A 113,877-nucleotide genomic window follows, 5' to 3' on the forward strand; every position below is an offset into this window, starting at 1 on the left:
TCTGTCCCTATCGTATGCGAAGTCAAATCGACTTGACCGTTGCGAAAATTGTCGTCGTCGGCCAAATAGTTCAACAGTGCTTGCACGCCGGCAGCGCGGGCCTCACAACGAATCTGCTTTACAATTACGCTCGTTCCAACGCCAGCCAGATCGCCGGGTAGCGCATGGATGGCACATCCACTTGAAGCGAGTCCGATAAGAGCAAAGAACAGAAGTTGTCGTCCGCCGGAAATGCCTCGCGCTCTCATAACAACCCCCAATAACCCCGCGTAGCCTATGCGCGAAATAATTGCATGGAAATGCGCTAGTTGCGAGTTATGCACAATGCCGAAGCCTTGGGGGCGCTAAAGACCAAGAAGCTAGGCTCCTAACGGATCGAGCACGCGAGACGCGATTTCTGGTTCGGGTCACAAGCCGCCGATCACACGCAAGGTGGGAGACTTCCGGTTTGCATTGGTAAGCTGACGTTTATGGGTACACGCTCTAGCCGGCCGCCCGCCGCGGCGTCAGATTGTCGGCGCTGTCGGCCGGCGGCGCGATCTGCATCAGGATGGTCTGGACCGGGGATGCGACCTCGATGCCGTTCTGCTGGAAGCGCTGTTTCATGCGGCGGTTGAACTCGCGCTGGACCGGCCAGCGGCCCGCCTCGGTGCAGCGGATCTGACCGACGATCGACACCATCGCACCATCGACCTTGTCGATGCCCCAGAGCTCGAGATCGCCGCGGATCAGCGGGCGGAATTCCTGCTCGCGGCGCATCTCCTCGACGATGTCCTTGAGGATCTGGCCGGCGCGGTCGGTGTCTTCCTTGTAGGCGACATTGACGCTGACGGAGGCATTGCCGGCGCCACGGCTGGCATTGGTGATGGTCGACACCGCGCTGAACGGCACGATGTGCACGGCGCCGTCGCCGGCGCGCAAGCGGATGGTGCGGATCGAGACGTTCTCGACCACGCCTGTGAGGCCCGACACGCTGACGGTGTCGCCGACCTGGACCGTGTTCTCCAGCAGCAGGAACAGGCCGGTGATGAGATCCTGCACCAGCTTTTGCGAACCGAAGCCGATGGCAATGCCGACGATGCCGGCACCCGCGAGCAGCGGCGCGACATTGACGCCGATTTCGCTCAGCGCCGTGAGGCCGACGACCGTGGCGATCACGCACAAAAGCGCCGTGCGCAACATCGGCTGGAAAGTGCGCAGCCGCGCCGCACGGGCATAATGTCCGTCGCGCGACAGCGTATTGATCTGCCGGTCCAGCAGCGCATTGCTGGCTTCCCAGATCGCCGCGGCGATGACGGCAGCGACGCCGATCGTCGCCACCGCCGAGAGCAGCCGGCTGCCGATCTGGCCGCCATAGAACCAGACGATGGCATCGACGCCCCAGACCTCGAGCACGGCGACGAAGCCGATGAAGGCGATCACGCCGGAGACGATCCTGCGCAGCAGCGGCAGATAGCGGTTGGCGCGGATCTCCAGCCCCGGAAAGCGCTGCAGGATCTCCGGCTGGATGCGGAAGCCGCGGTCGATCAGGCTCAGCGTCACCATGATGGCGACCCGCGTGATCAGCACCACCGCGACGGTGCCGACAAAATATTGCAGCAGCAGCGAATAGCCGTTGCGGATGTTCAGCGCCCAGACCGCCCACAGCGCCAGATCGAGCGCGATGGCCAGATAATGCCAGCCGCCGGCGATGCGGTTGCGCAGACGCGCGGCGATCCCCTGCCGGTCCGCGGGTGCGCGGATGGCGTCGGCGACCTGGCGCCGGCATTGCAGGATGATGACGACGACGAAGAGATGCACGACCAGCATCACCATGCGAATGAGCGCGGCGTAGCCGGCGCGATGCAGGCCGAGCAGCAGCGCCACGTTGGCGAAGGCAATGCCGGTTACGGCGACGCCGACGATGCGACGCGCCCAGATCTCGATATAGGCTGCCGTCTCTGCGCGCACCGGAAACAGGCCGAAGGGGCCTGCCAGCGCGCGGACGACGCAAATGAGCCCGCGCGAGAACGCATAGGCGTTGACGACGGCGAGGATCACGAGGCGGACGGTCGCGGGCTCGCCGATCTCCGTTCCGAGCAGTGCGGTCGCGATGCCAACGAAAACAATCACCGGAAGCAATTCGAGCAACAGCCGCCCCAGCACGAAGGGCAGCCGCAGCAACAGCTGCCAGACCCGCGCGAGGCTGTGCCTGCGCTTGTGCAATTCCGGCTCGGGAGTGACGTCGGCGACCGATGAGGGTGGACCGGCAATGAGCAGCGCCTGAGCTGGCAAGTGCGCTGTCTGCGGCACGCGCCCTTCGAGGAAGGCTACGGGGCGCCGCATCAGGCGGACAATCCCCCATTCGGCCGCAAGCGCACAGCCGAACACCAGCGCCAGCTTCCAGGCGATCTCGATCAGGAGATTGTAGGCGTCGGGATCGTTCGCGGTCCGCACGATCCAGTAATAGAACGCCGAGAAATGCGTGAGCGTCCGCGCCATATCGGCGACATCGCGCGAGACGTCGCCGATCTGCTCTGACACGGTGAGCAGAAGCTGCGCACCGAGGCCGTCGGCCGATAGCGGGATCGCAGACTTCTGCTCGGGCGCGGGTGCGGGCTGCTGCGGACCGGACGCATTCGCGATCGCGCGCAGCGTATCGATCATTTGCGCACGCTTCTTGTCGTCCTGAAGCGTCTCCAGCGCCCGCCTGGCCTCGTCAGGCGACAGTGCGGCCGTGCTATTGGCGGCCGGCGCAGGCGGCGCTGCGTGGGCTGGGGAGACGGACGAAAGGACGAGAAAGAAGACAGCGACAAGCGCCGAAGCAAGCTTATGCGACACGCGGATTCCTCAAAATAAATGAAATGCGCCGGCGGAATCGGGACCGCACGAAGCACTGCGTCATGCCGGATGGAGGCTATTCGCCCCCAACCTGTGTCGGAAGTTTGCCGGTGAGGCGACCATCTCTTGGCATTTCCTCTCGCATTTCCTTGGGCATTTCCTTGGGCATTTCCCGCAACGCAGATGTGATGGAACCGCTTCGTGGTCAATGTCGCAAAAGCATGCGAGGTTGCGGGTGGGAATTCGGGGGCATCACATGACAGATTCCGATCGGCGCCGGCTCGTGCTTGCGGGAGCCGCGGTCGTGCTCGGCCTGCCATCAGCGGTCGCGCAGAATGGACCGACTTTCACCTATCGCGGCATCACGGTCGACACCAGCGCCGCGCAGGACCCGCCTTATATCATGGAGGTCGTCGCGTCGCTGAAGCATCAGATTGACATCGTCGTGGAATGCGGCGCGAAGCCCGAGATCATGACTTTCTTCAAGAGCCAGCCGGTCTCGGTCAAGCCCGGACAGGGCGACGGCGGCGGGCACTTCACGTCCAAGGTCAAGGGCGTCACGGTTGACGCGGCCGTCGTTGCGCCGGAGAAGCCGGTGCTGCTGCACGAGCTGCTCCACGCCTATCATTTTCGCGTCCTGCCGGGCGCGCTGGAGAATCCGGACCTCGTCCGTTTCTACGGCATCGCCAGGCAGGACGAGCTCTATCCGCTGGACGCCTACGTGCTGAAGAATGTGCAGGAGTTCTTCGCGGTGACCGGAAGCCTCTATCTCTGGGGCAATGTCGACCGTCCCCCCAACAATCGCGCCACGCTGCATGACAAGCAGCCGGTGTATTATCAATGGCTCGGTGATCTCTTCGGCGTGCAGAAGAAGGCGTAGCCGATGCGCGAGGGTGCAAAACGCACAGCGCCGGGCAGGTAGGGGCCATGCCTTACTGACTGCAGCCCACTAAACCTTTACCCGGCGTGCCGTTCGCGGTTTTCGCCGCTATGCGATAGTCCGAACGAGCTCCATCGCACTTAACGCGGCTGGATTTGCGGAGGTGGAGTCATAGACCTCCCCTTGCTCATGAGGTGGACGTTACGCGTCGCTTGTTTGCGACCATCGGCATGCTCCTCCTGTGACATAAAACTGTCAAGCGGGATCAAATGGCCTGAGCATCACATTTGCAGAGCGGTTCCGCGACGACGGACCACATCAGAGCCGCACCGGCGCAATGGTGACATCATGCCCCTGTTTTGCCCGACGGGTCAAACGAAATTCTTTGAATCCGAATATCATTTGCGCTGTCATTCAAGTCATTGATTTCACGATTATCGGCTACTGTGCATGGGGTTGTTTTCGAGATCGGGCGTACTGACAGCCGACTTGCGCAGAAATCGTAGGGTGGGCAAAGGCGCACTCGTGCCGTGCCCACCATCTCTCCTGTCCGAACGAAGATTGGTGGGCACGCTTACCGCTTCCCCTTCCCCTCCTTCTCCAGCGCCTTGCGCACATTCTCGAACTCCGCCAGCGAAGCCTTGTCGGCGCGGGGAAAGCGCAGGTCCAGTTTTTCGAGCTCCGCGACGATGACGGAGCCGATCACCACGCGGGCAAACCATTTGTGGTCGGCGGGCACGACATACCACGGCGCATGCCGCGTGGCGGTGTGGCGCACGATGTCCTGATAGACCGCCTGGTAGCGCGGCCACAAGGCGCGCTCCTCGATGTCGCCCATCGAGAACTTCCACTGCTTGGCCGGCTCCTCCAGCCGGTCGAGAAAACGCGCGCGCTGCTCTTCCTTGGAGACGTTGAGAAAGAACTTCAGCACCAGGGTGCCGTTGCGGGAGAGATAACGTTCGTAGGCGGAGATGTCCTCGAACCGCTCCTTCCAGATATTTTTCGTCACGAGCTTTTGCGGCAGCTTCTCCCTGGCGAGGATCTCCGGGTGCACGCGCGTCACCAGGCATTCCTCGTAATGGGAGCGGTTGAAGATGCCGATATGGCCGCGCTCCGGCAGCGCGAGGACGTGGCGCCAGAGGAAATCGTGGTCGAGCTCCTTGCTGCTCGGTGCCTTGAAGGAAGTCACCTCGCAACCCTGCGGGTTGATGCCCTCGAAGATCGCCTTGATCGCACTGTCCTTGCCACCGGCGTCCATGGCCTGGAACACGATCAGCACCGACCAGCGGTCCTGGGCGTAGAGCTTCTCCTGGAACGCGACCAGCCGCTTCTTGTTGGCGTCGAGAATCTCCTGCGCCGCCTCCTTGTCCAGATCGCCCTTCTCGTTGGTCTTGTAGCCTTTCAGGCGAAACTTGCCGGACCCGTCGTGCCGGAATGGCGTGATGTAGCGGTCAAGTTCCTGGGCGAGCGATCTGGACGGCTTTTTGCTCATGAGCGCGGGGCACCTTGCGTTGCGACTTCAATCGGTCGAGCAGGCTACCAAGGATGCCCTTCGGAAGGAATATGATGAAAAGCACCAGCAGCACGCCGTAGACGAGATTGTCCCAGCCAACCGCCCTGGTGCCGAAGCCGATGCGCAGGGTTTCGGCGAGCAGGATGGTGATGACGGCGCCGACGGTCGGGCCGAGCGAGACGAACAGACCGCCGACGATGGCCGCGAACACCATCTGGAGCGACACCGCGATGCCGGAGACGGTGTCGGGCGTGATGAACATCTGGTACTGGCAATAGATCGCGCCCGCCAGTGCCGTCATCACGGCGCTGATCAAGGTGATCTTCAGTTTCTCCGCGGTGACGTCGACGCCGGCGGCGGCAGCCGCGTCCTCGTCCTCCGAGATCGCCTCGAGCGCGTAGCGGCTCATGCTGCGATCGATCAGGTGCCAGGCGACGATGCCGCCGAGCCATACCGCAAGCGCTATCAGATACCAGGTCGTCTTGTCGTCGAATTGCAGCGCCAACAGCTTGTTGCCCGAGGCGCGGTTCGGGGTGTAGCCGAGCGAACCGCCGGTATAGTCGCGCGTGGCCGTGATGATCTGGAGCACGATGCCGGAGAGCGCGAGCGTCACCAGCACGAAGTAATGCCCGGTGATGCGGAAGCGGAAGCAGGGATAACCGACGATCAGCGCCAGCGCTCCGGCCGCGACCATGCCGACGGGAATCCCGATCCATGGCGACAAGCCGAGATGGTTCCACAGCAGCGCGGTGACATAGGCGCCGATCCCCATGAAGCCGCCATGCCCGAGCGAGACCAGGCCGAACCGCCCCATCATCGACCACGACGTGTAGGCGAACGACCAGATCAGGATCAGCACCAGAATGTGCAAATGATAGGGATCGCGATACACGAACGGCAGCGCGACCAGCGCGGTCAGTCCTAATCCCCATGCGACAAGCCGGCCCTGCCCCATCATCGGCGCCTCGCGAGCAGGCCCGCGGGCCGGATGAACATCATGACGATGAAGAAGGCGAAGGCGAGCACGTAGCCCCATTCGAGATCGGAGAACAAGCCGCCGAGCGAGATGATCTCGGCAAACACGAAGGCCGCAATGAAGCCGCCGATGAAATTGCCGAGGCCGCCGAGCACGCAGATCAGGAAGGTGATCGGCCCGAACGAGAGGCCGACGAAGGGATGCACATCGTATTGCAACACCAAGAGGCAGGCGGCGAGCCCGGCCAGCCCGCCGCCGATCGCGGACGTGATGAGATAGATCCGTTTGGTGTCGACGCCCATCAGCGCCATGATCTGGCGGTCCTGCGAGATGGCGCGGATCGCGGTGCCGGTGAAGGTGCGGGTCATGAACAGATAGACCGCGACCATGCCGACCAGCGCCGCTAGGAACGACAGAAGTCGCGCGTAGCTGAAATTCATGTCGCCGAAGGCGAGCACCGGCAGGCGGATGCCGAGGTTGCGGAAGTCGATGCCGAAGGCGACGGTGGCAAAGCTCTGCAGCACGAACAGCACGCCGCCGGTCGCGAGCAGCTGGTTGATCGGCGGCGCCGTCAACAGCGGCGCGATCACGAGATAATGCAGCAAGGCGCCGAGGATCGCGACCAGCAGAATGGTCAGTGGCGCTGCGATGAAATAGCTGATGCCGTAATACTGGACCAGGAAGTACATCGCGTACATGCCGATCATCACGAGCTCGGCGTAGCAGATCCAGGTCACGTCGATGACGCCGAAGATCAAATTGAGCCCGAGCGCGAGCAGCGCCAGCACGCCGCCGAGCAGGATGCCGTTGATCACGGCCTCCAGCAGATAGATGTCGAAAATGTCCAGGAACGCCTGCATGCCCTCGCCCGCCCTTTCACACCCCGAGATAAGCTTCCTTGACCGTGTCGCTCGCCAGCATCTCGGCCGAGGTGCCTGAGGCGCGGATCGTCCCGGCTTCGATCAGATAGGCCCGGTCGACCACGCGCAGCACCTGCTGCACGTTCTGCTCGACGATCAGCACCGTCAGTCCGCGCGCGCGAATCCGCTTCATGAGCTCAAACACCTGCTGCACCACCACCGGCGCCAGCCCGGCGGACGGCTCGTCGAGCAGGAGGAGCTTTGGATTGGACATCAGCGCGCGGCCGATCGCGCACATCTGCTGCTCGCCGCCGGACATGGTGCCGGCCATCTGATGGCGGCGCTCCTTCAGCCGCGGAAACAGGTCGAACACGACCTCCTGCCGCTCGGCATAATGGCCGCGCGCCTCCTTCATGAAGGCGCCCATCTTGAGATTGTCGTCGACCGTGAGCTGCGGAAACAGCCGCCGGTTCTCGGGCACATGCGCGATCCCGAGGCTGACGATCTTGTGCGCCGGCGTCGCGACGACGTCGGCGCCCTCCATGGCAATCGATCCGCGCGAGGGACGGATCAGGCCTGAGATGACACGCATCAGCGTGGTCTTGCCCGCGCCGTTCGGACCGATGACGCCCACGGCCTCACCGGCCTTCACGTCGAGATTGACGTCGAACAGCGCCTGGAACGTGCCGTAGCCGGCATTGACGCCGCGAAGCTCCAGCATCATTGGCCTCCCGCGCGGCGGCGCGCTTCGGCGGCCGCAGCCTGCGTGGTCTCGGCATCGGTGCCGAGATAGACCTCGATGACGCGCGGATCGCCCGCAACCGCGCTCGGCAGGCCTTCCGAAATTTTTTCGCCGTGATCGAGCACCATGACGCGGTCGACGACGCGCATCAGGACGCCCATGATATGCTCAACCCAGATGATAGTGATGCCGAGCTCGTCGCGGATGTTGCGCAGCATGTCGGCAGCCTGGTCCATCTCGGCATCGTCGAGACCGCCGAGGCTCTCGTCGGCAAGCAGAAGCTTTGGCGCGGTGGCGAGCGCCTTGGCGAGCTCGAGCTTCTTCAGCCCGGCCGCGCCGAGGCCGTCAACGCTGGCGTGGCGATCGGTCGGCAGGCCCACCATCGCGAGTGACCGCTCCGCCGCCTCCTCGGCCTTGACGCGGCTATGGCGGCCCTGGCCATAGAAGCCGGCAAGCACGACGTTCTCGAAAATCGTCAGCCGCCGGAACGGCCGCGGAATCTGGAAGGTGCGGCCGATGCCCCGGTTGATGATCCGGTGCGGCACCAGCCCCGCGATCTCCGAGCCATCGAACAGGATCGATCCGGAGCTTGGCGCCAGCGTGCCGGAGAGCATGTTGAAGATCGTGCTCTTGCCCGAGCCATTGGGACCGATCAGACCGAGAATCTCGCCCTGCTCGACTCTAAACGACACGTTATTGACAGCGGTGAAGCCGCCAAACCGCTTCACCAGCCCGCTGACCTCCAGCACCGCCCCGCTCCGCCGCTACTGGTTGCTGTAGGAGGCGCATCTAAACCTCCCTGGACGATTGTGCATTGCAATTTTTTGTTTTGCTTTTGCGCCCATCACATGGGCTGGGGCGCGCGATGTCAAGCCTCGCGCGTCAGCGCGAGGCGAACTGCTGCGCGATGAAGGCCGTGACAAATCGCGGCATGGTCGGCGTGAGATCATCCATCCCGCGCACGAGATGGATGGCCGAAAGCTCCGGTTCGTCCTGGCGAGCCAGATTGGCTTCGATCCGCGCGCGAGCAGCTTCACCCGGCATATCCAGGTTGAGGATCTGTATCATTGCAAGTGCGCTGCCGGTGACGACACAATGCCAGTCCGCCTCTGCCGAATAATCGGCGGGAAGCAGGCCGGTCTCCTCCTCGAGCTCGCGGACGACGCTGCCGGGAATGTCAAGCGTGCCGTCCCTGACATCATCGAGATCGGGTGTGCCTGACGCGAAATAGATGCGTCCCGCATTGGCGGTGTGATGTGCCATCTCGCCCATCACGAAGGCGCCGTCGGAGGTGCGTAGAGCGGCCATGCCGAACCCATTGAACACGGCCGGATCAGGAAAGCCCCAGTCGCGCCAAGCCAGGAAGCTGGCGAAATCCGTCTCGAAATAGGTCGCGGCGAGATGACCGCCGGTGAAGACGGCATCGCGCCCGAGCAGCACTCGGCCGTTCCAGATTTTCGGCCGCGCACGTTGCTGCTCGGCGAAATGCGCCTCGATCTCGGCGCGCCGGTCCCCGGCGAACGGCCAGACGACGGGGCGCACGGCAAGTTCAAGCGTCGAGACGCGATGAATGGTGAGTGACGTCATGACGCCTGATTACCAAGCCTTCGCGTCAGTTATTTGGCGCTCCCCGTGGTCTTCTTAGCCTGGTCGACGAACTTGTTGGTAAAAGTCTTGCTGACGTCGATTTTGGCGTTGGCCACCTCGGGCGAACCGACGCTGAACACCGCCAGCACGGCGTCGGCGCCCTTGGGATCCATCTTGCCGGTCTCGGAGAACATCGGGATCGTGTTCTTCAGCGCGGCGAGATAAAGGTCCTTGTTCTTGCCGACCATCTCGTCCGGCATCTTGGCCATGATCTCTTCGGGCGAATGCGAATGGATCCAGGCGATCGTGGCCAGCATTGCGTTGGTCAGCGCCTGCGTCTCCTTCTCATGTCCATTGATCCAGGCCAGTGTCGAGTACAGCGCGCCGCCCGGATATTCCCCGCCGAACGTCTCTAGCGTGTCCTTTTGGGTGCGGGTGTCGCTGAGAATGCGCAAATCCTTGTGGGTGCCCTGGAGCACGGTGACGGAGGGATCTAGCATCACCGCGGCATCGATCTGACCCTGCTCCATTGCAGCGACGGCCGTGGCGCCGAGGCCGACGCCGATCACGGCGGTGCCGGCCGGATCGAGCCCATTCTTCTTCAGAAGATATTTCAGGAAGAAGTCGGTGGAGGAGCCGGGCGCGCTGACACCGACCCTCTTGCCGGCCAGATCCTTGACCGATTTGATGTCCCCGCTATGCGACGGTGCGACGACCAGCACAAGCCCGGGATAGCGGTCATAGACCACGAAAGCCTGCAGCTCCTGCTTCTTGGCCGCCAGGTTGACGCAATGGTCGAAATAACCGGAAACCACGTCGGCACTGCCGCCGAGCACGGCCTTGAGCGCGTCCGAGCCCCCCTTGAGATCGACCAGCTCGACATTGAGGCCGGCCTTCTCGTACTCGCCGAGCTGCTTGGCCAGCACCGTCGGCAAATAGCACAGGCAGGCGCCGCCACCTATCGCGATGGTCACCTTGCTTTGCGCTGCGGCAAGACCGGTGGTGAGCGTCAGCGCGAGCAGCGCGCCAGCGAGCCTGGCAATCGTGTTCTTCATTGGTTTCCTCCGTTCGGCTGGCGGCACCATAGAGCAGCGCAACTGGCTTGAGAAGCACCGCTTAAGTGGCACTGGCCATTGGCCTTTCGGCGCAATAGCATGCGCCCACAACAATAATCTCTGAGGGGAGGATCATCCATGAATCGCCTTGCTGCCGGGCTGTCGATCACCGCTGCCTTTGTCGCCGGATGCGGCGCGACCTACTTGCTCGGGCCGGCGCTCGCCGCCGAAAACATCACCGCGCAGATCATCCATACCGGCGACATGGAAGGCGACGCACTCGGCCCCGCCAACCAAGTCGGATACCGTTCGAAGACGTTCATGACCGCTGATGGCTCGACCGTGTCGATCCAAGTCGGCAATGTGCCGAAACACCTGCATCCCAACACCTACGAGATTCAGTACATCCTGGACGGCACCGGGACGATCTGGCTCGGCGACAAGGAAGTGACGGTGAAGCCGGGCGATCTCGTCATCATCCCGAAGGGCACGCCGCATGGCGGCACCAAGCCGATCAGCGGCCAGGTCAAGGCGATCGCGATCAAGACGCCGCCGCAGGCGCCCGACGACGTCAAGCTGCTGGATTGAGCATTTGCTATCGGGGTTCGCGCAGATGCGCGGGCCCTTTTGCCGCTAGCCGCGGCCGTCCACGGTCGGCCGCCAGACCAATAGCCGCCGCTCGACCAGCGTGACACCAAAATCGATCAGGATGACGAAGGCCGACAGCACAAACATGCCGGCGAACACGCCGGCGACGTCGAACACGCCTTCGGCCTGCTGGATCAGATAGCCGAGGCCTGCCGCCGATCCCAGATATTCGCCGACGACGGCGCCGACCACGGCGAAGCCGACCGAGGTGTGCAGCGAGGAGAACATCCACGACAGCGCCGACGGCCAATAGACGTGCCGCATTAGCTGCCCCTCGCTCATGCCGAGCATGCGGCCGTTGTCGAGCACGGTGCGGCTGACTTCCTTGACGCCCTGGTAGACGTTGAAGAACACGATGAAGAACACCAGCGTCACGCCGAGCGCGACCTTGGACCAGATGCCAAGCCCCAGCCACAGCGCGAAGATCGGCGCCAGCACCACACGCGGCAACGCATTGACCATCTTCACATAGGGGTCGAACACCGCGGCCACCAGCGGCTGGCGCGCGAACCAGAAGCCGATGAGGACGCCGCCGAGCGATCCGATCACGAAGGCGAGGATCGATTCCACCAGCGTGATCCAGAGATGCTTCCAGATCACGCCGGAGACGAACCATTTGACGATCTGCTCGAACACGTCGACCGGGTTGGAGAAGAAGAACGGCGGCAGCAGGATCTTGCCGAACACCGGCACGGTCGACAGCAACTGCCACAGCACGATGCAGACGATCGCGACCAGGACTTGCAAGGCAAGCAGCGTGACGCGCGACATCAGACGGCCTCCGCCGCGTGGGTGGATTGCGCGTAGCCCTTCATCACCTCGTCCTTGAGCACACTCCAGATCTCTCGATGCAGCGCGTGGAAGTCCTTGTCCATCCGCACCTCGAAGATGTCACGCGGGCGGGCGAGCTGCACGCGCCAGTCGCCGATGATGCGCGAGGACGGTCCCGCCGACATGATCACGACGCGATCCGCAAGCGCGATCGCCTCTTCGAGATCGTGGGTTACGAACAGCACGGCCTTGCGGTCGGCATTCCAGAGGTCGAGCAGCAGATTGCCCATCACCTGGCGCGTCTGCGCATCGAGCGGCCCGAACGGCTCGTCCATCAGCAGGATCTTCGGGTCGCGGATCAGGACCTGCGCCAACGCCACACGCTTGCGCTGGCCGCCGGAGAGCATGTGCGGATAGCGGTTGGCAAACGCGCCGAGACCTACGGAGGTGAGCCATTTTTGCGCCTGCGGCAGCGCCTCGCTGCGTGGTGTGCCCTTGATCTCGAGCCCGATCGCGACATTGTCGAGCGCCGTCTTCCAGGGGAACAGCGCATCGGCCTGGAAAAGATAACCGGCATCCCGGTTCAGCCCGGCGAGCGGCCGATCAAAGATCTTGACGCTGCCGGCGGCCGGTTTGAGCAGCCCGGCGGCGACATTGAGCAGCGTGGATTTTCCGCAGCCGGTCGGGCCGACAATGGCGACGAACTCGCCCTGCGCGACTGCGAGATGGGCCTTCTCCACCGCCGTATAGACCCGCCCGTCCCCCAGCCGGAACGCGACCTTGGCATCTTCCAGCGCCACTGCCGTGGGCGTAGTCATGTGTTTCCTCCGAACTTGGCTTGATGCCTTAGCCGCTCGCGCGACCAAGTTCAATCAAGGCGCCAAGCGTGCTACGCATGGGCCTCGTCATCCCCTCCCTCCACGGGCGGGTCAGCGAAGTGAGCCCCCGCCCGATGCCGTCCAGACCGATGATTGGCTATTCCCGCGTCACCAAGAGCTTCGGCCCCCTCAGGGCCGTCGACGACGTGTCGCTCGACATCGCCGAGGGTGAATTTCTGGCCATCGTCGGCGGCTCGGGCTCGGGCAAGACGACGCTGGTGCGGCTTGCCAACCGGCTGATCGAGGCCGATGACGGCATCATCACGGTCGAGGGCGAGGACGTCCAAAACATCGATCCGGTCGCGCTGCGGCGCCGGATCGGCTACGTCTTCCAGAGCGGCGGGCTGTTTCCGCATCTAAATGTCGCCGACAATATCGGGATCACGCCAAAGCTGCTGGGCGAGCCGGCAGCGGCGATCGCGACGCGCGTCGACGAGTTGCTGGAGCTCGTCCAGCTCGACCGTGCCACCCATCGTGACAGGCTGCCGGAGGCACTCTCGGGCGGGCAGCGCCAGCGCGTCGGCGTGGCACGGGCGCTGGCAGCAAAGCCTCGCATCTTGCTGATGGACGAGCCATTCGGCGCGCTCGATCCCCTCACCCGTGATGCGCTCGGCGAGGATTTTCGCGAGCTGCACCGCAAGCTCGGCCTGACAACCGTGATGATTACGCACGACATGACGGAGGCGATTTTGCTTGCCGACCGCATCGCGGTCATGCGCGGCGGCAAGCTGCTCGCGCAGGGCACGCCGTCTGAGCTCTCGACGAGCAGCGATGCCTATGTGCTGGAGCTGCTAAGCACGCCGCGGCGCCAGGTCGAGCGGCTGAACGCGCTCTTGCCACAGGGCGGTGCGGCATGAGCTTCTTCAATGATCCGCGCTGGGGCGAGGCGCTGTCGCATTTGCCCGATTATCTCGGCAATCATGTGCGGGTGAGCCTCGCCGCGCTCGCGCTCGGCCTGATAGTCAGCCTGCCGCTCGCAATCCTCACACGCAACCGCCCGGCGCCGCGCGCCATCCTGCTCGCGCTCGCCAGCATCGTGCAGACCGTGCCGGGGCTGGCGCTGCTCGCGCTGTTCTACCCGCTGCTGCTGCTCGCGGCGTCCGTGACGCTGAAATGGTTCGGCGTCTCCTTCTCCGCATTCGGATTCCTGCCGGCGATGCTGGCGCTGGCGCTCTATTCGATGCTGCCGGTGCTGCGCAACGGCATCACCGGGCTCAACGGCATCGACCCCGCTCTGATCGAAGCCGCCAAGGGCGTCGGCATGACGGCGCGGCAGTCGCTCGTCATGGTCGAGCTGCCGCTGGCACTGCCAGTGATGATGGCCGGCATCCGCACCGCCGCCGTGTGGGTGATCGGCACCGCGACGCTGTCGACGCCGATCGGTCAAACCAGCCTCGGCAATTACATTTTCGCGGGGTTGCAGACCCAGAACTGGGTATTCGTGCTGTTCGGCTGCCTGGCCTCGGCCCTGCTCGCGCTCGCCGTCGATCAGCTGCTTGGCCTCGTCGAGAGCGGCCTGCGCAATCGCAGCCGCCTGGGTGCCGGACTCGGTGCGATCGGGATCGCGGCGCTGGTTGCGGCGACGCTGGTGCCGACGATGGGACGTTCGTCGTCCGGCTATGTGGTCGGTGCAAAGACCTTCGCCGAGCAATATGTGCTCTCGGCCCTGCTGAGGGACCGCCTCCAGGCAGCCGGTTTCTCCGCCGCGGCACGGTCCGGTCTCGGCTCGAGCGTGATCTTCGGGGCGCTGAAGGCCGGCGATATCGATCTCTATGTCGACTATTCCGGCACGCTCTGGGCCAACCAGCTGCACCGCACCGACATCAAGCCGCGCGCGGAGCTGGTGACAGATTTGAAGACGGCTCTAGCAAAGGACAACATCACGCTGCTCGGCGAGCTCGGTTTCGAGAATGCTTATGCGCTGGTGATGCCGAAGACGCGCGCCGACGCGCTCGGCATCCACACCATCGCCGATCTCGCCGCGCACGCTTCAACGATGTCGATTGCCGGCGATTACGAATTCTTCTCGCGGCCGGAATGGGCGGCGCTGCGACAGGCCTATGGCCTTCAGTTCAGCGCGCAGCGCCAGATGCAGCCGGACTTCATGTATGCGGCGGTCGCGAGCGGCGAGGTCGACGTGATCGCCGGCTACACCAGCGACGGGCTGATCGCGAAATACGATCTGGTGACGCTCGACGATCCCAAGCACGCGATCCCGCCTTACGATGCCATCCTGCTGCTTGCGCCGAAGCGCGCCGGCGACGAGCGGCTCAAAGCGGCGCTGAGCCCGCTGCTCGGCAAGATCGACATCGCCACCATGCGCGAAGCAAACCTGCGCGCCAGCGGCAATGACGCGAATTCATCGCCGGATGTGGTGGCGAGGTGGCTGTGGGAGAAGGTCGGCAGGCAGTAGGCCTGTGCCGCGCACGCTCGTACCCAAGCCGTCATCCTGAGAGCTTGTGAAGCTTTCAGGGTGACGGGGAAAGAGCAGCGCTCGGACGGGCAAACAGCCTTAAAGCCCGTGTATCATCCCCGCATTGATCAGCAGCCGGTTGAGCCGCCGCGCCTCGGCGCCGTCCTTGCAGCCGTAGAAGATGCCGTTGCAGCGGAGCATGATTTCCTTCTGCTCGGCGAAGGACGGATCGAGCGGAATGCCGGCCGCCTCCTGGATCACCAGCGGCAGATAGGGACCGTCGACCGTGTCCATCACCGTATCGCTCTTCACCGGCTCGAAATTGACGGCGTCGATCGCGTAATAGGTCGCATAGAGGCGCGGATCATAAGCGTCGAGCTTCTTGCCGATCGCGCCTTCGTCGAGCCCGGGCTCGAGCAGATTGGGCGCGAACTCGGGCTGGTGATCGCCGTAGCGCACGATCAGGAAAGGCTCGCCCGGAAAATTCTTCTTCAAGCCCGCAATGAAGGACTTGTATTGCTCGGCGCTCATCGCCTGCCGGCGCAGATATTCGTCGATCGACGGCGCGTTGCCCGGCGCGCGCCAGTTCGGCACCAGATCGGGGCGGAAGCGCGTCTCCCAGGGGAAATGATTGGCGCCGAGATAGATGAAGCTGAACAACGGCTTGTTCGGCGTCCGCTCGCCCATCAGCCGCAGCGCCTTGTCGTAGAAGAAGCTGTCGGGCTCGACGTCCTTCGCGCCGAGATCCCTGGAGTCGAGGAAGCGCTCGACGCCGGTCGTCACCTGGAAGCTGCGCGCACCCATGAAGCCGCCATAGGCGGGATAGAGCGACATGGTGTCGTAGCCGCACCGGCGCAGCGCCAGCGGCAGGCCGCGCTCGACGCGGCCCGACGCAATACGCGTCACGAAATAGGCGAAGCGGCCGAACGAGCGCGAGGAAAGACCCGCAAGCACATTGTATTCGGTGAACCAGCTAGGCCCGCCATTGCTCTCGGCCAGAAATGTGCGCTCCTTACCGTCCCAGGACTTGAAGTGACTGCCGTAACCCGGCGGCACCTTGATGCCCTGTGCGGCGCGGATGTCAAAACTCGATTCATCATGGATCATGATGATGTTCGGCCGGCGGCCGGCCGGATGGCAGGCGTCGACCAGCGGCATGTTGAGCCGCTCATTGGTCGAGGCGTCCGACTCCATGAAGCCGTACTGCACGAAATCGGAGACGGCGGTGACGCCGGAGCGGAAGAACTTTGAGAGATAGCCGTCGTCGTAATAGCCGCGCCAAGCTTCATCAGGATGATAGACGGAATATCCGACCACCCCCGCGAGACAGGCGAGCATCGCGGCGAGCGCCGGCAGGCGGCGGATGCGGAACGGATCGAGCCACCACAGCGCATACATCAGCGGCAGCGTGACGAAGCCGGCGCCGATCACCGACCAGCGCAAGTTCGGGAAGATCGTGAACAGGAACGCGACCGTGTCGCGGTCGATCATCATCAGGTCGATGAAGTTGACCGTCATCTGCACGACGTCGTGCTTGAGCCGCGATAGCAGCACCAGTACCACGACCATGGTCAGCGACAATGCGCCCGACAGCGCCGGCCGGCGCAACAACGTGATCCAGAAGAAGTTGAGGATGCCCCAGGCGAGCAAGAAGGACAGGCGCGAGCCGAAATCGGTCTCGGTCTCGTACATGAGAGCGAGGGCGGCAAGATGCGGTGCGGCAACCGCGAGCAGCCGCCAGATGCCGAGCGCGGCGACGCTCGCCAGAACGGCGGTGGTGGCGGAAGGACCTGAATTGGGCGCGGACGCCATCAACAACACGCAACTTCTGGTCCGGCGGGTGATGCCAGGCCGTCTGGCGGGCCTGCGGCGTTCGGCGCAGCCGGAAGCCTGCACCGTGTCATAAAACTGTAATTGAACGGTCACGGACAAGCAACGCGACCAGCGAACCGACCTTCGCTTAATGTTAGCGGGTGGGCGAAAGGCGGCACGCCGAGCACGCTAGGGCTTGGCGATCCCCACGATGAACAGATCGATCACCGCCTCCGCCATCCGCTCGATCTCGTCCTCCGCCACGCCCCAGCGCGGAAAATGGCCGTCGAGGTTCATCCGGGCAAAACCGTAAATCAGGGCGCGGCCGGCGATCAGGACGCGTTTGAGATCCGCCGATTGCAGCAGGCCCTGCTCGGCCGCGTCAGCCAGCATCTGCTCGGTCAGCGCGACCAGCTCGGCATTGTCGCGCGTCAGCTCGGCCGAGCCGCCATGGGCGAAATAGCGGCCGGTGGAGATGATCTCGAAATGCGCGGGGTTACGTATCGCCCAGCGTACATAAGCGATGCCGAAAGCGCGGAAGCGGGCCAGCGGGTCGGCCGATGGCACTTCCCTCAGCGCGGCCTCGATCTCGACGCGGAAGCGCCGCTGCGCCTCCCCGGCCACCGCCGCCATCAGCGCATCGCGGTTGGGGAAGTGCCGGAACGGTGCCCCCGGCGACACCGCAGCCCGCCGCGCAGCCTCGCGCACGGACACCTCGGCGCCCTCGGCCGCCAGTTGCAGCGCAGCGTCGATCAGCACGCGGCGGAGGTCGCCGTGATGATAGGGCCGGGCTTCCGATGTCTGGCGAAGGGTGCGGGACTTGGATGTCTGACGCTTGGAGGTCTGACGGGCGGGCATGGCGTCTTCTAGCATCACCCGAACGTGAATGTAAGCAGAGATTACATTATTGACGATCACGCCGCCCGAAATGTAATCGATGATTACATGATAGAGGAGACCACCATGTCGCAACGGCAAAGCTGGTTCGAAGGCTGGCGGCTGCTCGCCGTCCTCACGCTGAGCCTGATTGCCTTAAGCCTCTGGATCGCCTCGATGCGGCACTTCGAGGTCGAGGGCATGCGCATGGTCATCCGCTTCACGGCGCGCAGCTCGCTGCTGCTGTTCTGCCTGGCCTTCGGTGCCGCTGCGCTGGCGCGGCTGTGGCCGAACGCCTGGACGCGCTGGCAGCGCCGCAACCGCCGTTATCTGGGCCTGAGCTTTGCGGCCTCCCACGCCATCCATGCTCTCGCGATCGTCGTTTTCGCGAAGATGGACCCGGCCGGCTTTGCGGAGGCGACCTCACCAACCTCCTACATCTTCGGCGGCATCGGCTACGCCGTCATCATCGCCATGAGCGCGACCTCATTCGACCGCACCGCCGAGCTGCTCGGACCGCGCGCCTGGCGCGCGCTGCACCTCGTAGGCGGCTACTATCTCTGGTTCCAGTTCATGGTGTCGTTCTGCAAGCGCGTGCCGGCGATGCCGCTCTATGTCGCGTTCCTCATTCCGCTGCTGGCCATGATGGCGTTGCGGCTGATCGCGATGGCCGCCCATCCGCGCGGACGGACGGCCGTGGCAGGTTGAGCGGCCGCTTCAGCCTTGCGGCAGCAGCCCGAGCCGCTTGGCGATGATGCGGTCGACCGTTCGCTTGGGCAGTGCGGCCGTCATGAAGTGCCGCATCCGGTCGGGCGTGATCTGGTAGCGAACCTTGGGCCTCGCAGCCGTGAGGGCCTCGAAGACGACCTCGGCGATACGTTCGGCCGGCAGCCCGGTCTCGCCGAGCTTCATCATGAACGCCATGACCTTGTTGAGCGCCGGGAGATAGGGCGAGTTCTGGTAGACCGACATATCGAACTGCTCGGCCTTGCTCCAGATTGGCGTCTTCACTGCGCCGGGCGCGACGATGATGACGTCGATGCCGAACAGCATCAGCTCGCGGCGCAGGCTCTCCGACAGGCCCTCGATGGCGTGCTTGGAGGTGCAGTAGGGCGCCGACAGCGGATTGCCATTCTTGCCTGCGACCGAGCTGATCATGACGATCCGCCCTTTCGGCCCGTTCAGCGACGGATCTGCGCCGAGCAGCGGCCCGAACGCCTGCGTCGCAATCACAGGGCCGATGACGTTGACGTCCATCTGGCGGCGGAAATCATCCGCCGACAATTCGAGCACGGGACCGGCGACGGCAACGCCGGCATTGTTGACGAGGCCCGCCAGCGTCTCGCCGCCCAGCACCTCGCGCACCTGGCGCGCGGCCGCCAGCACGGCGGCCTCGTCGGTGACGTCGAACAGCAGCGGCGTGAAGTTTTGGCCGAACTCACCCGTGAGCCGGTCGGCGTCGGCCTGCTTGCGGACGCTGCCGAAAACGCGATAGCCGCGCGCAATCAAATATTGCGCGATGGCCCAGCCGATGCCGGTGGACGCGCCGGTGACGACGACAGATCGCATGGTCTTCCCCCCAATAGTTCCCATGGTCATGTAGGAGGAAGGCGTCGGTGCGCAATGCCGTCCACCTCCAAGCAGGTGCGGCGGATGTCGGTACTTAAGGTGGAGCGGCGCGAGAACATCGCGACACATGATCGATTGCATCCTGACAATACGGATGAAGTGCCGAATCCTTGACTCTGAAGACGCAGCACTTTTGGCGATTGAAGGTTTCTGAAAAAGCTCTGAAAAAGACGCGAGACCAAGAATGTGCTTTAAGCGTCAGTTCTTGGTCTTGCGCCGAGGCTTCAAGCATCGAAGAGTTTGAATGAAGCTACAAAGCTTGAGAGGGAATGCATGTGTCGGGGCATCCATCTCATCTCGGTTCGAATATACCGGATAAGCACTTAATTTTTGGTTTGCCTCCGCTAATGGACAGCACCCTGGCCGGCCCGCTCGCGGAGCCGATAGAACTGGAGCGCAGCCTTCGCGGTATTCGGCTTCAACCGGAAGAAGCTCGCAAAGCACTGCTCCAATCGTGCTTTCGCCTCGGGGGCCGAGCCGCGCTGAAACGTCAAGATCGCCTTCGTCGTGTCCCAGGATAGTCCGATGGCCTTCGCGAGAATGAGAATTTGCTCGGGCTCGGAGCGGACCAGCGCACGCTCGATCGCTCCGATCGGCAGATCGCTCATGAGCGACAGGGCAATTGCGGTCTTGTCGAAGTTTCGCTCGCCGATGAAGCCGAGCACCCTGGCCTCGTCGAGTACTCCCCCAGAGTGCAGGGACCTCACCTCGGCCATCGCCCGGGCATGCTCGCTCGAGCCCACCCGTGCCGTCATCTGAAGCTCGTCGGAGGCCTCCGCGACGGCGCTGCGGATCAGGACTGCCCGGCGGGGATCGGCAGCTTCCAGCTTGCACCGCACCATCTCGGATGCATGGACGAACAATTTCAGCAGGGTCTCGCGCGGAATATCCGGGCGAGACCAGATGCACATGGCGAGCGCGCCATTGTCCCGCGCCCGCTTGACGAGCATGGACATCCCCTGGGGCGAGAATCTGGCTCCGCCGTTGCCGGCAGTCCGTACGGCAACATCATTGTTGCCGCGTTGGACGAGGACATCGGTGACGGGTTCCGTCAACTGGCTGCGCCCGGCGATGGCCAGCAGGTGATCCTGGCTCCTGGTCCGCGCGTTCTCCGCCAACGTCACCTCGTCGAGCCGTGGCGAATGCTCGAGCACCGGCGCGGCCACCTCGGGCGCATCGTCAAACGCCAGCAAGCGGATCGTCCGGGGCGGAGCGTCAGGCAATCTGGAAAGCCGGCTCCCGAAGGTCGCCCGGGCGGCGCATTCGATATTCTGGAGCAGCGTGCTCATCACCTCGTCGAACAGATCAATCTGTCCCTCGGTGAACTTGCCCGAGCCGAACACGAAGAGGTCTGCGACTTGTCGCAGGAGCTCGGCGCGCTTCGACAGCTCCGGGCTCGCCAGCGCCGTCTCGAGTTGATCGATCACGCCGTTCGCCAAATTCATCTCTCGTGTCCCGGAGATCGAGTTGCCCGTGTTCCGACGAAGATCATGACATCACGCGACGTTTTGCGCCGGCAACGGCGAATCGAAACTGACTTCCGAGTTCGGCACGGGTCGCCCGAACAGATATCCCTGGACGAGGTCCACTCCCGCCGCCTGCAGGGCCTCGAACTGCGCACGACTCTCGACCCCTTTGGCCACCGTGGCGACATCGAGACCGCGCGCCAATGCGACGGCAGAGGCGACGACCGCCGCGCAGTCCCGTCGCGTTGCGCAGCCCTGCACGATCGCCCGGTCGATCTTGAACTTGTCGAATGGGAAGCTCTGGAGGTAGCTCCCGGCGGAATATCCCACACCGCAATTGTCGAGGACGACGCCGACGCCCAGGTTCTTTAGTTGCCGGACCGTGAGCAGATGAGCCGCAAGATTCCCGTCCAGCAGCGCAGCGTCGGGAATTTCGAGCTCGAGGCGCTCCGGCGACAATCCCGACTCGACCAGCGCGCACAGGACGACGTCCAGTAGGTTACCTTTGTGGAACTGGGCAGCGCTCATGTTGACGGCGACCCGGATATGGGCCGGCCAGGCGGCCGCATCCAGGCAGGCCTGTCGCAGAATCCATTCACCGAGCGGCAGCATCAGTCCGGCCTGCTCGGCGACATCGAGGAACTGCGAAGGCGCCAGCACGCCCTTCGACGGGTGATGCCAGCGCACAAAACATTCCAGGCCGGTCATCGCGCACGTTCCGGCATCAATGATCGGCTGGTAGTGCAGCTCCAACTCGTTGCGAGCCATCGCCTCGCGCAGTTCGCCTTCGATCGACTTCTGTGTGTCGGCAGCTTCCGTCATCTCGGGTTGGAAGATGCGGAAATCATTCCGCCCTGCGGATTTCGTCGCATAAAGCGCCAAGTCCGCCCTCTGTAGCAAGCTCTCGGCATCGGCGCCGTGCTCCGGCGCGAAGGCGATACCGATACTGGTGCCGACGCTGACGCGATGACCGTCCAGATCGAAGGGTTGCTCGATTAGACCGATGATCCTCAGAGCCAATGCGATCGCGCCTTCGCTTTGAACTTTTTCGTTCTCCTGGATGATCGCGAATTCGTCGCCGCCGAGGCGCGCCAGGACGTCGGTATCCCGCAGCGATGAACTCAGCCGCCGCGCCACCTCAATCAGCAACTGGTCGCCCGCAGCGTGACCGAGCGTATCGTTGACCGCCTTGAATCTGTCCAGATCCAGCATCAGCACGGTGAACTTTGCGCCATGACGCTGCGACCGCTTTGCAGCATCGTCGAGTTTTTCGGAGAACACGGCGCGGTTCGCAAGACCCGTGAGCAGATCGTGCTGCGCCAGATATGCGATGCGCTTCTCGTCTCTCGCTCGCTCGGTGATATCCTCGTGGGTCGTGAGCCAGCCACCGTCCGCCATCATGTGACGCGCAATCGCGACCACCCTGCCGTCGGCGAGTTCCCGGATCTCGCTGAGCTGCTTCACGTTCTGATTGAGGTAGACGTCCGGCGCGACGTCGACGAAATGCGTGCCTTGCTCGCGACGATACTCGAGAATTTGCGCCAGCATGGTTCCTGGTTTTATCCGATCACCGTCAATGTGGTAGATTTCGCTATAGCGTGCGTTCGACACCACGATCCTCTGGTCCGCATCGAACATGCAAAGCCCTTGGGACATGTTGTTGAGGGCGGCGTCGAAGCGCATGTTGATCGCTTCGAGCTCCGCGGCCTTCTGGGCCAGCATTTGCTCGCCGCGCCTTTGCTCGGTGACGTCTTCGTGCGTCGCGACCCAGCCGCCATCCGGCAGCGGCTTGCGCTGGATCAGAACCTGGCGCTGGTCTTTCAGTTCATAGGCCTGCTGCCGCAGGGTCGGCATCTTCTGAAGATGTTGATTGACTGTCAGGTCGCCGGCGGATTCGCCGCGATCCGCGTAGTGCTGCAATATCCGTTCCAGCGGCGTGCCGGGCATGACGAGTTCGTCTGGCAGATCGTACATCTGCTGATAGCGGCTGTTCGATATCACGAGATTCTTGTCTGCATCAAACAGGCAGAGCCCCTGGGACATGTTGCTGATAGCGACATCGAACCGCGTGTTGATGAGCTTCAGCTCGGCGGCATTTTCCGCTAGCAGCATCTCGTCGCGCCGCTTCTCGGTGATGTCCTCATGGGTGGCGACCCAGCCGCCATCGGCCATGGGGGTACGCAGGATCGAGATGATCCGGCCGTCGGCGAGCGTGACAATCCGCGGGGTCCGGCGCCTTGCGCCATCGAGGAACTCGTCAATGTCGAGATCGCCTCCCGCCGTCTTGTAGACGCCGACGATGCTGCCCAGCGGCGTACCGCGCCTGACCTGCGCCTCGGTGAGGTCGTAGATATCACGATAACGGCTGTTGGCGATCAGCAGCTTCGCGTCGGCATCAAACATGCTGAGCCCATGCGGCATGTTGCTCAACGCAGCGTCGAACCGAGCACTCGCGGCCGCAAGTGCATTCGTTTGCCGCCGCAGCAGAAATGTACCGATCAGAATAATGGTGACGATCGCGGCAGCCAGCGGACCGAAGGTGTAGAGATGCCGGTACAGCGGCTGCAACACGTAACTGCGCGAGTAAGTCACCACCAGAACCAGCGGCAGGCCGGAAACGGCCTTGTACGCTGCAATGCGCGCGACGCCATCGATGGGGCTCGTGAGCTCGTATGAGCCTACCTCGGAGACCGGCAGATATTGGGTAAACAGCGGGCCGCCGGCGACCGACTTGCCGAGGACATCTTTCTGTTCCGGTACGCGCGCGAGGACCCGTCCGTTGCGGTGGAGCAGCACCACCGAGCCATTCGGGCCGAGATCGATCTTCCGGTAGATCTTCAGGAGAAAAGATTGATCCAGCGGCGCAGTGACGATGCCCGCAAAGCTTCCATCCGGGTTGTTCAATCGGCGTGACGCCGCACTGAACCATTTGTCGCCGCCTGCCGAGCGATAGGGTGGTGCAACGAACAATCCGGTGCCAGCGCCATCGCGTTGCGCGATGAAGTGCGCCATGTCCGAGATGTTGTTGCGCGGCAGCGTGTGGTCGTAGGAATGCGCAACGACCGCGCCGGACGCATCGGTCCAGCCGACCGCGACGAGAATCGACGAGCTCTTGACCAGTTGACGCAGCGCGACATTGGCCGCTTCGCCATCGGCGTATTTTCCGGACAAAGCGTCCCTGCGGATTGCCCGCGCCTCAAGCAGCACACGATCGATGTCTTCGAACGTCACCGCGGCATGCTCGGCCAGAATAGCCGAGAGATTGAGGGCGTCGGTTTTCGCAGATGCGACTGCTTCTCGGTAGCGGATGCCCAGATCAACGAGAAAAAGGGCGACGACAACGAGCGAAAACAGCAAGCCCAGGATCGTGACGGACGATCCCGGCGATCCGGTCGGCCTTCGCCAAGGGTTCGGCATTGTCCATCTGCGGTACGAGCAAAAGTTCACCCTCGCTCAGTCGCACTAAGATTTGGTTGATCTGCCTATCGCAATTGGACTCCGTAGTCGCACGGAAATCACGTCAGTAACGGTGTCCCAATACTCGGGAGCTTGCTGGAAAACATCCATTCTGCTGCAAAACCGAAGCCGGTTTCGGCAGGAGCTTCGCGCAGCGCGGGGCAGCGGCGCGCACGACAACGAGATCACGCTGGCACGAGGCGGACGTCGCATCGCCGCGTTACTTCCGGGGAGGCGTCCATGCAAACCCCGGAGGCTAGTGAACATCGATCGAGGTCCGGGGGGCGCGACTTCGTCACGTCCCCCGAATGACGGCGTTGCCGTCAGTTCTTGCTCTTGTCGACCAGCGCGCCCTTCTTGATCCAGGGCATCATGTCGCGCAGCTTGGCGCCGACTTCCTCGATCGGGTGCTGGGCGAGCTTGGCGCGGGTCGCCTTGAACGAGGTCTGGTTGACCTTGTTCTCGAGCATCCAGTCGCGGGCGAACTTGCCGCCCTGGATGTCGGCGAGAACGCGCTTCATCTCGGCCTTGGTCTCGGCGGTGACGATGCGCGGACCGGTGACATACTCGCCGTACTCCGCGGTGTTGGAGATCGAGTAGTTCATGTTGGCGATGCCGCCTTCATAGATCAGGTCGACGATCAGCTTCACTTCGTGCAGGCACTCGAAATAGGCCATCTCGGGGGCGTAGCCAGCTTCGACCAGGGTCTCGTAGCCGCCCTTGATCAGCTCGACCAGGCCGCCGCAGAGCACGACCTGCTCGCCGAACAGATCGGTCTCGCACTCTTCCTTGAAGGTGGTCTCGATGATGCCCGCGCGGCCGCCGCCGACAGCGGAGGCGTAGGACAGGCCGAGGTCATGGGCGTTGCCCGAGACATCCTTGGCGATCGCGATCAGGCAGGGCACGCCGCCGCCACGCTGATACTCCGAGCGCACGGTGTGGCCGGGGCCCTTCGGCGCAATCATCAGCACGTCGAGGTCGGCGCGCGGATCGAGCAGGTTGAAGTGGACGTTGAGGCCGTGCGCGAACACGAGCGCTGCGCCCTTCTTCATGTTGTCGTGCAGGTGTTCGCGATAGATGTCGCCCTGGAGCTCGTCCGGGGTCAGCATCATGACGAGGTCGGCCCATTTGGCGGCATCGGCGACTTCCATCACCTTGAAGCCGGCGGCTTCAGCCTTCTTGACCGAGCCCGAGTCCTTGCGCAGCGCGATCGCGACGTCCTTGACGCCGGAGTCCTTGAGGTTGAGCGCATGGGCGTGGCCCTGGCTGCCATAGCCGACGATGGCGACCTTCTTGCCCTTGATCAGGTTCAGGTCGGCGTCGCGATCGTAATAAACACGCATAGTCGTTTCCTCGTTCAGGGCCAGAATCGGCCGATAGTCAGTGTCCGAATGGTGAAATTTGCGGATTTCGGGGGCTGTCTAGAGCATTTTCAGCCCCTAGGGAAACCCGTTTCTGCATGGAAATCCGCGACATCATGCATCCATGAAAACGGGGTAGAGGGAGGCGAGCAGCAGGATCGCCATCAGGATATTGAAGGCACGGACCAGCCGGTCCGAAGTCAGCACCGGCCGTAGTGCAGTGCCGAAGAAGGCCCAGACCACGGTCGAGACCGTGCCCACGAGCAGGCTGATCAAGGTCTGGATTGCGATGTTGATGGGAAACTGGGCTATCGCCGCATAGGCGGTGATGGTCCCGATCACGATGACCCAGCCCTTGGCATTGATCCATTGGAACATGGCCGCGCCCCAGAAGGTCATCGGGCCGCGACCATCCCCCTCGCCCGGCTTCGCCGGACCGGAGAAGGCGATCACGGCGGCGAGGTAAATCAAATAGGCCGCGCCGGCATATTTCAAAATGGTCTGGAGGATCGGATAAGCCAGGAACACCGTGCCGAGCCCGAGGCCGACGGCGCCGACCATGAAGGCGAAGCCGATGACGATGCCGGCGATGTGGGGGATGGTACGCCGGAAGCCGTACGTCAAGCCCGAGGCCAGCAGCATGATGTTGTTTGGCCCCGGGGTGAAGTACATCACCACCATGAAGGCGAGGAAGGCATAGAACAGCGAATTGGCCATGTTCACCTCACGCGATCTTCGCAAGCGGCTGCGGCCGCTTGACCAGCACCATCACCGCAATGCCGCCGATCACGGTCAGCATGCCGGCGAGGCGTAGCGGCCCGAACCGCTCGCCGAACACGATGCTGGATGCAGCCGAACCGACGAACGGCACCAGCAGCGCGAACGGCACCACTTGCGCAGCCGGATAGTCACGCAGCAGCCGGCCCCACAGCCAATAGGCGATGCTGGTGGAGATCGCGCCGATCACCAGCAGGCAGATGAGGCCGGTCAGCGACATATGGACCAGCGACTGGAAGGTCGGCACCGGTCCGTTCACGACGAGCGCGAGTGCGAACAGCGGCACCGCGGCGGTGAGGCACAGCCATGCGAACAGATCGAACATCGGCGCACCGCGAGCACCGCGCAGCAGGAGATTGCCGACAGCAAAGCAGATCGGGGCGATCATCAGCACCGCGAAGGCGCCGACGCTGAAATCATAACCGACGGTGCCGCAGATCATCAGCAGCCCGATCGCCGCAATGACAATTCCGAGCGTCTGCACCGGCGTCGGGCGCTCGCCGAAGACCAACGCCGCGAAGCCGATCGTGAACAGCGCCTGGCTCTGCACCACGACGCTAGTCAGCCCCACCGGCACCCCGTGGGCGATGCCGTAGGCTTGGCTCAGGAACTGCCCGAGAAACAGCGTAAGACTGATCGCGATCAGAAGCGACCAGGCGACCTTCGGCCTGGGAATAAACAGGCACGGCACCGCGGCAATGGAAAAGCGCATCGCCGTCATCAGCTCCGGCGAAAACTCGTCGAGCGCGATCCGGCTCGCCACAAAGGCAAGCCCCCAGATGATCGCCACCATGAGGGCGATGAGGATGTCGGCCGGCTTCATTGTTGTTTCCGGTTCTGCCCTGTCGTGCAGCCCTGCTTGTTGTTTCTAGCCTTGCTCGCCGGCTTTCGGTTTGCGTAGGAGATAAGTGCCGTGCATCGGGGCGTGGTAGTCGGCCAAGACCAGCGTGAAGCCGACATCGGTCAGCATCCGCTCCATCACCCAGCCGAAGGTGGAATATTCGTCGCGCATATGCGTCACCACGCTCTCATACGAGAAATCGTGGTTCTTGATATGGAAATCGGCCCATTGCTCGACATCGCGCTCGACGGCGTCAGGCATCGACGCGTAAACGATGTCGCGCAAGTAAAAGGTCGCGCCGGGCTTGAGCGCACGAAAGATCCGCGACATCGCCACCGCTTTCCAGAAATCCGGCAGGTGATGCAGCGTGAATTCGCTGACGATCAAATCATAAGAGTCCGGCCGGTAGGCGAAGGAAAGCAGGCCGGCCGACTGGGTGCGCACGGGCGCCTTGCGATCACGCGCGTAGATCTCGGCGAGCGCCAGCATCGCCGGCGAGATGTCGATGGCGTCGACCTCGGCCCCCATCAGCGCGGCTTCGGTCGCCAACACGCCGTTGCCGCAACCGATGTCGGCGATGCGCCAGCCGCGCTGGACCCCGAGCATCTTCAGCGCGGCGCGCGCCCGGATATCGGCGTCATCGTGACTGTCGTAGATCGACGCGACCGCGGGCCCGATGCCCATCCGGTTGCGTTCGTTGTAGTACCAGTCGCGCGCCAGCATGGGTCACATCCCCTCAGGCCCGCGGCCGATCGCGGCAACGCCGGTGCGCGACACCTCGACAAGGCCGAGCGGGCGCATCAGGTCGATGAACTGGTTGATTTTGTCCGTATTGCCGGTGATCTCGAACACGAAGCTCTCGGTGGTGGCGTCGATCACGCGGGCGCGGAACGCATCCGCCAGCCGCAGCGCCTCGACGCGGTGCTCGCCCTGCCCGCGCACCTTCACCATCGCCAGCTCACGTTCGATCGAGCGCTTGGTCTGGGTCATGTCGACGACCTGGTAGACCGGAATCATGCGATCGAGCTGGTGCTTGATCTGCTGGATCACCATCGGCGTGCCTGTGGTGACGATGGTGATGCGCGAGAGGTGCGTCTGGCTCTCGGTCTCCGAGACCGTGAGGCTCTCGATGTTGTAGCCGCGCCCCGAGAACAGGCCGATCACGCGGGCGAGCACGCCGGGCTCGTTCTGCACGAGCACCGCAAGCGTGTGCGTCTCGTTGGGATCGTGGCGCTCCTCGATGAAATAAGCGGATGCGGGCTGGTTCATTGTCGTCCCTTTCAAAACTTCTTCGTCATGCCCGCGAAGGCGGGCATCCAGTAATCACCGGCGCCTGAGATTCCTACGGCTGCCGCGGCGTACTGGATCGTCCGGTCAAGCCGGACGATGACAGCGGAATTTTTCGCAGTTGCTCGCGTCATCGTGCGACTCCCCGCAAGCGGGGAGAGGCGAAGAAGGCGCGCTCGTCTCTCCTGAACCATCGTTCCGCTAACTCACACCAGCGCCTTGCCGCCGGCGAACGCCTTGGCCGTGGCTTCGTCGTTGGCCTGCTCCGGCAGCAGCATCTCGTTGTGCGCCTTGCCTGAGGGGATCATCGGGAAGCAGTTTTCGAGCGCCGCGACGCGGCAGTCGAACAGCACCGGGCGCTTGACCGAGATCATCTCCTTGATGGCGCCTTCGAGATCGCCAGGCTTGGTGACCTGGAGACCGACGCCGCCATAGGCTTCCGCGAGCTTGACGAAATCCGGCAGCGCCTCCGAGTAGGAATGCGACAAGCGGTTGCCGTGGAGCAGCTGCTGCCACTGCCTCACCATGCCCATGTACTGGTTGTTCAGGATGAAGATCTTGATCGGCAGCTCGTACTGAACCGCCGTCGACATCTCCTGCATCGTCATCTGCACCGAGGCGTCGCCCGCGATATCGATGACGAGGCTGTCGGGATGGGCGACCTGCACGCCGATCGCGGCCGGCAGGCCGTAGCCCATGGTGCCGAGACCACCCGATGTCATCCAGCGGTGCGGCTCCTCGAAGCCGTAGAACTGCGCCGCCCACATCTGATGCTGACCGACTTCGGTCGTGATGTAGGTGTCCTTGCCGCGCGTCAGCTCGAACAGGCTTTGGATCGCGTGCTGCGGCAGGATGATGTCGTTGCTCTTCTTGTAATAGAGCGAGTTGCGGGCGCGCCACTGCGCGATCTGCTGCCACCAGGTCTTGATGTCGGGCTTCTTCGCCTCGGCGTTGAACACCTGCAGGATGTCGCCGAGGATGTTGGCGCAATCGCCGATGATCGGCACGTCGACGCGGATGTTCTTGTTGATCGAGGACGGATCGATGTCGATGTGGATCTTCTTCGAGTTCGGCGAGAACGCATCGACACGGCCGGTGATGCGGTCGTCGAAGCGCGCGCCGACGCACAGCATGACGTCGCAATCATGCATGCTCATGTTGGCTTCGTAGGTGCCGTGCATGCCGAGCATGCCGAGCCAGTTCTTGCCCGACGCCGGATACGCACCGAGGCCCATCAGCGTCGAGGTGATCGGGAAGCCCGTGACCTCGACCAGCTCGCGCAGCAGCTTCGTTGCCTCGATACCGGAATTGATGACGCCGCCGCCGCTATAGATCACGGGACGCTTGGCGCCCGCGAGCAGTGACACGGCCTTGCGGATCTGCGTCGCATCGCCCTTCACGCGCGGCGCATAGGAGCGGTGCACGTCGGACTTGCGCGGCGGATGATAGGTGCCGGTCGCGAACTGCACGTCCTTGGGAACGTCGACGAGCACCGGGCCCGGACGGCCCGTGGTCGCAACGTAGAACGCCTCGTGCAGCACTTTTGCGAGATCGTTGACGTCGCGCACCAGCCAATTGTGCTTGGTGCAAGGGCGCGTAATGCCGACGGTGTCGCATTCCTGGAATGCGTCGTTGCCGATCAGATGTGTCGGCACTTGGCCGGAGATGCAGACCAGCGGGATCGAATCCATCAGCGCGTCGGTCAGCGGCGTCACCATGTTGGTGGCGCCGGGACCGGAGGTCACCAGCGCAACGCCGGGCTTGCCGGTCGAGCGTGCGTAGCCCTCGGCGGCATGGCCCGCGCCCTGCTCATGGCGGACCAGGATGTGCTGGACCTCGCTCTGCTGGAAGATCTCGTCGTAGATCGGAAGCACTGCGCCGCCGGGATAGCCGAAAATGTCGGTCACGCCGTGATCGATGAGCGCGCGGACGATCATCGCTGCGCCGGTCATCTGGTTCGGATCGTGGCTCTTGTCGCTCATTGGCTTGCTCCGGATGCGCTGTTGTCAGCGGCTTCGTTCGTGTCTGGTTCGGGAAATAAAAAAGGCCCCGAAGAGGGACCCTGCACACCGCCTGTCATGTGGATGGCAGCTAGCCACCCCCGGCGGTGTGCCTGGGTACGACGACGATAAGGAGGTTGGTAATAATATTACGCATGGCAGGCGCTCAGCTTCCCAAAGGTTGCGCGAAACATAACGACCAAAGCCCCGATGTCAAGGCAAAGCGGCCGTTCCCGCGCGATTTTGGTAATGTAGCGTTGTTCCCGGGGCTCGGCGAGAGGTAAAATCGGGAACTCGAGCACAAAAGCGCGTTTAGCGGGAGGCTCGGGCCGGGTTGGCGGCGCCCGCGAGCCATCCCCTCGCCTCGTCCGGCTTCACCCACTCGAACTCTGGAAGCTGGTGCCGGAACCAGGTGAATTGCCGCTTGGCATAGTGGCGTGTGTCGGCCCGGCCGATCATCGCGGCGTCCTCCAGACTGAGCTCACCGCGCAGCTGCCGGATCAGCGCAGGCACGCCATGAGCCTTCATGGCCGGCAGCAGTGGGTCCAGGCCGCGGGCGGCGAGCTGCTCGATCTCGGTCAGGGCACCGGCGGCCAACATGGCGTCGAAACGGGCGTCGATGCGGGCATAGAGCTCGTCGCGCTCGGGCGCGAGAAACACCGCGCGAAAACTGTCCTTCGGCATCAGCGGCGGCTGGCCCTCATGGTGCCAGTCGAGCAGCGAACGGCCGGTCGCCTCGATCACTTCGAGCGCACGCGCGATCCGCGTCCGGTCGCGGAGATTCAGTCGTTCGGCCGCACGCGGATCGCGGCGCGCGAGTTCCGCATGCAGCACCTCGACGCCGTTCCGCTCCAATCGGGCACGTACGTCCTCACGTATTTCCGCAGCGATCGGCGGCACCACCGAGAGACCCGCCGTCAGCGCCTTGAAATACAGCCCGGTGCCGCCGATGAAGATCGGCAGGCGGCCCTCGGCCCGCGCTTCTTCGAGCGCCTTCGCGGCATCAGCCACCCAGGCGCCGGCGGAAAAGTTCACGGCCGCATCGACATGGCCATAGAGGCGATGCGGAATGCGCGCCTCCTCATCCTGCGTGGGGCGCGCCGTGATGATGCGGAGGTCGCGATAGACCTGCATGGAATCGGCATTGATGACGATTCCGCCCGCGCTCAGCGCAAGCTCCAGCGCCAGCGCCGACTTGCCGCTGGCGGTCGGGCCTGCGATAAGCACGGCCTTGCTCGAATGCCTCTCGCTCACGAAAACCTCAAATGTCCCTCGTCGCCACGCTGATCTGCAACCCAAACAATCCCGCCCTCGACTCGACCATCGTCGACGGCGCCCGCGCTGTGCTGCCGCAAGCGGCACCCGCGCACTGGCTGTTCGACGGGGTTGCGGTCGACATTCCCTTCGGCGCCGACAGTAACCTCGAAGGCGACCGTCACGCCATCGAAGAGCGGTTGCGCGAGCTTCGCGGCGACCTGCCCATCGACATCGTGGTGCAGCCTGCCGGCGTCCGGCGCAAGAAGCTTTTTCTCGCCGACATGGATTCCACCATGATCGGCCAGGAATGCATCGACGAGCTGGCCGATCTCGTCGGGATGAAGGCCCACGTGGCCGCCATCACCGAGCGCGCAATGCGCGGCGAGATCGAGTTCGAGCCGGCGCTGCGCGAGCGCGTCGCGCTACTGAAGGACCTCCCTGCCGGCGTCGTCGACAAGGTGGTGGCCGAACGCATCACGCTAACACCGGGCGGCCGCGAATTGGTCGCGACCATGCGCGCCCACGGCGCCTATACCTGCCTCGTCTCCGGCGGCTTCACCCTGTTCACGAGCGCGGTCGCCGCAAAGCTCGGCTTCCAGGAGAACCGCGCCAACGAGCTCGTCGTGCGCGACGGCAAGTTCACCGGCGAAGTGAAGGAGCCGATCTTGGGCCGCGCGGCCAAGCTCGCGACGCTGGTGGATCTCATGGAGTCGTTCGATCTCGACGACATCGACTCGGTCGTGGTCGGCGACGGCGCCAACGACCTGGCGATGATCCAGGCGGCGGGCTTGGGCGTGGCGTATCACGCCAAACCGGCAGTAGCTGCAGCGGCAGCGGCGAGGATCGATCACGGCGATCTCACCGCGCTGCTGTATGCGCAGGGGTATCGGCGGGACGAGTTTGCGGAGGGATAGAGTCCGTCCGGTCCGAGAGCCTTCGGCACCGCACCAACAACACATGATCAGATCAGGTTGGACCCAGCTCTAACAAAAATATCGAAAACAACCCCATGCAAAGTAGCCGCTGATTGCCGCGCACGACCTTCGCCTTTTACGAAATCCTTTGACACGTCGGGCAAAACAGCAGCATGATGCCACCATCGCAACTGGTGTGATCGGCAGGCCCTCTGCCAAGTTCATCGAACGGACGCAGTCCAACCTGTCCCTGCTGGACACAGACTGAACCCGCGAGGAACGATCAAACCGACCTTAACCTACCTCAGCTCTAATGGACGATTGTATCCTTGGCCCGATTCGAGTAGCGATTGTGTTCGAGAGATTCAACCGTAGACGCAGGTGCCGGAGACCAAGTTGGCGGAAAAAACGCTAGCAAGCGCCATTTCAGAGTTCGGCACCAATGCCAAAGCCAAGCTGAGCAATCCCGCCATCGCCGGCGCACCAGAGGACCAGCTCCGGGCTCCACTCGAAACGCTTTTGCGCGACTTGGCCGAAATCGTTGGGCTGCAACCCAGGTCCCTAGGCATGGTCGGCGAGACGACGCTTGCTCACCTGAAAACGCGGCCCGATTACGCTGTCACGATCGCCAACGCGCTCGTCGGTTTTATCGAAGTCAAGGCCCCGGGGAAAGGCGCTGATCCGCGCAAGTTTTCCGATCCGCATGACAAAGAGCAATGGGATAAGCTCAAATCGCTTCCCAACCTGCTCTACACCGACGGCAATTCCTTCAGCCTGTGGCGCGATGGAGAGCTGATCGGCAAGGTGAGTTATCTTGAGGGGGACGTTGAGACGTCGGGCGCGAAGCTGACGGCACTGCCAACCCTCGCGGCAACTATCGATGATTTCCTTCACTGGAATCCAGTTCCTCCCAGGACGGCCAAGAAGCTGGCTGAGGTCTGCGCCCGGTTGTGTCGTCTCCTGCGCGACGAGGTGGTCGAACAGATGGCGCATGGCAACGCTGGTCTCACGGCACTGGCACAGGACTGGCGAAAACTCCTGTTTCCGCAGGCAGACGACGCGCAGTTCGCCGACGGCTACGCGCAGGCAGTCACCTTCGGATTGCTGGTCGCACGCTCGAGAGATATTTCTTTGCTGGCCGGTATCGACAACGCGGCCAAAGAGCTGCGGAAGTCAAACTCACTCATCGCGACGGCGCTGCGGCTTCTGACGGAAGACGTGACCAATCAAGAAGCCCTAAAAACCTCGCTCGCAACACTGACTCGCGTGCTTGACGCTGTCAATTGGCATACAATCAGCAAAGACAAGCCCGAAGCCTGGCTGTACTTTTACGAGGAGTTCCTGGAAGTCTACGACAACAAGCTCAGAAAACGCACCGGTTCGTACTACACGCCTCCGGAAGTCGTACGCGCGATGGTAAATCTCGTCGACGAAGCGCTCCGCGGCCCGCTCTTCGAACGATCATCCGGCCTTGCCGCTGCAGACGTCGTGGTGGCCGACCCCGCGGTCGGCACGGGAACGTTTCTGCTTGGTGTCCTGCGCCAAATCGCGTCAACAGTTGGAGACGATCAGGGACCCGGCGCAGTGCGGGGTGCGATAGAGGCTGCGGCAAAGCGCGTGATTGGCTTCGAACTCCAGTTCGGACCATACGCGGTGGCGCAACTTCGGATTCTCGCCGAGATGCAAGCACTGATGGCGACACCTCAAGTGCCTGTTCCTCCGATACCCGATCTTAAGCTCTTCATTACCGACACGCTGGGCAATCCATTTGTCGAAGAGGAAAGCCTTGGGCAGTTGTATGAGCCCATTGCAAAATCACGCCGCGACGCAAATACGATCAAGAAGACGCAGCCGATCACTGTCGTGATAGGCAATCCACCGTACAAGGAGAAAGCCGAGGGTCGGGGCGGCTGGATCGAGCGTGGTTCCGGGGGAAAGCTCGTGGCTCCTCTCGACCGCTGGCGCCCGCCGGCGGAATGGGGCGTTGGCGCTCACGCCAAGCATCTGAAGAATTTGTACGTATATTTTTGGCGTTGGGCGACATGGAAGGTGTTCGGCACCGGGAACTACGCCGCAACCGGACTTCAGGACGAGGATGAAGAGGGAATCGTCTGCTTCATCACCGTGGCCGGATTTTTGAACGGACCCGGCTTTGAAAGGATGCGGGATGATCTTCGCCGAACCTGCTCTGAAATCTGGGTAGTCGATTGCTCTCCTGAAGGGCATCAGCCCGAGGTCGCGACACGCATATTCCAGGGAGTGCAACAGCCAATCTGCATCGTGCTCGCTTCGCGACAACTCGGCAAGAATACATCTGAGGCCGCCAGGGCGCGCTTCTACATGCTTCCCAAAGGCAAACGCGAGGAGAAGTTTGAAGCCCTAAAGAAGCTGTCACTCGATGCCGAAGGATGGACCGATTGCCCTGTGGAGTGGCGAGCCCCTTTCTTACCGGCAGCGACCGGCGCATGGGCAACGTACCCCGCGCTAAGCGATTTGTTCGTCTACAATGGCTCCGGTGTTATGCCAGGCCGCACATGGATAATTGCACCTGATCCTGTGTCATTGACACTTCGTTGGGACCGCCTGACGGAGGAAAAAGATCCAGCGAAGAAAGAGGTTCTATTTCATCCTCACGAGGGTGGTGACAAGACACTTTCAAAAGCATCGAAAGGTGGATTGGCCGGCCATGAACATCGTGCGGAGTCAGTCAACAGCGATCCCGGTCCGGCCATCTCTCCGACTCGTTACGCTCTAAGATCGTTTGATCGTCAATGGATCATTCCGGATGCGCGGCTAATAAACCGACCAAATCCGACGCTTTGGAATGGACATTCGTCGCGGCAGGTATTCCTCACGGCACCGGAAGACCGCTCACCGACTGACGGCCCTGCGATCACCTTCACTAGTCTGCTCCCAGATTTGCATCACTACAACGGGCGCGGTGGTCGAGTTTATCCCCTCTGGACCGACCGATCAAACTCTCGCCCCAACATCAAACCGAGTCTGACAATCCACCTAGCGCAGATTTATGGACACCCAATCAAGGTCGAAGACGTATTGGCTTACATTGCGGCGATTGTATCCAATTCGGCTTTTCCCGCGCGGTTCAAATCTAACTTTGTACAGCCTGGACTCCGCGTTCCAATAACGGCCGACTCAGATCTCTTTAGTGACGCTGTCGCCATTGGCAGCGAAATCATCTGGCTTCATTGCTACGGCGAACGCTTCACCGACGCCGCAGCCGGTCGCCCTAAACAAGCCCCCCGTCTGCCAAAGGAAATGGCACCACGCATCCCTTCGGCCGGTAGCATTCCCTCGGCGCCAGAACCGTTACCTGATACAATGGACTACGATCCTGCACTGCATCGACTGAAGATCGGAAAGGGCTACGTTGACAACGTCACGCCCGCGATGTGGGGGTATGAGGTATCCGGCAAGCAGATCCTTTGGCAGTGGTTCAGCTATCGCCGCAACGACCGTACCCGCCCAATCATCGGTGACCGTCGATCGCCTTCGCCGCTCGATAGCATACAGCCCGAAGGCTGGCTGCCTGAATACACCTCAGACCTCCTCGATCTCCTGCACGTCCTTGGCCGACTGATCGCTCTGGAGCCTCGCCAAGCCGAGTTGCTGGAGAAGATTTGCGCGGGGCCGTTGCAAAGTGCCGACGAGCTTGAAGCGGCGGGCGCATTTGCCGTCCCTGAAACCGCCGCCACCTCGAAGAAAAAGAGTAAAAGCAAGGCTTAGTTCGCCAACGGGTGCGATACGGGGAAAAGTCCGCCTGACCGCTCGCCTAGCTGGACAAGATCGCGCATGTTTCTGTCCTGATTCGACATAGACTGCGAGCGACATGGCCCATCCCCGTCAGCCAGACCTGTTCCAGAGCGACGAGCAAACCGACCTGTTCGGCGAAGAGTCTGCGACTCCGGTGTACCGCCCTGACCCCGATTCGGTACGCATCGAGCTTTACAGAATCCTCGCAGAGGCGCGCGCAGCGCAGAAGCTCCCCTGGGAACCGAAGAAAGTCGTTCTATACAGAACCATCTTTCCCCAGATGACCAACTGGCTTCCCAACGAGGAAGGTGCGCAACTGCGGTTCGAGTTCGAGAGCGAGATTAGGCGCCTGGAGGCGGCGTAGGTTCGCGAGCCGCGACCGCCCGTCGCCTGCGGCAAGCCCGACTATGGGCTCTTGCGAGTGCCCCAACATTCCAGAGACAGCGCTATAATACGGAGGGGCTGCGCGTATTGTATGCCCCGCTTTCGCGGGGCATACAGCGTTGTGTGGAACAGACAGCGCGCCTTACTGCACGCTCAGCGCCACAAAGCGCAGCTCGCCGTCGCCGTTCGAAACCAGCAGCAGCGCGGACTTCTTGCCGTCCTTCTTGAGCTGCTCGATCCGCTTCTGAATGTCGGCGCCGCTCGCGACCGCTTCCTGCGCGACTTCGACGATAACGTCGCCGGCGGAGAGCCGCTTCTCGGCAGCATCCGAATTGGCATCGACATTGGTGACGACCACACCCTTGACGGTGTCCTTGATCTTGTAGCGCGTGCGCAGATCCTTGTTCAGCACGGCGAGATCGAGGCCGAGCGCCTTCTGCGTCACCAGCTTCTCCGGCGGCGGCTCGTCGGTCTTCACGGCAGCCTGCACCTTGTCGGGATCCTGCAGGCGGCCGAGTGTGACCTTCTTGGTCTGCTCCTCGCCCTTGCGGATGATGACGACGTCGACCTCCTTGCCGACCGCAGTATCGGCGACGACGCGGGACAGGTCCTTCGGGTCCTTGACGTCCTTGCCGTCGAACTTGACAACGACGTCACCCGGCTCGATGCCGGCCGGCTTGGCCGGACCCTTGTCGTCGATGCCGGCCACCAGCGCGCCGCGCGCCGGCTTGATGTTGAGGCTCTCGGCAATCTCGTCGGTGACACTCTGGATGCGCACGCCAAGCCAGCCGCGACGCAACTCGCCGAACTGGCGGAGCTGGTCGACGACGCCCGCGACCGTCTTCGACGGCACGGCGAAGCCGATGCCGATCGAGCCGCCGGAGGGCGAGATGATCAGGGTGTTGACGCCGATGACGTCGCCTTCGAGGTTGAACAGCGGGCCGCCGGAATTGCCGCGATTGATCGCGGCGTCGGTCTGGATGTAGCTGTCATAGGGCCCCGAGGAGATGTCGCGGTTCTTGGCTGAGACAATGCCCGCGGTCACCGTGCCGCCGAGACTGAACGGGTTGCCGATCGCAACCACCCAGTCACCCAGGCGCAGCTTGTCGGAGTCGCCGAACTTCACCGAGACAAGCGGCTTCGGCGGCTTGAACTTCAAGACGGCAAGATCGGTCTTCTTGTCGACACCGACGAGGTCAGCCTTGATCTTGGTGCCGTCGTTGAGAATGACGTTGATCTCGTCGGCATCGGCGATGACGTGGTTGTTGGTCACGACAACACCGGAGGTGTCGATGATGAAGCCGCTTCCGAGCGAGTTGGTCTTGCGCGGCGGGCCGCTGCCGTTATCGCCGCCCTTGCTGCCGCCACCGGGGCCTTTGCGGTTCTTGAAGAAGTCATCGAAGAATTCCTCGAAGGGCGAGCCGGGCGGCAGTTGCGGCATGGTGTTGCTGCCGCCGCCCTTGGCCTCGACCGTCTGCGAGGTCGAGATGTTGACGACCGCGTCGATCACCTTCTCGGCGACGTCGGCGATGCCCTCCGGTCCGCGCGCCTGCGCCGGCGAGCCGAACACGCTGAAAGCGCCGACGGCGAGCGCGGCCAGCCCAAACCGCGCATGTTGGCGCAAGCGGGTCGTGACAATGGTGGCAGCGGTCATTGTGGTCTCCAGGGAATAAGGATTCGGCCTCAAGACTGCGCTCGAACGGGGGCACGGCGCAAGCGCGTAGCTTAACGGGCCTCAAGACTCGAATAATACGGCGAAAACCCGCCTCCCGCCTTCACTTTGGCGTTGGCTGTGCCGCTAGATCGGCCGTCGCATCACCCAGATCAGGATCAGGCCGGCCACGGCCGAGCCGATCCCGACCGCCCGCAGGATATTGTCCGGCGTGGCGATGGCGCTTTTCATGGCCTTGCGCATCCAGTTCGGACTGGCCGCGAACATCAAGCCTTCCAGCACAAACAAGATGCCTAAGCCGATGAGGAAGTCGGCGAACGCAATGGACCTCATCGGATTGGAACCTCCCGTGGTGCTGTTCTTGTCTGGACGAAGGGCGGCCAAACCTGTCGCCCTTGTCTAGCTTACGGTTTCGCCGGCGTCCCGGTCGCCGTCTTGCCGGACGGGTTACCAAAATACCGGAAGAAATCCGAGTCCGGCCGCAGCAGGAAGCGGGTGTCGTCCTTCTTCAGTCCGTTCTCGTAGGCCGTCATCGACCGGTAGAAAGCGAAGAAGTCAGCATCCTTGCCATAGGCTTCGGCGAACAGGCGGTTGCGCTCGGCGTCACCCACGCCGCGCGTCTGTTCGGCGGTCGAGTTCGCTTCCGCGATGATCACCGTCGCTTCACGATCGGCCTTGGAGCGGATCTCCTGCGCCTTCTGGCCGCCCTGCGCGCGGAACTCGGCTGCTTCGCGCTGACGTTCGGTCTGCATGCGCTGGTAGACCGCCTGGCTGTTCTGCTCAGGAAGATCCGCACGGCGGATCCGGACGTCGACGACCTCGATGCCGTAGCCGTCGGCCTCGTGGTCGAGCTGCTCGCGGATGCGTCCCATCAGCTTCTCGCGCTCATCACGCACCACGGTGATGAAGTTGACCTCGCCGAGCACGCGGCGCAGCGCTGCGTTCAAGAGCGAAGTGAGCTGGAGGTTCGCCGCCTGGATCGAGCCGACGCTCTGATAGAAGCGCAGCGCGTCCTTGATGCGGTAGCGCGCAAAGGCGTCGACCACGAGCCGCTTCTGGTCGGAGGCAATGACCTCCTGCGACGGGTTTTCCAGGTCGAGGATGCGCTTGTCGATGTTGATCACGGAGTTCCAGGGTGCCTTGAAGTGCAGCCCGGGGTCAGTGACGACGTCCACCGGCTTACCGAATTGCAGCACGATGGTCTGCTCGGTCTGTTGCACCGTGAACAGCGACATGTAGGCGACGATCATCACCAGCAGCAGCGCAAGCAGCGCGACAATGCCTGTAACCGGAGACCTCATCGTGTGCCTCCGCTCGACTGCTGACCCGTCGTGGTGGGCCGCTTGGTCGTCAATTCGTTGAGCGGCAGATAGGGCACGACGCCCTGGCCCGAGGAGCCTCCGTCATAAATCAGCTTCTCGGAGCCACCGAGCACCCGCTCCATCGTCTCCAGATAGATCCGTTCACGCGTCACGTCGGGCGCCTTCTTGTATTCCTCGTACACCTTCAGGAAGCGGGAGCTCTGGCCCTTGGCCTCGGCAACCGCCTGCTCCTTGTAGCCTTCGGCCGCCTGCACGATCTGCGCCGCGCGGCCTCGCGCGTCCGGCACGACCTTGTTGGCGTAGGTCTGGGCTTCATTCTGCAACTGCTCGAGATTGGCGCGCGCCGCCTGCACGTCGCGGAACGCGTCGATCACCTGTGCCGGCGGATCGACCTTCTGCATCTGCACCTGGGCGATCTGGATGCCCGCGCCGTAGCCGTCGAGCGTCCTCTGCATCAAATCCTGCACGGTGGTCTCGGTCTGCGTCCGCGCGCCGGTCAGGATCGGCTGGATATTGGAGCGGCCGATCACCTCGCGCATCGCGCTTTCGGCGACCGCCTTCACGGTGCCCTCGGGGTTCTGGATGTTGAACAGGAAGTTGCCGACGCCGTTGGGCTTGATCCGCCACAGCACGGTGAAGTCGACATCGACGATGTTCTCGTCGCCGGTCAGCATCAGGCTCTCTTCCGGCACGTCGCGGATCGAGCGGCCGCGGCGGGCGGGATCGTCGATCAGGGTCATGCCGATGGAAATGGTCGACACGCGCAGCGCCTTCGGCAGCAGCACTGTCTCGATCGGATAGGGCAGATGGTAGTTCAGCCCGGGGTCCACGGTGCGCACGTGCTTGCCAAAGCGCAGCACGACGCCCTGTTCTTCAGACTGCACCCTGAAGAAGCCCGACAGCAGCCAGAGCGCGACGATGATGAGCAGGATCAGCGTGATGCCGATGCCGGAGAAATAGCCGCCCGGCATGATCTGCTGCAGCCGGTCCTGGCCACGCCGCAGAAGGTCCTCCAGATCCGGCGGCCTCGGCCCGACCGGTTGTGGGCCTGTGCCCCATGGTCCTTTCGGACCCGAGCCCCATGGGCCACCGCCCTGATTCTTCCACGGCATTCGACGCTCTCCTCGGCAGGCCGGGACTAGAACTTAAGCCGGCCCGCATTGTCCGGTCCGGCTTTATAGGGGACCGAAAGGACCCTTACAACGCAAGCCTAACCGACCCACGAGCTATGCTCGGGGGCGGAAAAGTCAATGTAAACATTGGCGAATGCAGTTAATGGGACCGCCGCCGACGATATGTCACATAGGAGAAGTCGGCGCTGTCGTCGGGGCCGGCGGGATGGCGGACGCGCCCGGTCTCATCCCACCGCGCCCTGTCGATGTCGAAATGCGTGTCGCCGTCGGGCCGCGCATGCACTTCCGTGATCTCGAGGCGATCGGCGCGATCGAGCCATTGCCGGTAGATTTCGGCGCCGCCGATCACGGCGATTTCAGCGGCTGAACGCCGCAGGGCATCCCCAAGCGCAACCGCGCCCGCATCCGCCGCCGATGTCGTGACGACAGCGCCGGCGGCGCGATAGGCCGGATCGCGCGTGATCACGATGTTGGTGCGGTTCGGAAGCGGCCGGCGCCCAGGCAAGGATTCAAAGGTCTTGCGGCCCATGATCACGGGCCTGCCGATCGTGAGCGCCTTGAAGCGCGCCATGTCGGATTTCAATCGCCACGGGATCGCGTTGCCGGCACCGATGATGCCGTTCTCCGCAATCGCAACGACGAAGACGATCTCCATCAGGACGCGCTCCCTGCAAGCCGCGTCAGCGCAGGACCGGAGACGCGGCACAGCGTCCAGTCGTCCAGCAACGCCGCGCCGAGCGATTTGTAGAACGCGATCGACGGCGCGTTCCAGTCGAGCACCGCCCATTGCAAGCGCGACCAGCCGTTGTCGACGCATTCCTTCGCCAGATAGACCAGCAGCGCCTTGCCGAGGCCCCTGCCTCGATGCGACGGCCGCACATACAAATCTTCGAGATAGATGCCGTGGCGGCCGCTGAAGGTGGAGAAATTGAGGAACCAGACCGCAAAGCCGACCGGCTCACCGTTCCACTCGGCAATCGCGCAGAACAGCCGCGGGTCGGCGCCGAACAGCGCGCCGGCAATCATCGCCTCGGTCGCCTCGACCTCATGCGAGAGCTTTTCGTACTCGGCGAGTTCGCGGACGAACGAAAGAATGAGCCCGGCTTCGCCCGGACGCGCGCGGCGGATGTTGAGAGACATCGGCGCTAGACCGCGACTGCTGCCTTGATATGCGGATGCGGATCGTAGCCGACGAGCTCGAAATCCTCGTAGCGGAAGGAGAAGATGTCCTTCACGTCGGGATTGATCCGCATCACCGGCAGCGCTCGCGGCGCGCGCGTGAGCTGCAGCCGCGCCTGCTCCAAATGGTTGGAATAGAGATGCGTGTCGCCGAACGAATGCACGAAGTCGCCGGGCTTCAGGCCGGTGACCTGCGCCACCATCATGGTGAGCAGCGCGTAAGAGGCGATGTTGAAGGGCACGCCGAGGAAAACGTCGGCCGAGCGCTGGTAGAGCTGGCAGGACAGCTTACCGTTGGCGACGTAGAACTGGAACAGGCAGTGGCACGGCGGCAGCGCCATCTTGTCGACCTCGGCCGGATTCCAGGCCGAGACGATCAGGCGGCGCGAGTCCGGATTGCGCTTGATCATGTCGACGACATTGGCGATCTGATCGATGCTGCGTCCATCCGGCGCCGGCCAGGAGCGCCACTGATGGCCATAGACCGGGCCGAGATCGCCGTTGGCGTCCGCCCATTCGTCCCAGATGGTGACGCCGTTGTCGCGCAGATATTTGATGTTGGTGTCGCCCTTCAGGAACCACAGCAGCTCATGCACGATCGCCTTCAGCGGCAGCCGCTTGGTGGTCAGCATCGGGAAGCCGGCGGACAGATTGAAGCGCATCTGATGGCCGAACACCGACAGCGTGCCGGTACCGGTCCGATCGGTCTTCTCGGCGCCGTCTGAAAGAATCCGCTCGAGCAGGTCCTGATACTGGTGCATGTGCCAATGAGCCTTTGGGGAAGGCGGCAAACTTAACGGCCACCCCCGTGCTACGACAGCGGCGATTCGCTGGTCTGGCCGATTATACCCGGAAAAGTGAGTGTTCTCGGCGCAAACGACAAGGGGCGGAACTAGCGTCCCGCCTCACGCCTATCGGCTTGATTGTACTGATTAACTTGCCGGCTTGAGCACCGGGGTCCACTTCGCGATCTCGGATTTGACGAGGGCAGCGAGCGCCTCCGGCGTCCGTTCCGCAGGGGTGGGAATGACGCTGCCGAGTTCGAGCAGGCGCTTCTTCACGGTCTCGTCGTCGAGCGCCTTGACGGCTGCGGCGTTCAGGCTCGCCAGGATCGCGGGCGAGGTTCCCTTCGGGGCGAACATCGCGTTCCAGGCCTGGGCCTGGAATGTGGTCAGGCCCGCTTCAGCCGTCGTCGGCACGTTCGGCAGCGACGGATTGCGTTCCGGCGTTGCGATCGCATAGGCCTTGATGGTGCCGGCATTGATCTGCGGCACGGCGTTGACGATCTGGTCGCACATGTAATCGACCTGGCCCGCCACCAGCGCGTTCATCGCAGGCCCCGTGCCGTTGAAGGGCACGCCGACCGGCTTGATGTCGAGGATGGAGTGCAGCAGCTCGCAGGACACGTGCGAGACCGAGCCGACGCCGGCATGCGCGGCGTTCACCTTCTCGGCGTTGGTTTTCACATAAGCGACGAACTCCTTGAGATCCTTCGGCGGGAAATCCTTGCGCGCCAGGATCAGGATCGGCGTGCCCGCCAGCAGCGCGATCGGCTCGAAGTCTTTCTCGGGATGGTAGGCGAGCTTCGGATAGAGCGGCACGGAGGCGGCGTGCGTGCCCATATGCCCGGTGATCAGCGTATAGCCGTCATTGCCAGCACGCGCAGCGCGCGTGGTCGCTGTGGTGCCGCCGGCGCCGACCACGTTCTCGATGATGATGCTCTGTCCAAGCGTCTGCCCCATGTGCGACGTGACGATGCGCGAGATCACGTCGGTCGGGCCACCGGCCGCGAACGGCACGATCATGGTAATGCTGCGGGTCGGATAGGTCTGCGCCTGAACCGGTGCGACAAAGGAGCACAGCGATGCAAGCACGGCTGCGCATGTGCCCGCGGCAAGCGTGCGAATAGACGTCATCTCGATCCCCTTGCCGTTCCCTTGCAACACAAAAATGCCGGCCTCACGGCCGGCATTCTCATTTCACGAAGCTGTCACGCAAGTCGATTGGACTTCCGAATGCGGCGCGCCGACGCAGGCGCGATCAGTTCTCGGATTCGGTGAACACCTCGTCGCGCTTGGCCCGCAAGAAAGGCAACACCGTGAGGACCAGCAGGAAGCCCGCGATCGCCAGCAGCACGGCCGATAACGGACGCGTCAGGAACACGGTCCAGTCGCCGCGCGAGATCAGCAGCGCGCGGCGCAAGTTCTCTTCCATCAGCGGTCCGAGCACCATGCCGAGCAACAGCGGTGCCGGCTCGAAATCGTGCTTGATCAGCCAGTAGCCGACGAGGCCGAACACACCTGCGAGGATGACGTCGACCGGCGCATTGTTCACCGAGTAGATGCCGATCGCACAGAAGATCACGATCGAAGGGAACATCAGCCGGTAGGGAACGCGCAACAACCGCACCCAGATGCCGACCAGCGGCAGGTTGATGATGATCAGCATCAGATTGCCGATCCACATCGAGGCGATCATGCCCCAGACCAGATCAGGCTGCTTCTGCATCACCTGCGGACCCGGCACGATGCCGTGAATGGTCATCGCGCCCACCATCAGCGCCATCACCGCGTTCGGCGGGATGCCGAGAGTGAGCAGCGGGATGAAGGAGGTCTGCGCTGCGGCGTTGTTGGCGCTTTCCGGAGCCGCTACGCCCTCGATCGCGCCGCGGCCGAACCGCTTCGGATCCTTCGCAAGCTTCTTCTCGAGCGTGTAGGCAGCGAACGACGCAATCACCGCGCCGCCGCCCGGCAGGATGCCGAGGATCGAGCCGAGCACGGTGCCGCGCAGGATCGCCGGCGCCGAGTCGACCAGATCCTTCTTGGTCGGCATCAGGCCGGTGATCTTCTGCTGCACGAGATCGCGGTTCATCTCGGCACCGGCATCGAGGTTGCGGATGATCTCGGCAAAGCCGAACACGCCCATCGCCACCGTCGCAAAGCCGAGACCGTCGGCAAGCTCCGGAATGTTGAAGGCCATGCGCGAGGCGCCGGTCTCGATGTCCGAGCCGACCATCGACAGCAGCAGGCCGAACACGATCATCGCGATCGCCTTCAGCACCGAGCCCTTGGCCAGCACGACCGCGAAGATCAGGCCGAGCACCATCAGCGAGAAATATTCGGCCGGGCCGAACGCCAGCGCGAGCTTGGTCAAGGGCGCACCGAGCACCGCGATGAGCACGGTCGCTACGCAGCCGGCGAAGAACGAGCCGATGGCGGCGATCGCCAGCGCCGGGCCGGCGCGGCCCTGCTTGGCCATCGCGTGGCCGTCGATGGCGGTGACGACCGATGTCGCCTCGCCGGGGATGTTGACCAGGATCGACGTGGTTGAGCCGCCATACTGGGCGCCGTAATAAATGCCAGCGAGCATGATCAGCGCGCCGACCGGCGGCAGTCCGAAGGTGATCGGCAGCAGCATTGCGACGGTCGCGATGGTGCCGATGCCCGGCAGCACGCCGACCAGCGTGCCGACGAGGGCGCCGATCAGGCACATCAACAGATTGATCGGAGAGAATGCGACGGCAAAACCGTGAGCGAGGTTGGCAAAGAGCTCCATGACAGCCTCACTGAGCCAGGAAACGCGGGAACATCGGCATCGGCAACCCGAGCACGTACGGGAATAGAAGTGCGCAGCCGAGCGTCAGGCAGGCGCCGACGATGATCGTTTCGACCCAGCGCGTCTCATGTGTCCCCATCGCCGCGATCAGGAAGCTCACGAACGCCGAAACCACCACCCCAAGCGGACGGATCGCCAAGGCAAAGAAGACGATCGAGGCCATCACGAACAGCGGCCCGCGCCAGGAGTAATGCGCCATCGCCGGTCCATCGGCCAACAGTCCCGTCAATGCGATGCCGGCGCCAAGCGCAACGAGCAGCCCGCCGAACATCCGCGGCGCCGTGCCTGCGCCAAAGGAGAAGCCGCGCATCCCCTGCAAATCGCTCGAGGCCCACAGCGCGAACAGGGCGAGCGCCATCAGAACGATCCCGCCGACATAGTCCTGTGCCGACCTGATCGTCATGAAGATCGTCAGGATCGCCACCGCGAACAGCGGATAGGAATAGATCAGCGCCAGCAGCACATCCGATGACGCCTTCTTGGTGTCACCACCGACCGCGCCGAGCAACGCGCCGGGAGCACCCGCGAGCAGCGCAGTGGCATGGCTGATCACGACGGTGGCCGGGCCGCGGCCCACGCCCCAGCCGAAGATGGTTCCTATCGACCAGATGAACTCGAAAATCTGCGGCGCGAGCGCCAGCAGGCAGAACCCGATCGCCACCGAGGTGTTTCGTGTGGCTGTCGCCGAGTGGCCCATTGTATCGGCCATGCATGTCTCCTCCGCGACTCCTAAGTCACGAGCACTGTTGTTCTAATCGGCTGGAAAATGGATCCCCGGCCCGGATCATTGCCTAGCGATTTTCATCACACAATGCCAGCGAAACCCAACAGCCCCCCTGCGAGCAGAAGCCACAGCGGATTGATGCGCGAGACGGAGGCGATCAGGGCAACGGTCGCGGTCAGAAGCAGTGCAGCAATGGTGCGATCGGTCGATTGGGCCAGGATCAGGGCACTCGCCGCCATCAGTCCGATCGATAGCGGAACTAGTGCAGCCTGGATCAGGCCGGGCCAGCGCGATTGGCTCGGCCGGTTCAGGAGCCGGCTGACAAAATAGGCAAGCAGCGCCGTCGGCAGGCACATCGCCAGCGTTGCGGCCAGCGCGCCGGGGATGCCGGCAACGGCATAGCCGATTAGCGTGACGATAAGGACGTTGGGACCCGGCGAGAGCTGCGCTATCGCATAGGCGTCGGCGAACTGCTTGTCGGTCATCCAGTGATGCACATCAACGGCGATGCGGTGCATCTCGGGCACCGCCGCCGCCGCGCCGCCAACCGCGAACAGCGACATCAGACCAAAGATGGAGATCAGCGCCCAGATCGGGTTCTCGCTGGTCATGCTGCTACCTTCCGTCGCATCAGTGAGGTGACGCCGATGCTGAGCGGGATCGCGACCAGCAGCACCGCCTGAAGCGGCAGGCGGAGCACGCCGATGGCTGTGAACACCGCGAGCATCAGGATCAGCGCGGCGGCATCCATCCGCTTGAGCAGCGGCGTCATCATCCGGAAGACCACCGCGATCAGGAGGCCGACGGCAGCGCAGGAGATGCCGGCAAGGCTGCGGCGCAGCACATCCACATCGCCGAACCGGGCGTAGATGATCGCGAGCACAGTCATGATCAGCGTCGGTGGCAACAGCAGCCCGGCGAATGCGGCAACGCCGCCCGCGATCCCGCGCAGCCGCGACCCGAACACCATCGACAGATTGACGATGTTGGGGCCGGGCAGGAAGTGGCAGAGCGCAAAGGTCTCGTTGAATTCGTCCGCCGTCATCCAGCGGTGCTGCTCGACGATGGCCCGCCGGGCAAACACCAGGACCCCGCCGAAGCCCGCCAGCGACATCCTGGCAAAGGCCAGAAACAGCGCCCACAGGCTAGGCGGAAGGCCATGAACGGCGGCAGGAATATCCGGCTCTTGGGCGGCCGGTGCTGAATCCGGGGACATGTCAGGAGCTTAGAACGTGGACCTCTTTGCGGCCAAGTCCGTCCGGAACCTATCCAAAGGGAACATCGCCATGGCCGCGCCAAACCCCTGTCTTTCGAAACCTTTGCCCCCTATATTGAGGGTGCCGGTTCGCCGGCTATGGAAATAAACGGTCGTCGCAATAAACCATTCGGACCCGGGGGCGGTACCCGGCGCCTCCACCAAAGCCCACCGATTTTCGGGCTTCAGCCTGCCGAGAGGCGGGTTTTGGCGGGGGCGAAATAGGATCGACGAGGGCGTAAAGGGCGAACTTTTTCCCGGTATTGTTCCGCCGTTATCGGGCTATGCAATAGTTGCCAACGACAACTTTGCTCCGGTTGCTCAGGCTGCGTAACGCAGTTTGAAAGACCATTCTGAAGTCCTAACGGGTTAAGCTCCGTTAGGCGGGGTTCGGAGGCACCTGGCAACAGAAGCCTCCACTTACCTCTGATTTCCTTCCCGGCGGGGACTCCTGCTGACCCGTCAGGCGCGGTACTATTGCGGCTTGGCGAGTCGGGCCGGCAGGGCCCGCCTCCTGGAATGCAACAGGACCACCATGGCGACCGATCATATCCGATACGATGTGCTGGCCCGCGATGCGCTGCGCGGCGTGCTGCGCAAGGTGCTGACCGATGCCGCGGCCCATGGCCTGCCAGGCGAACATCATTTCTTCATCACCTTCCTATCAAAGGCCGAGGGCGTGAAGATCTCGCCGCGGCTGCTCGCGCAATATCCCGAAGAGATGACGATCATCCTCCAGCACCAGTTCTGGGATCTAACCGTGCTCGAGGACCGCTTCGAGGTCGGCCTGTCCTTCGGCGGCATTCCGGAGCGACTGATCGTGCCGTTCAGCGCGATCAAGAGCTTCCTCGATCCGTCCGTGAAGTTCGGCCTCCAGTTCGACACCTCAGATGTCGCCGAGGTGGCGGGCGAGAATGTGCCGGCGACCCCGGCACCATCAGCCGCAGCAGTGCCCGCACCGGCCACTGAAGCTGCGGAGACCGCGGAAGAGCCGACCCCGCCGAACCAGGGTGGCGCCGAGGTCGTGCGGCTCGATCGTTTCCGCAAGAAATGATCCAGGTTGGCCGCGAGACCGTCGCACCCGGCCAAACTCCCTATATAGAAGAGCACATGAGGAGGCCGCGCGGCGTTCGTGCGGCAGAATGGATGTGCTCATGGCCAAAGCTGCCCGCGCGAAGACCGCCCGCCCAGCGACCCGCATCGAGACCGACAGTTTTGGTCCCATCGAGGTCCCCGCCGATCGTTATTGGGGGGCGCAAACCGAACGCTCACGCCAGAATTTTCGCATCGGCATCGACCGCATGCCGATCTCGCTCGTGCATGCGCTCGGCATCGTCAAGCTTGCGGCCGCACAGTCGAATCTCGAGCTTGGCCTGCTCGACAAGCGCCGCGCCAACGCCATCATCCGCGCCGCGCACGAGGTGATCGAGGGCAAGCTCGACGATCATTTCCCGCTTGTCGTGTGGCAGACCGGCTCGGGCACCCAGAGCAACATGAACCTCAACGAGGTCATCGCCAACCGCGCCAACGAGCTGCTCGGCGGCGACCTCGGCAGCAAGAAGCCGGTGCATCCCAACGACCACGTCAACATGAGCCAGTCGTCGAACGACTCTTTCCCGACCGCGATGCACATTGCGGCCGCAAGCCGCGTCACCGCCGATCTCGTCCCCGCCCTCGGCGAGCTGCACCGCGCGCTGCGCAACAAGGAGAAAGAGTTCGCCAAGATCGTGAAGATCGGCCGCACCCACACCCAGGATGCGACGCCGCTGACGCTCGGCCAGGAATTTTCGGGCTATGCCGCGCAGGTCGAGAGCGGCATCGCTCGGCTCAAGGTCGCGGTGAAGGACCTCTATCCGCTGGCTCAGGGCGGCACCGCCGTCGGCACCGGCCTCAACTCCAAGCCGCGCTTCGCAAAGCTGTTTGCAAAGCACGTCGCCGGGATCACGAAACTTCCCTTCACCAGCGCCGCCAACAAATTCGAGGCGCTGGCCTCGAACGATGCCTATGTGCTGGCACACGGCGCCATCAATTCCGTCGCGACAGGCCTGTTCAAGATCGCCAACGACATCCGCCTGCTCGGATCGGGTCCGCGCTCGGGCCTCGGCGAATTGATCCTGCCGGAGAATGAGCCGGGCTCATCGATCATGCCGGGCAAGGTCAATCCGACCCAATGCGAGGCAATGACCATGGTGTGCTGCCAGGTGTTCGGCAATCACACCGCGATCACGGTCGCCGGCAGCCAGGGCCATTTCGAGCTCAACGTCTACAAGCCCGTGCTCGCCTACAACATGCTGCACTCGATCCGCCTGATGGCGGACGCCGCGCGCTCATTCACCGAGCATTGCGTCAGCGGCATCCGTGCCGACCAGAAGCACATCAAGGATCTGATGGAGCGTTCGCTGATGCTGGTGACCGCGCTCGCGCCGAAGATCGGCTACGACAACGCAGCCAAGGTTGCCAAGACCGCACATGCCAACGGCACCACGCTAAAGGAGGAAGCGCTGCGGCTCGGCTTCGTCTCGGCGGATGAATTCGACCGCCTGGTGCAGCCGGAGAAGATGACGCGGCCTGGATGAATTCCGAATTCCGACAGTCATCCGTAATGATACGGTGCCCCAAGGCTCATAATTATAAGGCTTAAAGGACAGGATTTGATTACCGTCAATGTGGCATTGGGGGCGCGTCCTACGCAAAGCCCCGCTGCCCCTGACGGGGCGGAATTCATCGTTTTATGGCCCCTGGAGGCCGATTGACGAGGACGAGCGAATGACGATCAAGTCTTGCGGGGCGCAACGCGGCGCCCTGTTTCTGGAAATTTCATCCAACCTGAAGAGGAGCGGGTGATGGAGACGCGGCATGGGGAACGTCATCAACCTGAATCGTTTCCGGAAGCGCGCCGAGCGGGAAGCCTCGGCGAAGCAGGCGGACGCCAACCGAACGAAGTTCGGCCGCACGAAGGCGGAGCGGTCGGCGGAGGAGACGCGCGCGGACCAGGCGAAGGAGCATCTGGACCAGCACCGGATCGATCGCGAGGAGCAGCCATGAAATCGCCCGTCGTGAAGCGTTCGATCGTGGTCGCTGGCCACAAGACCAGCGTCAGCCTGGAAGAGGCGTTCTGGAACGGCATGAAGGAGATCTCGGGCCTGCGCAACATGACGCTGTCCGAGCTCGTCGGCGAAATCGACGGCGCCCGTCAGCAGGGCAATCTGTCCTCGGCGATCCGCCTGTTCGTGCTCGACTACTTCAAGAGCCGCGCCATGGCCGCCATCCAGCCGGAAAAGGTCGCGGCGCAGTAGCGCCAGGGCGCTCCGCCCACGGCTTCGTGATCTGCACTTTAAAATCCCTCTAAGGTGCAGTTTCGACGAGCGTGCGCGCTTGACCTCAATGCCCTGCGTTGAAAATACAGGGCATGACCGACACCCATGATACGCGCCGCGAGATGCCGCTGGGCCTGGCCAAGCGCGGCTATACCGGCGTCATCCAGCACCTCTCCGCCAAGGACGCCGGCTCGGCTCTCTCCGACATCGAGCTCGAGAGCCGGCTGATCGAGCTCGGCTTCGTCGAGGGGGCCAGGGTGGAGGTCCTGCACGAGGGGCTGGTCGGACGCGACCCGATCGCCGTTCGTGTCGACAACATCACCATCGCGGTGCGCCGCCGCGAAGCCATGGCCATCATCGTCGCCTGAGATCGCGACCGGACATCCGATCCCATGGAATTACCCCTTCTGCATCTCGCCCTGGTCGGCACGCCAAACAGCGGCAAGACCTCGCTGTTCAATGCCCTGACCGGCAGCCGGCAGAAGGTGGCGAACTATCCGGGCGTCACCGTCGAGCGCAAGGAAGGTTTTTTCGTCACCCCGCAGGGCCGCCAGGTCTCCGTCGTCGACCTGCCCGGCACCTATTCGCTGCGCGGCCGCAGCCCGGACGAGGAGATCACCCGCGATTTCGTGCTCGGCAAGGCCTCCGGCGAGACCTTGCCGGATCTCGTGCTGTGCGTGGCGGACTCGACCAATCTGCGCCTGACCATCCGCCTGCTGCTCGAGCTGAAGCGCACCGGACGGCCGATGATCCTCGTGCTCAACATGTTCGACATCGCGAGCCGACGCGGCATCAATGTCGACGTCGAGCGGCTTGCCAAGGAGCTCGGCGTGCCCGTGGTCACCTCGATCGCGGTGCGCAAGGGCGGCACGGCCGACCTGTTGGCGCTGACCGACGAGATCTCGGCGAAGCTCGCGGCCGAACCTGCCGAGAACAGCTGGCGCGCACTCAGCGTCGCCGAGTTGCGCGCCACCCAGCGCGAGGCCGATCGCATCATCTCGGACTGCGTCAGCCTGCCTGCTAGCCCCGACACCTGGACCGCGCGGATCGACGCGATCGTGCTGCATCCGGTCGGCGGCCTCATCGTGCTCGCGCTCATCCTGTTCGTGATGTTCCAGGCAGTGTTCGCCTGGGCGCAGCCGCTGATGGAGCTGCTGCAATCGGGCTTCGACGCGCTCGGCGACATCGTCCACGCCACCCTGCCCGAGGGCCTGGTGCAAAGCTTCCTGCAGAACGGCGTGATCTCCGGCGTCGGCAGCGTCATCGTGTTTCTGCCGCAGATCATCATCATCTTCCTGTTCATCCTGCTGCTGGAAGATTTCGGCTACATGGCGCGCGCGGCGTTCCTGATGGACCGCATCATGGGCGGCGCCGGCCTGCACGGCCGCGCTTTCATTCCGCTGCTATCGAGCTTTGCCTGCGCCATCCCCGGCATCATGGCGACGCGCGTCATCGACAACAAGCGCGACCGGCTGACCACGATCCTGATCGCGCCGCTGATGACCTGCTCGGCGCGCATCCCGGTCTACACGCTGATCATCTCCGCCTTCATTCCGGCCAAGGACGTCTGGGGCTTCATCAACCTGCAGGGCCTCGTGATGTTCGGGCTCTATACGGCCGGCATCGCCAGCGCGCTGATCGTCTCGTTCATGATCAAGTTCTTCATGCTGCGCGACTACGCGCCGGCGCCCTTCATGCTGGAGCTGCCGGACTACAAGATGCCCAGGCTGAAATCGATCGCGATCGGCATCTTCACCCGCGCAAAGATGTTCCTGCAGCGCGCCGGCACCACGATCTTCTCGATGATGGTGCTGATCTGGTTTTTGGCCTCGTTCCCGCAGCCGCCCGCAGGCGCCACCGAACCCGCCATCGATTTCAGCCTGGCCGCCATCATCGGCAAGGCGCTCGCGCCGCTGCTCGCACCTGTCGGCTTCAACTGGCAGATCGCGGTGGCGCTGATCCCGGGCATGGCGGCGCGCGAGGTCGCGGTCGCCGCACTCGGCACCGTCTATGCGATCGAAGGCGGCAAGGAAGCGGCCGAGCAGATCGGCCAGGTGCTGGCGACGAAATGGTCGTTCGCGACCGCGCTGTCGATGCTCGCCTGGTACATCTTCGCCCCGCAATGCGCCTCGACGCTCGCCGTGATCCGGCGCGAGACCGGAAGCTGGGGCTGGATGGCGGCGACCTTCGGCTACATGCTGGTGCTCGCCTATGCCGCGAGCCTTCTGACCTACAACGTCGCGGTCGCGTTAGGGGCGGGCTAGCGTCCCACTCGAAACTGAAATGGCGAAAACAACCCCATGCACAGTAGATTGGGGGCGCCGGGATGTTATCCGGTGGCTTTTGCGAAGCCGTTGATGCGTCCGAAGAAATAGACGTAGCCGGTAGGATGGGTAGAGCGAAAGCGAAACCCATCACGCTTCAGCTCGGAGGCAACGATGGGTTTCGCAAGAGCTCTATCCATCCTACGCACTCGATGCGCGCTACGGATTACGCGGCGCTTGACCCGTCGGGCAAAACAGGCGCACGATGCCATCATCAATCTTCATCGATATGGCGAGGATGTCGTGATCTACCGTATCAGGCGGTGATACTCGAATCGTCGGCAGCTCGCAGCGTCATGAGGGCCGCCACGAGCCGCTCGGGCTGAAACGGCTTTTCGAGCAGCACGCTGTTGGGCACGCCCTGTGACTTCCACAATGCAGCGTCAGCGCCGCTCGTGATGTACACGACCGGAAGGTTTGGATCCTTCTCTCGCATGCGCCGGGCCAGATCCCAGCCGTTCAGCTTGCCGCCCAGATAGACATCGGTCACGAGCGCCTTGTGATTTTTTCCGCGCGCTATGAACACCGTGATCGCCTCCTCGCCGGAGGCGAGGATGTCGGACGTAAAGCCAGCCTGCGCCAGCGCCATTTCGAGCACGCCCTGAAGCAGATATTCGTCCTCGACGATCAGGATCGAAGGCTGTCCCGACATGTTTGCCTTTTGCTGGCCGGTTATCCGAAGCGGCGCATGTTCCAATTCGCGCGCAATCCAGCACGTGGGTTTGGCATTCTCGCGGCAGACCGCATGAAACCTGAACAGCCATTCAAGAAAGTTTCTTGCCAGTTCCAGCAACAGGCGATGGCGGCAGAAGTTGACCTTTCGACGATGCAGAAGGAGGAGGAACAGATGAGGAAGCTGACTTACGCTATCGCGGCAATCGCAACGCTTGCAATCGGTGCCCCCACCATCGCCAATGCGGGTGGCGTCGGCGTCTATGTCGGCGGCGACCGCGACGATTATTATGGCCCGCGCGCACGCTTCTACGAGCATGACCGCGGCTGGCATCATGGCTGGTACCACCACGATCGCGACTACGACCGCGGCTTCGTGATCCGTCGCCATCACTGGGATGACGATTAAGTCATGCCAGCACGGTGCAACGAGGAGGCCTCGCTTCGGCGAGGCCTTTTTGTATCTGATGCGGAACAGCTGTCAGTTCCGCCGAGAACGGCGCGACGCTTCACGGCTCCAGCGTGTAGGGCCGCCCGGGTTCAAGCACATAGATCGTCAGAAAGCGGAGCGGACGGTCCGGGTCGCAATTGCGAAAGTGCGTATGTGGAAGATCCGCGCGGTCCTGCAGCGTCTCCCCCGCGCGATACTGCCGGGGCGCGTCGCTGCCATAAGCGGACTCGGCAACGCCTTCGACGATGTAGATCGCGCCTGCAACGGGATGGCGGTGAAGCGGAGCGACGCCGCCGGGCGGATAGGTGACCTCGACGACCATGAGCTCCTGATTGCCAGGCAATGGAAGGCGTTCGAGAATTTTGCGCGTGACACCGGCAAAGCCTGCTCGTTGCGCGCTTGCGTGAGCGTCTGGACCTTCAGCCATGGGGCACCTTTATGGTCGATCTGCCTCGTAGGATGGGTAGAGCGGAAGCGAAACCCATCACGCGGCGGCATGCTCGAACGCAGCGATGGGTTTCGCAAGAGCTCTACCCATCCTACGGACTAGTCCACACCCGGCCACGCCGCCATCGCCGCCTTGGCTGCACCTCTCAGTTCCGCCTGCGTGGCACCGTCCTTGGCCTGAATGGCCATGCCCTGGAAGACGCCGAGATAGAACCGGCTCAACGCATTCACGTCGGTCGCATCGGGCAATTCGCCGCTGGAGACTGCCGCCTCTAACCGCGCGCGCAGATTGTCCAGCAGCTCGAGCCTGACCTTTCTCACCTCGCGCGCGATGGTGGCCGGCCATTCGTCGCTGATGGCGCCCAGCGCGACCATGCAGCCGGCGGGCGCCGTGCGGGATTTCGGTAACGTGTCGGCCGCCTTAATCAGCAGATTCTCAACACCGGCCCGCGCGGTCGCCCCCTCCGCGAGCTTGTCCCAGACCGCCTGCCCGTCAGTCGCGGCGTAATGCTGGAACGCCGCCAGATACAGCGCCTCCTTGCTGTTGAAGGCCGCATAGAGGCTCGGCGAGCGGACGCCCATGGCCTCGCACAGATCGTTCATCGAGGCGCCGGCAAAGCCCTTGCGCCAGAACAGCAGCATCGCGGCCTCCAGCGCCGCCTCGCGATCAAATTCCCGTGGCCGTCCCGCCATGACGCCTCTTTCTGTAATGATCAACACATAATTCACTTGACGCGGCCGATCAAGATCCCAGATATTCTGTGTCGATCATTACAGAATAGGAGAGTATGATGACGCTGGCAGGAAAACGGGCCCTGGTGACGGGCGCAAGCAGGGGGATCGGCGCGGCCATCGCAAAGGCGCTCGCCGCGGAAGGCGCCGATGTCGCCATCACTTACGAAAAGTCGGCAGACAGCGCCGCGAAGGTCGTCGACGCCATCAAGGCTTTGGGTCGGAAAGCGGTCGCGATTCAGGCCGACAGCGCCGATGTCGCCGCCGTCCAGGCCTCGGTCGACAAGACCGTCGCCGCATTGGGCGGCCTTGATATCCTGGTCAACAACGCCGGCATTCTTCGCCTGGGCGGCCTCAACGACATCTCGCTCGCCGACATCGACGCGCTGCTGAACGTCAACGTCCGCTCCCCGATCGTCGCGAGTAAGGCCGCGCTGCCCCACCTCGGCAAGGGCGGCCGCATCATCACCATCGGCAGCTATTTCGCCGACCGCGTGCCGTCGCCGGCGCTCGGCGTCTACGCGGCGTCGAAGTCGGCGCTGATCGCGTTCAACAAGGCGTTGGCGCGCGAGCTCGGCCCCAAGGACATTACCGTCAATCTGGTGCAGCCGGGCTCGATCAACACCGACATGAACCCGGCCCACGGTCCGACCGCGGAGACGCTGAAGCAGTTCATGGCGCTCGGCCGCTACGGCGCGCCGGATGATATCGCGAATGCGGTGGCGTTCCTGGCAAGCGAGAAGGCGAAATACATCACCGGCTCGGCCTTGACCGTTGATGGCGGTGCGAACGCATAGACGACAGGGGCGTGACGGCCGGGCCGCGATTCGGCCCGGCCGGATTTTCTGTCCGTGCGCGCCTGCAAAAAATCCCACTCGAATTTGAATGGCGTTCCCGCGACCGACTGTTTATGGTCGGCTCATGTCGCGCCTCTTATGTCTATTTGTTGCTGCCATCCTGTCGCTGCTGCCGGTCGTTGCGCCCGCGGCGTCGGCGCCCAAAAAGCCCAAGCAAAGCTGGCATGGCTACGGTTTCCTGCCGGGCTATCGCCAGCCGCTCAGCAACAGCCAGCCGATCTTCATGCAGAAGAACGGCTTTCGTCGCTACGCGCGCGAGAACCAGCGCCCCTGGTATATCGATCCCGTGCCGAGCTATTACCGCTACATTGACGGCGAATGGCACTATTTCGGCCGGCCCGGCTTCGGCGGCTCACGCTACAATGGCGGCAGCTTCGGTCCGTGCTGGACCCGGACGCCGATCGGCGCGATCTGGAATTGCGGCTGATCCGTCCGTCGCAATTCAATCAGGATCGAGCCGGCTATTCAGAACAAAACGTTCCGAAGACGCGATCCCACATGCTGGTGACCACGCCGAAATTGCACGGCCGCTTGCCATAGTGATGGCGCGTATGGCGGCGCTTCAGGCGCCAGAGATAGCCGCCGCGCTTCACGGGGTGATGATGGATGATGTGGTGAAGCGCACCGAAATAGATGTAGCCCAGCATCAGCCCCGCCGTGACGGTGCAGGCGCTGCCAAACCCGACCAGCAGCCATATCGGCAGCAGCGATCCGCAACAGATCGATCCCAGGCTCAGCCACAGCGGCGAGCCGACCAACGCGCGCGGATCGGAATGGTGCATATCGTGCAACGCGGCCAGATAGGCCGGACCATGCAGGGCGAACCGGTGTATGACGTATTCGGCGAGGCTCCAGAGCAACAGCCCGCTTGCGAAGCCGATCGCCGCTTCGTCCCAGCGCAGCGGCTCCTTCAAGAGCAAAGCGACCGCGACCAGCGCGGCACTTGCCAGCGGATAGAAGACGAAATCGGCAAAGTACAAGAACTTTTTCAGTCGCATGGGTTTGCGCATGGGCTGGTCTTGCTGGAACGCTCCATGGCCGCCCGTGCTTCGAAAATCTCCGGCAACTCCTGTGCGTTGGCGAACATCCCGATCACCGGACCGAGGACGCTCCGCGCCTGCGCATCCGTTCCGCTCGCCTGATACAGTCTGGCAAGCGAAAGGGCTGCGCGCAGCTCGTACGTCGCGGTCTGCTGCGCCCGCGCGGCCTCGATGGCCCGCGTGAACGCCGCCTCCGCGGCGACGATATCGATGGGATCCTTGCGCAGCAGCAGCTCGCCGCGCCGGCGCTGGATTTCCGGGGTGAACCATTCCTGTCCGGTCCGCTCCACCTCGACGAGCTGTTCGTCGAGGATCGCGAGCGCCTCGTCGAACTGTCCTTCGCCGGCCTTGGCCTCCGCGAGCAGCGTCCAGGTCAAGGGCACGTAGAGCCCGGTCGCCATTTTTCCGACCAGCGGCAGCGCGATGGAGTCCTCCATCTCCCGGAGCCCGGCCGCACGCTCGCCGAGACGGCAACGGATCCAGCCGTTCCAGAATTTACCGGCTCGCGCGTAGAGCAGAAGTCCGTGCTCGCGGCTGAGCTCGATCACGGCATCGACATGCGGCCTGGCGCCTTCAGGGTTGCCGCGCACCGCCTCGAGCACGATCTTGTGGAAATGCGTGTAGACCATCGTCGCGACATGGCCGCTATCGGCCGCGCGGCGGATCGCCTGCTGCGCCAGTTGCTCGGCGCGATCGACTTCGCCGAGCGGCCACAGCACCAGCGCGAGGTAGATCGCCGCAGCGATCCCGCAATCGTGGCCGTACAGGAAGGCCAGATTGCGATCGTGCTCGTCGCGGTCAATCGCGAGCGCCTGCTCGAGATGCTGCCTGGCATCGACGAAATTGCCCTCGAACCAGCGCGTCATGCCGCAGACGCGATGCGCGACCCCCGCCTCCGGCGCATCGGGGCGGTCAGCGGTATCATGCAGGAATGCCTGCGCGAGCTCCTGCATCGATCCGAGCTCGCTGCGAACGAGGCTTCCGACCCACAGGCCGTAGGTGGCGGCGAAGCGCTCGGGCGCGCCCTTGAGGCTGGACGCGAGCTCGCGGGCGCGTGCGAACGCGACCGACGTCTCCGGCGCGCCATAGCCGCGCGTCGCGATCAGCGCGTTGCCATAGGCGATCTGCAATTGCAGCCGGCGGCTCTGTCCGACCGGGCTTTCGCTCAAGCCTTCGGCAAGACCGATAGCCTTGGTCAGATGCGCGATCGCCTCGGGATAGGCCGAGCTGCGCAGCGCGCGATCGCCGGCCTTGCCCCACCACTCGACGGCGTCCTCGACGAGACCGGCCTGCGTGAGATGATGCGCGGCGATTTCGGGCGCCGCTGCGGCGGCGTCCGGGAATTTCTCCTGGAGCACGGCTGCGATCCGCTCGTGCAATCGCCGCCGGCTGCTCCTGAGTAGGCTCTCATAGGCAGTGTCCTGCACCAGCGCATGCTTGAACGTATAGACGGCTTCGGGGGCGGCCCCGCTGCGGAAAATCAACTCGGCGGCTTCGAGCTGGGCGAGCCGGGCATCGAGCTCCGCATCGTCCTTGTCCGAGATCGCACGCAGCAGCACGTCGGAGAATTCGCGGCCGATGACGGCGCTGACCTGCGCGACCTCCTTTGCGGGCCCGAGGCGGTCGAGCCGCGCCATCAGCGAATCCTGGAGCGTCGCGGGGATCGACAGGCGCGGCAGGCTGCCGGCCATCCTGTAGCGGCCCCCCGCCCCCTTTTCGAGAACGCCCATCTCCAGCACCGTGCGCGTCAGCTCCTCGACGAACAACGGGATGCCGTCGGTCCGGGTCGCGATCTGCGTGACCAGCTCGGAGGGGACCGCGCGGCTTCCGATCACCTCGGCGATCATGCGCTGGACGTCGGTCTCCTTGAGGCGTCCGAGCTCCAGCGTCGTCAGATTCGCCGGGCCCATCCATGGCAGCGCGAATTCGTCGCGGAACGTCAGCACGAGCAGCAGGCGAAGCTGGTCGGCAAGCCTGACCGCGAGCCCGAGCAGCTCGAGCGAGGTCGCGTCGGCCCAATGCAGATCCTCGACGATGCAGACCACCGGTGCCTCGGCGCACAGGCGCTGCAAGCGCTGGATCAACGCGGCAAGCGTGTTGCGCCGCAGCTGCTGTGGCGTCCAGTCGAGCGGCGGATAGCGTCCGTCGGTGGCAATCGAGAGCAGGTCCGCAAACAGCGGCACCAACGTCGGAGTCTTCAGATCAGTGCGCCCGAGCAGCGCTTCCAGCTTGCGCAGCCGCTGTGCATTGCTGTCGCCGGCGCCGAGCTTCGCCGCCCGCTGCAGCTGCGCGATGACAGGATAGAGCGCGCTGGCGCGATGATGCGGCGAGCACTGATAGCGCAACCGGATGTGCGGCTCCGCCGCGATCCGCTCATTGAGGAAATGCGCCGCGAGCCGCGACTTGCCGATGCCGGGCTCGCCGGAGATCAGCACGACCTGGCCCTGGCCGCGCCAGGCCCGCTGCTTGCACTCGGCCAGCCGGTCGAGCTCGTGCTCGCGGCCGACGAACCCGGCGAGGCCTGCGGAGCGGTAGGCTTCGAAGCGGCTCCCGAGCGGCGATGGACGGTCCACCGCCCAGACTTCGGTCGCCTCGCTGAATCCCTTGATCGTGCGCGTGCCGAGCGCGCGCAGCTCGAACAGATTGCCGAGCAGCCGGCGCGTCGAGGACGCGATGATGACGGTGCCCGGTTCGGCGAAGGCCTGCATCCGCGCCGCGAGGTTGGGTGTCTCGCCGATCACCTCGAGCCGGCTCGAGGCGCCTTTTGCGAAGAGATCACCGACGACGACCAGTCCGGTGGCGATGCCGATCCTGACCTCCAGCCGCAAGCCCGGCTGCACGGCGATGGCCCGGACTGCGGCGGTGATCTCGAGCCCGGCGCGGACCGCGCGCTCGGCGTCGTCCTCATGGGCCGACGGATAGCCGAAATAGGACAGGATGCCGTCGCCCACCAATCGCGAGACGATGCCGTCATAGCGCGCGATGATCGCGGTCGCGGCCTCGCGATAGGCTTGCAGGATCTCGCGCATCTCCTCGGGATCGAACTGCTGCGACAATGCAGTCGAGCCGACGAGGTCGCAGAACATGATCGTGAGTTGCCGGCGCTCCGCGCCCGCGTCGATCTTCGGTGCGAGCAGACGCGCCTTCGGAACGTCGAGCTCGACAATCGAACGCAACAGCCTGCGCCGGTGCCCCAGCACGACGCCCATGGTCGCGAGATCGCGATCCGTAATCTCGGAAAGGATGTCGAAATCAATGCCGTGGTCGGAAAAGGACTTCAGGTATTGAGGGAGGCCGACCTTCTCCAACCAGGCAGCAACCTGCCCAGTCATCGCGCGGAGTCCAGCATGAATTGTACTAAACCTAAAGTATATCCCCGCTCGGAATGAAGTCAATCGTGGCAGGCAAGCGTCGCCATTGTTGACGCATTGAGGGCCTTGGCTCATGCTTTATGGTGGAAGCGTTCCCCATTTTCGCGCGAGAGTATTCATCCGTGAAGCAGGATCCGTATCCGACAGCGGCAAACCCGATCCATTCGGCCGTCGTAAAACTGTTTTATTCGCGCGCGGCGCGCCAGCTTTTCACCAACGCCTGGTACTCGCTGCTGAGCAACCTCGACAGGGACGCCGCGATCCGATTCCTCAACTACGGCTATGCCCCGCTGAACGGCGAGCAGGTCGCGCTGCAAGCCGCCGACGAGCCCGATCGCTACGCGATCCAGCTCTATCATCACGTGGCGTCGGGGTCTGCGATTGCGGGCAAGGATGTGCTGGAGGTCGGAAGCGGCCGCGGCGGCGGCGCGTCCTACATCGCGCGGTACCTCCATCCGAAGAGCTACACCGGGCTCGACATCTGCAAGCCGGCGATCCGCTTCAGCAAGGCGCGCTATGCCGGCCAGGACAATCTCGCATTCCGCGTCGGCAATGCGCTCAGCCTGCCGTTCGCGGACGAGAGTTTCGACGTCGTGGTCAACGTCGAGAGTGCGCAGCATTATGGCGACATGGGCCGCTTTCTCGAGGAGGTCCACCGCGTGCTCAGGCCGGGCGGTGCTTTTCTGATGGCGTGCTTCGAAGACCGCTCGAAGGACGTGTATCCGCGCGAGTCCCTGGCCCGGTCGCGCTTGCGCCTCGTTCGTGAGGACGACATCACCGCCAATGTGGCGCGCGCGCTGGAGCTCGACGGCGCGCGGCGAACGGTGCTGGCGGACGAGATCGTGCCGCGGGTGCTGCTCGGCGTGTCGCACGAGTTCGCCGGCATTCCGGGCACGCAGCTGCATGCGTCCTTCGCCGACGGCACCTGTCCCTATTATTGCTTCACCTGCCGCAAGGACTGAACCGCGCGCTCAGAGTGTCTTGAGATATTCGATCAGTGCCTTGCGATCATCCTCGGTCAGATCAGTTCCGTAGATATGCCCGGCATTCGAGTTGCCGCGCACCGTGGTATCGAACAGGAACGCGCCCGGCATCTCGGCCTTCATGTCGTATCCCACGATGTCCGGATTGAACTCCCAATTGCCGACATAGAAGGTCTTCGGCCGCTGCCCTGGCGGTAGCAAAAGGTCATTCAACGACGGCACCGAGCCGTTGTGCAGATAGGGCGCCATCGCCCAGATGCCGTTGAGCGGCCTTGCCCGGTAGGCGAGCGGCGCCCTGTACTGGTTTGGACGGCCGCAATTGATCTCGGCGGCGCTGGCCGCGTTATCCTTGGACCGACCGATCCATTGCGCGGCGATGTTTCCGGTGAGAACCTCGGCGGCCTTGTAGTTGGACATCGCGTCCGGACCACCGATCTTCGACAGCGCGATCTTGCGGCTGTTGAACGTCGTCGCCTGCTCGGGATCGGTGCCGATCTTGCGGAGATCGACCAGCGGGACCTGGATCTCGCTGCAGGCCCCGGAAGCCGCTTCGACAGGGGCGGCATCGTGGCAATTCGCGCACGCGCTGACATAGACGAGCTGGCCGCGCAGCGCGCGCTTCTGGTCAAGTGCACCGAGAATGGCTTCCGGCCAGCGCGGCGAGCGCAGATCCATCAGCTTCCGCTGCCCCCAGACGACATTCTCCATCTGGACCCCATGCATGACGTCGGGCGTGAGCATCGTCGCGTCATGCTTGATGGGCGCGAGCACACCGAGCGCTTCGACGATGTTGCGCGTCAGCGGCTGACGGATCGAGGCGTTGTACAGCACCCAGTTGAAGCGCGGCGTGTCCCACAGCGCCGGATATCGCACCGGCGCGGTCAGGTGCGCATAATTCCTGGTCTCGCCGGTGTCCGACGGGGCGGTCATGAGCCTGAAGGGTCCGGCGAGAAGCTGGTTCAAGCCGGCGCCGTGCGCGTCCAGCCTGCCCGCCCCGCCCGCCGTATCGCCGGAGTTTCCACCGACGACCTGGTTGAACTTCGCGGCCGCCTGCAAGACGCCGCCGAAGCATTGCAATCCGCTCTGCACATCGGCAGGGGGCGCCTTCACCCGCGCCATGAAGCGCTGTCCGGCCCCGTCCTGATTCTGCAGGACCGCCGTGATGGACCCGACCAGCTGTCCGACGAACGCGTCGATATCGATGTGGGAAGGACCGCCCTCGATGCGGATCTGCTGGCCGCGGTAGCTGACTTGCCCGGTATGACAGCCGGCACAGCCGAGGCCAAGCCAGTTGCCTTTCCAGCACGCGTGCCTGCCGTCGGGAAGGTCGACCGGGGTGCTGTAAAGACCAATCGCGAGACCATCCGGATTGTTGGTCGGGCTGACGGGTTCGGGGAGGAAACCCAGACGCTGCAAATTCTCGGGCGCCTTGATCAGCGCGGTTTGGCCGGAAGGCTGCCCCGGCTGCTCCAGCGCGACGAACCATTCATAGGGGATCAGCGCCGTTCCCTGCGAGATGAAATGCCAGCGATCGGCGGTCTCGTCGCTCCAGCCCTGTTGCAGATGGACGGGACCATCCGGCGCGGGCTTGTCTTCAGCCGATGCGGCCATGAAAGCGGCAAGAAGGGTGGCGACGGCAATCAACGGTACGCGCACATCAAATTTCATCATTGGCTCCAATTATTGTGAAGCGCTCAATCATGACGGCATGAATGCCGTCGCTAAATCGCAATCAGCAATCGTGCGCCACCGATGGCGCTACGCGCAGCACCAGAGGCCTTCCAGATAATTTCGTGTTCCAGATATTTTCGAGCAAATGACAATGCGCAGCGAGCGCATGCGCTCGTGCCGTACCACCAGCAAGGAAGACACGCCGCCCCATAGCGACCGCTCCGAACCCCATTGCCTGCGGCCGCACTTCCGGCGCCCGCAAGTACAGGCTACATCATGTCAGATATAAGCGCAAAGGTAGAGATGGGGCATCAGGACGCGCTGCCGGGCAGCGATACTGCGGTTTCTGCGCCGTTACCGGAAATACCCCAACACGAGATCGGTATCCGCGCTGGCGGCGACCTTGCCGTTCAGCTCGGCGTCGATGACGCGGCGGCTGGCTTCGATCGCGGCGTGGTCGCCGAGATCGTTGGCGGCTTCCAGCACGAGCCATGCGGCGTCGACCGTGGCCTTCTCCGGAGCCGATCCGCCGGTCTCGGCGGCGAGGTTCTTGGTGAGGCTCTTGGTCTTGCGAACTGCGGTGCCGAATTGAGGCAACATTGCAAATACTCCCTCGATGTCCCGTTCAGTGAACCTGGAGCTCGGGCTGACGACCCGTCGCGGGATCGGTGCCGGCGCTGTTCTTGCGCGACTGGTAGAATTTCAGAATGCTGCGTGACGTCTCGATCTTGAGGCGGCCGAAATCGCGCTCGTTGTCGTGGAGCTCGCGCGCCGTGATCAGATGATCCTTGGCGCCGAGGAACAGCAGCGACATCGTCGTGTCCCAGGAAAAGTCGAGCGCCTTGCACAGCACCAGGATCATCTCGCGGTTGCGGTCCATCAGCGCCCGCTCGATCACGTCGACCGGCAGCGACGACAGCAGCGACAGGCCGATCTGCACCTCGTCGAAACGGTGCTGGCGCGCATAGTTCGAGATCGAGACCTGGTTGAGGTTGCCCTGCCGGTACTGCGTCGTCACCACGCGCTTGGCGACGAAATAGCTGCGAGAGGACGGGCCGAACTTGGACTGCAAATCGCCGGTGACCCCGGTCACCGAGCTCTGGATCTGCGACATCATCTCGGGGCGCTCGGTCTCGAGCCGGCGACGGACGTCCTCCGACGCCTTTGAGATGAGCTGCTGGAAGATGTGGCGCGGCACGTCCTTGCGCAGGCCGAGCTGCTCGGCAAGAATTGAATCGCCCTCGGCGCGCCGGACCATGTGCAGCAGGCCGGAGCCGGAGAAGCGCGCGCCCTCGTTCCTGGCGACCGAGGTGACAACCTCCTGGTTACCACGCTTGACGAGCACATCGGTCACGGCCTCGCCGATCGCATTGCGCTGGGCGATCGCGAGCAGATGCGCCTGCCCCTTGGTCATGGCGCTCTCGACCAACACCTTCTCGTCGATCCGGGTCGAGTCGCGCAGCACGGGACCCGCGACCTCGATCTCGTCGTCCAGGGCGAGCTTCTCGATGACGTTGAGCGGCGCATGATCGCAACCCGCCATCAGTTCGGAGAGCTGCGCCCGCGCGGCGACCTCGATCTCATCGGCAAGCCGGCCGATGACCTCGCCGAACATGCTGATCTCGTCGTCGACGTAGCGACCGGTGATCAAAAGATCGGTCGCGTGCCACAACGCCTTCGCCCGGCTTTCATCGGTGCCGCGCGCGATCGCGTCGTCCAGATCCTGTAGAAGCGATGGTGCCCCGTTCATCTCGATAACCCCAGTTCTTGGAATCTAAGTTCTTGGAATCTAAGTTCTTGGCGAGCCGTCCTACTTGTGCGGGCGGGACTCCGAATTCCTCTGGGAACCAACACTAGGGATCAAACGCGAGAATCCAGTAAAACCGGCAGATCAGTTTTGCCGGGCAAAATTCCTTCAAATGCGAGCGAATGCGTTTACTCGCGCGCAACGGCTGCGCAGCGGCGTCAGCGAATTGAGCCTTCTCAGGGATTCGACGGCGTCAGGACCAGCGGCGGCCTCGGCCGGGGTTTTGCCGGCGGCGGGCCCGGGGCGGGCCGCACGTCGATCGGCGGCGGCAGGGGCGCGACCTGCTGGCTTGCCAGCGGCGGGCTCGGCACGGCAGGCGCGGCAAGCGGCGTCTTCGGCGTCGGTGCCACCTTGGGCTCGACCCTCGGTTCAACCTTTGCCTTCGGCGGCAGGCGGCGCGGATCGCGGCCGGGCATCGGCACGTCGGTCAGCGCCGGCTCGGGCGCGGGCTCGGGCGAGACCAGCGCCGGCAGCGCGGCGGTCGCCGGCGGCGGCTCGCCGCGCTCGATGGCATCGAGCCTTCGCGTCTCGCGATCGATCGTGCGCACCGCAAGCCACGACGATAGCGGCGTGAGATCGACGGTGCGATTGAGCTTGTCGGGCGTGCCAGCCGCAAACAGCTGGATCTCCGGCGGCGCGCCGGAGAGGCCGGTCATGATCGGCGTCAGGCTGGCACGGATGTCGGCCTGGTCGGCGGGGATGTCGTAACCGCCGGAGATGATGGCGCGCGCGTTCTTCGCCTCCAGCGGCGTTGCGCCGACGCGCAGGCGGCCGTCGCGGATCGTGAACGCGATCTGCGCCGAGGCGACAGCGATGGGAGCGGCCGACAATGCGGGCTCGACGAGCTGACGCAATCGGTTGTCGTCGGAGACCTGCCCGCCATCGCTGGCGCGGATGGCGAGCTCGAAGGCGCGCGGATTGAGCCCGCTGATCTCGGCCGCGTCCAGCGTCACCGTGCCGCTGCCGGCGAGCGCGCCGGTCAGCGCCGAGACGCTGCGGCCCTGGCTCGTCAGCGTCATCTGCACCGAGACGCGTCCCTTGGGCAGAGCGAGATCGCGGTAGCGCAGCGAGGCCGCGTCGACATTGGTGAGATCGAGACGTGCGTTCAGCGCCAGCCCGTTGGCGCCATTGCGCGCATCGAGACTTGCGGTCATCTCGCCGCCACCGACGCCGCCCTTGAGCGCATCGAGCGCGAGCGACTGACCGTCGCTCCGGATCGTGCCGCTGAACGGCCGCATCTCGATTCCACCAGGCAGGCTACCACGCAAGGCCTGGAACGCGATGCGGCCGCGCCAGCCGCTGACGAGACCTGCACTCAGCGGCTCGCCCGCGTCACGTCCGGCCGCGCCGACGGCAAGCGCGAGCGCAGGCGCCAGATCGAGCGTGTCGAGCCCGACCTCGCCGTCAACGTTCTTCTCCTGATCGAGCGTCATGACGAGATGGCCGCGCAGATGCGAGCCGGAAGCGGTGCCGTCGAGATCGTCGAACGTCACGCGATTGCCCGATAACCCGACGCGGGAGGACAGGCTCACATTCCGGGCCGATTTGTCGGCCGGGCTGGTCCCGAACAGCGGCGCCAGATTGGCGTTGCGCACGCGCAGATTGACGCTGGCCTTCGGCTCCGGCGCCGACAATTCGACGCTGCCTTGCGCATCCGCATCCAGCCCGCCGCCGCTGATTTTGGCGTTCAGTTGCAACGGCCGGCGCCACGCGCCGCTCAGTCTGGCTTCGATCTGCGAGGCGCCCTCGCCTGCCGCGACCAAGCGATCGAGACCGAGCAGCGCCGTCAGCGAAGCGGCCTGCGGCGATGACAGTTTCGACTCCAGCGTGAAGTCGCTGTTGCGCAATTCTTCGATGTCGATGCCGTTGACCGCGGCGACCGGCGGCTGTGCGGCGAGCGTCGCGGTGGCCTTGAGCTGCGGCGCATCGAGGTCGAGCACGGCGCGGGCCTCGCTGCGATCGGCATGTTCGGCGTTCTTGTCGAGGCTGAGGTCGAGCTTCAGGCGCGTCGCGCCCGGCAGCGGTGCGATCGCGTCGAAGCGTGCACGCAGCGCAGGCGCGATCGGCTCCAGCAGCGCGGTGAGATCGCTCAGCGAATTGGCGGATGATTTCAGCGCGAGCTTGCCGGTGGCCCTGGTGCGATCGAAACTGCCGCTCGCCTCCGTGGTCACGCCGCTGGCCTGGCCGAAGCGCAACTGCTCCAGTGATAGCGAGGCCGGACCGTAGCCAAGCCTGGCCGCGAACGGCCGCAACTCCTGGCCGGCCGAGATCGCGCGCCCCACATCAAGCGAAAGCTTAGCCTCCTCCGGCCATTCGCCCTGCGGCCCGGCGAACGCGCGGACAAAACTCGCGGCGGCATCGAGATCGAGACGGTCGGCCTTGAGATCGGCATCGATCCGCGAGCCTTTGCTGGCGCCCGTCTGCGCGAAGGCAATGCGGCCCTCGACCGCGCCGCCTTCGATGTCGGCTTTCAGTTTGTCGATGGCGAGACGATTGGCGGCGATCGTTACGTCGCCGGCAAGGCGCAGCGGCCGCGTGCTGCGGCGGTTGACCTCGCTGCGGCCCTGCAGCCAGGCCACCAGCGTATCGGGATCGGTGGACTCGACGCTGAGGTGGCCGCTAAAACTGTCGGCACCGGGCGCGGCGCCGTTGAGCGACAACTGCGTCATGCCGGGCGCGCGCAGCTCGAGCCGCTGGAAGGTCCAGGACCGGCCGTCGGTCTGCAGCTCGGCCGTGATGTTCTGGAGCGGACGGCCGCCCAGCATGATCTGGTCGGAGTTGAACTCGATCTGCGCCGGGATCGGCGCCTGCGGGATCGCGGCGAGAGCGGCGCGCAAGCTCGGCAGGATGCGCAGCGGCTCGGCGTCGTTCCGGCCGGCGAGCTTGTCAGCATCGACCTGCCGCGCCGACAGCACCGCGCGCAGCAGCGGCGAGGCGCCAAACCTGAGATCGCCGACGCCGCCGAGCTTCAGCGCGGTGTCCTCGGGGCCAAAGCTCGCATCGACCTGGTCGAACCTGGCGCCAGCCGGATCGGCCTTGAGTTTCGCGGCGAGCTTCCAAGGTGTCGGTCCCGCCTCGCCCGGCTTCTTCGTCGGCGGCACAGCCAGCGTCAGCACCCCGTCGAATTTCGGCTGGCGGTTGTCGAAGGCAAGCACGCCTTCGAGATCGGCCAGGATGGCACGCTCGCCGGGATCGATGTTGAGGTGGAGACGGGTGGCGCTGCCGTCGGGGCTCGGGCCGGAGGAGACGCGGAACGGATAGCGCACGCCTGCTGCGGTGAAATTTCCGTCGCCCCGCACGGAGCCCGCGAGCGAGCGCACGTCGCCGGAGAAAGCGATGTCATTGAGCTCGAGCGTCGAATGGCTGGCGGCGTCATGAAGCGCGATGCGCCCGGTCAGGTTAAGCCGCTCGATGGCGAGCGAAGCGAGATTGAAGGTGCCGCTTGCGATAGACGGCAACTCGACCTTGCCCTTGGCGTCGAGGCCGAGATCCACCGCCATGCCGCCGATCGAAAGCTCGGTGGCGCGCCATTCGCCGCGCATCAGCGAGCTCAGGCTGAACTCGACGTCGAGCTTGTCCGCACGCAGCCGGCCGAGATCGTTGTTGCCGCCGAAGCTGACCGAGCGCAGCCGCAGCGTCGGCGCCGGCAAGAGCCGCGCATCGAGCTCGCCCGCCACGCGCACCGGCACGCCGATGATCTGGCTCGCCTCCGCCTCAAACTGGGGCCTGAACTGGTTCCAGTCGACGAAATAAGGCCCGATCAGCGCGGCCAGCAGCGCTAAGATAAAGGCAATTGCCAATCCGAGCAGCGTCGTCTGCACGGGTCTCCCCTCGGCCAAGCCGGCACCCGGGTCAAACCCAAGCCTACAACCAAGCTTCAGGCGCACCGGAACTGCCCCTATATAAGGGGAAGTGTGGCGAAGTCACAGCGACTGTTGCGCGCGGAGGTTAATGCGCGCCCCGGCTCACCAGCTCGCCGGCAGGTGCTTCAGGCCCCGCAGCACGAAGGTCGGCCGCCATGCGGGGTTCTCGACGTCGTCGATGCGCAGATCGGGCAGCCGCCGCAGCAGCGTCGCAATGGCGATCTCGGCCTCGATGCGCGCCAATTGGGCCCCCAGGCAGAAATGGATGCCGCCGCCGAACGACAGCGGCCGGACGTTCGGCCGGGTGATGTCGAGCCTGTCAGGATGGTCGGGATAGACCGCCGGATCGTGATTGGCCGAGCCGAGCAGGCAGAGCACGCTCTCCCCCTTCGGGATCCGCTTGCCGCCGAGATCGTCGATCTCCTCCAGCGCGACCCGCCCGGTCATCTGCACCGACGAATCGTAGCGCAAGAATTCCTCGATCGCGTTGGTGATCAGGTCCGGCTGAGCTTTCAAGAGCGCGAGCTGGTCCGGATTGCGATGGAGCGCCAGCAGGCCGTTGCCGATCAGATTGACGGTGGTCTCGTGGCCGGCGCCGAACAGCAGGATGATGTTGGCCGTCAGTTCCTCGTTGGTAAGCTTGTTGCCGTCTTCCTCGGCCTGCACCAGTTGGGTGGTGAGATCGTCGGCGGGACTGCGGCGGCGCAACTCGAACAGCTGCTGGAAGTACATTTGCGCCATCATGTTGGCGGCGTTGCCCTTCGCAATCTCCTCGGGCGTCATCGGCACCGGATCGAGCAGCCGTCCGCCGTCGCGTGAGCTCTTGTAGAAGACCTCGCGATGATCCTCGGGGATGCCGAGCATGTCGCAGATGATGGTCACCGGCAGGCGAAAGGCGAAATCCTCGATCAGGTCCATGTGGCCGCGGTCGATCACGGCGTCGATGGTCCGGTCGACGATCTCCTGGATGCGAGGCCGCATGTCCTCGACGCGGCGGGCGGTGAACGCCTTCACGACGAGGCCACGCAGGCGGGTATGGTCGGGCGGATCGGCCTGCAGCATCCAGCAGCTCATGCTACGGAACACCGGCTCGTTCATGATCTCGGGGCCGTAGCGGCGCGTCGTGCGCTCGACGAAATCCTTGCCGAAACGCTTGTCGCGCATGACGAGGCTGACGTCGGCGTGACGGCTGGCGACGAACTGGCCGAACGGCGTCTCGTGGATCGGATCGATCGTGCGCAGCCGGTCGTAATACGGATAGGGATTGCGGATGAAGTCCGGCGCCAGCGGATTGAACAGCGGATCGCTCGCGACGCCTTGCACTTGCTCGTTCATGGTGGACCTCACATCGGTTGCCGCATGACACGAATACGCGAGGCTGCCCCACGCCCGGCGTAACCATCCCTGTTAATCTTCAACTCGATACATTGTTGTATCGAGTTGCATTCTGCCCTAAACTGGCCCGATGTCAAGGGTGAGAACCAGGCCGACCAGGGACGACACGCGCGACAAGCTGTTCGAGGCGGCAGCGCGGGTGTTCGAGCAAGACGGCATCGGCGGCGCCAGCATCGAGGCGATCGCGGCGGAAGCCGGCTTCACCCGCGGCGCGTTCTATTCGAACTTCAAAAGCAAGGACGAATTGATCATCGCCATGCTCGAGGACCATGTCGAGCGATCGATCCGGCGCAACATGGAGATCCTTGCGCAACACAAGAATCTCGACGACTTCATTGCAGCGCTGAAGGCAATGGACCGCACCCGGCAGGATCCCCTCGGCCGCTCGCCGCTGCTGCACATGGAGATGATCCTGTACGTCGCGCGCGCCGAGAAGCGCCGGCCCGAGCTCGCCAAGCGCCTGCGCGCGCGGCGCAAGCTGATCGCCGACATCGTCGAGGCGACGTTGAAAGACAATGCGAAGGGCGACACGCTGAACCCGCCCTGGATGGCTTCCGTCGTGCTGGCGCTGGAGGACGGCTTCCGCCTGCACCGGCTGATCGATCCAGACACGACGCCGGCCGACAGCTTCTTGCGCGCGATCACGGATTTGCGACGCAGGACGGGACTGGCGTCGGACAGCAGCTCATAAATAAAAGGAGAGGCCGTATTATGCGTTGCGGACAGCTTGACGCTGAAAACGCACGACTGTAGCGTTACGATCAGTAGCATTAAGCGATGGCGGCATGCCTGCAAGTCGAGGTCGCGAGACACCATGAAGGTCTGGTTCTGGCTTGTTTTGGCGGTCGTGCTCGGCACCTCGCCCGCGTTCGCCATCAGCGATAGCGATCTGAAGGCCGCGCTGTCGCAGCGCTTCAGCGGCGATCGTACCGGCGCCTGTGTTGCGGCCGGCGTGATCGACAACGGGATCGTCGCGACAGCTTACGTCTGCGCCGATCCCAAATCCGCGCGCTCCTTTGACGAACACACGGCCTTCGAAATCGGCTCCGTCACCAAGACCATGACCGCGGCGCTGCTCGCCGAGCTGATCGCAACGCATGACATCGCGCTCGACGATCCGATCGCGAAGCTTTTGCCTCCGGGCACAAGCGTGCCGTCATTCAACGGCCACGAGATCACCGTCGGCGAAATCGTGACGCACACGTCGGGCATTCCTGCGAACCTCCCCGACTATCACCCGCCGGACCCCAGCAATCCCTATGCCGGCGCAACCGAGCGCGACCTGGTCGACACTCTGGCCGCGATCAAGCTGACGCGCGAGCCGGGCTCGAAATGGGAATATTCGAATCCCGCGATGATCGTCCTGTCCTATGCGCTCGCCAAACGCGCGGGCAAGGATTACGAGACGCTGCTTCGCGAACGCCTGCTCGGTCCGCTCGGCATGAACGAGACCTACGTGGCCACGCGCCCGCCGCAGGTGCATCTGGCGCAAGGCCATTATCCCAACGGCGAGACCGCACCGCCTTGGGATTTTCATCCCGACATGGCCGGCGTCGGAGGGGTGCGCGCGACGCTCGCGGACATGTTGCGCTACATGGAAGGCGAGCTCGGCACCCGCGACAGCGCGATCACGCCGGCGCTGACGCTGACACAGCAAGAGGTTGCGTATGTCGACGGACACCGCATGGGCATGAACTGGAATCTGCTCGTCATGAACCGACACACCATCGCCACCCACGAAGGTGCGACCGGCGGCTACTCGTCCTTTGTGGGATTCGATCGTAACGCGAAGCGCGCCGTGGTCCTGCTGAGCGATACGTCCCTGGTCACGCTCGGCGGCCTCGGACAATTCGGATTGCATCTGCTGGACCCCTCACGCTCGGCCGGCGAACCGCGCACCGCGACAACAGCCGATGCCAAGCTGATCGACGCGCTGGTGGGCAAGTATCGCCTGCGGGGCGGCCTCGGCATCGAATTGCGGCACAAGGACAGCGGCCTGACCATCCAGGCCGACGGCCAGAGCGAATTCGAGATGGGCTATGACAGCGCCGGCGATTTCTATCCGCACAAATTTGACGCGGTGTTGCGGCCCAAGCGCAAAGCGGACGGAACCTATGGATTCACCTGGTTTCAGGGCGGAGGCGCAGTCGAGGCCAAACGCATTGATCCGCTTCCGGCGACGGCGAGCAAGTGGATGCCAACCGACGCGCAACTCCCGGACTATGTCGGACTCTATCCGCTGACGCCGAAATTCGGGCTGCGCATCTTCGTCGCGGACGGGCGGCTCAATGTGCAGGGGACCAACCAGCGGCCGCTCAAGCTCGCGCCGGTCGAACGGGATATCTTCGTCGCGGAGCAGGTCGGCGCGGAGATCGATTTTGCCCGTGATAGCGACGGCAAGATCGTGGCATTGACGCTCAGGCAGAACGGACAGGTCCTGAAGGGCGAGCGCGAGCAGGATACGACGACCGAACCGGCCAATCGCTGAGTTCTGCCGATTCGAGGGGACACGCCAGCGACCTTTCGCCTGCGCTAAACCGTCGCAGTCAGCGGAACAAGCGCGACGCGATCCGCGAATGCGGAACATTGGAACGCGCCTATCTCGTCAGCCATCGCGATCACCTGCAAAGCCGCCATGGGGAGACGCGCAACCATCGAAATGAACGCGCATTTATCTTCATGACTCATTTATCTTCATGACTCTTTGTCTCTCCCGAACCTGCGCTTGCAACTTTTGCCCGTCGTTGATGTTGGCACGACATTACAACACCAACCGGGAGGAAAGCACATGAAGAAGACCGCGGTGGTTCTGGCAACCGTCGGCACGCTCGGCCTGAGCGCCGTGGCAGCGCCAACGCCCGCGGAAGCCCGCTGGCATGGCGGCTTCGGTCCAGCGCTGGCAGGCGGATTGATTGCAGGCGCGATATTCGGCGGCCTGGCCTCTTCCGCTTACGCGTATGGTCCGGATTACGGCTACTACGGATACCCCCGCTATTACGACGGCGATTACGCACCGGCGTACTACGGCGGCTACGAGCCGTATTCCTGGGGCGGCTACACCACGACCTACTACAGCACTGGTTATGCCCCGGCCTATTACGGCTACCGCTATCGCCGCGTCGTGCGTCCGGCCTTCGCCTATTACGGCGCACCGTTCCCGCGACGGCACTTCTATTACCATCGTTGGTGATGTGAAGCGGCAAGATGGGGCCGGCGCCGGCCGCTGAGCCCCCGATATCAAACACCAGGTCGATGCCTCCGGCTTCGACGGAGAGAGCACGAGCGGTCGCGGCGCGACGAAGCCGCGCAACAGCAACCAGGCAAACCCAAGGAGCAAACCCAGGGAGATTGAAGGGAGATTGAGATGACCATTGGAAAGAACAAGTTTCTGCTGACTACAGCGGTGCTGCTGGCCGGCGTCAGCCTGGCGTCGGTGCAAGGATCGGCGCAAGGCATGCGTGAAGGAGCCGGCGGCGGAATGAGCGCAGGCGGAGGAGCCGGCGGCAGCGCCAGCGGCGGTGCTGGTGGTGCTGCGGAACGTCCCAGCGGCGCGACGTCGCACGGTGCAGGTGGCGCCTTGCACAGCGAAGGCTCGCACAACCAAGGAATGACGCAGGGCCGCGCCGGCGGCCGGGCCGAGGGGCCCTCTGCGGCGCAAGAGAGCAGCCGGGCCTCCGACAAGGGCGACAAGCAGACCATGGGCCGCGACCGCGACAATTCGCGTCAGTCGCAATCCGAGCACCAGAAGCAAGGCAAGGAGCAGACGGTCGGTCAGTCGCCCGGCGGTCGCGACCGCGCGTATCAGTCCAAGTCCGAGAGCGACAAGAGCGGACAGAAGGACCAGACCGTCGGACAGAGCCGCAGCGACCGCGACCACACACGTCAGTCGCAAGGCGCAGAGCAGAGCAAGAGCACGACCACGGGCGCCAATGCCCAGGATAAGAGTGCGCAAAACAAGAATGCGCAAGGCAAGAACGCACTAGACAAGAATGCCCAGGGCAAGAATGCCCAAGGCAAGAATGCGCAGGGCCAGACCACTACCACGACCGGCGCGAACACCAGGAGCGGCGCCCAGAACAGGAACGCGCAGGATCAGAGCAAGACGACCACCGGCGCGAACACTGGCAGCAATGCCCAGAGCCAGAACGCTCAGGGCACAACGACCGGCGCCAACACGCAAGGACAGACCAACGCCCAGGCGCAGACAGCGGGCGGGGCCACCCAGAGCTTGTCCGGCCGCGTGCAGGTGAACGCACAGCAGCAGACGCAGCTGCAACAGTCGGTGCTGAGCTCGCGCAATATCGAGCGCGTGCGGGTCAACAACAATGCGATCAACTTCCGCGTCGATGCCGGCGTGGTCGTGCCGCGGAACATTTCCGTGGTTTCGGTCTCGGCTTTTCCCGTGCTGATCGACATCTATCCGGACTACCACGACGACAGCTTCTTCGTCGTGGATGACGAGATCGTCGTCACCGACCGCAGCCGCCGGATCGTCGACGTTATTCCAGCGGGCCCGCGGACGCACTATGCCCACCGCGGCAGCTCCAGCGGCGGCAGCAGCAGCGTCGCTGCACTGAATCTCAGCCCCGACGAGATTCGCGTCGTTCAGCGTGTCCTGATTGAACGCGGCATGCTGTCCGGCGAAGCGGACGGCGTCCTCGGACCCGGTACACGCCGTGCGCTGATGACGTTCCAGAGACAGGAAGGTTTCCAGGCCACCGGCTCGATCGATACCCGCACCGTCGCTGCGCTTGGCGTATCCAACCAGATCAGCGCTACCCAGGGCCAGTCGACGACCGTTGGCCAGGGCGGAAATAACCAGTCGGCGCCGCAGAACACGACCGGGCAAGCCACCGGCGAGAGCAACGCGCCGGCGCAGCAGAACCAGACCACGGGTCAGGCTCCGCAGAACCAGCCGTCCACAACCGGCCAGGCTCAGCAGAACCAACCGGCAAACTCGGGCCAGGCTAATACGAATCACCCGTCGGGCCAGACCACCGGCCAGGCCCCGGCCCAGAGCAACAGCCAGAGCAACAATCAGTCCACCAGTCAGCCCGGCGCCAACCCGCAAACTGAACAAACCAACCAGAACAATGCCCCGCCGCCTTCGACGACGTCAGAGCAGCCGGCCAAGAAATAATCCGGCCGGCAACGCGCTCGGAGCCCCGCCTCTGGCGGGGCTCTCTCACGAACATTCACCGAAAAATCCTCACGGCCTGCTGCCTGCAGCCCGCGGGCAACTTTTTTCATTCGGTCCGGAGCGGCGAAAGGCGATTAAGCCAGCCGCTTCACCGCAGGCACTCCCGCCGGCTTGACGTCGAGCCGGCCGAGCATCGCCCTCGCCTGCGCGGCGCAGTGCTCGATCAGCCAGCGCTCGAAGGCGACGGGGGCGAGCGCGGGGGCATAGAGGAAGCCCTGCACGACGTCGCAGCCGAGCTCGGCCAGCATCTTGCGCTGGCCTTCGGTCTCGACGCCTTCGGCGACGACGGTCATGCCGAGGCCCTGGCCGACGCGCACCACGGCGGTGGCGATGGCGAGTGCGCCGGCGTCCTTCTCGATGTCGCGCATGAAACTGCGGTCGATCTTGAGCTCGCGGATCGGCAGCTGCGCGAGCCGGCTGAGGCTCGAATAGCCGGTGCCGAAATCATCCACGGACAGGCCGATGCCAAGCGCGCGGATCGCGTGCATCGTCTCGAGCGCGGCGGCGCCGTCCTGCATGAAGGTGCCTTCGGTAATCTCCAGCATCAGGGCATCCGGCGGCAGCTGGTGTTCGGCGAGGACGTCCGCAAGCCGCGCGGCCAGCGTGACGTTGCGGAAATTGAGCGGCGACAGATTCACCGAGACGGAGGGAATGTTGAGCCCGGCGCGACGCCAGCTCGCCATCTGCCGGCAAGCCTCGCGCACCGACCACAAGCCGATCTGCTCGATCAGGCCGCATTCTTCGGCAAGCGGAATGAATTTTGCCGGCGAGACATCGCCGAGCTCCACATCACGCCAGCGCGCCAGCGCCTCGACGCCGTGGATGGCGCCGTCGCCACTGCGGATCTGCGGCTGATAACTGAGGCTCAGCGCATTGTCGGCGATGGCGCGGCGGAGTGCTGCGATCATCGCCAGCCGCTGTTCGGCCAATCCGTTCATTTCAGCACTGAACATGCGATGGGTCGATCGGCCCGCCTGCTTGGCCATGTACATGGCGGCGTCGGCCTGCTGCATCAGTGTGTCGATATCGGTGGCATGGTCGGGATAGAGGCTGATGCCGATGCTGGCCGACATCGGCATCAGCTTCGATCCGAGCCGCAACGGCGCGGCAAGCGCTTGGGTAACGTCGGCCGCGACGCGCGTGGCGCTCTCGGCGTTGCGGTTCGGCAGCAGAATGACGAATTCGTCGCCGCCGAGCCGGCCCAGCATGTCCTCGGGCCCGATCTGCTCGCGCAAACGCTGCGCGAGCTGAATCAGCAGCTCGTCGCCCGCGGCGTGACCGAGCGTGTCATTGACGTCCTTGAAATGATCGACGTCGAGAAAGGCGAGCGCGACATGGCTGCCGGTCGGACAGGCATCGATCGCGGTGGTGATCAGGTGCCGCAATTGTGCGCGGTTGGGCAGCCCGGTGAGGATGTCGTGATAGGCGAGCCGCGCAATCTCGGCGCGCGCTTCCTTGCGCTCGATCGCGAAAGCGCCGAGGTTGACGCAGGCATCGACGATGCGCCGGTGCCAATTGCTCGGCGCCCGCGGCTCACGGAAGTAGAAGGCGAAGGTGGCGATGACGCGGCCGTCCTTGGCCTTGACCGGCGTCGACCAGCAGGCACGCAGGCCGATTTCGAGCGGCATGGCCTTGTAGGGCTGCCAGCGCGGATCGGTGTCGAGATCTTCAGCCAGCACCGGCTCGCCGTAGAAAGCGGCGGTGCCGCAGGAGCCGACATTGGGGCCGATCGGGATGCCGTCGAGCGCACGGGAATAATCCTCGGGCAGGCTCGGGCCGCCGAGCGGATGGATCAGTCCGGCGGAATCGACATGGAGCAGCGAGCAGACGACATCGGGCGCGATCTCTTCGACGCGGCGGCACAGCCGGTCGGCGATCTCGGCGATCGGCACCTCGTCGGCCAGCGCGCTCGTGATGAGTTGCTGGAGCGAGCGCAGCTGCCGGGACTCGGTGATGTCCTCGAGCAGCGCGAAGATGTGCTTGACGCGGCCCTTCTTGTCGCGGAAGGCGTCGACCCGGGCGCAGACCCAGATCTCCTCGCCGTCCCTGGTGTAGACCAGCGTCTCAACCTCGCCGCGCCGGCCTCCGTCGAGGAGCCGCTTGACCAGCTTTGCAATGCCGGTGCGATTGGTATGGCAGCCGGCGATGAGCTCGCCGGCGCGCCGTCCCTCGGCTTCCTCGCTGGTGTAACCGAACAGCGTCGTGAAGGACGAATTGACGTAGCGGATGTTCTGCTCGACGTCGGTGATGATCACCGCGCGATTGGTCTGGTCGGAGACCGCGTTGAGCAGCCCGATCCTGACGCGACGCTCGGCATCGGCCGTGACGTCGCGCGCGAACACGATGTGATGGGTCGCGCCGTCGATCGTCGCCGACGACAGCGCGATCGTCGCCTTGATCCGGCTGCCGTCGCGCCGCACCAGGCTGATCTCGTCGCGAAAATCCGCGATCGGATCGGCCTGAAGGCATCTCAGCGAGAGAATTTCGGCATCGCGACCGAGGACATCGGCGCGTGCGAACTTCCATATCCGCTCGGCACCGGCGTTGAAGTGCGTGATGCGATGCGCACCATCGACAATGACGATGCCGTCGTCGGCGCATTCGAGCGCCGCGCGCAGCACGTCCGGCATTTCGGTCACTGGGCAATCGGAGGCGGACATCGTTGGGCTCGGCAGCATCAGGAAAATGCGGCAATCGGCCCCAAGCTAATGCTCCGATGGTGTCCAAGGCGTTTTTGCAACCGGCTCGCGCTCCGCCAAGCCGCGACATGCTTAACATTCCGCGAAAGCGGCGCCGGTAATGCGGTGCGTACGGAACCTACTTTGCAGCCTGGAGCTTGTGCAGCCGCCCGGCCACGGCCCGCACCTTGCCCGGGGAGGCCTGCCAGACCGACAGCGCCGACAGCAGGCTGACGACGATGGCGATGCCGAAGGCGAGCGTGTAGTCGCCGGCGCGATCGTAGAGCAGGCCGGTCACCCACGGGCCGGCCGCGCCACCCGCCAATGCCGCGAGCATGATCATGCCGAAAATGCTGCCCTGGTGCCGGCCCTGAAAAATCTCGAACACCACCGCGCCCATGATCGAGGTGAGGCCGTAACCAAGCGCGCCTTGCGTGAACACCATCAACCAGACCAGCCAGAACGAGGGTTGGAACTTCAGCGCCATCAGCGCCGCGAAGCAGATCGCAAAGCCGGCGCAGCTGATCGCCCACACCCATTCCCGCCCGATCCGGTCGGAGATATGGCCAAGGAAAATCTGGCCGGGGATGCCAAGCAGGCTGACGGCGCCGAGTGCCCAGACCGCAACGCTCGGGCTGAAGCCGATGTCGAGCAGGAATTTCGTTTGGTGCACCTGCACCGCGTACCAGATGTAGAGGCCGCAGAAATAGCCGAGCGCGATCCACCAGAAGCGTGCCGTCGCAACCGCCCGCCTCAGCGTCCAGTCGGTGGCTGCCCAGACGGGGTCGACGATGTTGGAGACCGGCCTTGCGGTCCCTGCGGCCGGCGCCGCGTCGCCGTCCGGCTGAAGGCCGATGTCTTCGGGGCGCCTGTGCAGGAGCAGATTGATCGGCGCCAGCACGATCAGGATCATCAGGCCCATCGCGGTGCAGGCGGTGCGCCAACCGGTCTGCTCGATCATGTGCTGCACCCATGGCAGCAACGTCATCGAACCGATGCCGACGCCTGCAAAGGCGATGCCGATGGCAAAGCCGCGCTTGCGGATGAACCAGTTCGGCAGGAACAGCGATTGGCCGGAATAGCCGAGACACACCGAGCCGGCGCCGACCATGACGCCGATCGTCAGATAGAGATGCCAGGGCTGGCTGGTGAGAGGCGCGAGCAGCAGCCCCCCGGCCATCAGCAACACGCCAAGCTCCATCACGGCGCGCGGTCCCGCGCGATCCATCAGCCGTCCGATCAACGGACTGGCCACACCGGATGCGACGAACCCGAAGGAGAAAGCGCCCGCGGTCACGCCGCGTTCCCAGCCGAATTCGGAAATGATCGGCGGAAAGAACAGCGAGAAGGAGGTGCGCGCGTTGACACCGATGGCCATGGTGACGAACGTCACCGCAACCACGATCCAGCCGTAGAAGAACGGAAGCCGCATTTTTGTTTATTTCATCCCTGGACGCCGCGTCCAGCGGTCGGCGTTAACGGCGCCCTGCGGGGCCTCGCCCTTGATGATCGCTTCCACCTGCCGCACGGTTTCCAGCGACTGATATTCGATCGCCTGCGGCGTCAGGCCGCCGACATGCGGCGTCGCGACGACGTTGGGGAGCTTCGCCAGCTCCGGCGTCGGCATCTGGTCGGGCGCGCGGCCGACATCCATCGCGGCGCCAGCGATGCTGTTCTCCAGCAGCGCCTTCGCGAGCGCGGCCTCGTCGACGAGATTGCCGCGCGAGAGATTGATGAAGACGGCGTGCTTCTGCATGCGCGCCAGTGCCGCCTCCCCGATCATCTTCTCGGTCTGCTCGTTGGCGATTGCGAGGCAGACGACGTAGTCGGAAGCCGCCAGGAGCTCGTCGAGGCCAAGCTGCTTGATCGCGCCGTCGCTGACATCAGCGAAGGGATCGGAGACAAGCACCTCCATGCGCATCACCTTGGCGATCTCGGCGAGGTAACGACCGATGCTGCCATAGCCGATGATGCCGATTGTGCTGCCGGCGAGCTGACGGCCCATCCGCGCCTCGGGTTTGCGGCCGGCATGGTAGTCGGCGGTGGCCCGCGACACGCCGCGGGAGAGATCGACCATGAAGCCGATCGCGAGCTCTGCAACCGCCTGCACGAAGCCGGGACCGGCGCGCGTCACCAGCACGCCGGCTTGCGAGGCGGCATCGACATCGACATTGCGGATGTCGACGGCGCAGCGGACGAAGGCATGCAGGCGCGGCAGTTGCGCAAATATCTCGCCGCGCCCTTCCGTCATGCGATCAGCGACGATGATGTCGGCGTCCTTTGCCGCGTTCACGAGGCTTGCCGCATCGAGCGCCCGGTCGCCTTCGTGCAGGATCACGTCCGCAATCGCCCGCAGGCCGCTCAGGCTGCGATCGCCGTAATAATTGCGGCGCATCTCCGGCGTGTGGGCCAGCAGGACTTTCACGGCGACACTCCTTCAGTAGCCGAACGCGCGCGGCAACGCGGTCGAGAGCCATGGCACGAAGGCGATGACGAGCAGGCAAAGAAACAGCAGGCCGAGATAGCCCAGGATCGGCTTCACCGTCTGCTCGATCGGCACGTTGCCGATCAGGCAGGCGCCGTAGAGCCCAAGCCCGAGCGGCGGCGCAAACAGGCCGACGCCCATCGCGATCACCAGCACGACGCCGAAATGCAGCGGATCGATCCCGAGCTGCACCGCCACGGGAAGAAGCAGCGGGCCGAAGATGATGAGCGCAGCCGCGCCTTCCAGCACCGAGCCCATCACGATCAGCACGGCGATCGCGAGCAGGATGAACAGCCAGGTGCCGCTCGTTTTGGACAGTCCCAGCATGAAGTCGCCGACCGCATGCGGCACCTGCTGCAAGGTCAGCGTAAACGCCAGCGATTGCGCGGCGGCGACGATGAACAGCACCAGCCCGGCTCGCGTCGCCGCCTGAACGAAACTATGCGTCGCCGATCTGAAGCTGAGCTCGCGGAACACGACGCTGCCAACGACGAGCGCGTAGGCGACCGCGAAGGCCGAGATCTCGGTCGCGGTGGCAAAGCCGCTCTTGAAGCCGAAGAAGATCATGAAGATCAGGCCGAACGAGGCGATCGCGCCGCTCCACAATCCTGACACCGGCACTTGTGGCTCGACCTCCGCGGCGTCCGCTGGCGTCTTGCCGAAGATGATGGAGAAGGCGATCAGCACCGCCGCCATCAGCGCTGCCGGCAACAGCCCCGCCATGAACAGGCCGCCGATCGACAGGTTCGCGACAAAACCCAGAATGATCAGGTTGATGCAGGGCGGGATCGTCTCCGCCATCACCGCGGACGCCGCGAGCAGGGCCACCGCGCTGCCCGGATTCTGCTTCGAGCGGCGCGCCGCCGGGATCAGCACGGAGCCTACGGCCGCGACGTCGGCCATCTTCGAGCCCGAGATGCCGGAGAACAGCACCATCGAGGCCACCATCACCACGTTCAAGCCGCCGCGCATGCGGCCGACCCCGCGCTGCAACAGCTCGATCAGACGCACCGACATGCCGTTGGCTTCCATGAGGTAGCCAACGAGGATGAAGAACGGGATCGCGAGCAGCACGAAATTGTCGATGCCGCGCGCCATCTGCTGGGCGAAAATGACACCGGGCAGCGCGCCCTCGACCCAGATGAAGATCAGCGCGGCCAGCGCCAGCGCAAAACCAATCGGCAGGCCGCCGAACAGCGTGGCAAAGAAGCCGATCAGCATCAGCACGCCCGCCGACGGCACCGAGGACGGTGACAGATAATCCCAGGCGAGATAGAGGACGGTCACGACGGCGACGGCAACAAGGCCTCTCATGATCTCAGGCAGCGGCCGTGCGCAGAGATGGTCGATCGCGAACACCGTCATGAACAACGCGCCGACGCCCATCGGATAGAAGGTCAGCTCCAGCGGCAGGCCGGAGCCGGTGGTCTGTCCCGCCGTCAGCGAGCCCAGCTTGATGGCGTTGTAGGCGACGTAGCCGGAGATCAGCACGACGAGCACGGCGCTGGCGGCGTCGACCAAGGTGCGTAGCCGCAGCGCCAGCAGATCGCGGAAGAAGGACACGCCGACATTCTCGCCGCGCGCCAGCGCACTTGCTGCGCCGAAGAAGGCCGATCCGACCATCAATCCGCGCGCGACGTCGTCCGACCATTCGACCGGCGCGTTGAAGCAGAAACGCAGCAGCACGGATCCGCAGACGACCGCGAGATCGGCGGCCAGAAGGATGGCCGCGATCGCGTCGCTCAGGCGAAGCAGAAGGGCGATGCTTCCGTGGCGACCGCCCGCGAGCGGCACGGCTTCTGTCACCACCATCTCAGGCTTGGGTCGAACGAATGATGTCGATGACGGCCTTGGACTCCGGGCGCGCCTTGATGAAGTTCTCAATCTGCGGCGCCACGCGCTTCTTGAACGCCTCGCGGTCGCATTCGGCCACGGTCACGCCCTTCTCGGTCAGAGCCGTCAGCGCTTCCTTCTCGACCGCAAGCCCATGGGCCCGCGTGTCGATCGCGGCCTTCTTCGCGGCGTCGAGAAACCCCTCGCGCAGCTTCGGATCCATGCGGTTGAAGGTCATGTCGCTGAAGTAGACCGCGAGCGGCGAGAAATTGTGCTGCGTCAGCGCATAGAACTTCGCCGTTTCGAAGAACTTGCTGGCGAGGATCGTCGGCGGATCATGCTCCAGGCCATCGAGCACGCCGGCCTGCAACGCCGTGTAGATTTCGCCGAATGCCAGCGGCGTCGCGGCGGCGCCCATCAGCCGCAGGCATTCCGTGATGACGGGATTCGGCAGCGTCCTGATCTTGAGACCCGCGAGATCCTCCGGCGTCTTCACCGGCTTCTTCGCAAAGACGCTGCGCGAGCCGAAATTATAGGCCCATGCGATGATGCGGATGTTGCTGCCCTTGAGCAGCGCGTCCTCAATCGGCTTGGCGGCACCGGCGTCGAACGCCTTGGTCTGCTGCGGGAAGCTCGAGAACAGAAAGCCGAGGTCGTAGGTGCCGACCAGCGGCACCAGATTGGCCGAGATCGACGAGCCCGACACCATGAGGTCGATGACGCCGAGCTTCACCGAATTGATGACGTCGATCTCCTGACCGAGCTGATTGTCCGGGAAGAAGGCGACCTCGACCTGCTCGCCGAGCCCGTTGCCCTTCAGATTCTTGACGAGGTTGTCGTAGTAGACGCGGCCGTTGGCGAATTTCGGATCGTTCGGCAGCGAGGAGGAGCATTTCAGCTTCAGCGTCGCGGCTTCGGCGCGGCCGATGATGGCGGGAGAGAGCACGAGGCCGGCGGTCACTGCCGTCGACGACTTGATGAACGTGCGGCGGCTGACGGGCACGATAGTCATGGTGTCTCTCCCCGATATTTTTTGTTCGCGGCCGCGGTCGTAGCCACGGCCTGTTGCGCGGACTGTATGGCCAAAGCGACAGGGCAGGCAAGGGTTGCGACCGGGGGATGCAAGCGCGAGGGAGCAAGGCGCGCCGGCAGAGACTGCCGCGGAATGCCTATATTTGCCGATGTTCTCGATCATGCCGTATCGCGACCGAACGGCGGGCGATGCAAGACTACGCAGATCGATCCAATTCAGGTATGGATCAATGCCGAACGCAGATTGATGAGCTTTGGCCTGCTGCACACACGTTGGCAGGTAACAAAAAGCTGCGGGACCGTGATCCCGCAGCTCTCGCGTTGCAATGATGCGACGACGTCAGCGCGACGACGCGACGCTCAACTGTCCATTCGCGGCCTCGACATCGCGTGAAGGCCGCAGCGCGAAAGCACCATCGCCGAGCAGGGCCTGCGCGGCCAGCGCGATCGCCCAGAAGGCGGGGAATTCCCAGCCGCCCTTCGGATTGGTGAAGAAGAAGCCGGCGGCGCCGTGTACCGTGAAGATGGCTCCGAGCAGGACCGGAATCCCGGCCAGCGCCGCATAGCGAGTCCAGACACCGAGGATGAGCGCGATGCCGCTCAGCACTTCAACCGTCATGATGAGATAAGCGAGCTCCGGCGGGAAACCGAGGCTGCCAAAGAATTTTGCCGTACCGGCCGGGGTGAAAACGAACAATTTCAGGCTGGCATGGGCCAGGAACAGCGCGCCCAGCGTCACACGCAGCACCAGCGCGGCGTAGGGAGCGGTACGGGAATCGATCATGGTGGTCTCCATTGTTGGTCGCACCTATGATCTATTCTTAGTAGGATGATAATCGGCTATTCTGAAAATATACTTCACACCAATGGAGTGAGATAGATGCTCGACCGGCTGACCAGCCTGGAAGTCTTCGCCAAGGTGGCGGCGAACGGCAGCCTGTCCGGTGCGGCCCGAGCGATGGGTCTGTCGCAAACCATGGTCACCAAGCACGTGGCCTCGCTGGAGGCGCGGCTCGGCATCAAGCTGTTCCACCGCACCACGCGGCGGCTGTCGATCACCGAGGCCGGCCGCCTCTATCTGGAATCCTCCGAGCGGATCCTTGCCGACATGGAGACGGCCGATGCCGCGGTCGCGCGGGAGCGCGCCGAGCCGCGCGGATTGTTGCGGGTCAACGTGCCCGTCGTGTTCGGCACGCGGCAGGTCGCGCCCCTCATGGCAGACTTCTCGGAACGCTACCCCGAGGTCACCATCGAGCTCGGCCTCAACGATCGCCTCGTCGACCTCGCCGAGGAAGGCTGGGACCTCGCGATCCGCATCGGACGCTTGCGCGACTCCAGCATGGTGGCGCGAAAGCTCGCGCCGAACCGCCTGGTGGTTTGTGCCGCCCCGTCCTATCTGGCAAAGCACGGCACGCCGCGCACCGTCGCCGACCTCGCCGCGCATAATTGCCTCGGCTACACGCTTACGCAGCAGGGCAGCGCCGCGGAATGGCCGTTCGGCGTCGATGGCGAGATCCGCATCCAGATCAGCGGCACCTTGCGCGCCAACAATGGCGATGCGCTGCGCGCCGCGACGCTGGCCGGCCTCGGCCTCGCCCGGCAGCCGACCTTCATCATCGCTGACGATTTACGCGCCGGCACGCTGGTCGCTCTTCCGCTCGATCAGCCGGAGATGCAGTCCTCCGCGGTGCATGCCGTCTACCTGCCCGATCGCCGGCCGCCGGCGAAGGTGCGCGCCTTCATCGATTTCCTTGCCGCACGCTTTGCGCCCGTTACGCCCTGGGACCGTGGGCTATTCTGACGGCGCACCCCGGCAGTCGCGCTGCCCAATTTTGCCGCAGCGCCTACGTGATCCAGTGCACAGACAGGGTCATGGCGCGCAATTAGAAAAGGTGACATCCTCGCGCCATTTCCAATGGAGGTGACACCATGCGCCGTCCACTTCTTTGTAATTTGATTGTTGCCTCCAGCCTCCTTGCGCTTTCGCAATTGATGACACCGACAGATGCCGCGGCCGAAGCGCGGCTTGCGCTGGTGATCGGCCAATCCGCCTATCGCACGGTGCCGGAGCTACCCAACGCCGCCAACGACGCCAAGGGCATGGCGGAGCTGCTCGGCAATGCCGGCTTCAACGTCACCACGGCGCCAAACCTGTCACAGAACGAGATGCGCCAGACGATCTCCGATTTCGCCGGCAAGGTCAGCGCCAGCGGCGCCGATACCGTCGCGCTGGTGTTCTATGCCGGCCATGGCTTGCAGATCGACGGCGAGAACTATCTGGTGCCGGTCGATCTCGATCCCAAGCGCGAGGCCGACATTCCGCTCCAGGGCGTGCGGCTGAACGATCTCCTCAACACGCTCGGCGCGCTGCCGACGCGCGCGCGCATCTTCATGCTCGATGCCTGCCGCAACAATCCGTTCCCCGCGCTCAGCGGCGCCGGCCACGGGCTCGCGATCGTCGACACCAAGGCCGGCGCGCCCGGTTCCTTCATTTCCTATTCGACATCGCCCGGTGCGGAAGCCGAGGACGGCTCCGGCGCCGACAGCCCCTACACGACCGCGGCTTTAACGGTTGCGAAGCAACCGAACATCCCGATCGAAGAGGTATTCAAGCGCATTCGCATCTCAGTGGCACAATCGACTGACGGGCGGCAGATCCCTTGGGAAAGCTCGTCGCTGACGACCGACTTCAAATTCTTCGGTGACAGCAGCGGCCAGCCCGCTGCTCCGGGCGCAAACGCGATGGCGCTCGCCAGTACCACGCGCAGTGTCGCGGACTGGCGCAAGGATTTGCAGGGCAAGGATGCCAAGGTCGCTTATGACCTCGTGATTGCCGACGACACAGTGGAAGCCTATCAGGCGTATGTCGAGCTTTACGCGCAGGCTTCCTACACGCCGCGTCTGCGCACCGTGCTGGAGCGGCGGCGCCAGATGCTGGCGTGGGACCGTGCGGTAGCGATCAACACCCGCGCCTCCTTCGAGGCCTATCTGGCAAATTGGGACAACAGCGATCTCGCCGCGACCGCGCGCCGGCTGCTGCTCCGCGTGCAGAACCGCAATTACAGTTTGCCCGTCGCAGCCGCTGCGGTCCCTGCTCCGATTGCCGTCGCGCTGGCGCCGACCTGTCCGTGCACAGCGCCGTCGACCCCGGCGACGCCGATCAATCCGATTGTCGCGCCTGTCATCAAGAAGCGCGTCGACGACACGCCGCCGAAGCGCAAGGTCGTCGACACGCCGCCGAAACCGCGCCGGCCGCCGCCTGACGAGGTCGTCGAGCGCACCCCGCCGGGGCCATCGCCTGAAGCCGTCGGCGTCGGGATCGGTCTCGGAATTGGTCTCGGCATGGGCATGGGCGGCCATGGCGGAGGCATGGGACGCGGCGGCGACTACAACCGCGGCAGGTACTGAGGCTCCCGCGAGATACGGAGAACACATCTCTCCTCCGTCATTGCGAGCGCAGCGAAGCAATCCAGAGCCTTTCCGCGGTAGGAATCTGGATTGCTTCGCTGCGCTCGCAATGACGACGGATGTAGAGAATTTACGTCTACCGACTCCCAATCCGGAAATGCTGTAGTCTGATCGACCGACGCACGCTTCCGGGGATTCCACATCGATGCCGCAAGACACTCACGCCAAGCATGCATGGCCGCTCTTCCGCTCGCTCGCCTCCTATTCCCTGCCCGGCGATCTCATGGCGGGGCTGACGTTGGCGGCGATCGCGATCCCCGAGCAGATGGCGACCGCGCGGCTCGGCGGCTTCGCGCCGCAGATCGGCTTCTTCGCCTTCATGGCGGGCTCGCTCGGCTTTGCACTCCTCGGCGGCAACCGATTCCTGTCCTGCGGCGCCGATTCCACGATCACGCCGATCTTCGCCGGCGGGCTTGCAGCGCTCGCCGCTGCCGGCTCACCCGAATATCAGGGGCTCGCGATCGCGCTGGCGCTGATGGTCGGCGCAATGATGCTGGCCGGCGGCGCGTTTCGGCTCGGCGGCATCGCCAACCTGCTGTCGATGCCGGTGATGGTCGGCTTCCTCGCCGGCATCTCCGTCCACATCATCGTGTCGCAATTGCCTGGCGTGCTGGGACTGGAATCGCCGAGCGGGCCGACGCTCGATCGCATCGGCGTGCTCGCAACCGAGCTCGGCCGCACCAATCCCGTGACGCTCTGCATCGGTTTCGGCGTGCTGGCCGTGGTCATTATCTCCGAAAAAATCAGCGCAAAGATTCCCGGCGCGCTGGTCGGGCTCGCCGCCGCGACCCTGGCCACGATCGCACTCGGCCTCGAGAGCAAGGGCGTCAACGTCGTCGGCAGTGTGCCGGGCACGCTGCCGCGGCCGACCCTGCCCGAGCTTGCACCGGAGCTCTGGGTGCGCCTCGTGCCACTCGCTTTCGTCATCACGGTCGTCGTGATGGTGCAGACCGCGGCAACGACTCGGTCGTTTCCGTCCGATCCCGATAAGCCCGCCGATGTCGATCGTGACTTCCTCGGCGCCGGCGCCGGCAGCGTGCTATCAGGCCTGTTCGGCGCGTTTCCGGTCAATGCGAGCCCGCCGCGCACGGGCATCGTCGCCGAGACCGGCGGGCAATCGCAGCTTGCGGGCCTTGCGGCTGCAGTGATCGTATTGTTGTTGCTCGCGTTCGGAACGGGGCTGCTGCAGCACGTCCCGGATGCAGCCCTTGGCGGCATCCTGCTGTTCGTCGCGCTGCGCATCATCCGCATCAAGCAGATCCTCACGATCTATCGCCAGTCCTTCAGCGAATTCCTGCTGATCGTCGCCACCGCCGCGCTGATCATCGTGCTGCCGATCCAGCAGGGCGCGTTCCTCGGCATCGTGCTGTCGCTGCTGCACGGCATCTGGAGCACGACGCGCGCAAGGCTCATCGAGTTCGAGCGCGTGCCGGGCACCACGATCTGGTGGCCGGCACATCCGCACATCACCGGCCAGCGCATCGCCGGTGTCGCCGTGATCGGGCTTCAGGCACCGCTGTCCTTCCTCAACGCACCGGGCTTCCGCAGCGACGTGACGAAAGTCCTGGGCACGGCGACACCCCAATTGCTGGTACTGGAGGCAAGCGGCATGGTCGAGATCGACTTCACCGCCGCGCAGATCCTGCTCGACGTCTTCAAGACGTGCAATGAACAGGGCGTCACGGTCGCGCTGGCGCGGCTGGAATCGGTGCGCGCGCAGGATGCGTTCGAGCGCTTCAAACTGTTCGATGTGCTGCCGAAGGAGCACGTCTTCCACAGCGTGGATGAGGCCGTCCGCAAGCTGGCCAAATAGCAGCGTTCACTGCAACAGCACGGGATAGTCCCGCTGCACCGCCTCGCGGATCCAGCTGGCCTGGATCGCGCGCGACAAAATCTGCCCGGTCTTGACGTCATTGGCCTTCATGCAGAGATCGACGATGCGGCGGACCGCGTCGTCGCGCATCAGATCGTCGCAGATCTTCATCGCGATTTCCATCGCGGCGCGCGCCGCACGTTCATAGCGTTCGCTCTCGCGCCTGTCGTTGCGCGCCGAACCTCCGACCGTCGCTGCGCTCGCAGTCGCAGCGTCACAAATGGTGCGGATGCGCGCGGCGGCTTCGATGTCGCCGAGCGGGCCATGGATCACCTCGTCCCAGACGTCCCCCCGCTTCTGCTTCGCGAACCACTTCATGACCCCGCCACCCGTGGTCTTCCCGCCACCGTGTTGTCGTGCTTCAGTCCACCCAGCATAGAGAACCGCAGCGAGATCGGCGAGGCGGTTTTTTCCGCCATACTCCTTGGCTTGCGGCGCATTCAGGACGTCCGACGCGGCCCGATCGCCTCGAATTGCGCTTTCTGCTCATCGTTCAGCGTGGCGTAAAAATCCTCCAGCGCCGCGCGAACCGATTTGACGCCATCGACCATTACGTCGAGCCGCTTGCGGACCGCGGCCATGCGCGCCGGCGGCGTCATCACATCGTTGGGCTGGCAGGCCGCCTTGAGCGATGCGCTGACCTTGCCGCTGGTATCCTGCAGCACCTGTAGCGCAGCGCGCTGGGTGTCGTTGGGATGAAGCCTCGCCTCGATGTCGGCGCCGGGCCAATCGAGCGCAGCAGACGCGCCGCAATTCTGGACCAGCGATCCATTGGTATTGCCGGAAGCGGTGGCGCGACGCTGATCTTCGGCCAGCGCATTGAAGCGCGCCTTCTGCTCGTCCGTGAGCGAGCCATAGAATTTATCCAGTGCGGGCTGAACGAGATCGACGGCTTTCGCCATCGCCTCGATGCGCTGCTGCATCGCCGCCAGCCGGCCCGGCGCCGTCGCCGCAACCTGCGCCGGACAGGACGCGCGGATCATCCCCGCCGCCTGGATCGAGGCATTGCCGAGCTCGTCGAGGCTTGCACCTTGCGTCTCCGTCGGCTGCACCGCGGCTGCGATCTGGTCGATCGGCAGGCCGACGATTTCGCGGCGGTCGCTGCCGCAAAGCTGATCGAGCGCAACGCCTCGCGCTTGCCGTCGTCCCTGCGGACGCTGCGGCAGATAGGCCGACAGGCCGTCATAGCCATAGGGCCCGAAGATGCCGGCATAGATGTCCGGGTAGCCGTAGCCCCAGAAGCCGAGACCGTCGCCCCAGATCGTGTAGTCGTAGAGATCGTTATAGGCGAACGGCCAGAACAACGGTCCGACCCAGCCATAGCCGCCCCCCGCATGTTGCCACCATCCGCTGCTTGCGCCATGCCAGCCGGCAAGTGCGGCCGCGGCTGCGATCTGGGCCCGCGCCGCCGGATTGCTGATCAGTCGGCCGTTGCGGAACGCGCTGGAGTGCGCGTTGAAGGCATTGCGGAAATGCGCAGGACGGACGCCCGCATTGCGGATCCGACCGAAGTTCGGACCACCATGTCGAGCTCCGGTTGCGAACCGCACCCCGCCATGATGCCCGCCGCCATGCGCGTGCCCGAAGCCATGACCGCCAAAATGGCCACCACTAAAATGGCCACCACCATGCCCACCGCCATGGCCACCACCATGACCGCCGCCATGCCCGCCGCCGCCCTTTCCCAGAGCCGCGCCTGCCAGCATGCAGGCAAGCGCCATCACGGCAATTCCAATGACCGGTCGCAACATCGCATCCTCCCGCAGAGCCGCGCCATTAAGGCATCGGAAGTTGACGGGAATTGGAACCGGCGTGGTGGGCGAAAGTTCCGCGACCGCGATGCAGCGCCGTGCGCTACGCCTCCGGCACGATCTTGCCGGGGTTGAAGATGTTTTGCGGATCGAGTGCCTTTTTCAGCGCACGCATCGCATCCAGCGCCTCTGGGCCCAGCTCGGCCTTGAGGTATTTTTGCTTGCCCTGGCCGATGCCGTGCTCGCCGGTGCAGGTTCCGTCCATCGCCTGCGCACGCTCGACCAGGCGATGCATGAACTCCTCGCCGCGCGCCATCTCGGCCGCGTCGTTGGTGTCACACACCAGCGAGCAGTGGAAATTACCGTCGCCGACATGGCCGACGATCGGCGACAACAGGTTGAGCCGCTCGAGATCTTCCTCGGTCTCGCTGACGCAATCAGCAAGCCGCGAGATCGGCACGCAGACGTCGGTTGCGACCACGCCGATGCTGTCGCCGGGCCGCAGCGCCTTGACGGACCAATAGGCATCGTGCCGCGCCTGCCACAGTTTTGTGCGATCCTCCGGCTTGGTGGTCCAGGAGAAATCGCCGCCGCCGCAATCCCTGGCGATCTCGCCGAACGCCTTCGACTGCGCATCGACCTCGATCTCGCTGCCGTGAAATTCCATCAGCAGCAGCGGCGTCTCCGGCAGCGTCAGCTTCGAATACGCATTGCAGGCCTTCACCTGCGCGGCGTTGAGCAGCTCGATGCGCGCCACGGGAATTCCGGTCTGGATCGCCATGATCACGGCCTGACACGCCCCATGCACGGTCTCGAACGACACTGCGGCCGCCGCGATCGTCTCGGGAATTCCGCGCAGCCGAATGGTCAGTTCGGAGATGATGCCGAGGGTGCCTTCGGCGCCGACGAACAGATGCGTCAGGTCGTAGCCGGCGGATGATTTCTTGGCGCGCGTGCCTGTGGTGATGATCTCGCCGTCGCCGCGCACGACCTTCAGCGCCAGCACGCTGTCGCGCATGGTGCCGTAGCGCACCGCATTGGTGCCGGAGGCGCGCGTCGAGGCCATGCCGCCGAGCGAGGCGTCCGCGCCGGGATCGATCGGGAAGAACAGGCCCTGGTCGCGCAGATGCTCGTTGAGCGCCTTGCGGGTGACGCCGGGCTGGATCACGCAGTCGAGATCCTCGGCATGCACCGCGAGCACCTTGTTCATGTCGCGCAAATCGATCGAGATGCCGCCGGCGGGCGCGTTGACCTGGCCCTCGAGCGAGGTGCCGGTGCCGAAGGCAATCACGGGCACGCCGTTGCTGGCGCAGATCCGCACCACGTCCTGGATGTCGGCGGTCTCCTGCGCCATCACCACGCCGTCCGGCGGCTGGTTGACGATCCATGTGGTGGTATGGCCGTGCTGCTCGCGGACGGCCTGCGAGGTGATGAGGCGGTTGCCGAAGCGTGCGGCAAGCTGCTCCAGCGCGCTTGCGAGGGCTTTCGGCGCCGGCCGCGGCGGATTATTGGTGATGGTCGTACCCACGGACACTCCTCCCGACACAGGAAACCGTGGCAAAGGACATCTCACCGGTCAAGTCAAGCGACCGGACGCATAGCCAGGGAATGAGACATGCCGGAGAGTGCCGCCACCGCCCCTACGCCTAAGCCGTTCCGCAGCTCGATCATGCAGATCGAGCCGCAATGGATCGACTATAACGGTCATCTCAACATGGCCTATTACAACGTGATGTTCGACCGGGCGATCGACGAACTCTGGCTCGAGCTCGGGATAGGGCCCGCCTACAAGAAGGAGCGCCACGGCTCGACCTTCACCGCCGAATGCCATGTGCGGTACTTGCGCGAAATTCACCTCGGCGATCCCGTGCAGATCTTCGTGTGGCTGCTCGAAGCCGATGACAAGCGGCTGCACACCTTCGAGGAGATGAGGCATGCGACCGAAGGCTGGCTGTCGGCGACGTCGGAGAACATGTCGCTGCACATGGACATGAATGCGCGGCGCGTTGCGCCGTTTCCGTCCGACATCCAGGAGCGTATCGCAGGGGTTGCCAAGGCCCACGGCGCCGTGCCGCGGCCCGAGGGCATCGGCCGGAACGTATCGATGCCCTCGAAACGGTGAGCGCCGCTAGATCCTGGTGCGGCGGCGGGCAACGCCGAACACGGCCGAAACCAGGAACAGAATGACCGCGATGAAGAAGATGACCTTGGCGATCTCGACCGAAGCGCCGGCGATGCCGCCGAAGCCCAGGATCCCGGCGATCAGTGCGATAATCAGAAACGTCACAACCCAGCCAAGCATGGTCAAACCCTCGTCTTGATGTCTGTCTGCGTTCGGCGCGGCTGGCCGCGCCACCTGACGAGACAATCTCGACGCGGAAACGATGGTTCCGGCTCGTGCAGGAGCGAAATTCGCGCCGGCGTCAGGAACAAATTGGCCTGCCGCGCACGTGGAAAACCCGTTCCGGCCGCCCCATATAGGCAGCAATCCCTGTTATGAAGGCTCCCTTCCGCGACCCCGCGGTGCCATCGTGGGGCCAATGATTCGCATGACCGAGCCGAGCAAGATCACAGGCGTCCCCGACCATCAGCCCGCAGCCGGCGGCATCGCCGCGCGTGCGCGCGCCTCCGTGGGTCCGAAATACCTGACCGGGCTCAATCCCGAGCAGCGCGACGCCGTGGAGACACTGGATGGCCCGGTTCTGGTGCTGGCCGGCGCCGGCACCGGCAAGACGCGCGTGCTGACCACCCGCATCGCCCACATCCTGAGCCAGGGCCGCGCCCGTCCCTCCGAGATCCTGTCAGTGACCTTCACCAACAAGGCCGCGCGCGAGATGAAGCACCGGCTCGGCCAGATGCTCGGGCAGGCCGTCGAAGGCATGCCGTGGCTCGGCACCTTCCACTCCATCGGCGGCCGCATCCTGCGGACCCATGCAGAGCTGGCACAGCTCAAGTCGAACTTCACCGTGCTCGACACCGACGACCAGGTGCGGCTGCTCAAGCAGTTGCTGCAAGCCGACAACATCGACGACAAGCGCTGGCCGGCGCGCATGCTGGCCGGGCTGATCGACGGCTGGAAGAACCGCGGCCTGACGCCGTCGCAGGTGCCATCAGGCGAAGCCGCCGTCTTCGCCAACGGCAAGGGCGGCAAGCTCTATGCGAGCTACCAGGAGCGGCTGAAGATCCTGAACGCCGCCGATTTCGGCGACCTGCTGCTCGAAGACATCCGCATCTTCCGCGAGCACCCGGATATTCTCCGGCAGTACCAGCAGCGCTTCAAATACATCCTGGTGGACGAATATCAGGACACCAACGTCGCGCAGTATCTGTGGCTGCGGCTGCTGTCGCAGGCGCCGGCGAAGCCAGCCTCGCCGACTGTCATTCCGGGGCGGCTCGAAGAGCCGAACCCGGAATCCGGAGATGAGTCCTCAGCTCGAGATTCCGGGTCTGCGCCTTCGGCGCATCCCGGAATGACGGCGGTGGGCCCCACAAAAAACATCTGCTGCGTCGGCGACGACGATCAGTCGATCTATGGCTGGCGCGGCGCCGAGGTCGACAACATCCTGCGCTTCGACCACGATTTTCCCGGCGCAAAAGTCATCCGTCTCGAGCGCAACTACCGCTCGACCGGCCACATCCTCGCGGCCGCCTCGCACCTGATCGCGCATAACGAAGGCCGGCTCGGCAAGACGCTGCGCACCGAGGACCAGGACGGCGAGAAGGTCACGGTGACCGGCTCGTGGGACTCGGAAGAGGAAGCCCGCGGTATCGGCGAGGAGATCGAGCAGATTCAGCGCCAGGGCGAGAAGCTCAACGAGATCGCCATTCTCGTACGCGCGTCCTACCAGATGCGCGAATTCGAAGACCGTTTTGTCACGCTCGGCCTGCCCTATCGCGTCATCGGCGGCCCACGCTTCTACGAGCGCGCCGAAATCCGCGATGCGCTGGCTTACCTGCGCGTGATCAATTCGCCGGCCGACGATCTCGCCTTCGAGCGTATCGTCAACGTGCCCAAGCGCGGGCTTGGCGATGCCACCGTGCAGTTGCTGCACGACCACGCCCGCAAGCGCCGCATTCCGCTGTTCGAGGCGGCGCGGGCCGTGGTCGAGACCGACGAGCTGAAGCCGAAGGCGCGCGGCAGTCTGCGCGACGTCGTCGCCCAGTTCGACCGCTGGCGCGCCCAGCGCGAGGTCACCGCCCACACGGATCTCGCCCAGATCGTGCTCGACGAGAGCGGCTACACCGAGATGTGGCAGAAGGACCGTTCGGCGGACGCCGCAGGCCGGCTGGAGAACCTCAAAGAGCTGGTGCGCTCGATGGAGGAGTTCGAGAACCTGCAAGGGTTTTTGGAGCACATCTCACTGGTGATGGACCGCGACAGCGGCGCCGATGAGGACGCGGTGTCGCTGATGACGCTGCATTCGGCCAAGGGCCTCGAATTCGACAACGTGTTCCTGCCCGGCTGGGAGGAAGGCCTGTTCCCGAGCCAGCGCACGCTGGACGAACAGGGCCGCGCCGGCCTCGAGGAAGAGCGCCGGCTCGGCCATGTCGGCCTCACCCGCGCGAGACGGCGCGCGAAAATCTATTTTGCGACCAACCGCCGGATCCATGGCACCTGGTCGACCACGATCCCGTCGCGCTTTCTCGACGAATTGCCGGCGGCCAATGTCGAGATCACGGAGTCCAAGGGCGGTTCAGCCTGGGGCGGCACCGGCGGCTACGGCGCCTCGCGCTTCGACGACATGGAGGCGTTCGGCTCGACCTATTCGACGCCCGGCTGGCAGCGCGCCCAGGCCAACCGCAACAAAGGCGGCAGCCGCAATGGCGGCGGCGGACGCGGCGGCTTCGAGGAAGAGGCCTCGAATTTCTCGTCCTCTTCATCATCCGGCCCTGATTTCGGCAGCTTCTCCTCGCGCCGCCGCGGGCCGCTGACGATCGAGGGCGAGCTGGTCGCCAAATCGACCGGCACGACATCCGAGTTTTCGCTCTCCGACCGTGTCTTCCACCAGAAGTTCGGCTACGGCCGCGTCACCAGGATCGACGGCAACAAGCTCACCATCGCCTTCGACAAGGCCGGCGAGAAGAAGGTCGTGGACAGCTTTGTGCAGCGGGCGTGAGTACACCCGCGTCGCCCGCATTTAACCCCGGCGGCTACGTTTTAGTGTTCCGGTCAGATGATTCCTTGGGGAGAAAGTCATGCTGACCGCAAGCCGCGACATTATTCGTCGTCTGGAGCGAGAGGGCTGGAAACTCGTGCGTGTGACCGGGTCGCATCACGTGTTCAAAAGTCCCGCTTCGGGCGAAACGATCGTCGCTCCGCATCCCAAGAAGGACTTGGGAAAGGGCTTGGTCCGTGCCATTTATGGCGGGCTGGAAGCCCGATTGAGGTCGATATGGCTCACTACATTGCCATCATTGAGGACGCAGGCCCGGACCACGCCGTCGGTGTGTGGTTTCCAGACCTACCCGGCTGCATTTCTGGCGGCGACGACATCGACGAAGCCTTGGAGAATGCACCGAAAGCGCTTGAGCTCTACGCGCAGGAGCTGATCGGGGACGGCCGCCAGCTTCCCTCGCCGAGGACGTTGACCGAACTTAAGGCCGATCCAGAGGTTGCCGAGGACCTCAGGAACTACATGGTCGCCCTGATAGAGTTGCCTAGCCGCGCTCACGCTGCCGAGTGAGGACTGTTCGCCGCATTGGCCGGACTCTCGACAATTCCCGGGCGAACGCCCCTTGACCATCGCGAACTTCCCCGTATCAGATGCAACCATGGTCCGGGGCTCCATCACACTGATCGTGCTTGCATTGGGGATGCCGTCGCTTGCGACGGCGGAGACCATGAGCTTTGGCGATTCGATCGGCCTGCTGGCAAAAAGCTGCGGTGCGGAAATCGTCGCCAATTGCCGCGGCGTCAATCCGGATTCCACCCGGCTGAAGGAGTGCCTGTCCCGCAACCGGGACGTGCTCTCCCAGCAGTGCCAGAGCGACTACCTCACCGCGTTCGACGCCATCCAGAAGCGCGTCGCCGCCCGTGTCACGGTCGCGAACGCCTGCCAGCGCGAGATCGTCAAGGTCTGCGGCGGCTCGACCAAGGAGACCAGCAAGTCGGTCCCCTGCCTGATCTCGACGCCCAAGGGCATCAGCAACAACTGCCTGAAGGCCGTCGACGACGCGGGGTACCGATGATGCGCGCAGCCGGGCACATCACCGCCGGACTCGGTTTCGCATTGGGCCTCGCTCTGCTCGCGGGCGCAGCAGGCGCACAGACGGCGCCGACCCGTGACGACATCGTCGGCAAGCTCAATCATTTCGAGGAGGCCCCCGAGCTCGACCTTCCCGCGCTGAAGCAGCAGGTGATGGAGCGAGCCAAGGCCAGGATCAAGAACGATCCGGGTCCGGTGAACCGGCCGCTGATCGCGCCCGATCTGGCCAAGCTGCCCGCCTTCAACGCCCAGATCCAGTTCGACGCCGACACGCCGATCATCCAGCCGGACTCCTACCAGACCGTCGGCCGGATCGCCGACGCAATGGTTCACGCCTCGCTGCTGCCCTACACGTTCCTGATCGCCGGCCATGTCGAGTCCAATCAGAAGACGCGGGAAGCCAACGCGATCCTGAGCCAGCGCCGGGCGGATGCGATCCGCGATGTACTGGTCAACACGTTCAAGATTTCGACCAAGCGGCTGCAGCCGATCGGCCTCGGCGAGGAGCAGCTCCTCGACCGCGCCAAGCCGACCTCGGCGGTCAACGGCCAGTTGCAAATCCTGACCTTTGCCAAAGTGCCCGAAGAGGCGCCTGCGCATCCGGCAGCGGGGCCTGCGCCTGCGGCGAAAAAGCCCGCCAGGAAGCATTGAGCGCGCGGCCTTCGCGCCTGGCGGAACCCGTTGAAGTCTTGGCTGATTTGTGACCTGTCTCACAGCGCGACAGCGCGGTCCTGCGCGACAATAGCGCCAGTTTGTGCACTGCCCTATCAGGTGCTATAGGCAGTCTTCGCCCTTCCCCGCCCCCGTGCCGTATGAGACCAAGATGGCTGGCCATTTTCAACGCCAACTGGCCGATTATGTCGAATACCATCGCGATCCCTGGAATTGCGCGATGCATGTGGTCGGCATTCTCCTGCTCTTCACCGGCGCGACGCTGCCGCTGACGCTGGTCCATTTCTCCGTGTTCGGGTTCGAGGTCAGCCTGGCGGTGATTTTGGCCCTGCCGGTGCTGGTCTACTGGCTGATGCTGGACGCCGGGGTCGGGCTCGGCATCCTCGTGTCGATGATCGTGCTGCTTTCGGTCGCAACCGCGATCGGCAATCAGGTCTCGCTTGCCATGATGTGGTCGATTTTTGCGGTGCTGATCGTGCTCGGCGTCGCATCGCAGATCGTCGGCCACAGGGTGTTCGAGGAGCGGCAGCCGTCGATGGTCGACCACCCCACGCATTTTCTGCTTGGACCGATGTTCGTGATGGCAAAATTTTACATTGCACTGGGTTTTCGTCGCGACCTTGCCGCGATTCTCGCGCCTCTTCCGAGCAACTCCCTTTCAACCCGATAGCTTTCTCGAAGCGGAACAGCAAAACCTACTTCATGACTCTCGTACTGGTTACCGGTGGCAGCGGTTTCATCGGACAGCATCTCGTCGAAGCGCTCCGCGCCCGTGGGCAGCGGGTACGTGTTCTCGATGTGCGGCCGCCGGCCGCCGCGAACGCGGACGTTGAATATCTGCACGGCTCGGTGCTGGACGGCGCCGCGGTCGATGCTGCGCTTTCCGGGATAGACCAAGTCTATCACCTCGCCGGCCTGCCCGGCATGTGGGTCGCCAACAAGCGGGATTTTCATGACGTCAATTTCCGCGGCACCGAGGTCGTGCTTGCGGCTGCGATGAAGCGCGGTGTGTCGCGCTTCCTGCACTGCTCGACGGAATCGATCCTGTTTCCTTATGCGAACCTCGACGGCGTTGCCGCCGAGGAGGCGCTGCAGCCGGCCGACGCGATGCCCGGCGCCTACACGCGCTCGAAGTCGCTCGCCGAGCACCACGCGGCGAAGGCCGCATCCAGGGGCTTCCCGCTCGTGATCGGCACGCCGACCATGCCGATCGGTCCCGCCGACCACAATCTGACGCCGCCCACCGCAATGCTGTGGTACTTCCTGCAGAAGAAGGTGCAGCCGCATCTCGACTTCCTGGTCAACCTCGTCGACGTTCGCGACGTCGCCATGGGCCTGGTGCTGACGATGGAGCGCGGCCGCACCGGCCAGCGCTACATCCTCGGCGGCGATTGCGTCAGGCTCGGCCAGATCCTGCGGATGATGTCAGCGATGAGCGGACGGCGGCAATATCCGGTGGTCGTTCCCGGCAAGATCGCCGAGCTCTCCGCCATCATGCTGGAATCGATCTCCGACCGCATCACGCGCCGTCCGCCCAACGGTACCGCCGAGGGCGTGCGCATTGCGCTTGCCGCGAGCGACCTTTCAATTGGCAAGGCCCGTAACGAGCTCGGCTATGCGCCGCGCCCGATCGAGCCGGTGCTGCGCGAAACCATCACCCATCTGCTCGCCCGCGGCGGCCAGGCCGCGTCCAATGCCATCGAGCATCACGCACTGTCGTCGCGCGCGAGCTGATCTGCTCCCCAACCCAAAGAACCTTTCCGCATGTCCTTCGATTTCAGCAAGCTTCTCTCTGTCGCCTGGGGCGGCTGGACCACGACCTGGCCGACCGAACTCCTGGCCCTGATCTGGCTCGCCTTTCTCGCCAGCTGGGTGGGCGCCTCGTTCTGGCAGGGCCGCACCAAGAAGCAGGTCATGACGCTGGAGTCGCAGCGCTATCGTCTGCCGATCCTGGTCGGCGGCATCCTGTACACGCCATGGATTGCGGAAGTCATGGGCTGGAAGCCGCTCTGGGTGCTCAGCAACACGGGCATCTCCATCGCCGCGGTTCTCTCGGTCGCCGGCATCGCCTTCGCCTGGTGGGGGCGGCTGCATCTTGGAAAGTTTTGGTCCAACACCATCACCCACAAGGAAGACCACCGCGTCATCGACACCGGCCCGTACGGCATCGTGCGGCACCCGATCTACACCGGGCTGATCTTCGGCATGCTCGTCACCGGCATAGCGATCGGTACAGTGACGACGATCCTCGGCGCAATCCTGATCTCACTCGGCATGTGGCAGAAGGGCCGGATGGAAGAGGTGTTTTTGTCGAAGGAGCTCGGCGAAGATGCCTACGGCGCCTATTGCCGTCGCGTCCCGATGATCATCCCCTTCCTCTCGCCGCGCTGAAGTTTAGTCTCGTGTCCCGGACGCGTTGCAACGCTCTTGGCGTTGCGACGCAGAGCCGGGACCCAGATGGCCGTCGTAAGATGGGCCCCGGCTCAGCAGCGCACCGCGGAAGGCGCGCTACGCTGCGTCCGGGGCACAGCGCACAGTTCGACGCGCTGACGGGAACCGCCCCTTCATTCGTCCGTTTACGCCTCGACGCATGCACCGCAGAGCATCGAGCCATGTCGGACACCTACGATTATTTTCGCGCGCACGCGATTGCGGCCGTCCGCAAGGCGCGGGCGTTGCCGCCCGGACGGCCGAAGCTGAAGCAGCGCACGGTCGCGCGCGTCTATCACCTCCTCTCCAAGGAGGCCGCGCTCGCGCCGAACATCCGTCACCTCGATCGTTTCCGCGCGCCGCGACGGCTGGAGCTGCAGGTCCGCCGCTAGTCCCCTCGCCCATGCAAATTCGATCAGCAGCCATTCCACGGGAATAGACCTCCGCGGAGTTCCGCCGCGGTTGACCTTTTGACCGCGACCCAGTTGGATGCGCGCGCAAAACGGCACGGCGACAGTTCATCGTCGATCTGGAGAGTTCGACGATCAGGCAGAGATCAGGTCCTGGCCCGCGCGGGGCTTTGGGCGATCCGCATTGGACAGCGCCGCAGGGTTCGACAGGGGATTTTCATGACATTTTCCAGCATCTTTGCGCAGTTCGTCGCGTTCGTGGGCGGCATCGCGCTGCAATGGCGAAAGCTGTCGGGCACCACACCCGCGCCGGCCTGGGGCCAAGCGCCGGCGATTCCCGAAGCGAAGCCGCAAGGCGCGCTGCCGACGCTGAAGATGCCGACCGCCCGCGGCTGGAGCGAGGGCCAGAAGCCGACGGTCGCACCCGGGCTCAAGGTCAATGCGTTTGCGACCGGGCTCGACCATCCACGCTGGATCGAGGTGCTGCCCAATGGCGACGTGCTGATCGCGGAAGCGACGCAGATCGCGGGCGCCCCGAGGTCGGTGTTCCACTACGCGATGCAGGCGACGATGCGGCGCGCCGCGGCGCTCGGCGAGTCCGCCAACCGCATCACGCTCCTGCGCGACAAGGACGGCGACGGCGTCGCTGAATATCGCGGCGCCTTCATGGAGAACCTCAGCCAGCCGTTCGGCATGGCGCTGGTCGGCGACACCTTCTATGTCGGCAACACCGACGGCGTGATGGCCTTTCCTTACGTCGCCAATGCCGATCGCATCACCGCGCCGGGCAAGCGGCTCACCACCTTCAAGCCGAGCGGCCACTGGACGCGCAGCCTGCTCGCCAGCCCCGACGGCAAGAAGCTCTACGCCGGCGTCGGCTCGCTCAGCAACATCGCCGAGATGGGCATGGAGGTCGAGGAAGGCCGCGCGGCGGTCTACGAGCTCGATCTCGCCGCCGGCACGCATCGCATTTTTGGTGCGGGACTGCGCAACCCGGTTGGACTCGCGTGGGAGCCGAACACGAACGTGCTCTGGACCGTCGTCAACGAGCGCGACGGGCTCGGCGACGAGACGCCGCCGGACTACCTGACCTCGGTGCGCGACGGCGGCTTCTACGGCTGGCCCTATTGCTACTGGGGCAAGACGGTGGACGACCGCGTGCCGCAGGATGCAGCGATGGTCGCCAAGGCGCTTCAACCGGACTACGCGCTCGGTGGCCACACCGCTTCGCTCGGCCTGTGCTGGATGCCTGCCGGCACCCTGCCGGGCTTCCCCGATGGCATGGTGATCGGCCAGCACGGCTCGTGGAATCGCAGCACGCTGTCCGGCTACAAGCTGGTGTTCATCCCGTTCGAGAACGGCAAACCCTCCGGCCCCGGTCGCGACATCCTGTCAGGCTTCCTGTCCCCGGACGAGAAGGAATCCTACGGCCGCCCGGTTGGCGTCGCGATCGGCCCCGACAAGAAGTCGCTGCTGATGGCCGATGACGTCGGCAACGTGATCTGGCGCGTCACCGGCGCTTAGAGAGTTACGTCCCGACGCAAAGCGTGGCGCGCTGCTTGCGCAGCAGCGCGATCACGGACAGCGCGGTGATCATCCCGGTCTTGGGATTTTCGGATGGGATGTTCTCGATGCCCATCGAGAACCGCGCCGAATCCGCTTCGACCTCGATGCGGTGAACATTGCGCGTCACAGTGGGGTCGGCCCAAACCTGCATCCGGGTGCGATCGGGGCCGATACCCGCCAGCGACAGCGCAACGGCGACATTGACGTTCGCCGGGAAGCCCTTCGCCGCGTCGCGCGCGCTGCCCTCGAACAGTTTTAGCGGCTCGCGCAGATTGTCGAGATCGATCTTGTTCTGAACGATGAACGGTGCGCCCTTCAGCCCGTCGATCGGCTTGCGCGTGACCATCTTCACCGAATGAATGGTGCCGACCGCAGCTGCGTTGACCGCATCGAGCCCGATCAGCGCACCGGTCGGGACGAGGATGCGGCCGCCATTGGAGCGGGCGATATCGACGAGATCAAAATTATCGAGCAATCCGCCAACGCTGACCACGACCGCGGACCTGCCGCGCGTCACCGCCGGCTCGACGATGGAGCGCAGCTGGCTGCTCGGCGCGCATTCGACCACGATGTCGGCGGCGTCGCCGAGCTGGTCGATCGGCAAAACCTGCGGCGGACGGCGCAGGCTGCTCAGGAAGCTCTGGTGTTTCGCGGGATCGCGTACCGCCACGGCAGAGAGCGTCAGCCCCTCAATGCCCTGATCAAGCGCAGCTGCAATCTTGCTGCCGATCGAGCCCAGGCCTGCGATGGCAACCCGCAATTCGTTCTGAGCCTTCTGATCAGTCATCGCATCCACCGTTTGTCCAGGCCACTGTCATAGCCGCTCACGCTTCCCGCGCATAGCTGCGCAGGCGCGCCTCCAACACCGACAGCATCGCATCGCGGGCCGGATCGCGCGATCCGCGCAACCAGGCCGCTGCCAGCGGCAGCCGGCCGACAGGGCCGCTCTGCTTCGGACGGAGCGGTACGAAGCGTACGCCGGAGACCGCCATCCGCGTGGTCCAGCGCGGCACGATCGCAACCCCGAGCTTCGTTGCCACCAGATGGATGATGGTCTGCTTCTCGTCGGCCACCTGCACGATGCGCGGCATCAATCCGGCCTGCTCGAACAGCTTTATCGTGAGGTCGTGGCTGTGCGGCCGCGAGCGACGGTCCGGGACCAGCATCGGCTCGTCGGCGATGTCGGCCAGCGTGATCGACTTGCGCGTAGCGAGCGCGTGGCGCTGCGGAAACGCCACGATCGCGGTCTCCTGAAGCAGAGGCCGGAACTCCAGCCGCTTGTCCGGCCGGTCGGGCGGACGAACGAAGGCGAGATCGAGCGCGCCGGTCAGGATTTTCGGCAACAGCCGGACAGTCTTGTCCTCCAGCAGCTGGACCGCGACCTCGGGATGCCCGGCGCGGAAGTCACGCAGCAGCGGCGGCAGCAACCCCGCCGCCGCGCTGTCGATGGCGCCGACCCGCAGCCGCCGCGCGGCGCCGGCGCGCGAGCGGTTGCGCAGGTTACTCTCCACGGCTTCGATCCGGGCGAGGATGGCGCGGGCGTCGCGCAGCAGCGTCGTGCCGTCCTCGGTGAGCGAGACCGCGCGGGTGGTGCGCGCGAACAGCCGCGTCCCCAGATCCTCTTCCAGCAGCCTGATCTGGCGGCCGAGCGCGGACGGCAGCATCTGGAGATGCTGCGCGGCGCGGCCGAAATGCAGCTGCTCGGCCGCCGCCACGAAGCATCGGAGCTGATGCAATTCCATTCGCGGATCCCCTCGTCTCGCCGTAGGAGGATTATATCATTTTTTTGTATAAACCAGCGGCAATTGAGTCCCACTCCTGCCCACGCCTAGGCTCGCTGCCACACAACGAGAATCAGGACTTGAGGGAGGCCAGAGTGGCGAGCGAGATTCAGACGCGCGTGCTGCGCAAGATCACCTGGCGCATCGTTCCCTTCATCATGCTGCTCTACTTCGTGGCCTTCATCGACCGCGTCAATATCGGCTTCGCCTCGCTGACGATGAACAAGGACATCGGCCTGTCGCCGACCGTCTACGGTTTTGGCGCCGGCATCTTCTTCTGGGGCTACTTTCTGTTCGAGGTGCCCTCCAACATCATCCTGCACAAGGTCGGCGCCCGGATCTGGATCGCGCGGGTGATGATCACCTGGGGCCTGGTCTCGGCGGCAATGGCGTTCGTGCAGGGTGCGACCAGCTTCTACATCCTGCGCTTCCTGCTCGGCGTCGCGGAAGCCGGCTTCTTTCCCGGCATCATCCTCTATCTCACCTACTGGTTCCCGGCTCGCCAGCGCGCCGCGGTGACTGCATTGTTCATGGCGGCAGCACCACTCTCGACCGTGCTGGGCTCACCGGTCTCCGGCGCGCTGCTGGAGATGGACGGACTATTCGGCTTCAAGGGCTGGCAGTGGCTGTTCGTGCTGGAGGCGCTGCCGGCCGTGCTGCTCGGCTTCGTCGTGCTTGCGTTCCTCACCGACCGGCCCGAGAAGGCGAAGTGGCTCGCCGACGACGAGCGGCGATGGCTGGTCGAGACCATGAATGAGGAGACCACCAGCAAGGCCGCGACCGCGAGCCATAGCATCTGGCGCGGGCTCGCCGATCCGCGCGTGCTGGCGCTGTCGCTGATCTATTTCGGCACTTCGGCCGGCCTCTACACGCTCGGCGTCTGGGCGCCGCAGATCATCAAGCAGTTCGGCCTGTCCACGCTTCAGGTCGGCTTCCTCAATGCGTTGCCGGCCACAGCTGCCGTCGTCGCCATGGTGCTGTGGGCGCGGCATTCGGATCGCACCGGCGAGCGCACCTGGCACGTCGTGTGGGCCTGCCTGATCGCCGCCGTGGGCCTCGCCTATGCCGGTCTTGCGGCCGGAGTCGTCGCGGTGCTGGTGGCACTGGCGCTGGTCAATATCGGTATCTCCTCGGCCAAGCCGCCGCTCTGGAGCATGCCAACGCTGTTCCTGTCCGGTCCCGCGGCTGCCGCCGGCATCGCCACCATCAATTCGATCGGCAATCTCGGCGGTTTCGTCGGTCCCGCCATGATCGGCTGGATCAAGGACCAGACCGGGAGTTTTGTCGGCGGGCTCTATTTCGTCGCCAGCCTGCTCGTCCTCTCGGCGGTGCTGACCCTGCTATTGTCGCGCGCGCAGACCGCGCCCGTCGAACCCGTCCCGCAATCCCACTGATCTCTCCAACGGAGCTTTCTCATGCGCACCCATTCGATCGCAGCCATTCCCGCCGACGGCATCGGTCCCGAGGTCATCTCGGCCGGAATCCGCGTGCTGGAGGCGCTGGCCAAGCGCAGCGGCGACCTCGCCTTTACCATCAAGACCTTCGACTGGGGCTCGGACTATTACAAGAACCACGGCGTGATGATGCCAGCCGATGGCCTCACTGAACTGAAGAAGTTCGACGCCATCTATTTCGGCGCGGTCGGCGCGCCCGACGTGCCTGATCACATCACGCTGTGGGGCCTGCGCTTGCCGATCTGCCAGGGCTTTGACCAATACGCCAATGTGCGGCCGACCAAGATTTTGCCCGGCGTCGCCTCGCCGCTGCGCAATGTCGGCATCGGCGATCTCGACTGGGTGATCGTGCGCGAGAATTCGGAGGGCGAATATGCCGGCATGGGCGGCCGCGCTCACAAGGGCCTGCCGGAAGAGGTCGGCACCGAAGTCGCGGTGTTCACCCGCGTCGGCGTCACCCGCATCATGCGTTACGCATTCCAGCTCGCGCAATCGCGTCCGCGCAAATTCCTGACCGTGGTGACCAAGTCGAACGCGCAGCGCCACGGCATGGTGATGTGGGACGAGATCGCAGCCGAAGTCGCCAATGAATTCCCCGACGTCACCTGGGACAAGATGCTGGTCGACGCCATGACTGTGCGCATGACGCTGCATCCGAAGAGCCTCGACACCATCGTGGCGACCAACCTCCACGCCGACATCCTCTCAGATCTCGCCGGCGCGCTGGCGGGCAGCCTCGGCGTGGCGCCGACCGGCAACATCGATCCGCAGCGCCGCTTTCCCTCGATGTTCGAGCCGATCCACGGCTCGGCCTTCGACATCACCGGTAAAGGCATCGCCAACCCGGTCGCGACGTTCTGGACCGGCGCGCAGATGCTCGAGCATCTCGGCGAGAAGGACGCAGCCGCACGGCTGATGAAGGCCGTCGAGCAGGTCTGCGCCGCTGGCGTGCTGACACCTGATGTCGGCGGCAAGGCGAGCACGAAGGACGTGACGGATGCCGTGATCGACGCGATCCACGGCTCGAACGTGTGATCTTCTCCCTCCCCTCGCAAGCAAGGCAAGGTGATGAGGTGACGAAGCACTACTTTCGCCCAGCCGGCGGAGGCGCCGGCGCCGCCATCGCGGCCGCGGCGTCCGGCGGCGTCAAATGGCGCGGGACGATGATCGACTGGCCGGGGGTGAGCGTCGCATTCTCCGGCAGCGAGTTGCTCTGCGCGAGCGTCCACAGCGGCACGCGATTGGCGGCAGCAATGCTTGCCATGGTGTCGCCGCGGCGGACCGGCAGCCGCACGCCGCTATCCCACAACTCGACCAGCGTATCCCCCGGCACCAGATAGCGCAGCGGCACAGCATCGACCTGGATCTGCGGCGGGATGCGCGGCAACTGCGTCACCATGTCGACGATCTGGCGGTGGATGTCGTCGGACTTCTCGATGTTGATGTGCGAGACCCGCGAGTTCTCCTTGAGGTCGTAGCTCGCATAATGGCCGCGGAATCCCGGCACCGCGACCACATTGCCGCCGCCGAGCACGCTGTCGGAGAGGAAGATGTTGATGAAGCGCTCGACATTGAGCGGCACGTCATCGGTTGCATGGGCGGGGTCGATGGTGATGACGAGGCTGATCGGGATGTTCTCCTTGGCCGCCATCTCGGAGATGATCACCGAGCACAGCCCGCCCATGGAATGGCCGATCAGCACGATCGGCGCCGGCGCTTCCCTGTAGCTCGCAATCGCACGATCGCCGATCCATCGGCAGATGGTGAATTCGTAGACGTCGGCCGAGAAGCCGGCCTTGGTCAGCTTCTCGGCAAGCCGGTCCATGCCGGTCGAGAAGATCGGCCCCATCGCGCCGCGAAACAGATAGATCTTCGGCGGCGGCAGCGGCTCGGCCGGCGGAAGTGGCGCGACGGCCGGGACCACAGCCGGCTTCGGCTTGGCGGGCGAGGCCGCGGCCATGCCGGGGTTCAAGGCGAGCAGCGCAACCGCTGCCAGCACCACAAGTCGCCTTGGATCAATCATCAAGTCCCGCAGTCCCACCACAGGAGGCAGACGCCTCCCCGGGGGCTTAGTGACCACCGATTGGGTGGTTTTTGGGGCACGGAACCGAGGCCGCCGTCATCACTGCCTGCTCTTGAGTCGGTTGCGATGCGCGGCCTGCTTGGCGCGGTTGCCGCAGACCGCCATGATGCACCACCGTCGCGCGCGCCTGCGGGTGTGGTCGGCGAACAGCATCGTGCAGTTATGGCCCTCGCACGCCTTCACGCCGGAAAAGTCCTCCTCGCAGACGAACTTCGCCATCGCCTCGCCGACCGGCAGCAGCAGGGACTCGGGCGACCGCCAGCGCCGTATCTTTTGCAGCGCGAGGCCGTCACTGCTCTCACCGTGACGTGACACGATCTGCCGGAACGCTTCATCGCGTTCCAAAAGACTATTCAACGGACCAAGCTCTTGCAGCGCCTTCGCCGTGAGCGGCCGGCCTGCATGCTTGCGAACAAAGCCTCTGAACCATTCGCGCAAGGCGCGCGCCTGATCGGCGACCTTGTCCAGCTCGCCCGGCAAGGCGCGCGCTCTCATCGCATCGAGCTCGTCAGATGGAACGAGCTTGGCCTGGCCTAGCCAGTCAATCAGCCCGGCGCCATCGTCGATCCAATCGACGGGCGTATCGACCGGGGTCGCAATCGAATTGAGGAAATCGAGACCGAGCGAGTCGGCAACGAACATGGCAGGCGGTCTGTTTGGCATGTGCAGCTCCCCCAGCCGGACGGAATACAATAACATAACCTGTAAGATGGCCGTTGACAAGTTACTACCGAGGAACGTAACCTACAAATAGACTTGAACAGGTTACGACGGAGGGATGAAGATGGCCCGAGGCAATGTCACGGTGGTCCTTGCCCATGGCGCGTGGGCGGACGGATCGAGCTGGGCGCGCGTCATCACCGCGCTCGGGGCCGAGGGGATCAAGGCGCAGGCGGCGCCGCTGCCGCTGACCTCCTTGGCTGACGATATCGCGGCCCTGAACCGCAGCTTGGATCGAACCGAGGGGCCGATCGTGCTAGCCGGCCACGCCTATGCCGGCGCGGTGATCGCACTCGCACGTCCTGCCCGCGTGAAGGCGCTGGTCTATGTCGCGGCCCTTGCCCCCGACGAGAGCGAGAAGGTTGCGGACGTGTTCTATCGCCTTCCGCCGCATCCGCAGGCGCCGAAGCTTGCTCCCGACGACAATGGCCTGATCTGGCTGCCCGAGGACGCCTTCGCAGCGGCGTTCGCGCAGAACGCCCCGGCGGAAGATCGTGCCGTGCTCGCGGCCGTGCAGCGGCCGATCTCTCTGAACTGCATCACGGTCCCGGCCGGCCGCCCGCTCTGGAAGGATATCCCGAGCTGGTTCCTGATCGCCGAGCAGGATCGCATGATCGTGCCAGAGACGCAGCGCTACATGGCGGAGCGTATGAAGGCGAACATCCGCGCCTTCCCCGTCGATCACACGCCGAGCGTCACGGCACCGGCGGCCGTCACCGACATCATTCGCGACGCGGTCCGCACCGTGAGCGGCAACTAAGGCGCCCTGCGCCACCGGCGTCGCGCCGGTGCCGTTCCAACTTTCTTAAGGCAACCCCAATGACGGAGACTGCCATGACCTCCACCAGATATCGCACCGCCGACATCGACGGCTTCAAGGTGTTCTATCGCGAAGCCGGGCCTATCGCCGCACCGAAGCTTCTACTGCTGCACGGCTTCCCGAGCGCCGGCCACATGTTCCGTGACCTGATCCCGCTGCTGGCCGACAGGTTTCACCTGGTCGCGCCCGATCTTCCCGGCTTCGGCCAGTCCGACATGCCGTCGCGCGAAGCGTTCAGCTACACCTTCGACAACTTCGCGCGCGTGATCGAGCGCTTCACCGAGGTGATCGGCTTCGACCGCTTTGGAATCTATGTCTTCGACTATGGCGCGCCGACCGGCTTCCGATTGGCACTCAGCCGTCCCGAGCGGATCACGGCCATCATCTCGCAAAACGGCAACGCCTATGAGGATGGGTTGAGCGACGGCTGGACTCCGATCAAGGCCTATTGGCAGGATCCATCGCTCGCCAATCGCGACGCGCTGCGCGCCTTCCTCACACCGGAGACGACGCGCTGGCAGTACACGCATGGCGTACCCGATCCGAGCCTGGTGTCACCGGACGGCCAGAACCTCGACAATTTCTATCTGGCGCGGTCGGGCTCCGATGACGTGCAGCTCGACCTGTTCGGCGACTACAAAAGCAATGTCGCGCTCTATCCCGCCTTCCAGGAGTATTTCCGCAAGCACAAGCCGCCCTTCCTCGCGGTCTGGGGCAAGAACGATCCCTTCTTCATTCCGCCCGGCGCCGAAGCGTTCAAGCGCGACAATCCCAACGCGGTCGTCAAATTCCTCGACACCGGTCATTTCGCGCTGGAGACGCATGCAAGCGAGATCGCGGATGCCATTCGCGCCTTCCTGGCGTAGCGAGAGCAGTCCGCTGCGGCGGCGTGCCTTCACCGCATGGACAAGACAATGCCGCCGCCGACATGGGTGTCGACGGCGGCATGATGAGGTCAGCCGCTACAGGCGAAAGGCTTCAGTTCCTCGCCGGCGCCACAGCTGCCGCCGAGTGCGCAGCCCGCGGAGCGCCGGGTTCGGCGACCGGTCCAGCCGGACCGCGCGAGCGGGCGATCGCGGCATCGATCTCGGCGATCACGCGGCGCTGGATTGCCTCGTTCTTGTCGATGGTGATGTGACCGACGCCGCTGCCGCGCACGTCGACATTGTCGAGCTTGCCACGGAGACCGGACGCGGCCCGCACCGGCTCACCCGGACCGTCGCCGATATAGATGTTGATGTAGCGCTCGGCACCGGTCGTCAGCTTGGTCTTGAACACGGAGTCGAGCCCGATCGCGAGCTTTACGGGCACGCCGAGCTGGTTAAGCTTGGCGATCATGTCGGGCAGCGCGGTCGCGCCCGATGAATGGCCGACCAGCACGATGGTCTTGAGCCGGCCCGCCTTGTAGTTCGCAGCCGCCTCATCGGCGAGCGAGGACCAGGACACGAAGTTCGCGACGGTCACCGGGATGCCCTGCGCCTGGAGGCGGGCGCCGATCGTGTCGAGCCCGAGCGAGAAGATGTTGAGCACGCCGCGGAGCAAATAGACATGCGTCGTCGCGGCAGCCTGGCTCGGCGCCGCCTTGGCGGTGGTCGGGCTCATGGCAACAGCTGACAGCAGAAGCAGGCAGATCGCCCACATACGGAGGGTGGACAACTGGCTGGCGCCGGCGGTGTGACGGCCGTTCGGTCTCATCGATCTTTTCCCTGGGGACATACGCTTCGCGATTGGCTGGAATCGTAGCCACGGGCCGCTCGCAGACGCAACAAAGAGCCGCGTGAACGGCGATCTTAGCCGCAATCCGTGACCATCGCGCAACACTTGCCTGAAACCTGCCACCGAAGCGCCTGTTTTGAGACCAATTTTCTCCAGCCAATTGCGACGGGGCAACGGCATTCCTATTTCAGGGCTCCGCTGCTCCCCGCCCGACAGGGTGCGGGTTCCAGCGCCTCCCTCCCCACCCCACCGGCCATCATGTCCTCCATCATTTCCGTCGCCAATCTGTCGAAGACCTATGGGTCCGGCTTCAAGGCGCTCAAGAACGTCAATCTCGACATCAAGCGCGGCGAGATTTTTGCGCTGCTCGGCCCCAACGGCGCGGGCAAGACCACGCTGATCTCGATCATCTGCGGCATCGCCAATCCCAGCGAGGGCAAGGTTCTCGTCGGCGGCGAAGACATCCAGACCTCGTATCGCAAGGCACGCTCGCTGATCGGCCTGGTGCCGCAGGAGCTGCACACGGACGCGTTCGAGAGCGTGTGGGCGACCGTGAGCTTCTCCCGCGGCCTGTTCGGCAAGCCGAAGAATCCTGCGCACATCGAGAAGATCCTCAAGGACCTGTCGCTCTGGGACAAGAAGGACAACAAGATCATCACGCTGTCCGGCGGCATGAAGCGCCGCGTCATGATCGCGAAAGCGCTGTCGCACGAGCCGCAGATCCTGTTCCTGGACGAGCCGACCGCCGGCGTCGACGTCGAGCTACGCAAGGGCATGTGGGAGGTGGTCCGCACGCTTCAGCAGTCCGGTGTCACCATCATCCTCACCACGCATTACATCGAGGAAGCCGAGGAGATGGCCGACCGCATCGGCGTCATCAACAAGGGCGAGATCGTGCTGGTCGAGGACAAGGCCACCTTGATGCAGAAGCTCGGCAAGAAGCGGCTGACGCTGCATCTGCAGCCCACGCTCGCCGCGCTGCCGGAGAGCCTCGCTCATTACGAGCTCGACCTTTGCGACAGCGGTGCGACGCTGGTCTACGATTACGACACCAAGGGCGAGCGCACCGGCATCACCAGCCTGCTCAGCGACCTCCGCACCGCCGGCATCCGTTTCAACGATCTCGACACGACCCAATCGTCGCTCGAGGACATCTTCGTCGACCTCGTGAGGGCGTCATGAATTACCGCGCCGTCCGCGCCATCTATCTGTTCGAAATGGCGCGCACCTGGCGCACGCTGCTGCAGAGCATCGTTTCGCCCGTGGTTTCGACCTCGCTCTATTTCGTGGTGTTTGGTGCTGCGATCGGCTCGCGCATCAGCCAGGTCGAGGGCGTGAGCTACGGCACCTTCATCGTGCCGGGCCTCATCATGCTCTCGGTGCTGACGCAAAGCATCGCCAACGCCTCGTTCGGCATCTACTTCCCGAAATTCACCGGCACGATCTACGAGATCCTGTCGGCGCCGATTTCTTACTTCGAGATCGTGCTTGGTTATGTCGGTGCGGCTGCGACCAAGTCGATCATCCTCGGCCTGATCATTCTCGCCACCGCCGGGCTGTTCGTGCCGCTGCACATCCATCATCCGGTCTGGATGCTGACCTTCCTGGTGCTGACGGCGGTGACGTTCAGCCTGTTCGGCTTCGTCATCGGCATCTGGGCCGACGGGTTCGAAAAGCTCCAGATGATCCCGATGCTGGTGGTGACGCCGCTGACCTTCCTCGGCGGCAGCTTCTATTCCATCGACATGCTGCCGCCCACCTGGCGCACCGTCGCACTGCTCAACCCGGTCGTCTATCTGATCTCGGGCTTCCGCTGGAGCTTCTACGAGATCGCCGATGTCAGCGTCGCCGTCAGCATCGGCATGACGACGGCATTCCTGGTGATTTGCCTCGCCGTGATCTGGTGGATTTTCCGGACCGGCTATCGGCTAAAGAACTGACCGTCATTCCGGGCGCGCTCCGCGCACCCGGAATGACGGCCTGTTACCTGTAGCAGCGGAAATGGTGGTACCCATCATAATAGCCGCGACAGTGGCGGTGGCCGTGATAGGGGATACCCAAAATACCATCGACAGCGCCAACAGCACCACCGACACCGGCGCCAACGACACCGCCGACAGCGCCGCCTACGGGACCAGCGATGCGGTTACCCTCGTAAGAACCTTCCTGAGCGCCACGCACGATGCCCTGGGCGTGGCTGGCTTGCGGCACGCAAGCCAGGGCAAGAAGGACGGCGGCGGCCGCGAAGAGCAGGCGGACGGGCAGACCCGCCGGCAACTGCGCAGCGGCAATACGAGCTTTGTTCATCTTGAATCCCCAAGGGTAAGTGGCGGCGACAGCCGCCAATTGGCAGGCCGTGTTCAACGCCCGAAGCGGCCAAATGGTTGCGCCTTTGTGACGAATTGTCGGCGTTGTGAGCGCAGCTTCCGCTCGCGAAAATGTCAGCATCGCCAGAGCCGGCGCGGCACAAAGCGGCCTTGCTTACGCCCGGCATCACGTTAACGATGGGTGCGGCAGGCCGCTGGAACGAAAGCCGGATTGCAGCCATAGTGCACGCCGGGGAACGGAGAGCCGCGGCGTTATTGTTTGAGCATGATCTTTTCGGAAAACCGCTACACACTTTTCCGGATCATGCTCTAGCGCGAACAGGCCGGAGGCCAGAATTCAAATGCGTTCCTTTTTCATTGCGTTCACGTCCCTGATGCTTTTGAGCGCGGGCACCGCGCAGGCCAAGGTCGACATTACGATCGACAAGGACAATCAGCAGATGACCGTCGTGGTCGACGGCGTCACGCGCTACCACTGGCCGGTGTCGACCGGCATCCCCTCGCGCGAGACGCCGGGCGGCGCCTTCCGCGCCTTCCGCATGGAAGAGGATCACTACTCCAAGGA

General features: G+C 64.2%; 103 protein-coding genes, 1 other RNA gene and 1 pseudogene (2 of these 105 running past the window's edge). 44 read left to right on the forward strand and 61 right to left on the reverse strand.

What is annotated here, in order from left to right; all coding sequences use genetic code 11:
• Together ABID59_RS11025 and ABID59_RS11030 are read right to left on the reverse strand one after the other, a co-directional pair.
• A protein-coding gene (locus ABID59_RS11025; RefSeq protein WP_354083406.1) for a Y4kA family protein crosses the window boundary here: on the reverse strand, positions 1–248 show its start. Its footprint begins 826 nt before the window's first position; only the first 248 of its 1,074 coding nucleotides appear in the window; it begins with the start codon at positions 246–248; its stop codon lies beyond the left edge, outside the window.
• 235 nt (positions 249–483) lie between these two features.
• The gene (locus ABID59_RS11030) at positions 484–2,820 is read right to left on the reverse strand and encodes a mechanosensitive ion channel domain-containing protein (RefSeq protein WP_354083407.1); all 2,337 of its coding nucleotides are present in this window, start codon (positions 2,818–2,820) and stop codon (positions 484–486) included.
• 256 nt (positions 2,821–3,076) lie between these two features.
• On the opposite strand from ABID59_RS11030, the gene ABID59_RS11035 reads away from it, so the two are divergent.
• The gene (locus ABID59_RS11035) at positions 3,077–3,700 is read left to right on the forward strand and encodes a hypothetical protein (protein ID WP_148754200.1); all 624 of its coding nucleotides are present in this window, start codon (positions 3,077–3,079) and stop codon (positions 3,698–3,700) included.
• A gap of 574 nt (positions 3,701–4,274) precedes the next feature.
• Here ABID59_RS11035 and ABID59_RS11040 read toward each other — a convergent pair.
• From ABID59_RS11040 to ABID59_RS11070, 7 genes are all read right to left on the reverse strand, one after another.
• Positions 4,275–5,192: a polyphosphate kinase 2 family protein gene (locus ABID59_RS11040; protein WP_354083408.1), complete on the reverse strand. Its 918-nt coding sequence runs from the start codon at positions 5,190–5,192 to the stop codon at positions 4,275–4,277.
• Positions 5,152–6,171 (reverse strand): branched-chain amino acid ABC transporter permease, encoded by a 1,020-nt coding sequence (locus ABID59_RS11045; RefSeq protein WP_148754198.1) that lies wholly within the window; start codon positions 6,169–6,171, stop codon positions 5,152–5,154. Before ABID59_RS11045 ends, ABID59_RS11040 begins: the two co-directional genes overlap by 41 nt.
• Positions 6,168–7,049, reverse strand: coding sequence for a branched-chain amino acid ABC transporter permease (locus tag ABID59_RS11050; RefSeq protein ID WP_148754197.1), 882 nt, complete (start codon positions 7,047–7,049; stop codon positions 6,168–6,170). Before ABID59_RS11050 ends, ABID59_RS11045 begins: the two co-directional genes overlap by 4 nt.
• 16 nt (positions 7,050–7,065) lie before the next feature.
• Positions 7,066–7,770 (reverse strand): ABC transporter ATP-binding protein, encoded by a 705-nt coding sequence (locus tag ABID59_RS11055; protein ID WP_354083610.1) that lies wholly within the window; start codon positions 7,768–7,770, stop codon positions 7,066–7,068.
• Positions 7,770–8,540: an ABC transporter ATP-binding protein gene (locus ABID59_RS11060; protein WP_354083409.1), complete on the reverse strand. Its 771-nt coding sequence runs from the start codon at positions 8,538–8,540 to the stop codon at positions 7,770–7,772. The genes ABID59_RS11055 and ABID59_RS11060 overlap by 1 nt, the downstream gene beginning before the upstream one ends.
• Positions 8,541–8,673: 133 nt before the next feature.
• Positions 8,674–9,378 (reverse strand): NUDIX hydrolase, encoded by a 705-nt coding sequence (locus ABID59_RS11065; RefSeq protein WP_354034148.1) that lies wholly within the window; start codon positions 9,376–9,378, stop codon positions 8,674–8,676.
• A gap of 29 nt (positions 9,379–9,407) precedes the next feature.
• Positions 9,408–10,433 carry an ABC transporter substrate-binding protein gene (locus ABID59_RS11070; RefSeq protein WP_187435195.1) on the reverse strand — a complete coding sequence of 342 codons (1,026 nt, stop codon included), beginning with the start codon at positions 10,431–10,433 and terminating at the stop codon, positions 9,408–9,410.
• 138 nt (positions 10,434–10,571) lie between these two features.
• Here ABID59_RS11070 and ABID59_RS11075 point away from each other — a divergent pair, with 138 nt between their 5' ends.
• Positions 10,572–11,021 (forward strand): cupin domain-containing protein, encoded by a 450-nt coding sequence (locus tag ABID59_RS11075; RefSeq protein ID WP_354083410.1) that lies wholly within the window; start codon positions 10,572–10,574, stop codon positions 11,019–11,021.
• Between the two features lie 45 nt (positions 11,022–11,066).
• Here ABID59_RS11075 and ABID59_RS11080 read toward each other — a convergent pair whose 3' ends face one another.
• Together ABID59_RS11080 and ABID59_RS11085 are read right to left on the reverse strand one after the other, a co-directional pair.
• A complete protein-coding gene (locus ABID59_RS11080; RefSeq protein WP_148754193.1) occupies positions 11,067–11,852 on the reverse strand; it encodes an ABC transporter permease in 786 nt (261 codons plus the stop codon).
• Positions 11,852–12,670 carry an ABC transporter ATP-binding protein gene (locus ABID59_RS11085; protein ID WP_354034153.1) on the reverse strand — a complete coding sequence of 273 codons (819 nt, stop codon included), beginning with the start codon at positions 12,668–12,670 and terminating at the stop codon, positions 11,852–11,854. The genes ABID59_RS11080 and ABID59_RS11085 overlap by 1 nt, the downstream gene beginning before the upstream one ends.
• Positions 12,671–12,804: 134 nt before the next feature.
• Between ABID59_RS11085 and ABID59_RS11090 the strand changes: the two genes are divergently transcribed.
• Positions 12,805–13,587 (forward strand): ATP-binding cassette domain-containing protein, encoded by a 783-nt coding sequence (locus tag ABID59_RS11090; RefSeq protein ID WP_354083411.1) that lies wholly within the window; start codon positions 12,805–12,807, stop codon positions 13,585–13,587.
• A complete protein-coding gene (locus ABID59_RS11095; RefSeq protein ID WP_148754190.1) occupies positions 13,584–15,143 on the forward strand; it encodes a glycine betaine ABC transporter substrate-binding protein in 1,560 nt (519 codons plus the stop codon). The genes ABID59_RS11090 and ABID59_RS11095 overlap by 4 nt, the downstream gene beginning before the upstream one ends.
• A 99-nt stretch (positions 15,144–15,242) precedes the next feature.
• On the opposite strand, the gene ABID59_RS11100 is transcribed toward ABID59_RS11095, so the two are convergent.
• Both ABID59_RS11100 and ABID59_RS11105 read right to left on the reverse strand, forming a co-directional pair.
• Positions 15,243–16,955 (reverse strand): sulfatase-like hydrolase/transferase, encoded by a 1,713-nt coding sequence (locus ABID59_RS11100; protein ID WP_354083412.1) that lies wholly within the window; start codon positions 16,953–16,955, stop codon positions 15,243–15,245.
• 189 nt (positions 16,956–17,144) lie between these two features.
• Complete coding sequence (locus ABID59_RS11105; protein WP_354083413.1) at positions 17,145–17,813, reverse strand: TetR/AcrR family transcriptional regulator; 669 nt, start codon at positions 17,811–17,813, stop codon at positions 17,145–17,147.
• A 105-nt stretch (positions 17,814–17,918) separates the two neighbouring features.
• Between ABID59_RS11105 and ABID59_RS11110 the strand changes: the two genes are divergently transcribed.
• Positions 17,919–18,539: a hypothetical protein gene (locus tag ABID59_RS11110; protein WP_187435193.1), complete on the forward strand. Its 621-nt coding sequence runs from the start codon at positions 17,919–17,921 to the stop codon at positions 18,537–18,539.
• Between the two features lie 9 nt (positions 18,540–18,548).
• Here the strand turns inward: ABID59_RS11110 and ABID59_RS11115 are convergent, their stop codons facing one another.
• The 10 genes from ABID59_RS11115 to miaA form a co-directional block, all read right to left on the reverse strand.
• On the reverse strand, positions 18,549–19,400 hold the full coding sequence (locus ABID59_RS11115; protein ID WP_148754186.1) for an SDR family oxidoreductase: 852 nt from the start codon (positions 19,398–19,400) through the stop codon (positions 18,549–18,551).
• 404 nt (positions 19,401–19,804) lie between these two features.
• Positions 19,805–20,905: a DUF2336 domain-containing protein gene (locus ABID59_RS11120; RefSeq protein WP_354083414.1), complete on the reverse strand. Its 1,101-nt coding sequence runs from the start codon at positions 20,903–20,905 to the stop codon at positions 19,805–19,807.
• A 51-nt stretch (positions 20,906–20,956) separates the two neighbouring features.
• Complete coding sequence (locus ABID59_RS11125) at positions 20,957–24,343, reverse strand: bifunctional diguanylate cyclase/phosphodiesterase (RefSeq protein ID WP_354034163.1); 3,387 nt, start codon at positions 24,341–24,343, stop codon at positions 20,957–20,959.
• Positions 24,344–24,705: 362 nt separating this feature from the next.
• Entirely contained in the window at positions 24,706–25,725 is a 1,020-nt protein-coding gene (ilvC, locus tag ABID59_RS11130) for a ketol-acid reductoisomerase (protein WP_008131520.1), read from the reverse strand.
• 132 nt (positions 25,726–25,857) lie between these two features.
• Positions 25,858–26,460 (reverse strand): LysE family translocator, encoded by a 603-nt coding sequence (locus ABID59_RS11135; protein WP_187435192.1) that lies wholly within the window; start codon positions 26,458–26,460, stop codon positions 25,858–25,860.
• Between the two features lie 7 nt (positions 26,461–26,467).
• Entirely contained in the window at positions 26,468–27,343 is an 876-nt protein-coding gene (locus ABID59_RS11140) for an EamA family transporter (protein ID WP_354083415.1), read from the reverse strand.
• A 45-nt stretch (positions 27,344–27,388) separates the two neighbouring features.
• The gene (locus ABID59_RS11145; RefSeq protein ID WP_354083416.1) at positions 27,389–28,084 is read right to left on the reverse strand and encodes a class I SAM-dependent methyltransferase; all 696 of its coding nucleotides are present in this window, start codon (positions 28,082–28,084) and stop codon (positions 27,389–27,391) included.
• A gap of 3 nt (positions 28,085–28,087) precedes the next feature.
• Complete coding sequence (gene ilvN / locus ABID59_RS11150) at positions 28,088–28,630, reverse strand: acetolactate synthase small subunit (protein ID WP_148754180.1); 543 nt, start codon at positions 28,628–28,630, stop codon at positions 28,088–28,090.
• Positions 28,631–28,854: 224 nt separating this feature from the next.
• Positions 28,855–30,630: an acetolactate synthase 3 large subunit gene (locus ABID59_RS11155; RefSeq protein ID WP_354083417.1), complete on the reverse strand. Its 1,776-nt coding sequence runs from the start codon at positions 30,628–30,630 to the stop codon at positions 28,855–28,857.
• 330 nt (positions 30,631–30,960) lie between these two features.
• On the reverse strand, positions 30,961–31,902 hold the full coding sequence (gene miaA / locus ABID59_RS11160) for a tRNA (adenosine(37)-N6)-dimethylallyltransferase MiaA (protein WP_354083418.1): 942 nt from the start codon (positions 31,900–31,902) through the stop codon (positions 30,961–30,963).
• 11 nt (positions 31,903–31,913) lie between these two features.
• On the opposite strand from miaA, the gene serB reads away from it, so the two are divergent.
• From serB to ABID59_RS11175, 3 genes are all read left to right on the forward strand, one after another.
• Positions 31,914–32,819, forward strand: a complete 906-nt coding sequence (gene serB, locus ABID59_RS11165) for a phosphoserine phosphatase SerB (RefSeq protein ID WP_354083419.1) — start codon at positions 31,914–31,916, stop codon at positions 32,817–32,819.
• Between the two features lie 396 nt (positions 32,820–33,215).
• On the forward strand, positions 33,216–36,566 hold the full coding sequence (locus tag ABID59_RS11170; protein WP_354083420.1) for a type ISP restriction/modification enzyme: 3,351 nt from the start codon (positions 33,216–33,218) through the stop codon (positions 36,564–36,566).
• Positions 36,567–36,669: 103 nt separating this feature from the next.
• On the forward strand, positions 36,670–36,957 hold the full coding sequence (locus ABID59_RS11175) for a hypothetical protein (protein WP_354083421.1): 288 nt from the start codon (positions 36,670–36,672) through the stop codon (positions 36,955–36,957).
• Positions 36,958–37,119: 162 nt separating this feature from the next.
• Here the strand turns inward: ABID59_RS11175 and ABID59_RS11180 are convergent, their stop codons facing one another.
• From ABID59_RS11180 to ABID59_RS11235, 12 genes are all read right to left on the reverse strand, one after another.
• Positions 37,120–38,631 (reverse strand): Do family serine endopeptidase, encoded by a 1,512-nt coding sequence (locus tag ABID59_RS11180; RefSeq protein WP_354034177.1) that lies wholly within the window; start codon positions 38,629–38,631, stop codon positions 37,120–37,122.
• Between the two features lie 144 nt (positions 38,632–38,775).
• Positions 38,776–38,982, reverse strand: coding sequence for a DUF2065 domain-containing protein (locus ABID59_RS11185; RefSeq protein WP_057747247.1), 207 nt, complete (start codon positions 38,980–38,982; stop codon positions 38,776–38,778).
• Between the two features lie 71 nt (positions 38,983–39,053).
• On the reverse strand, positions 39,054–39,950 hold the full coding sequence (gene hflC / locus ABID59_RS11190) for a protease modulator HflC (RefSeq protein ID WP_148754175.1): 897 nt from the start codon (positions 39,948–39,950) through the stop codon (positions 39,054–39,056).
• Positions 39,947–41,083: an FtsH protease activity modulator HflK gene (gene hflK, locus ABID59_RS11195; protein ID WP_148754174.1), complete on the reverse strand. Its 1,137-nt coding sequence runs from the start codon at positions 41,081–41,083 to the stop codon at positions 39,947–39,949. Before hflK ends, hflC begins: the two co-directional genes overlap by 4 nt.
• 160 nt (positions 41,084–41,243) lie before the next feature.
• The gene (locus tag ABID59_RS11200; RefSeq protein ID WP_148754173.1) at positions 41,244–41,759 is read right to left on the reverse strand and encodes a dihydrofolate reductase; all 516 of its coding nucleotides are present in this window, start codon (positions 41,757–41,759) and stop codon (positions 41,244–41,246) included.
• Entirely contained in the window at positions 41,759–42,244 is a 486-nt protein-coding gene (locus ABID59_RS11205; RefSeq protein ID WP_148754172.1) for a GNAT family N-acetyltransferase, read from the reverse strand. The genes ABID59_RS11200 and ABID59_RS11205 overlap by 1 nt, the downstream gene beginning before the upstream one ends.
• A 5-nt stretch (positions 42,245–42,249) precedes the next feature.
• Positions 42,250–43,044 carry a thymidylate synthase gene (locus ABID59_RS11210; protein ID WP_148754171.1) on the reverse strand — a complete coding sequence of 265 codons (795 nt, stop codon included), beginning with the start codon at positions 43,042–43,044 and terminating at the stop codon, positions 42,250–42,252.
• Positions 43,045–43,215: 171 nt separating this feature from the next.
• Positions 43,216–44,199 carry a tripartite tricarboxylate transporter substrate binding protein BugD gene (locus ABID59_RS11215; RefSeq protein ID WP_354083422.1) on the reverse strand — a complete coding sequence of 328 codons (984 nt, stop codon included), beginning with the start codon at positions 44,197–44,199 and terminating at the stop codon, positions 43,216–43,218.
• Positions 44,200–44,323: 124 nt separating this feature from the next.
• Positions 44,324–45,838, reverse strand: coding sequence for a tripartite tricarboxylate transporter permease (locus tag ABID59_RS11220; protein WP_148754169.1), 1,515 nt, complete (start codon positions 45,836–45,838; stop codon positions 44,324–44,326).
• A 7-nt stretch (positions 45,839–45,845) separates the two neighbouring features.
• Positions 45,846–46,607 (reverse strand): tripartite tricarboxylate transporter TctB family protein, encoded by a 762-nt coding sequence (locus ABID59_RS11225; RefSeq protein WP_148754168.1) that lies wholly within the window; start codon positions 46,605–46,607, stop codon positions 45,846–45,848.
• A gap of 95 nt (positions 46,608–46,702) precedes the next feature.
• The gene (locus ABID59_RS11230; protein WP_148754167.1) at positions 46,703–47,233 is read right to left on the reverse strand and encodes a chromate transporter; all 531 of its coding nucleotides are present in this window, start codon (positions 47,231–47,233) and stop codon (positions 46,703–46,705) included.
• Positions 47,230–47,838 (reverse strand): chromate transporter, encoded by a 609-nt coding sequence (locus tag ABID59_RS11235; RefSeq protein WP_354083423.1) that lies wholly within the window; start codon positions 47,836–47,838, stop codon positions 47,230–47,232. The genes ABID59_RS11230 and ABID59_RS11235 overlap by 4 nt, the downstream gene beginning before the upstream one ends.
• Positions 47,839–47,922: 84 nt before the next feature.
• On the opposite strand from ABID59_RS11235, the gene ssrA reads away from it, so the two are divergent.
• From ssrA to feoB, 7 genes are all read left to right on the forward strand, one after another.
• Positions 47,923–48,298: a transfer-messenger RNA gene (gene ssrA, locus ABID59_RS11240) on the forward strand.
• Between the two features lie 114 nt (positions 48,299–48,412).
• Positions 48,413–48,931, forward strand: coding sequence for an SspB family protein (locus tag ABID59_RS11245; protein WP_354083424.1), 519 nt, complete (start codon positions 48,413–48,415; stop codon positions 48,929–48,931).
• Positions 48,932–49,019: 88 nt separating this feature from the next.
• Entirely contained in the window at positions 49,020–50,453 is a 1,434-nt protein-coding gene (gene fumC, locus ABID59_RS11250; protein WP_148754164.1) for a class II fumarate hydratase, read from the forward strand.
• Between the two features lie 280 nt (positions 50,454–50,733).
• Complete coding sequence (locus tag ABID59_RS11255) at positions 50,734–50,922, forward strand: DUF4169 family protein (protein ID WP_354034190.1); 189 nt, start codon at positions 50,734–50,736, stop codon at positions 50,920–50,922.
• The gene (locus ABID59_RS11260) at positions 50,919–51,173 is read left to right on the forward strand and encodes a ribbon-helix-helix domain-containing protein (protein ID WP_148754162.1); all 255 of its coding nucleotides are present in this window, start codon (positions 50,919–50,921) and stop codon (positions 51,171–51,173) included. The genes ABID59_RS11255 and ABID59_RS11260 overlap by 4 nt, the downstream gene beginning before the upstream one ends.
• 113 nt (positions 51,174–51,286) lie before the next feature.
• Positions 51,287–51,562: a FeoA family protein gene (locus ABID59_RS11265; protein WP_148754161.1), complete on the forward strand. Its 276-nt coding sequence runs from the start codon at positions 51,287–51,289 to the stop codon at positions 51,560–51,562.
• A gap of 24 nt (positions 51,563–51,586) precedes the next feature.
• Entirely contained in the window at positions 51,587–53,458 is a 1,872-nt protein-coding gene (feoB, locus tag ABID59_RS11270) for a ferrous iron transporter B (RefSeq protein WP_354083425.1), read from the forward strand.
• Between the two features lie 316 nt (positions 53,459–53,774).
• Here the strand turns inward: feoB and ABID59_RS11275 are convergent, their stop codons facing one another.
• Positions 53,775–54,311, reverse strand: coding sequence for a response regulator (locus ABID59_RS11275; RefSeq protein ID WP_354083426.1), 537 nt, complete (start codon positions 54,309–54,311; stop codon positions 53,775–53,777).
• A 54-nt stretch (positions 54,312–54,365) separates the two neighbouring features.
• On the opposite strand from ABID59_RS11275, the gene ABID59_RS11280 reads away from it, so the two are divergent.
• Entirely contained in the window at positions 54,366–54,599 is a 234-nt protein-coding gene (locus tag ABID59_RS11280; protein WP_148754159.1) for a hypothetical protein, read from the forward strand.
• 100 nt (positions 54,600–54,699) lie between these two features.
• On the opposite strand, the gene ABID59_RS11285 is transcribed toward ABID59_RS11280, so the two are convergent.
• The gene (locus ABID59_RS11285) at positions 54,700–54,963 is read right to left on the reverse strand and encodes a cupin domain-containing protein (protein WP_354034192.1); all 264 of its coding nucleotides are present in this window, start codon (positions 54,961–54,963) and stop codon (positions 54,700–54,702) included.
• 224 nt (positions 54,964–55,187) lie between these two features.
• Positions 55,188–55,781, reverse strand: coding sequence for a TetR/AcrR family transcriptional regulator (locus tag ABID59_RS11290; RefSeq protein ID WP_354083427.1), 594 nt, complete (start codon positions 55,779–55,781; stop codon positions 55,188–55,190).
• 95 nt (positions 55,782–55,876) lie between these two features.
• Here ABID59_RS11290 and ABID59_RS11295 point away from each other — a divergent pair, with 95 nt between their 5' ends.
• Together ABID59_RS11295 and ABID59_RS11300 are read left to right on the forward strand one after the other, a co-directional pair.
• A complete protein-coding gene (locus tag ABID59_RS11295; protein WP_354083428.1) occupies positions 55,877–56,617 on the forward strand; it encodes a 3-oxoacyl-ACP reductase family protein in 741 nt (246 codons plus the stop codon).
• Between the two features lie 124 nt (positions 56,618–56,741).
• A complete protein-coding gene (locus ABID59_RS11300) occupies positions 56,742–57,104 on the forward strand; it encodes a hypothetical protein (protein WP_148754157.1) in 363 nt (120 codons plus the stop codon).
• Between the two features lie 34 nt (positions 57,105–57,138).
• On the opposite strand, the gene ABID59_RS11305 is transcribed toward ABID59_RS11300, so the two are convergent.
• Positions 57,139–57,687 (reverse strand): sterol desaturase family protein, encoded by a 549-nt coding sequence (locus ABID59_RS11305; RefSeq protein WP_187435190.1) that lies wholly within the window; start codon positions 57,685–57,687, stop codon positions 57,139–57,141.
• Positions 57,666–61,049, reverse strand: coding sequence for an AAA family ATPase (locus ABID59_RS11310; protein WP_354083429.1), 3,384 nt, complete (start codon positions 61,047–61,049; stop codon positions 57,666–57,668). The genes ABID59_RS11305 and ABID59_RS11310 overlap by 22 nt, the downstream gene beginning before the upstream one ends.
• A 161-nt stretch (positions 61,050–61,210) precedes the next feature.
• On the opposite strand from ABID59_RS11310, the gene ABID59_RS11315 reads away from it, so the two are divergent.
• Entirely contained in the window at positions 61,211–62,050 is an 840-nt protein-coding gene (locus ABID59_RS11315; protein ID WP_354083430.1) for a class I SAM-dependent methyltransferase, read from the forward strand.
• A 9-nt stretch (positions 62,051–62,059) separates the two neighbouring features.
• Here ABID59_RS11315 and ABID59_RS11320 read toward each other — a convergent pair whose 3' ends face one another.
• The 5 genes from ABID59_RS11320 to ABID59_RS11340 form a co-directional block, all read right to left on the reverse strand.
• Positions 62,060–63,742: a di-heme-cytochrome C peroxidase gene (locus ABID59_RS11320; RefSeq protein ID WP_354083431.1), complete on the reverse strand. Its 1,683-nt coding sequence runs from the start codon at positions 63,740–63,742 to the stop codon at positions 62,060–62,062.
• 354 nt (positions 63,743–64,096) lie between these two features.
• Entirely contained in the window at positions 64,097–64,342 is a 246-nt protein-coding gene (locus ABID59_RS11325; protein ID WP_354034203.1) for a hypothetical protein, read from the reverse strand.
• Positions 64,343–64,367: 25 nt separating this feature from the next.
• On the reverse strand, positions 64,368–65,492 hold the full coding sequence (locus tag ABID59_RS11330) for a DUF2336 domain-containing protein (protein ID WP_354034205.1): 1,125 nt from the start codon (positions 65,490–65,492) through the stop codon (positions 64,368–64,370).
• 233 nt (positions 65,493–65,725) lie between these two features.
• Complete coding sequence (locus ABID59_RS11335; protein ID WP_354083432.1) at positions 65,726–69,370, reverse strand: AsmA family protein; 3,645 nt, start codon at positions 69,368–69,370, stop codon at positions 65,726–65,728.
• A gap of 144 nt (positions 69,371–69,514) precedes the next feature.
• Positions 69,515–70,747 (reverse strand): cytochrome P450, encoded by a 1,233-nt coding sequence (locus ABID59_RS11340; protein ID WP_354083433.1) that lies wholly within the window; start codon positions 70,745–70,747, stop codon positions 69,515–69,517.
• Between the two features lie 130 nt (positions 70,748–70,877).
• On the opposite strand from ABID59_RS11340, the gene ABID59_RS11345 reads away from it, so the two are divergent.
• From ABID59_RS11345 to ABID59_RS11360, 4 genes are all read left to right on the forward strand, one after another.
• On the forward strand, positions 70,878–71,498 hold the full coding sequence (locus ABID59_RS11345; protein WP_354083434.1) for a TetR/AcrR family transcriptional regulator: 621 nt from the start codon (positions 70,878–70,880) through the stop codon (positions 71,496–71,498).
• A gap of 123 nt (positions 71,499–71,621) precedes the next feature.
• Positions 71,622–73,295, forward strand: a complete 1,674-nt coding sequence (locus tag ABID59_RS11350) for a serine hydrolase (RefSeq protein WP_354083435.1) — start codon at positions 71,622–71,624, stop codon at positions 73,293–73,295.
• 315 nt (positions 73,296–73,610) lie between these two features.
• Positions 73,611–73,997: a hypothetical protein gene (locus ABID59_RS11355; RefSeq protein WP_354083436.1), complete on the forward strand. Its 387-nt coding sequence runs from the start codon at positions 73,611–73,613 to the stop codon at positions 73,995–73,997.
• A 174-nt stretch (positions 73,998–74,171) separates the two neighbouring features.
• Positions 74,172–75,947, forward strand: a complete 1,776-nt coding sequence (locus tag ABID59_RS11360; RefSeq protein ID WP_354083437.1) for a peptidoglycan-binding protein — start codon at positions 74,172–74,174, stop codon at positions 75,945–75,947.
• Between the two features lie 134 nt (positions 75,948–76,081).
• Here the strand turns inward: ABID59_RS11360 and ABID59_RS11365 are convergent, their stop codons facing one another.
• The 6 genes from ABID59_RS11365 to ABID59_RS11390 form a co-directional block, all read right to left on the reverse strand.
• Positions 76,082–78,667 (reverse strand): EAL domain-containing protein, encoded by a 2,586-nt coding sequence (locus ABID59_RS11365; RefSeq protein ID WP_354083438.1) that lies wholly within the window; start codon positions 78,665–78,667, stop codon positions 76,082–76,084.
• Positions 78,668–78,824: 157 nt separating this feature from the next.
• Positions 78,825–80,117 (reverse strand): MFS transporter, encoded by a 1,293-nt coding sequence (locus tag ABID59_RS11370; protein ID WP_354083439.1) that lies wholly within the window; start codon positions 80,115–80,117, stop codon positions 78,825–78,827.
• A 6-nt stretch (positions 80,118–80,123) separates the two neighbouring features.
• On the reverse strand, positions 80,124–81,110 hold the full coding sequence (locus ABID59_RS11375) for a hydroxyacid dehydrogenase (RefSeq protein WP_354083440.1): 987 nt from the start codon (positions 81,108–81,110) through the stop codon (positions 80,124–80,126).
• Positions 81,111–81,122: 12 nt separating this feature from the next.
• Entirely contained in the window at positions 81,123–82,982 is a 1,860-nt protein-coding gene (locus ABID59_RS11380; RefSeq protein ID WP_148754142.1) for a TRAP transporter large permease, read from the reverse strand.
• Position 82,983: 1 nt separating this feature from the next.
• Positions 82,984–84,015, reverse strand: coding sequence for a TRAP transporter substrate-binding protein (locus ABID59_RS11385; protein WP_354083441.1), 1,032 nt, complete (start codon positions 84,013–84,015; stop codon positions 82,984–82,986).
• A gap of 360 nt (positions 84,016–84,375) precedes the next feature.
• Entirely contained in the window at positions 84,376–84,819 is a 444-nt protein-coding gene (locus tag ABID59_RS11390) for a DoxX family protein (RefSeq protein WP_354034224.1), read from the reverse strand.
• Positions 84,820–84,915: 96 nt separating this feature from the next.
• Here ABID59_RS11390 and ABID59_RS11395 point away from each other — a divergent pair, with 96 nt between their 5' ends.
• From ABID59_RS11395 to ABID59_RS11405, 3 genes are all read left to right on the forward strand, one after another.
• On the forward strand, positions 84,916–85,836 hold the full coding sequence (locus ABID59_RS11395) for a LysR family transcriptional regulator (RefSeq protein WP_354083442.1): 921 nt from the start codon (positions 84,916–84,918) through the stop codon (positions 85,834–85,836).
• A gap of 128 nt (positions 85,837–85,964) precedes the next feature.
• Positions 85,965–87,443, forward strand: coding sequence for a caspase family protein (locus ABID59_RS11400; protein ID WP_354083443.1), 1,479 nt, complete (start codon positions 85,965–85,967; stop codon positions 87,441–87,443).
• Positions 87,444–87,648: 205 nt separating this feature from the next.
• Positions 87,649–89,316: a SulP family inorganic anion transporter gene (locus tag ABID59_RS11405; protein ID WP_354083444.1), complete on the forward strand. Its 1,668-nt coding sequence runs from the start codon at positions 87,649–87,651 to the stop codon at positions 89,314–89,316.
• A gap of 6 nt (positions 89,317–89,322) precedes the next feature.
• Here ABID59_RS11405 and ABID59_RS11410 read toward each other — a convergent pair whose 3' ends face one another.
• The 3 genes from ABID59_RS11410 to ABID59_RS11420 form a co-directional block, all read right to left on the reverse strand.
• Positions 89,323–89,694 (reverse strand): hypothetical protein, encoded by a 372-nt coding sequence (locus ABID59_RS11410; protein ID WP_354083445.1) that lies wholly within the window; start codon positions 89,692–89,694, stop codon positions 89,323–89,325.
• Between the two features lie 122 nt (positions 89,695–89,816).
• Positions 89,817–91,127, reverse strand: coding sequence for a Spy/CpxP family protein refolding chaperone (locus ABID59_RS11415; RefSeq protein WP_354083446.1), 1,311 nt, complete (start codon positions 91,125–91,127; stop codon positions 89,817–89,819).
• A 103-nt stretch (positions 91,128–91,230) separates the two neighbouring features.
• On the reverse strand, positions 91,231–92,655 hold the full coding sequence (locus tag ABID59_RS11420) for an FAD-binding oxidoreductase (RefSeq protein WP_148754133.1): 1,425 nt from the start codon (positions 92,653–92,655) through the stop codon (positions 91,231–91,233).
• Between the two features lie 87 nt (positions 92,656–92,742).
• Here ABID59_RS11420 and ABID59_RS11425 point away from each other — a divergent pair, with 87 nt between their 5' ends.
• On the forward strand, positions 92,743–93,249 hold the full coding sequence (locus ABID59_RS11425) for a thioesterase family protein (protein ID WP_354083447.1): 507 nt from the start codon (positions 92,743–92,745) through the stop codon (positions 93,247–93,249).
• Positions 93,250–93,255: 6 nt separating this feature from the next.
• Here the strand turns inward: ABID59_RS11425 and ABID59_RS11430 are convergent, their stop codons facing one another.
• Positions 93,256–93,429, reverse strand: a complete 174-nt coding sequence (locus ABID59_RS11430; RefSeq protein ID WP_148754131.1) for a DUF1328 domain-containing protein — start codon at positions 93,427–93,429, stop codon at positions 93,256–93,258.
• Positions 93,430–93,667: 238 nt separating this feature from the next.
• On the opposite strand from ABID59_RS11430, the gene ABID59_RS11435 reads away from it, so the two are divergent.
• From ABID59_RS11435 to ABID59_RS11480, 10 genes and pseudogenes are all read left to right on the forward strand, one after another.
• Positions 93,668–96,244: an ATP-dependent helicase gene (locus tag ABID59_RS11435; RefSeq protein WP_354083448.1), complete on the forward strand. Its 2,577-nt coding sequence runs from the start codon at positions 93,668–93,670 to the stop codon at positions 96,242–96,244.
• 79 nt (positions 96,245–96,323) lie between these two features.
• Positions 96,324–96,428 (forward strand): annotated as a pseudogene (locus ABID59_RS37430) (type II toxin-antitoxin system HicA family toxin); the annotation flags it as partial.
• Between the two features lie 92 nt (positions 96,429–96,520).
• The gene (locus tag ABID59_RS11445) at positions 96,521–96,811 is read left to right on the forward strand and encodes a type II toxin-antitoxin system HicB family antitoxin (protein WP_354083449.1); all 291 of its coding nucleotides are present in this window, start codon (positions 96,521–96,523) and stop codon (positions 96,809–96,811) included.
• A gap of 88 nt (positions 96,812–96,899) precedes the next feature.
• Positions 96,900–97,316: a hypothetical protein gene (locus ABID59_RS11450; protein WP_187435187.1), complete on the forward strand. Its 417-nt coding sequence runs from the start codon at positions 96,900–96,902 to the stop codon at positions 97,314–97,316.
• Positions 97,316–97,984 carry an OmpA family protein gene (locus ABID59_RS11455; protein ID WP_354034316.1) on the forward strand — a complete coding sequence of 223 codons (669 nt, stop codon included), beginning with the start codon at positions 97,316–97,318 and terminating at the stop codon, positions 97,982–97,984. Before ABID59_RS11450 ends, ABID59_RS11455 begins: the two co-directional genes overlap by 1 nt.
• A 172-nt stretch (positions 97,985–98,156) precedes the next feature.
• Positions 98,157–98,675 (forward strand): Mpo1 family 2-hydroxy fatty acid dioxygenase, encoded by a 519-nt coding sequence (locus tag ABID59_RS11460; protein WP_148754127.1) that lies wholly within the window; start codon positions 98,157–98,159, stop codon positions 98,673–98,675.
• 32 nt (positions 98,676–98,707) lie between these two features.
• On the forward strand, positions 98,708–99,739 hold the full coding sequence (locus ABID59_RS11465; RefSeq protein WP_354083450.1) for an NAD-dependent epimerase/dehydratase family protein: 1,032 nt from the start codon (positions 98,708–98,710) through the stop codon (positions 99,737–99,739).
• A gap of 30 nt (positions 99,740–99,769) precedes the next feature.
• On the forward strand, positions 99,770–100,396 hold the full coding sequence (locus ABID59_RS11470) for a methyltransferase family protein (protein ID WP_148754125.1): 627 nt from the start codon (positions 99,770–99,772) through the stop codon (positions 100,394–100,396).
• A 221-nt stretch (positions 100,397–100,617) separates the two neighbouring features.
• On the forward strand, positions 100,618–100,827 hold the full coding sequence (locus tag ABID59_RS11475) for a hypothetical protein (RefSeq protein ID WP_148754124.1): 210 nt from the start codon (positions 100,618–100,620) through the stop codon (positions 100,825–100,827).
• 237 nt (positions 100,828–101,064) lie between these two features.
• A complete protein-coding gene (locus tag ABID59_RS11480) occupies positions 101,065–102,369 on the forward strand; it encodes a PQQ-dependent sugar dehydrogenase (protein ID WP_148754123.1) in 1,305 nt (434 codons plus the stop codon).
• A gap of 4 nt (positions 102,370–102,373) precedes the next feature.
• Here ABID59_RS11480 and ABID59_RS11485 read toward each other — a convergent pair whose 3' ends face one another.
• Both ABID59_RS11485 and ABID59_RS11490 read right to left on the reverse strand, forming a co-directional pair.
• Complete coding sequence (locus ABID59_RS11485; RefSeq protein ID WP_354083451.1) at positions 102,374–103,198, reverse strand: aspartate dehydrogenase; 825 nt, start codon at positions 103,196–103,198, stop codon at positions 102,374–102,376.
• Between the two features lie 37 nt (positions 103,199–103,235).
• Positions 103,236–104,153, reverse strand: coding sequence for a LysR family transcriptional regulator (locus tag ABID59_RS11490; RefSeq protein WP_354083452.1), 918 nt, complete (start codon positions 104,151–104,153; stop codon positions 103,236–103,238).
• A gap of 134 nt (positions 104,154–104,287) precedes the next feature.
• On the opposite strand from ABID59_RS11490, the gene ABID59_RS11495 reads away from it, so the two are divergent.
• Entirely contained in the window at positions 104,288–105,586 is a 1,299-nt protein-coding gene (locus ABID59_RS11495) for an MFS transporter (RefSeq protein ID WP_354083453.1), read from the forward strand.
• 21 nt (positions 105,587–105,607) lie between these two features.
• Positions 105,608–106,681, forward strand: a complete 1,074-nt coding sequence (locus ABID59_RS11500) for a tartrate dehydrogenase (protein WP_354083454.1) — start codon at positions 105,608–105,610, stop codon at positions 106,679–106,681.
• Between the two features lie 49 nt (positions 106,682–106,730).
• Here the strand turns inward: ABID59_RS11500 and ABID59_RS11505 are convergent, their stop codons facing one another.
• Both ABID59_RS11505 and ABID59_RS11510 read right to left on the reverse strand, forming a co-directional pair.
• Positions 106,731–107,669 carry a LysM peptidoglycan-binding domain-containing protein gene (locus ABID59_RS11505; protein WP_354083455.1) on the reverse strand — a complete coding sequence of 313 codons (939 nt, stop codon included), beginning with the start codon at positions 107,667–107,669 and terminating at the stop codon, positions 106,731–106,733.
• 99 nt (positions 107,670–107,768) lie between these two features.
• Positions 107,769–108,392 carry a CGNR zinc finger domain-containing protein gene (locus ABID59_RS11510; RefSeq protein WP_354083611.1) on the reverse strand — a complete coding sequence of 208 codons (624 nt, stop codon included), beginning with the start codon at positions 108,390–108,392 and terminating at the stop codon, positions 107,769–107,771.
• A gap of 121 nt (positions 108,393–108,513) precedes the next feature.
• Here ABID59_RS11510 and ABID59_RS11515 point away from each other — a divergent pair, with 121 nt between their 5' ends.
• Both ABID59_RS11515 and ABID59_RS11520 read left to right on the forward strand, forming a co-directional pair.
• Positions 108,514–109,209: an alpha/beta fold hydrolase gene (locus ABID59_RS11515; protein WP_148754205.1), complete on the forward strand. Its 696-nt coding sequence runs from the start codon at positions 108,514–108,516 to the stop codon at positions 109,207–109,209.
• A 74-nt stretch (positions 109,210–109,283) separates the two neighbouring features.
• Positions 109,284–110,135, forward strand: a complete 852-nt coding sequence (locus ABID59_RS11520; RefSeq protein WP_354083456.1) for an alpha/beta fold hydrolase — start codon at positions 109,284–109,286, stop codon at positions 110,133–110,135.
• A 112-nt stretch (positions 110,136–110,247) separates the two neighbouring features.
• Here ABID59_RS11520 and ABID59_RS11525 read toward each other — a convergent pair whose 3' ends face one another.
• Positions 110,248–110,964, reverse strand: coding sequence for a hypothetical protein (locus ABID59_RS11525; protein ID WP_354034246.1), 717 nt, complete (start codon positions 110,962–110,964; stop codon positions 110,248–110,250).
• A 279-nt stretch (positions 110,965–111,243) separates the two neighbouring features.
• Here ABID59_RS11525 and ABID59_RS11530 point away from each other — a divergent pair, with 279 nt between their 5' ends.
• Both ABID59_RS11530 and ABID59_RS11535 read left to right on the forward strand, forming a co-directional pair.
• The gene (locus ABID59_RS11530) at positions 111,244–112,167 is read left to right on the forward strand and encodes an ABC transporter ATP-binding protein (protein ID WP_148754116.1); all 924 of its coding nucleotides are present in this window, start codon (positions 111,244–111,246) and stop codon (positions 112,165–112,167) included.
• Positions 112,164–112,925, forward strand: a complete 762-nt coding sequence (locus ABID59_RS11535) for an ABC transporter permease (protein ID WP_148754115.1) — start codon at positions 112,164–112,166, stop codon at positions 112,923–112,925. Before ABID59_RS11530 ends, ABID59_RS11535 begins: the two co-directional genes overlap by 4 nt.
• Positions 112,926–112,968: 43 nt before the next feature.
• Here ABID59_RS11535 and ABID59_RS11540 read toward each other — a convergent pair whose 3' ends face one another.
• The gene (locus ABID59_RS11540; RefSeq protein WP_148754114.1) at positions 112,969–113,292 is read right to left on the reverse strand and encodes a hypothetical protein; all 324 of its coding nucleotides are present in this window, start codon (positions 113,290–113,292) and stop codon (positions 112,969–112,971) included.
• 361 nt (positions 113,293–113,653) lie between these two features.
• Between ABID59_RS11540 and ABID59_RS11545 the strand changes: the two genes are divergently transcribed.
• Positions 113,654–113,877, forward strand: partial view of a L,D-transpeptidase gene (locus ABID59_RS11545; protein ID WP_354083457.1) — the start only. The gene runs 568 nt beyond the window's last position; 224 of the gene's 792 nt are visible here — the first part of the coding sequence; the start codon lies at positions 113,654–113,656; its stop codon lies beyond the right edge, outside the window.

Origin of the sequence: Bradyrhizobium sp. S3.3.6, assembly GCF_040546905.1 — a bacterium.
GTDB lineage: Bacteria > Pseudomonadota > Alphaproteobacteria > Rhizobiales > Xanthobacteraceae > Bradyrhizobium > Bradyrhizobium cytisi.

What these genes read in the sequence shown, in the direction of transcription:
- ABID59_RS11280 (WP_148754159.1), top strand. Translation starts at nt 54,366, where the DNA reads ATGAGGAAGCTGACTTACGCTATCGCGGCAATCGCAACGCTTGCAATC.
- ABID59_RS11035 (WP_148754200.1), top strand. Translation starts at nt 3,077, where the DNA reads ATGACAGATTCCGATCGGCGCCGGCTCGTGCTTGCGGGAGCCGCGGTC.
- ABID59_RS11425 (WP_354083447.1), top strand. Translation starts at nt 92,743, where the DNA reads ATGCCGGAGAGTGCCGCCACCGCCCCTACGCCTAAGCCGTTCCGCAGC.
- ABID59_RS11260 (WP_148754162.1), top strand. Translation starts at nt 50,919, where the DNA reads ATGAAATCGCCCGTCGTGAAGCGTTCGATCGTGGTCGCTGGCCACAAG.
- ABID59_RS11140 (WP_354083415.1), bottom strand. Translation starts at nt 27,343, where the DNA reads ATGAAGCCGGCCGACATCCTCATCGCCCTCATGGTGGCGATCATCTGG.
- ABID59_RS11525 (WP_354034246.1), bottom strand. Translation starts at nt 110,964, where the DNA reads ATGAGACCGAACGGCCGTCACACCGCCGGCGCCAGCCAGTTGTCCACC.
- ABID59_RS11470 (WP_148754125.1), top strand. Translation starts at nt 99,770, where the DNA reads ATGTCCTTCGATTTCAGCAAGCTTCTCTCTGTCGCCTGGGGCGGCTGG.
- ABID59_RS11135 (WP_187435192.1), bottom strand. Translation starts at nt 26,460, where the DNA reads ATGGCCAATTCGCTGTTCTATGCCTTCCTCGCCTTCATGGTGGTGATG.
- ABID59_RS11385 (WP_354083441.1), bottom strand. Translation starts at nt 84,015, where the DNA reads ATGACTATCGTGCCCGTCAGCCGCCGCACGTTCATCAAGTCGTCGACG.
- ABID59_RS11100 (WP_354083412.1), bottom strand. Translation starts at nt 16,955, where the DNA reads ATGGCGTCCGCGCCCAATTCAGGTCCTTCCGCCACCACCGCCGTTCTG.
- ABID59_RS11245 (WP_354083424.1), top strand. Translation starts at nt 48,413, where the DNA reads ATGGCGACCGATCATATCCGATACGATGTGCTGGCCCGCGATGCGCTG.
- ABID59_RS11055 (WP_354083610.1), bottom strand. Translation starts at nt 7,770, where the DNA reads ATGCTGGAGCTTCGCGGCGTCAATGCCGGCTACGGCACGTTCCAGGCG.
- ABID59_RS11295 (WP_354083428.1), top strand. Translation starts at nt 55,877, where the DNA reads ATGATGACGCTGGCAGGAAAACGGGCCCTGGTGACGGGCGCAAGCAGG.
- ABID59_RS11540 (WP_148754114.1), bottom strand. Translation starts at nt 113,292, where the DNA reads ATGAACAAAGCTCGTATTGCCGCTGCGCAGTTGCCGGCGGGTCTGCCC.
- ABID59_RS11075 (WP_354083410.1), top strand. Translation starts at nt 10,572, where the DNA reads ATGAATCGCCTTGCTGCCGGGCTGTCGATCACCGCTGCCTTTGTCGCC.
- ABID59_RS11255 (WP_354034190.1), top strand. Translation starts at nt 50,734, where the DNA reads ATGGGGAACGTCATCAACCTGAATCGTTTCCGGAAGCGCGCCGAGCGG.
- ABID59_RS11215 (WP_354083422.1), bottom strand. Translation starts at nt 44,199, where the DNA reads ATGACGTCTATTCGCACGCTTGCCGCGGGCACATGCGCAGCCGTGCTT.
- ABID59_RS11460 (WP_148754127.1), top strand. Translation starts at nt 98,157, where the DNA reads ATGGCTGGCCATTTTCAACGCCAACTGGCCGATTATGTCGAATACCAT.
- ABID59_RS11265 (WP_148754161.1), top strand. Translation starts at nt 51,287, where the DNA reads ATGACCGACACCCATGATACGCGCCGCGAGATGCCGCTGGGCCTGGCC.
- ABID59_RS11080 (WP_148754193.1), bottom strand. Translation starts at nt 11,852, where the DNA reads ATGTCGCGCGTCACGCTGCTTGCCTTGCAAGTCCTGGTCGCGATCGTC.
- ABID59_RS11230 (WP_148754167.1), bottom strand. Translation starts at nt 47,233, where the DNA reads ATGACCAGCGAGAACCCGATCTGGGCGCTGATCTCCATCTTTGGTCTG.
- ABID59_RS11235 (WP_354083423.1), bottom strand. Translation starts at nt 47,838, where the DNA reads ATGTCCCCGGATTCAGCACCGGCCGCCCAAGAGCCGGATATTCCTGCC.
- ABID59_RS11065 (WP_354034148.1), bottom strand. Translation starts at nt 9,378, where the DNA reads ATGACGTCACTCACCATTCATCGCGTCTCGACGCTTGAACTTGCCGTG.
- ABID59_RS11300 (WP_148754157.1), top strand. Translation starts at nt 56,742, where the DNA reads ATGTCGCGCCTCTTATGTCTATTTGTTGCTGCCATCCTGTCGCTGCTG.
- ABID59_RS11085 (WP_354034153.1), bottom strand. Translation starts at nt 12,670, where the DNA reads ATGACTACGCCCACGGCAGTGGCGCTGGAAGATGCCAAGGTCGCGTTC.
- ABID59_RS11325 (WP_354034203.1), bottom strand. Translation starts at nt 64,342, where the DNA reads ATGTTGCCTCAATTCGGCACCGCAGTTCGCAAGACCAAGAGCCTCACC.
- hflK (WP_148754174.1), bottom strand. Translation starts at nt 41,083, where the DNA reads ATGCCGTGGAAGAATCAGGGCGGTGGCCCATGGGGCTCGGGTCCGAAA.
- ABID59_RS11105 (WP_354083413.1), bottom strand. Translation starts at nt 17,813, where the DNA reads ATGCCCGCCCGTCAGACCTCCAAGCGTCAGACATCCAAGTCCCGCACC.
- ABID59_RS11415 (WP_354083446.1), bottom strand. Translation starts at nt 91,127, where the DNA reads ATGTTGCGACCGGTCATTGGAATTGCCGTGATGGCGCTTGCCTGCATG.
- ABID59_RS11405 (WP_354083444.1), top strand. Translation starts at nt 87,649, where the DNA reads ATGCCGCAAGACACTCACGCCAAGCATGCATGGCCGCTCTTCCGCTCG.
- ABID59_RS11120 (WP_354083414.1), bottom strand. Translation starts at nt 20,905, where the DNA reads ATGAATTTGGCGAACGGCGTGATCGATCAACTCGAGACGGCGCTGGCG.
- ABID59_RS11175 (WP_354083421.1), top strand. Translation starts at nt 36,670, where the DNA reads ATGGCCCATCCCCGTCAGCCAGACCTGTTCCAGAGCGACGAGCAAACC.
- ABID59_RS11370 (WP_354083439.1), bottom strand. Translation starts at nt 80,117, where the DNA reads ATGCGGCTTCCGTTCTTCTACGGCTGGATCGTGGTTGCGGTGACGTTC.
- ABID59_RS11490 (WP_354083452.1), bottom strand. Translation starts at nt 104,153, where the DNA reads ATGGAATTGCATCAGCTCCGATGCTTCGTGGCGGCGGCCGAGCAGCTG.
- fumC (WP_148754164.1), top strand. Translation starts at nt 49,020, where the DNA reads ATGGATGTGCTCATGGCCAAAGCTGCCCGCGCGAAGACCGCCCGCCCA.
- ABID59_RS11535 (WP_148754115.1), top strand. Translation starts at nt 112,164, where the DNA reads ATGAATTACCGCGCCGTCCGCGCCATCTATCTGTTCGAAATGGCGCGC.
- ABID59_RS11145 (WP_354083416.1), bottom strand. Translation starts at nt 28,084, where the DNA reads ATGCTGGCGCGCGACTGGTACTACAACGAACGCAACCGGATGGGCATC.
- ABID59_RS11450 (WP_187435187.1), top strand. Translation starts at nt 96,900, where the DNA reads ATGGTCCGGGGCTCCATCACACTGATCGTGCTTGCATTGGGGATGCCG.
- ABID59_RS11305 (WP_187435190.1), bottom strand. Translation starts at nt 57,687, where the DNA reads ATGCGCAAACCCATGCGACTGAAAAAGTTCTTGTACTTTGCCGATTTC.
- ABID59_RS11480 (WP_148754123.1), top strand. Translation starts at nt 101,065, where the DNA reads ATGACATTTTCCAGCATCTTTGCGCAGTTCGTCGCGTTCGTGGGCGGC.
- ABID59_RS11040 (WP_354083408.1), bottom strand. Translation starts at nt 5,192, where the DNA reads ATGAGCAAAAAGCCGTCCAGATCGCTCGCCCAGGAACTTGACCGCTAC.
- ABID59_RS11340 (WP_354083433.1), bottom strand. Translation starts at nt 70,747, where the DNA reads ATGAACGAGCAAGTGCAAGGCGTCGCGAGCGATCCGCTGTTCAATCCG.
- ABID59_RS11500 (WP_354083454.1), top strand. Translation starts at nt 105,608, where the DNA reads ATGCGCACCCATTCGATCGCAGCCATTCCCGCCGACGGCATCGGTCCC.
- ilvN (WP_148754180.1), bottom strand. Translation starts at nt 28,630, where the DNA reads ATGAACCAGCCCGCATCCGCTTATTTCATCGAGGAGCGCCACGATCCC.
- ABID59_RS11475 (WP_148754124.1), top strand. Translation starts at nt 100,618, where the DNA reads ATGTCGGACACCTACGATTATTTTCGCGCGCACGCGATTGCGGCCGTC.
- ABID59_RS11465 (WP_354083450.1), top strand. Translation starts at nt 98,708, where the DNA reads ATGACTCTCGTACTGGTTACCGGTGGCAGCGGTTTCATCGGACAGCAT.
- ABID59_RS11445 (WP_354083449.1), top strand. Translation starts at nt 96,521, where the DNA reads ATGGCTCACTACATTGCCATCATTGAGGACGCAGGCCCGGACCACGCC.
- ABID59_RS11110 (WP_187435193.1), top strand. Translation starts at nt 17,919, where the DNA reads ATGTCGCAACGGCAAAGCTGGTTCGAAGGCTGGCGGCTGCTCGCCGTC.
- ABID59_RS11210 (WP_148754171.1), bottom strand. Translation starts at nt 43,044, where the DNA reads ATGCACCAGTATCAGGACCTGCTCGAGCGGATTCTTTCAGACGGCGCC.
- ABID59_RS11155 (WP_354083417.1), bottom strand. Translation starts at nt 30,630, where the DNA reads ATGAGCGACAAGAGCCACGATCCGAACCAGATGACCGGCGCAGCGATG.
- ABID59_RS11070 (WP_187435195.1), bottom strand. Translation starts at nt 10,433, where the DNA reads ATGAAGAACACGATTGCCAGGCTCGCTGGCGCGCTGCTCGCGCTGACG.
- ABID59_RS11090 (WP_354083411.1), top strand. Translation starts at nt 12,805, where the DNA reads ATGCCGTCCAGACCGATGATTGGCTATTCCCGCGTCACCAAGAGCTTC.
- ilvC (WP_008131520.1), bottom strand. Translation starts at nt 25,725, where the DNA reads ATGCGTGTTTATTACGATCGCGACGCCGACCTGAACCTGATCAAGGGC.
- ABID59_RS11380 (WP_148754142.1), bottom strand. Translation starts at nt 82,982, where the DNA reads ATGGTGGTGACAGAAGCCGTGCCGCTCGCGGGCGGTCGCCACGGAAGC.
- ABID59_RS11095 (WP_148754190.1), top strand. Translation starts at nt 13,584, where the DNA reads ATGAGCTTCTTCAATGATCCGCGCTGGGGCGAGGCGCTGTCGCATTTG.
- ABID59_RS11520 (WP_354083456.1), top strand. Translation starts at nt 109,284, where the DNA reads ATGACCTCCACCAGATATCGCACCGCCGACATCGACGGCTTCAAGGTG.
- ABID59_RS11115 (WP_148754186.1), bottom strand. Translation starts at nt 19,400, where the DNA reads ATGCGATCTGTCGTCGTCACCGGCGCGTCCACCGGCATCGGCTGGGCC.
- ABID59_RS11505 (WP_354083455.1), bottom strand. Translation starts at nt 107,669, where the DNA reads ATGATTGATCCAAGGCGACTTGTGGTGCTGGCAGCGGTTGCGCTGCTC.
- ABID59_RS11310 (WP_354083429.1), bottom strand. Translation starts at nt 61,049, where the DNA reads ATGACTGGGCAGGTTGCTGCCTGGTTGGAGAAGGTCGGCCTCCCTCAA.
- ABID59_RS11510 (WP_354083611.1), bottom strand. Translation starts at nt 108,392, where the DNA reads ATGCCAAACAGACCGCCTGCCATGTTCGTTGCCGACTCGCTCGGTCTC.
- feoB (WP_354083425.1), top strand. Translation starts at nt 51,587, where the DNA reads ATGGAATTACCCCTTCTGCATCTCGCCCTGGTCGGCACGCCAAACAGC.
- ABID59_RS11220 (WP_148754169.1), bottom strand. Translation starts at nt 45,838, where the DNA reads ATGGAGCTCTTTGCCAACCTCGCTCACGGTTTTGCCGTCGCATTCTCT.
- ABID59_RS11435 (WP_354083448.1), top strand. Translation starts at nt 93,668, where the DNA reads ATGATTCGCATGACCGAGCCGAGCAAGATCACAGGCGTCCCCGACCAT.
- ABID59_RS11360 (WP_354083437.1), top strand. Translation starts at nt 74,172, where the DNA reads ATGACCATTGGAAAGAACAAGTTTCTGCTGACTACAGCGGTGCTGCTG.
- ABID59_RS11390 (WP_354034224.1), bottom strand. Translation starts at nt 84,819, where the DNA reads ATGATCGATTCCCGTACCGCTCCCTACGCCGCGCTGGTGCTGCGTGTG.
- ABID59_RS11225 (WP_148754168.1), bottom strand. Translation starts at nt 46,607, where the DNA reads ATGGCCGATACAATGGGCCACTCGGCGACAGCCACACGAAACACCTCG.
- ABID59_RS11395 (WP_354083442.1), top strand. Translation starts at nt 84,916, where the DNA reads ATGCTCGACCGGCTGACCAGCCTGGAAGTCTTCGCCAAGGTGGCGGCG.
- ABID59_RS11330 (WP_354034205.1), bottom strand. Translation starts at nt 65,492, where the DNA reads ATGAACGGGGCACCATCGCTTCTACAGGATCTGGACGACGCGATCGCG.
- ABID59_RS11455 (WP_354034316.1), top strand. Translation starts at nt 97,316, where the DNA reads ATGCGCGCAGCCGGGCACATCACCGCCGGACTCGGTTTCGCATTGGGC.
- hflC (WP_148754175.1), bottom strand. Translation starts at nt 39,950, where the DNA reads ATGAGGTCTCCGGTTACAGGCATTGTCGCGCTGCTTGCGCTGCTGCTG.
- ABID59_RS11515 (WP_148754205.1), top strand. Translation starts at nt 108,514, where the DNA reads ATGGCCCGAGGCAATGTCACGGTGGTCCTTGCCCATGGCGCGTGGGCG.
- ABID59_RS11485 (WP_354083451.1), bottom strand. Translation starts at nt 103,198, where the DNA reads ATGACTGATCAGAAGGCTCAGAACGAATTGCGGGTTGCCATCGCAGGC.
- serB (WP_354083419.1), top strand. Translation starts at nt 31,914, where the DNA reads ATGTCCCTCGTCGCCACGCTGATCTGCAACCCAAACAATCCCGCCCTC.
- ABID59_RS11285 (WP_354034192.1), bottom strand. Translation starts at nt 54,963, where the DNA reads ATGGTCGTCGAGGTCACCTATCCGCCCGGCGGCGTCGCTCCGCTTCAC.
- ABID59_RS11530 (WP_148754116.1), top strand. Translation starts at nt 111,244, where the DNA reads ATGTCCTCCATCATTTCCGTCGCCAATCTGTCGAAGACCTATGGGTCC.
- ABID59_RS11430 (WP_148754131.1), bottom strand. Translation starts at nt 93,429, where the DNA reads ATGCTTGGCTGGGTTGTGACGTTTCTGATTATCGCACTGATCGCCGGG.
- ABID59_RS11205 (WP_148754172.1), bottom strand. Translation starts at nt 42,244, where the DNA reads ATGTCTCTCAACATCCGCCGCGCGCGTCCGGGCGAAGCCGGGCTCATT.
- ABID59_RS11125 (WP_354034163.1), bottom strand. Translation starts at nt 24,343, where the DNA reads ATGCCGAACCCTTGGCGAAGGCCGACCGGATCGCCGGGATCGTCCGTC.
- ABID59_RS11410 (WP_354083445.1), bottom strand. Translation starts at nt 89,694, where the DNA reads ATGAAGTGGTTCGCGAAGCAGAAGCGGGGGGACGTCTGGGACGAGGTG.
- ABID59_RS11365 (WP_354083438.1), bottom strand. Translation starts at nt 78,667, where the DNA reads ATGTCCGCCTCCGATTGCCCAGTGACCGAAATGCCGGACGTGCTGCGC.
- ABID59_RS11290 (WP_354083427.1), bottom strand. Translation starts at nt 55,781, where the DNA reads ATGGCGGGACGGCCACGGGAATTTGATCGCGAGGCGGCGCTGGAGGCC.
- ABID59_RS11050 (WP_148754197.1), bottom strand. Translation starts at nt 7,049, where the DNA reads ATGCAGGCGTTCCTGGACATTTTCGACATCTATCTGCTGGAGGCCGTG.
- ABID59_RS11185 (WP_057747247.1), bottom strand. Translation starts at nt 38,982, where the DNA reads ATGAGGTCCATTGCGTTCGCCGACTTCCTCATCGGCTTAGGCATCTTG.
- ABID59_RS11350 (WP_354083435.1), top strand. Translation starts at nt 71,622, where the DNA reads ATGAAGGTCTGGTTCTGGCTTGTTTTGGCGGTCGTGCTCGGCACCTCG.
- ABID59_RS11400 (WP_354083443.1), top strand. Translation starts at nt 85,965, where the DNA reads ATGCGCCGTCCACTTCTTTGTAATTTGATTGTTGCCTCCAGCCTCCTT.
- ABID59_RS11200 (WP_148754173.1), bottom strand. Translation starts at nt 41,759, where the DNA reads ATGGAGATCGTCTTCGTCGTTGCGATTGCGGAGAACGGCATCATCGGT.
- ABID59_RS11045 (WP_148754198.1), bottom strand. Translation starts at nt 6,171, where the DNA reads ATGATGGGGCAGGGCCGGCTTGTCGCATGGGGATTAGGACTGACCGCG.
- ABID59_RS11320 (WP_354083431.1), bottom strand. Translation starts at nt 63,742, where the DNA reads ATGATGAAATTTGATGTGCGCGTACCGTTGATTGCCGTCGCCACCCTT.
- ABID59_RS11345 (WP_354083434.1), top strand. Translation starts at nt 70,878, where the DNA reads ATGTCAAGGGTGAGAACCAGGCCGACCAGGGACGACACGCGCGACAAG.
- ABID59_RS11180 (WP_354034177.1), bottom strand. Translation starts at nt 38,631, where the DNA reads ATGACCGCTGCCACCATTGTCACGACCCGCTTGCGCCAACATGCGCGG.